This is a genomic window from Variovorax sp. RA8 (assembly GCF_901827175.1).
In the GTDB taxonomy this organism is placed as follows: domain Bacteria; phylum Pseudomonadota; class Gammaproteobacteria; order Burkholderiales; family Burkholderiaceae_C; genus Variovorax.
Window position 1 is genome coordinate 6,097,069 of record NZ_LR594662.1, and the last position, 110,944, is coordinate 6,208,012.

Below are 110,944 nucleotides of genomic sequence, written 5' to 3' on the forward strand. Positions count from 1 at the left end.
ACCTGCGCGGCGGCGGGGCCGGCACCTTCACGCTGCTCCTGGCCGCCATGGGAGCGGGCGCGATCCTGGCGGTGATGTTCTTGCCGCGGCTGCGCCAGGCGCTGACCCGCGACCAATTGGTGATTCGCGGCACGATGGTGCAGTCCGCCGCCACCGCGGTGATGGCGGTGGCGCCCACGGCCTGGGTGGCGGTGCCGGCGATGTTCCTCGCCGGCATGGCGTGGATCACGGTCGCCAATTCACTCTCGGTCTCGGCCCAGCTGGCGCTGCCCGACTGGGTGCGCGCGCGCGGCATGGCCACCTACCAGATGGCCATCATGGGGGCCAGCGCCTTCGGCGCGGCGCTCTGGGGCCAGGTGGCGGAGCTCTCCTCGCTCTACATCAGCCTGGGCATCGCGGCGGCGAGCGGCACCGCCTTCATGCTGCTGGCGATCCGCCATGTGACCGACGGCGTGGGCGAGGAGGACGACACCACGCCCGCCCACAAGGGCTGGACCAAGGGCCCACCGGCCGAGGCGCCGGGCGAGGAGGGCCGCGTGGTGGTCACCATCGAATACATAATCGATCCGGCGCGCGCCGCCGCCTTCCACGTGGTGATGCAGCAGACCCGCCGCGCCCGCCTGGGTCAGGGCGCGATCGGCTGGGAGCTGCTGCACGATATCGCCGAGCCGGGGCGCTATGTCGAGGAGGTCGTCGACGAATCGTGGACCGAGCACCTGCGCCGTTTCCACCGCGCCACCGCTGCCGACATGGCGCTGCGCGAGCGGCGCCTGGCCTTCCACCAGGGCGAGACGCTGCCGGTGGTGACGCGCTACGTGGTACGTCGCTAAGTGCTGCCGGCGGCTCGGTGAAGCGCTCGACAGCTTCCTGGAGCCCCGGCCCTGCCACATCACGCCTTTGAAAGACGACAGAGAAGCGTGAATGACCTGATCCCGCCCAGCCCCTGCCCCGATCCATGGCCACCGGGGAACTGGAGGCGGCGCCGGGCGCGGTAGCATCAGGTGCCTGCCGGGGCGGGGAACCTAATCCGTGACTCAGACTCCCAAGGCATGATCCGCTGCATACAAGGACCCTGCGTCCACCACGACAACAGCAGCCCGCACCGCACAACAAACAGGAAGCCCTTTCATGCGACTCACCACCAAAGGCCGTTTCGCAGTCACTGCCATGATCGACCTGGCGCTGCGTGAGCGCACGGGACCAGTGACGCTGGCAGCCATCAGCCAGCGCCAGCGCATCTCCCTGTCGTACCTGGAACAGCTGTTCGGCAAGCTGCGCCGCCACAAGCTGGTCGAATCCACTCGCGGCCCGGGCGGCGGCTATTCGCTGGGCCGCAAGGCGGCCGACATCACGGTGGCGGACATCATCTTCTCCATCGAGGAGGAGCCGTCGCACAAGAGCGAGCCCGAGGCCGGCGCCGACGGCCGCTGCAGCACCGAGGAACTCTGGGCCTCGCTGAACCGCCGCACGGTGGAATTCCTCGACTCCGTCACGCTGCAAAGCCTGGTCATGGAACAGCTGGCCAAGGGCGTGAAGGTCGAGGACGACCCGGCCGGCAGGCGCGTGCCCGCCGCCGCGCCGGCTCCCAAGCGCCCGCGGGTGAACGCGCCCAACTCGGTGTTTGCGCTGGGCCGCGCTCTCGCCCCCAAGCGCTGAGCCCACCCTCGCACCTCAGCTCACCGGCAGGAGCAGGCGCAACAGCCCGCGCGCCGTTACCAGCTGGCCTGGGTTGTAGCTCTCGTCGAGCACGCCGCTGAGCCTGCGCAGGATGCCCGGACTGCGCTGGGCGCGCCAGATCACCAAGTCGGCAATCCAGGGGTGGTTGTTGACGCGATTGGCGTGCTCGTAGGCTGCGAAGCGAGGCTTCAGGGCCTTCAGGGCCGCCTCGTAGTGCCGGCCCACGGCGGCATCGCCGGCAGTGCCGGCCCCGGCGATGGCCTCGGCCGCCAGCATGCCGGTCTCCAACGCCTTGCCGATGCCCTCGCCGGTGAACGAATAGGTGCTGCCCGCCGCCTCGCCCGCCACCAAAAGGCCGGGCCGCGACCAGCACACCCCTTCCAACGAACAGCGCAGCGGCGCCCCCTTCAGCTCGCCCTGCAGGCAGCCGCCCTGCATCAGTTCGCGCGCGGGCGCGTGCATGCTCGTGAAAGTCGCGAACAGCTCGCGCAGGTTGAGATCCGGCTCGATGCCGGCCGGGCCGTGCAGCAAGCCGACGCCGATGTTGAACACCCCTGCGCCGCAGGGAAAGATCCAGCCGTAGCCGCGCCGCAGCGCGCGGTGCCAGACCACTTCGAGCTGGCGGCTGCGTCCGGCCACGGCTTCGTTCCTCACGTAGCCGCGCAGGGCAACCCCGCTCGGCGCGCGCCGGCCACACATGTCCGCCGCCAGCAGCGGCGGCGCCGCAGCACCGGTGGCCAGAACGGTCCAGCGCGTGCGCAGCCCGATCACGGTGCCGTCGGCGAGTCGCAGGCGCGCCCCCGCCACGCGCCCGGCCGCATCAGCCAGAGGCGCCTCGAAGCGGGCCGGCGCGAACCAGCGCGCCCCGGCCTCGACGGCGGCGCGGCGCACGATCTCGTCGAGCTCGCGGCGCGGCAGCACTGCCAGGTTGGCGGGCACTTCCACCCGCCAGCCGCGCGGCGCAACGCAGGCCACATGACTCGCCGTGGTGGCGCGCGCCAGCACGGCATCCAGCACGCCCAGGCGAGCGAGCGCGCACTGGGCATCGGGGATCAGCCCGTCGCCGCAGACCTTCTCGCGCGGGAAGTCCTGCCGGTCGACCAGCAGCACATCCAGGCCGGCACGCGCGAGCATCTGTGCGCAGGCGCTGCCGGCCGGGCCGGCGCCGACCACCAGCACCTCGCAGTCGGCGGGCTCAGGCGCCACTGCCGTAGGGTCGGGTAATGATCTCGAGCCGGTGGCCGTCGGGGTCGTCCCAGTAGACGCCCCGGCCGCCATCGTGGTGGTTGATCCGCCCGGGTTGCTGCTGGCCGGGATCGGCCCAGTAGGCCAGTCCACGGCCACGGATGCGCCCGAAGATCTCGTCGAACTCTTCCTCGCTCACCAGGAAGGCGTAGTGCTCGATCGGGATCCGCTCCTCGCTGCGGATGTAGTCGAGCGTGACGCCGTTGTCGAGTTGCACGCAATGGAAAGGCCCGAAGGTGGTGGGCTCGTTGCGCCCGAGCAGCTCCGCCAGGAAGACGGCGGAGGCCTTCGGATCGCGCGCCGGGACGATCGTGTGATTCAACTGGATGGCCATGGTGCTCCTCCATGAATGCGGCAAGGCGATTGCGCGCTTGCCCAGCGAACTGTGCCCATGGTAAGGCGGGCGGCGTGAACAGTGCAGTTGCGCGGACCCCACGCGTTCTGCGTGCTTGCGCTTCGACGCATTAGGATCGACCCCAGCCAGGAGGGGCCAACATGCGCAACGGGAGCGAGGACAGCATCGGGTTCGGGAGCAGCCCATCGGATAGCGGCGGAGCGGTCTTCGGCACGCTGGACTGTGACGGACCGCTCGTGGTCCAGGCCCTGTCCTCGATGCTGGAGCTGATCCGCGAACAGCTCGGCATGGACGTGTTCTTCGTCTCCGAGTTCGTCGACGGGCGCCGCGTGTTCCGGCACGTCGCGACCGCCCCGGCGATGGGCATCATCCACGTGGGCGGATCCCACGCCATGGAAGACAGCATCTGCCAACAGGTGCTCGACGGCCGGGTGCCCAATCTGGCGCACGACCTGCGCGTGCTGCGCACCCGGCAGCCCCTGCCGGAGGTAACGAAGCCCATCGGCACCCACATCAGCGTGCCGGTGGTGATGCCGGACGGCAGCATCTACGGGACGCTGTGCGGCTTCGCGGTCGAACGCACCGTCGACCTGTCCGCGCGGGACGTGCGGCGCCTCGAGGTCGCGGCCCAGGCAACGGCGCGGGTGCTGGCGCAGGCGGCGGGGCATGCGGCGGTCGGCTGATCCATCAGCCGCCGGCAGCACTGCCTCAGCCCATCAACTTCGGATTGCGCCGCGCTTCGTCCAGCCTTTGTTGGCGGACCGTCTCGACACACTGGGCGCTGCGGCGCATGTCGGGGCGAGCACACTGGTTGTTCATGCAGACGGCACGGGCGACGAAGTTCAGGCCCCCGCAGCGGGCGACGGGACTCTCGACGCCGACACTTCGCACCGGGCCCGGCTTCGCGGCCGACGGGGAGGACGCGCGCACCACCCGAGCGGTTGGGAGTGACTCCGGCACCGGGTTCGTGGTGGCGCCCCCTGGTGTCGGCAGCTGCGGCGGCCCATCGGTCGGGGTTGCCGCCACCGGCATGAGGCTCTGCGCGATCCGCGTGGTCTCGGCGGCAGCCGGGGGATCGACCAACGCCACCACGCGCTCGATCCGCGCCGGCAGCGCCGCATGCTCCAGCGGCCGCGAAGGAACACCCGTATCGCGCGGGCCATGGGCCAGGAATAACGCAACCGCGGCCACCGTGCCCCACAGCCCGACCAACGCGAAGACGGCGTACCGGGAGCGGCGCGCCTCGGCAACGTCCCCTGTCATCAGCGGCGAGGGATGGGTTTCACCGTCCACCGTCGCGAAATAGGCCGGCAGCTTGCCGTCGCAGCCCTTGCAGAAGTGCGCGTGGCACGCATTGATGGTCCGGCAGGCTTCGCAGACCTCGGCTTGCGCGAGTTCGCTGCGCCAGCGCACCAGGTCCAGCACGCTTCCAAAGGCAACGGCTGGCATGGGCCTCTGCCGCTCGGGGAAGACGAAGGCGGCGGCGCTCATTTCATTGCTCCCAGCCAACGGCGACCCGGCCGTCGTGTTCCGACGAGATCGCCACCAGGCGGCGCTGGAGCCGCATCTCGGACCCCACGAGCCGTGCGAAAAGAATCAGCTGGTCGTCGGAGGGCTCCGGGCCTCCTCCCAGATGCGCGCCGAAAGAACCAACGATCTGCACCTGCGCTGCTTCTCGCAGCCGGGTCGCGTTGATGGCGGCACACGCGGCAGTCGCCTGCACGGGCATGGGAATACTCATGTCGGACTCCTTGCGTCAGCAAAGCTCCGGGGCGTCTGTGTCGTCGATCTGGGCAGCCCGAAAGCCTTCGAAAGCGGAAGTTCTCGTTGTTGACCGTGCGCCTGCATCGCCTTGTCGGACAAGACCGGATGCGGCCGTCGTCGTCAGTTCACCTGGGCGGGGCAGAAGCTCGCTCTGCACAGGCGGCACGCCCGCATGTCCTCGAAATCGTCAAATCGCGTCAGCGACCTGACGATTTGGTCATTCGCGGCTCAGTGGGGCTCGCGAGGCTGGACGAAGGGAGTCGCGTATTCGCGACCGATCATCCCGCGGGCGAAGAGGTAGTTGTTGCGCGCCTTCTCGCTCATGGCGTCGAGGTTGACCATGCCCGTGCTGTCGCACGGGAAGGCCAGCGCGCGGCCTTGGTTGAACAGCGACTGAAACCGGATCTCGAACGCGGCTGCAGTCTGCATCGAAGAAGAGCTGTGCGACATGATCGTCTCCTGCGGGCGGCAAAAACTTGATGCCTGGATCAAAAAAGCTGGCGCGGAACCCCGCTCGCCGATTGGCTTGCATCAATCGTGCCGGGCTCATCTGGATAACGATCCGCGGCGCTCGGGGTCTCAGGGGATTACGCAAAAAGGCGGGCACCGGTTGTGCGAAATGCCACGATCTGCGAGATTTGCGCGCTACTTTTCGACATGAGGAGCGGCGCGGGCGTGCGACGCGCACCCTCGGCGCGCCGCCGTGGCCCAGTGCGGCGGCTCAGTGCCGCGGCAGGTACATGGTCGCTTCCACCTCCACCAGCACCTCGTCCGACGGCAGGAAGCGCGACACCTCCACCACCGTGCTGACCGGCGGCTCGCCGGCGTAGAACAGGCCGCGCACGCGGTTGTAGAGCGCGTAGTCGGGCAGGCGGCGAAAGTACTGGACCAGCTTGACCACGTCGTCCATGGTCCCGCCATGGTCGGCCGCGATCTGGCGGATGCGCTCCAGCACGAACCAGCTCTGGGCCACGACGGGCGCCTCGAACACGTCGACCGACATCTGGCCTGTGGCATAGCCCAGGCCGTGCAGTGCCTCCCGTGCCTCGTCCGGGACGTCGTCGTAGCCCATCACGGCGCGCCGGGTCGACGGATCGACCGCGACCACGCCGCTCATGAAGACGAAGTCGCCCACGCGCTTGGCGGCGGCGTAGTTGGCCATCGGCTTGCCCATGCTCATTCGCTTTGCTCCAAAGGCAGGGTGCGCAGCCAGCCCAGCCCGTCGGAAGTGCCACCGGCCACGGCGCCGCGCGCAGGCCGGTATTCGCAGCCGACCCAACCCTCCCAGCCGCATTGCGCCGCCACCTCGTCGATCACCCGGAACAGATAGGGATGGTTCAGCTCGCCGAGGTCCGGCTCGTGGCGTTCGGGCACGCCCGCGATCTGGAAATGGCCGACGCGGCCGGTGGGCAGGTACTTGCGGATCTTCATCGCCACGTCGCCCTCGACGATCTGGCAGTGATACAGGTCCATCTGCACCTTGAGGTTGGGCGCGCCCACCGCTTCGGCGATCTCGTGCGCATGGTCCTGGCGGTTGAGGAAGAAGCGCGGGATGTCGCGCGTGTTGATCGGTTCGATCAGCAGATCGCGCCCGGCCTTGCCCGCCTCGGCCGCGGCCCAGCGCAGGTTGTCGATGTAGGTGGGCTGCACCACCTCGCGCTCCACGCCCGCCGGCACCAGTCCGGCCATCACGTGCACGCGGGGGCAGCTCAGGGCCTCGGCATAGTCCAGCGCCTTCAGCAGGCCTTCGCGGAACTCGGCCTCGCGCCCCGGGAGACAGGCCAGGCCGCGCTCGCCTCCCTCCCAGTCGCCGGGCGGGCCGTTGAAGAGCACCTGCTGCAGGCCATTGGCCGAGAGCCGGGCCGCCAGTTCGCGCCGCTCGTAGGGATAGGGAAAGAGGTATTCGACGGCCCGGAAGCCGTCTTTCGCGGCGGCCTCGAAGCGGTCGAGGAAATCGAGCTCGGGATAGAGCATCGAGAGGTTGGCGGCGAACCGTGGCATGGGGATGTGTCCTTCGTTCTCTTACCAGCGCGCGCCGAAGTGGCGGCGCAGTTCGTCGATCCGTGGCGGCGCCAGCGGCTGCGCCGCCTGCTTGTTCAGCAGCCAGAGGCGGGCGGTCTCTTCGAGTTCCTCCAGCACGGCCATGGCGGCGGCGGGCGTGTCGTGCCAGACATTGGGGCCCAGGCGCTCCAGCATCACCGCGCGGATCGGGGTGCCGCGCTCCCCGTAGCGCCAGATGGCCTGCGCTACCTGCTCGACCGCTTCGGGCGCGCCGGGACGGTGGTAGGGGACCACCGGCACGCGGCCGACCTTCATCACGAAATAGGGCGTGAGCGCCGGCAGCAGCTCCTCGCCGGGCGCGTCCAGCGTGAGCGCCACGCAGTGCGTGCTGTGGGTGTGGATCACGCAGCGCGTGCCGGGATCGAAGCGCGTGGCGGCCGCGTGGATGCGGGCGTGCAGGGCGATGGTCTTGCTGGCGCGGTCGCCGCCGGTCTGGTTCAGGCCGGCGTCCAGCCGGGCAAGCTTCGCCGGGTCGAGCAAACCCAGGCAGGCATCGGTCGGGGTGATGAGGTAGCCGTCGTCCAGCCGCACGCTGATGTTGCCGGCGGTGGCATGCACGTAGCCGCGCTCGAACAGGCTGCGGCCGATGCGGCAGATCTCTTCGCGTGCCTGGCTTTCACTCATCCGAGCAATGTAAATGCTTTCGTGAAGAAGTCGTCGGTGCCGAAGTTGCCGGACTTGAGCGCGATGTGCAGGCCGACGCCGCCCTCGGCCTGCGCATGGCACCAGGGGACGCCGGGATCGATCTGCGCACCGATCTGCAATTGCTCGACGCCCAGCGCCTGCACGCAGGCGCCGGAGGTCTCGCCGCCCGCCACCACCAGCTGCCGCACGCCCTGCGCGACGAGGCCGCGGGCGATGGCGGCGATGGTGCGCTCCACCATCGCGCCGGCCTCCTCGACCCCGAGCCGGCCCTGGACCGATTGCACGGCCCCGGGCTCCGCCGTCGAATAGACCAGCACCGGGCCGTCCTCGATCAGGGGCGCGGCCCAGGCCAGTGCCTCGGCCGCGACGTCCACGCCCTGCGCGATGCGCAGCGGATCGATCGCCAGCGCCGGCCGGCCTGATTCGATGAAGCGACGCACCTGCCGGTTCGTGGCCAGCGAGCAGCTGCCGGAAACCACCGCCCGCAAGCCGCCCGCTGCCGGAAGCGCGCCGGCGCCCGCGGAAGGCGCAATGCCGAAGTTGGCTGGCAGCCCGATGGCAACGCCCGAACCCGCCGTCACGAGCGGCATGTCCGCCAGGGCCGGGCCGAGCCGCAGCAGGTCCTCGTTCGAGACCGCGTCGACGATGGCGATGCCCACGCCCTCGGCGCGCAGCACCCCGATGCGCTCGCGGATCGCCTCCGGCCCGTGGGCGACCACGGTGTGGTCGATCAGCCCCACCTTGCGGCGCGTCTGCGCCTGCAGCACCCGCACGAGGTTGGGGTCGGTCATCGGCGTGAGCGGATGGTTCTGCATCCCGCTTTCATTGAGCAGCACGTCGCCAGCGAACAGGTAGCCCTTGAACACGGTGCGCTTGTTGTCTGGGAAGGCCGGGGTGGCGATGGTGAAGTCCGTGCCCAGCGCCTCCATCAGGGCTTCGGTCACCGGACCGATGTTGCCCTGCGGCGTGCTGTCGAATGTGGAGCAGTACTTGAAATAGATCTGCCGCGCGCCCTGCGCCTGCAGCCAGCGCAGCGCGGCGAGCGACTGCCCCACCGCCTCGGCCGGTGCGATGGTGCGCGACTTGAGCGCCACCACCACCGCATCCACATCGGCGGCGAGCGGCGCGCTCGGCACGCCGATGGCCTGAACCACGCGCATGCCGGCGCGCACCAGGTTGTTGGCGAGATCAGTGGCACCGGTGAAGTCGTCGGCGATGCAGCCCAGCAGCAAGGTCATGGCTTGTTCTTGTCGGCGTTGGATGGCGAGGGCAGCTCGATGCCCGGGAAGATCTTGATCACGGCGCTGTCATCCTCCCGGGAGAATCCCGCCGCAGAGGCCTGCATGAACATCTGGTGCGCGGTGGAGGCCAGCGGCAGCGGAAACTTGCTGGCCCGCGCCGTGTCGAGCACCAGGCCGAGGTCCTTGACGAAGATGTCCACCGCCGACAACGGCGTGTAGTCGCCGGCCAGGACATGGGCCATGCGGTTCTCGAACATCCAGCTGTTGCCCGCGCTGTGCGTGATGACTTCGTACAGCGCCTCGGCCGCCACCCCCTCCCGCAGGCCCAGCGCCATGGCCTCGGCAGCGGCGGCGATGTGCACGCCGGCCAGCAACTGGTTGATGATCTTCACCTTGCTGCCGGCGCCGGCACGGTCCCCCAGGCGGTACACCTTGCCGGCCATGGCGTCGAGCAGCGCATCGGCCCTGGCATAGGCCTGCGGCTTCGCCGAGCTCATCACCGTCATCTGGCCGCTCGCGGCCTTGGCGGCCCCGCCCGAGATCGGCGCGTCGACGTAGTGGATGCCGGCGGTGCCGAGGCGCTCCTCGAGCGCCATAGACCAGTTCGGGTCCACGGTGGAGCACATCACGAACACGCTGCCGGGCTTCATCGCGGCAGCCGCGCCCTGTTCGCCGAACAGCACGGCCTCGGTCTGCTCGGCATTGACCACGACCGACACGAGCAGCTCGCATTCGGCCGCCACCTGCGCCGGCGTGGCCCAGGCGACGCCGCCCTGCTCTGCAAAAGCGATGGCGGCGCCGGGACGCGCATCGCACACATGCATCTCGTAGCCCTTGCCGCGCAGCGTTGCCGCGATGCCCGCGCCCATGGCGCCCAGGCCGACGAGTCCTGCTTTTTTCATGGGATTCCAAAGAAAGTGGTCGAGGAAGGCTGGGACTTTGTCTCCAGAGCCGCATGCTAGCAACTGCTCTTGTTCTCGGCCGACCCGCATGATAAGAATCGGCAGCGCCTCAACCAAGGAAAACCATGGACAAAGTTGGAGACAAGGGCGACCTGGGCGACGGCTTTGCGCGTGCCGACGCGCGCGAGCACTGGACCATCTGCATGCGCTATGCACTGACGGGGGTGATCGCCCTCGTCGCCTTCGGCGCAGCGCTCGCTGCCATCCCCTATTGGGGCGGGGCGGACTTCCCCGTCACGAGCCTGGTGATCTATGTCGCGGGCATGGTGTTCATCGCCATGCCGCTATGCCTGTACTACGAATCGCTGTTGCAGTCGCAACGGCAAAGCCTGGCCGTTCCGGCCACGCGCTAGAGCCGCAGGCTTTCTCGGTCGAGCAGGCAACCTGCGGCCTGGGGTGAAACGACGCCCTCATCGACCAGGGCTCGCGCTCGCGACCCGCCGCAGACCTTCGAGCGCGGGCTCGACGATGCGCGCATCGGCGCCCACCGCATAGACCGCATAGGCCGGATACAGGAACTCCGGCGTGCGGGGCACGCGCTTGAGCTGGCCGGATTCGAGATGCCCGCGCACCACGTCGAGCCGGAAGTAGCCGGTGCCGCCGGCCGCCAGCAGGTACTCGCGGCCAAGCGGTCCCAGCCCGGCCATCACCGCGGCGCTGGACAGTTCGGGAAAGGCGAGGCCGTGCTGCGCCGCGAACTCCGGTCCCCAGTCGACATACACATAGTCGGCCGGCTCCGGCACGCGGGGCCGCTTGGCAGTGGTGACCATGACGAGCTTCTCCTCGATCAGCAGCTCCACGCGCAGCCCCGGCCGCTGCTGCGGCGCGTAGGCGACCGCGATGTCGAGCACGCCCGCGGCGACCTTGTCGAGCAGATCGGGCGGCTCGCCGACCTCGGTGCGAAGCGCCAGCGCCGGATCGGCGGCGCGCATCCACAGCAGCCATCGCAGCAGCAGCGGGTCCCACAGGCTGATCTCGCAGCCCATCGCGATGACGGCTCGGCTGCCTGTCGGCACCGCCACCTGGTGGCGCGCGCGCGCCCAGACCTGCACCAGCGTGGTCGCGTGCGGCAGGAACTGCTCGCCGGCAGGGGTGAGCACGGCGCCCGCCTTGTTGCGCACGAAGAGCTTGCGGCCGAGCTGTTGCTCCAGCGTGCGCACGCGCGCGCTGACCGAGGTCTGCGTGACGTGCAGGCGCTCTGCGGCGCGCTGGAAGCTGCGCGTCTCCACGATTTCCAGGAAAGTCCGGGCCAGGTTGATGTCCACGGGCAGCGCCTCGTTGTTGGAAGCATTATTTTTGCATTCAACTGGCAATAAATCTCGTTGTACTTATTGGAAAGGCGAGCCGAACATCGATGCATCTCCCCGTCTTCAAAGGAAACCCATGTCCATTCTTCAACGACGTTTCGGCGCGAGAGGCGCCGTGGATGGCCGGACCCGCGCGTTCGCGGCGCTGGTCGCCGAAGTCCGCGAGTTCATCAAGGCCCTGCTGAGCCCGAACAGACTCATCGAAGAAGTCGAGCAGATGCGCGCCCTGCACATCGCGGCGAATCGCGTCGAATCCGGCAACGCGGCACGGGCCGCCTGGTTGCGCTCACGCGCGTCGCGCATCGGCCTTCGCAGCGAAGCGCGCTAGTTCGGCGCGTCGAGCGGCACGATCTGCGCGATCAACGGCGCGCCGTCGCTCACCAGGAAGTCCTTGAAAGCCTGCGCCACAGGCGGCAGGCGCTTGGTGCGCAGGTGCACCACGTACCAGTTCAGCATCAGCGGAAAGCCCTGAACGTCGAGCACGCGCAGGCTTCCGGCCTTCAGCTCCTGGCTGATGGTGTGCGCCGACAGGAAGCTGACGCCCATGCCGGCGATTACCGCCTGCTTGATGGTCTCGGTGCTGCGGATCTCCATCGCGATGTTGAGGCCGCGCAGGTCGCCGCCGAATCCGTCCTCCATCGAGTGCCAGGTGTCGGAACCCTTCTCGCGCACGACGAAGGGCTCGCGCATCAGCCTGGCCAACGGGATGCTTTTCGCGCCGACCAGCGGATGGCCCGGCGCCGCGACGATCACGTACGGATGCGGCGCGAAGGGCTGGTGGACGGTGTCCATGCCGGTGGGCGGGCGCACCATGATCGCCAGGTCGGTGAGGTTCTCGGCGATGCGGGTCAGCAGGTCCTCGCGGTTGTGGACCGTGAAGTTCAGCGTCACGCCGCGATGGCGGCCGGCAAACTCCACCAGCAGGCGCGGGAAGAAGTAGTCGCCGGCGCTGATCACGCCCACGTTGAGCCGGCCGCCCGAGACGCCGCGGAACTGCGTCATCGCATGCTCGGCCGCCTCGAACTGCTGGATGATGGCGCGGCTGATCGCGAGCAGCTCGGTGCCGGCCGGCGTCAGGTAGATCTTCTTGCCGAATTGCTCGAACAGCACGTTGCCGGCATGCTCCTCGAGCTTGCGGATCTGGGTGGAGACGGCCGGCTGCGTGAGATGGAGCTCCTCCGCCGCGCGCGAGAAGCTCAGCAGCCGCGCGACCGCCTCGAAGACCTTCAACTGGCGCAGGGTCGCGTTCTTCATCCAAGGGAATGTAAGCGCGCCCTGCGAGGGCGCGCCGGGCTCAGGCCATCTCGTGGAGACGAACCCGCCCGCGCTGGTCTTCCATGGTCCGCGCGAGCAGCTTGACCAGCGAGTACACCGTGTCGATGTGCGGCGTGGAGGTATCGGTGAGCCGCGCCAGCTCGACCACCGCGCCCACCAACGCATCGATCTCCGGCGCGCGCCCGGCCTCCACGTCCTGCAGCATCGAGGTCTTGTGCTTGCCCACCTTCTCGGCGCCGGCGATGCGCTTTTCGAGCGATACGCGGAACTCGATGCCCAGCTTGTGAGCGACGGCCTGGGCCTCGCGCATCATCGCTGCGGCCAGCTCGCGCGAGGGCGGGTACTGGCAGATGTCGACCAGCGTGGAATGCGCGAGGCTGCTGATCGGGTTGAAGGTCAGGTTGCCCCACAGCTTGAGCCAGATCTCGGCGCGGATGTTGTCGAGCACGGGCGCCTTGAAGCCCGCTTCGCCGAAGCAGGCGGAGACCCGGTTCACGCGTTCGCTCGATGTGCCGTCCAGCTCGCCGACGGGAAAGCGGTCGCCCTCGATGTGCTTCACCACGCCCGGCGCGATGAGCTCCGAGGCGGGGTAGACCACGCAGCCGATGACCCGCTGCGCCGGGATGCTGGAGGCGACCATGCCGCGCGGGTCGACGCTCTTCACCGCCGTGCCTTCGAACGGCCCTCCGTGCTTCTGGAAGTACCAGTAGGGGATGCCGTTCTGCATGGTCACCACGACGGTCTGTGGGCCGAACAGCTTCGGCACCTCGCTCGCCACCGCTTCGACCTGGTGGGCCTTCATCGCCAGGATGACGATGTCCTGCGCGCCGGCCTGCTCGTAGCGGTCGGTCGCCTTCACGTTGCGCGCGACCTGCTCCTCGCCCTCGGCCGAGATGAGCCGGATGCCGTTCGTCGCGATGGCGTCGAGGTTGGCGCCCCGCACGATGAACGTGACGTCCTCGCCGGCCAGCGCGAGCTTCGCCCCGACCAGGCCGCCGATCGCGCCGGCGCCTATCACTGCTATCTTCATGTCGATCCTTGAAGTGTTGAATCTCTTGCGAGCTCAGCCGTCGCCGAAGCGGTTGCTCAACCTGCCGATGCCGTTGATCTCGACCTCGACCAGGTTGCCCGGCTTCATCGAGCCGACGCCGACCGAGGTGCCGCACAGGATCACGTCGCCGGGATGCAAGGTCATGTCGAGGGAGATCAGGCTGACCAGCTGCGCAACGGAAAAGCGCATGTCGCTGATGGGGTAGTGCTGCCGCGCCGCGCCGTCGAGCAGCGTGGTGACGGTGAGCGACGCGGGGTCCAGGCCAGTGGCCACCGCCGGGCCCATCGGGCAGAAGGTGTCGAAGCCCTTGGCGCGCGCCCATTGGGCAAAGGAGGCGTCACGGTGGAGGATGTCGGCCACCGTCACGTCGTTGGCGCAGGTGTAGCCGAACACGTGGTCCAGCGCCTGCGCTTCCGGCACCGCGGTGCAGGTCTTGCCGATGACGATGCCGAGCTCGCCCTCGAACACCACCTTGCCCTCGCACAGCGGCTTGCGGATGGGCTCGCCGGCGGCGAGGAAGGAGTTGGGGGCCTTCAACAGGTACAGCGGCTCGGCGGGGACCGGCAGCTGGAGCTTCTCGCCGAGCGCATGGAAGTTGTTCCACAACGCGATGACCTTGCTGGGCTGGGTGGGCGTGAGCAGCCTGAGCTCGTCGAGCGCGAACACGCTGCCGGTCGGCTCAGGCGCAGCGAACATGTCGCCGCGGTGCTCGCGCACATGCTTGCCGTCCAGCGCGCCGAAGCCCGTCTTGCCGGCGCGTGCGAAGCGGACCCATCGTTGTTGCAGTTGCTGCATGTCTCTCTCAATCGAAGGGAAGGTAGTCGGGGATGACCAGCGAGGCGAGCAGCTTCCCGATGTCCGCAGGATTGCGCGTGACGTGGATGCCGCAGTCTTTCATCACCGCCAGCTTGGCTTGCGCCGTGCCCTGTCCGCCGGAGACGATGGCGCCCGCATGGCCCATGCGCTTGCCCGGCGGCGCACTGGCGCCTGCAATGAAGCCGACCACGGGCTTGCGCATGTGCTTCTTGACCCAGCGTGCGCAGCGCTCCTCGGCGTCGCCGCCGATCTCGCCGACCATGACCACGGCGTCGGTGTGCGGGTCGTCGTTGAAGAGTTTCAGAACATCGATGTGCCCGAGCCCGCCGACCGGGTCACCGCCGATGCCGACGACCGTCGACTGGCCGATGCCGAAGGCCGCAAGCTGACTGGCGGCCTCGTAGGTCAGCGTGCCGGAGCGCGACACCACGCCGATGCGGCCGCGCTGGTGGATGTGGCCCGGCATGATGCCGATCTTGATCTCGTCGGGCGTGATCAGGCCCGGGCAGTTGGGGCCCAGCAGCAGGGTCTTGCGCCCAAGCATGCGATGCCGCGTGCGGATCATGTCGCGCACCGGGATGCCCTCGGTGATGCAGACGACCAGGTCGAGCCCGGCATCGACCGCCTCGTCGATCGCGGCGGCCGCGAAGGGCGGCGGCACGTAGATCACCGAGACCGTCGCGCCGGTCCGCTCCTTCGCCTCCCGGACGGTGCCGAACACGGGGATGCCGTCGAGCGATTCGCCGGCCTTGTGGGGATTCACGCCGGCGACGAAGCACTTCCTGCCGTTGCCGTACTCGCGGCACATCTCGGTGTGGAAGCGCGCGGTCTTGCCGGTGATGCCCTGCGTGATCACGCGGGTGCTCCTGTTGACGAGGATCGACATGTCACCGGCTCCTTGCGGCAGCGACCGCCAGCTCGGCCGCATCGGCCATGTCGTGGGCGCTGACGATCGGCAGGCCCGACCGCGCGAGCAGGGCCCGGCCCTCCTTCTCGCGGGTGCCCTTCATGCGCACGACCATCGGCACCTTGAGCCCGACCTCGCGCGCGGCGGCGATCACGCCTTGCGCGATCAGGTCGCACTTCATGATGCCGCCGAAGATGTTGACCAGGATGGCCGCGAGCCTTGGGTTGCGCAGCATCAGCTTGAAGGCCTCGGCCACTTTCTCGGCCGTTGCGCCGCCGCCCACGTCGAGGAAGTTGGCGGGCGCGCCGCCGTAGAGCCGGATCACGTCCATGGTCGCCATCGCCAGGCCGGCGCCGTTGACCAGGCAGCCGATGTTGCCGGCCAGCGGGATGTAGGAGAGCTCGAGCTTTGCGGCCTCGACCTCGGACGGGTCCTCCTCGTCGAGGTCGCGCAACGCGGCGATCTCCGGATGGCGGAAGAGCGCATTCGCATCGAAGTCGAACTTGGCAGCGAGCGCCAGGAGGCGGCCGTCGCCGGCCAGGGCCAGCGGGTTGATCTCGGCCAATGAGGCATCGCATTCGTCGAAGGCGCGGTAGAGGTTCTGCATCAGGGCACGCGCCTGCGGGATCGCCTTTTCCGGCAGGCCGATCCCGCGCGCGACGGTGTCGGCCTCGGCCGGCCTCAGGCCTGTGCCCGGATCGATGCAGAGCTTGTGGATCCGTTCCGGCGACCGGGCCGCCACGTCCTCGATGTCCATGCCGCCCTCGGCCGAGGCCATCAAGGCGACGCGCTGCGCCTCGCGGTCCACCACCAGGCCCAGGTAGAACTCGTGGGCAATGTCGACGCCCTCCTCGACCAGCAGGCACTTGACGATCCGGCCTTCGGGACCGGTCTGAGGTGTTCGCAAGCGCATGCCCAGGAGGTGGCTGGCGTGCTGCCGGACTTCCGCGATCGACCGGGCCACTTTCACGCCGCCACCCTGGCCGCGGCCGCCGGCGTGGATCTGGGCCTTGAGGACCCAGATCTCGCCGCCCAGCTGCATGGCCGCCTCCGCCGCCTCGTCGGCCGAGCGGCAGGGAAATCCGCGCGGCGTGGCCACGCCGAATTTCCGCAACAGCGCCTTGCCCTGGTATTCGTGGATATGCATGGCGGTGAGCGGCTGTTCGTGCGGCGGGAGAATTTCAGATGCCGAGCTCGCTGCCGCCCGCCTGCGCCCAGTCGAAATACCTGGACGGGGCCGCGCCGCAACGCCGGATGTGCTGTGCCTTTTTCTGCTGGATGACCTCGGCGAGGAAGGCCGCGTCGTAGGCCTTCAGCAGATGCGGCTGGCAGGTCTGCAGGTAGTGGCAGATGCGCCCGGCCGGGTCCTGGCTCGCACCCATCAATTCTTCGTAGGTGCGGCTGTCCCAATGCCACCGGAAGCCCAATTCGTAAAACGCCGCGTTGTAGGCATTGCGCTCCATTTCGTCGTTCCGGTATTGAATTGGCAAATCATTGATCATGGCTTTCTCCTTCAAATTGGTTGCCGCGGTCAGCTCAATTGAATTCGCTCGGCATGACCAAAATGTAGGAGGGTCGATCAATAAATAACAGTGAAACTATTTTATTGAATACATTTGCTATGAGTTATGGATCGGGCGCGTGGCACCGCCGCCCGGCTCGCCTTGCGGGCTCAGGCGCCGCGCCTCAGATCACGCCTTCCTGGCGCAGCATCGCCAGGTCGTCCGCGCCGTAGCCCAGCTGCCGCAGCACTTCCTCGGTGTGCTCGCCCAGCAGCGGCGAGCGCGTCACCTCGGTCGGGCTGTCCGACAGCTTGATGGGATTGCCCACCGTCAGGTACTTGCCCCGGGTCGGGTGTTCGACCTCGACGATGGTGCCGCTCTCGCGCAGCGATTCGTCGGCGGCGATCTCCTTCATCGAAAGGATCGGCCCGCAGGGAATGTCGTACCGGTTGAGGATCTCCATGGCCTCGAACTTGTCCTTGGTCATGGTCCATTGCTCGATGCGCGCGAAGATCGGCTTCAGGTGCAGCAGGCGCGCGGCCGGCGTGGCATAGGCCTCGTCGGTGATCCAGCCCTCCTCGCCGATCACCTTGCACACCGCCGGCCAGACCGCGGCCTGCGTGATGAAGTAGATGTAGGCGTTGGGATCGGTCTCCCAGCCCTTGCAGCGCAGGATCGAGCCCGGCTGGCCACCGCCCGAGGCGTTGCCGGCGCGCGGCACCGCGTCGCCGAACTTGCCGTCGGGGTACTGGGGGTATTCGTGCAGGGTGCCGGTGCGCTCCAGCCGCTGCTGGTCGCGCATCTTCACGCGGCAGAGGTTGAGCACGGCGTCCTGCATCGGCGCCAGCACCTTCTGGCCACGCCCCGTGGTGTTGCGCTGGTAGAGCGCCGCCATGATGCCGAGCGCCAGGTGCAGGCCGGTCCCGCTGTCGCCGATCTGCGCGCCGGTGACGACCGGCGGGCCGTCCTCGAAACCGGTGGTCGACGCCGCGCCGCCGGCGCATTGGGCCACGTTCTCGTACACCTTGCAGTCGGCGTACTTGCCGGGCCCGAAGCCCTTGACCGAAGCCACGATCATGCGCGGGTTGAGGTCCTGGATATGGCTCCAGGTGATGCCCATGCGGTCCAGCGCGCCGGGCGCGAAGTTCTCGACCAGCACGTCGCAGGTCTTGATCAGCGTGTCCAGCACCTGCTTGCCCTTGGGCTTCTTGGTGTCCAGCGTGATCGAGCGCTTGTTGTGGTTCAGCATCGTGAAGTAGAGGCTGTCCACGCCGGGAATGTCGCGCAACTGGCCACGCGTCGCGTCGCCCTCGCCGGCGCGCTCGACCTTGATCACGTCGGCGCCGAACCAGGCCAGCAGCTGGGTGCAGGTGGGGCCGGACTGCACATGGGTGAAATCCAGGATGCGGACGCCTTCGAGGGCCTTGCTCATCGTTTGTCTCCTAGGTCTTCGCTTCGACTTCTGCCAGACGTGCGCGCAGCTTGCGCTCCTCGGCGAAGCGGGCCGTTTCATCGCGCACGATCGCGACGATAGCCGTGACCTTGCGATCCTCGGAAAACAGCATCGACACGGTGAAGGCGATCGACAGCGTATGCCCGTCCTTGTGCAGCGCGGGCACGCGCAGCAGGTCGGCGCCATACTTGGTGATGCCGGTGGCCATGGTCTTCTGGTAACCCTCCCAGTGCCGCCCGCGCTGGCGCTGCGGGATGATCAGGTCGAGCGAGCGGCCCAGCGCCTCGGCCTCGGTGAAGCCGAAGATGCGCTCGGCGGCCCGGTTCCAGAGCACGATCGCGCCCTCGGCATCGCAGGCCATGATGGCATCGCCGGCGCCTTCGACGAGCTGCTTCAGATCGATGTTTGATTGCAAGCGTATCTCCGGGATGTGAAGCGGACCTATTCCAGGAACACCGCGGAACCGGCTTTGCCGGGCCGCTGGTGTTGCCCCCGGTGAGGGGGTGGCGACCACAGGAAGTGGGCCAACCTGGGGGAGAGCGTTATTAGATTGCCTTGGCTTCGCGCAGATTCGCGATCTGCTCCTTCGAGTATCCCAGCTCGGCCAGCACCTCCTCGCTGTGCTCGCCCAGCAGCGGCGACGGGGTGATCTCCGGCTTCAGGTCGGAGAACTTGATCGGGCTGCCGACGGTGAAATAGTTGCCGCGCTCCTTGTGGCCCTTCACCTCAACGATCGAGCCGCTCTTGCGCAGCGATTCGTCGTGCAGCAGCTCCTTCATGGTCAGCACCGGGGAGCAGGGGATGTCGAACTTGCGCAGGATGTCCACCGCCTCGAACTTCGTCTTGTCGGCCAGCCAGTCCTCGATGGTCGCGAAGATCGCGGTGATGTGCGGCTGGCGTGCCTTGGCCGTCATGTAGTCGGGGTCGGTCTTCCACTCGGGCTTGCCGATGGCATCGCAGATCGGAGCCCAGGCGTGGCCCTGCACCGTGAAGTAGATGTACGCGTTGGGGTCGGTTTCCCAGCCCTTGCACTTGAGCACCCAGCCCGGCTGGCCCCCGCCGCCGGCATTGCCGCCCCGCGGCACGACGTCGCTGAAGGTGCCGTGCGGGTACTGCGGGTACTCCTCGAGATAGCCGAGCCGGTCCAGGCGCAGCTGGTCGCGCATCTTCACGCGGCAGAGGTTCAGCACGGCGTCTTGCATCGCGCAGGCCACGCGCTGGCCCTTGCCGGTCTGCTGGCGGCCGATGATGGCGGTCAGGATGCCGATCGCCAGGTGCATGCCGGTGTTGCTGTCGCCCAGGGCGGCGGCGCTCACGGTCGGCGGGCCGTCCCAGAAGCCGGTGGTCGATGCCGCGCCGCCGGCGCACTGCGCGACGTTCTCGTACACCTTCAGGTCGTCATAGTGGTGGCCGTCGCTGAAGCCCTTGACCGAGGCGACGATCATCTTGGGATTGAGCTCCTGGATGCGCTCCCAGGTGAAGCCCATGCGGTCGAGCGCGCCGGGGCCGAAGTTCTCGACCAGCACGTCGGATTCGCGGATCAGCTTCTCCAGCACGACCTTGCCCTCCGGCTGCTTGGTGTCCAGCGTCAGCGAGCGCTTGTTGCTGTTGAGCATGGTGAAGTACAGCGCATCGACATCCGGAATGTCGCGCAGCTGCGTGCGCGTGACGTCGCCGGAGCCCGGGCGCTCGACCTTGATGACGTCGGCCCCGAACCAGGCCAGCATCTGAGTACACGCGGGCCCGGCCTGGACATGGGTGAAGTCGATGATCTTGATGCCGTTGAGGGGTTTGTTGTTGCTGCTCATGTGATAGCTCCTGTGTTGCCTGGGATTACTTCTTCTTCGCCGCGCTCGGGTTGAGACTGGTGATGCGGCCGCTTTCGGTGCCGGCGGTCTCGTCGATCACGGCGTTGATCAGGGTCGGGCGGCCGGAGGCGACGGCCTCGCTCAGGGCCTTCTGCAGCTCTTCCGCAGTGGTGGCGTGCACGCCGACGCCGCCGAAGGCCTCCATCAGCTTGTCGTAGCGCGCGTCCTTGACGAACACGGTCGGCGCCACGTCGGCGGTGCCGCTGGTGTTCACGTCGGTGCCGCGGTAGACGCCGTTGTTGTTGAAGACGACGACGCAGACCGGCAGGTTGTAGCGGCAGATGGTCTCGACCTCCATGCCGCTGAAGCCGAAGGCGCTGTCGCCCTCGATGGCGATCACCGGCTTGCCGGTGACCACGGCCGCGGCGACGGCAAAGCCCATGCCGATACCCATGATTCCCCACGTGCCGACGTCGAGGCGTTTGCGCGGCTCGTACATGTCGACGATGCTGCGTGCGAAGTCCAGCGTGTTGGCGCCCTCGTTGACGACGATCGCATCGGGCCGCGCCTTCACCTGGTCGCGGATCACGCTGAGCGCGCTCTGGAAGTTCATCGGCGAGGGCCGCGCGGCCAGCGTGGCCGCCATCTTCGAGAGGTTCTTGTCCTTGCGCTCGGCGATGCCGCCGGTCCAATCGGCCGGGGGCTTGGCCCAATTGCCGTCGATGCCCGCGAGCAGCGCCGACACGCAGGAGCCGATGTCGCCGATCACGGGCGCAGCGATCGCGACGTTGCTGTCGATCTCGGTCGGCGCGATGTCGATCTGGATGAACTGCTTGGCGCCCTTGTCCTGGCCCCAGGTCTTGCCCTTGCCGTGCGACAGCAGCCAGTTGAGGCGCGCGCCGACCAGCATCACCACGTCGGCTTCCTGCAGCACGTAGGAGCGCGCGGCGGCGGCCGATTGCGCATGGGTGTCGGGCAGCAGGCCCTTGGCCATCGACATCGGCAGGTAGGGGATGCCGGTCTTCTCGACCAGCGCGCGGATGTCGACGTCGGCCTGCGCATAGGCCGCCCCCTTGCCCAGCAGGATCAGCGGCCGCTTGGCGCCCTTGAGCAGATCGAGCGCGCGCTTCACCGCGTCGGGCGCGGGGATCTGGCGCGGCGCCGGGTCAACCACCTTGATCAGCGACTTTCGGCCGGCCTCGGCATCCAGGGTCTGCGCGAACAGCTTGGCCGGCAGGTCCAGGTACACGCCGCCCGGGCGGCCCGAGAGGGCCGAACGGATCGCCCGCGCGATGCCGACACCGATGTCCTCGGCGTGCAGCACGCGAAAGGCAGCCTTGCACAGCGGCTTGGCGATCGCGAGCTGGTCCATCTCCTCGTAGTCACCCTGCTGCAGGTCGACGATCTCGCGCTCGCTGGAGCCGCTGATCAGGATCATCGGGAAGCAGTTGGTGGTGGCGTTGGCCAACGCCGTGAGGCCGTTGAGGAAGCCGGGCGCCGACACCGTGAGGCAGATGCCGGGCTTCTGCGTCAGGAAGCCGGCGGCCGCGGCGGCGTTGCCGGCATGCTGCTCGTGGCGAAAGGAGATCACCCGCATGCCCTCGGCCTGCGCCATGCGCGTGAGGTCGGTGATCGGGATGCCGGGCAGGCCGAAGATCGTGTCGATGTCGTTCAGCTTCAGCGCATCGATTACCAGGTGGAAGCCGTCGGTCGTCTCGCGGGCCGGCGCGTCGTCCGTCATGTTCTTGAGGGCCCGCGCGACCAGCTCGTCGGCGGTCGAGTCGGCCTGCTTGGCGGTGCTGACTGAGGACATGTCTCTCCTTGTGCTTGGGTATGAATGGCCAGGGGCCGAGCCACGACTATGATTCGAGGCCAAGCTGCAGCCGTTGACCTTGGTCAACTTTCCGGAAAACGACACCGGCTCGATGAACCGGCGGTCGTCGCGATATCGAGCAAGACGGGACCCATGACCCTGTTGGAAAACCACCCGGAGAAAAACATCATTCGTGCCCAACTCCGGCAGAACATCCTTCTCAAGGAACTGAGCGAGGGTGACCGCGCCGAGCTGGAGTCCCACCTTGCCGTGGTGGACGGAAACAAGGGCGACTTCCTGCTGCACCAGGGCGTGCGCGAGATGGAGCAGTACTTCATCCTCGACGGCATCCTCAAGCGGGTGGTGAGCAATCCGGCGGGCAAGGAAATGATCCTGCGCTTCGCCGACGAGAACGACATGGAGACCAGCTACGCCGCCCTGCGGCTGGGCACGCCGACGCCGTACGGCATCGTCTGCGTGACCAAGGCGCGGGTTGCCAGCCTGCCGCTGAAGGAGTGGATTGCCTTTCTCAACCGCCACCCCGACACGAAGGAGCTGTTCGAGTTCAGCGTGATGCGCGGGATGAGCGAGATCATGGCGCACACCATCACGCTGCACCTGCTGGACGCGCCGGGCCGCGTGCACCGCTTCATGCGCAAGCATCCGGAACTGGTGGATCGGATTCCGAGCAAGGAACTGGCCTCCTATCTCAATCTGTCGGCGGAGACGCTCAGCCGGTTGAAGAAGCGCGGAAAGATCTGACTCAGGTCTGCTTGGCCGAGGCGAAGCGGCGCGTGCCGGTCATCAGTCGCAGTTCGTTGGTCACGCCCGAGACACCAGGCACCGCGATGGCCACGTGCTCGGCCTGCTCGCGCTCCTCGGCGTCGAGGACGATGCCGCGCAGCTTCACATCGCCCTGCTTGGCCTGGATGGTGATGCTGATGTCGCGCGTCTCCTCGTGCTCCTTGAGCGCCGCGCGCACGCGCGCCTCGAGTGCCATGTTGGCCAGCAGGGCGCGCGACTCGGATGTCTCGGCGAATTCCGGGCGTTGCGTCATCAGGCGGATCAGCTCCACGCAGCTGTCGACCGAGACGCGATCGGTGTTGAGCACCAGGTCGTAGAGCACCGGGTCGCCCCAGGTCACGCCGAACTGCTCGTGCATGCGCGAGGCGTGCGCGTGGTCGCTGCGCCGGATCTCGGCCTCGGCGAACTCGGCATCATCGGTGCCGAGGTGGGCCATCAGCCACTCGATGCGCTTCCTGAGCGAGCGCGTGACGCGCACGCACAGCACATGCGGCACCGGCCGCAGCAGGCAGGTGGCACCCCAGCCGCGCAGCACCACGTTACCGCCGTCTGCCAGCGAGAACACTTCTTCCGCCGTATAGAGCGCGACGCTGCGGCGGTCGGTGGTCAGGCGCTCCACCAGGCCGGCCTTGCCGTCGCGCAGCCGGCCGATCAGGCTGGTCGACACCTGCGCCCTGTCGGCCACGCGCTCGATGGCCTCGTGGCGCATGACGGCCAGTCCGAGCGCGCCGGCGAGCTGCAGCGACACGTCCTTGGCGAGGGAACCCATTTCCTGGGTCATTGCGATGACGGGCATGCGGCCTCCTCGATCAGTCCACCGGCCGTTCGGCGGCGAACTCGTCAGGCTTTTTTGGCTTGATCATCGCCAGCACTTTCGAGATCAGCGGCCAGAAGAGCATGGTCAGCGCCAGCGTGGTGATGCTGCCCACCAGCGGGTTCGACCACATGATGCCGACCTCTCCCTGCGAGACCAGCATGGCTTGGCGGAAGGAGTCCTCGGCCTTGTCGCCGAGCACCAGCGCGAGCACCAGCGGCGCGAGCGGGAAGTCGAGCTTCTTGAAGATGTAGCCCACCACGCCGAAGCCGAGCATGAACCAGATGTCGAGCATCGCGTTGTGCACGGTGTAGGCGCCGATCGCGCAGATCACGATGATCACCGGCGCGATGATCGAGAAGGGAATGCGCAGGATCGAGGCGAACAGCGGCACCGTGCTCAGCACTACGATCAGCCCGACGACGTTGCCCAGGTACATGCTGGCGATCAGGCCCCACACGAAGTCCTTCTGCTCGACGAAGAGCAGTGGGCCCGGCTGCAGGCCCCAGATCAGCAGGCCGCCCAGCAGCACCGCCGCGGTGGGCGAACCGGGGATGCCCAGCGCCAGCATCGGCAGCAGGGCGCTGGTGCCGGCGGCATGCGCCGCGGTCTCGGGCGCGACCACGCCCTCCATCTCGCCGGTGCCGAACTTGGGCCCCCGCTTCGACATCTTCTTGGCCAGGCCGTAGCTCATGAAGGAGGCCGGCGTAGCACCACCGGGCGTGATGCCCATCCAGATGCCGATCAGGGAGCTGCGCAGCGAGGTGACCCAGTACTGCGGCAGCTGCTTCCAGGTCTGCAGCACCACCTTGGGATCGATCTTGGCGCTCTTGCCGGAGAACTTCAGCCCCTCCTCCATCGACAGCAGGATCTCGCCGATGCCGAACAGGCCGATGACCGCGATCAGGAAGTCGAAGCCGCGCATCAGCTCCGGCTGGCCGAAGGTCAGGCGCAGTTGCCCGGTCACGGTGTCCATGCCGACGCTGGCGAGCGCGAAGCCGAGGGCCATCGATGCCAGGATCTTGAAGGGCGAGCCCTTGCCCATGCCGACGAAGCTGCAGAAGGTCAGCAGGTAGACGGCGAAGAACTCCGGCGAGCCGAACTTGAGCGCGAACTTGGCCACCAGCGGCGCCAGGAAGGTGATCATCACCACCGCCAGGAAGGCACCGACGAAGGACGAGGTGAAGGCGGTGGTGAGCGCCGCGCCCGCCTTCCCTTGCTGGGCCATCGGGTAGCCGTCGAAGGTGGTGGCCACCGACCAGGGCTCGCCGGGGATGTTGAAGAGCACGGAGGTGATCGCCCCGCCGAACAGCGCACCCCAGTAGATGCAGGACAGCATGATGATGGCCGAGGTCGGCGACATCGTGAAGGTGAGGGGCAGCAGGATCGCCACGCCGTTGGCGCCGCCCAGCCCGGGCAGCACGCCGATCAACACACCCAGGATGATCCCGACGAACATCAGGACGATGTTCATGGGGGTCAGGATCACGGCGAAGCCCTGCATCAGGGCGCTGATTTCATCCATTTCGGGTTCGCTCCGTGAGGTTCAATAACCGAGAAAGCGAAGCGGATCGAGCGAGCCCTTGAACAGCGGCACCTTGAACCAGACTTCGAACATGAGAAAGAAGAGCGCGTTGACGGCGAACGCGATAACCGAGCTCTTCACCCAGGAGTACTTGCCCAGCACCACCATGAAGAGCGCGATGTAGACGGCCGAGGCGACATACAGGCCCAGCAAGGTGACGGCCAGCACGTAGACGGTGGCCGGCACCAGCACCGACAGCACGCGCTTGAGTTGCTCCGAATCGACGAAGACCTCGGTGTTCCTGTTCTTGCCGAGGAGCGCCTGGTAGAGGATGCCGGCGCCGGAGACCACGATGATCACCCCTATGTAGAACGGGAAGTAGCCAGCCCCAGGACCGTCGGAGGTCCAGCCCGCGCCGAGGCGGCGGCTCTCGAAGACCACGCCCAGGCCGACGATCAGCAAGACCGCTGCCACTACCGCTTCGACGATGTGGGTGCGCACGCCGATGCGCACCGGGTTCTCGGAATTTTCGTTGTGCTCCATGGAGCCCCCGTCGTGTGTGTCGAGAAAGATCGGAGGCGGAATTCCCGCCCTCCACCCGGCCGCGCAGGCGCGCGGCGCTCTGCCGCTCTGTTTACCGGCTACTTGGCGCTGGCGGCGATGAAGCCGGCGTCAGTCATCAGCGTGCGATGCGTGGCCTCGGCGGAGGCGAGCCACTTCGCGAATGGCTCGCCGGTCATGAAGGTCGGGTTGAAGGCCCCCTTCTCCATGTACTCCTTCCATTCCGGCGTGGCTGCCACCTTGGTCAGCAAGTCGACATAGAAGGCCAACTGGTCGGGCGTCACGCCTGCCGGCATGAAGATGCCGCGCAGCATCGTGTAGTTGGTGGGCACGCCGGCTTCCTTGCAGGTCGGGATGTCGTTCCACGACTGCGTGTCGGTGACCTTGGTCTTGAAGGGCATGCGCTCGTCGTCGAACACGCACAGCGCGCGCAGCTTGCCGGCGCGCCACTGTGCGACCGCCTCGATCGGGTTGTTGACGGTGGAGTTCACATGGCCGCCCACCAGCTGCACCGCCACCTCGCCGCCGCCCTTGAAGGGCACGTAGATGAACTTGGTACCGGTGGCCTTTTCCAGCGCGACCGTGATGATCTGGTCTTCCTGCTTGGAGCCGGTGCCGGCCATCTTGAACTTGTTCGGGCCCGCCGCCTTGACCGCCGCGATGTACTCGCTGGCATTCTTGTAAGGCTGCTCGGCGTTGGTCCAGAGCACGAACTGGTCGAGCGCCAGCATCGCCACCGGCGTCATGTCCTTGTAGTTGAACGGCACGCCGGTGGCCATGGGCGTGGTGAACAGGTTCGACAGCGAGATGATGATCTTGTGCGGGTCGCCTTTCGCCTCCTTGACCGCGAGGAAACCTTCGGCACCGGCGCCGCCCGACTTGTTGACGACGATCAGCGGCTCCTTCATCAACTTGTACTTGATGACGATGCCCTGCAGCAGGCGCGCCATCTGGTCGGCGCCGCCGCCGGTGCCGGCCGGGATCACGAACTCCACCGGCTTCGTCGGTTCCCATGCCAGTGCGGGCGTGGCGCCGGCGAGTGCGAGAAGGGCTGCGGCAAGCGCCTTGGTGCCATGGGTCCGGGCGCGCGAAATGATGCTGTCGATCATGTTGTCTCCTGTTGAAGCTGCGCTCTTCTTGAATGGAATCGCAGTGGAAATCCCAGTGCGGCAATGCTGCGCGCCAGCCGCAAAAGGCAGCTTGACCATGGTCAACTTTTCTGAGATTCCGTATTCGGGTTACCCCGCGAGTGGGCGCGCGAAGAGGCGTGCACCGAAGTCGCAGGCGAATTGCGGGTAAACCCTTAAAATCGGCACATCCACCCGCAACCCAGGAGTTCCCGCATGTCAGCCCTTGACCGCTCGTCAGGCTCGCGCGCATCCGGCGGCTTGATCGGCGCGTTCAAGGCCTTGGCCGACGAAGCCGGCGCGCTGCTCGATGCCTTGTTCAGCCCCGGCAGGATCATCGAAGAAGTCGAAGAGATGCGCGCGCTGCACCAGCGCGCGAACGGCCTCGAGGCCACCGACCCGCAGCGCGCCGCAGTGTTGCGCTGGCACGCCTCGCGCGTCGGGCTGCGCTAAGTTCAGCGGCCGGTGGGCGGCTGCTCGAAGGCCTCGCCGTTCCAGCCGAGCAGTTCCGCCAGCCGCCGGACGATCCAGCGGGCTTCGGCCGCGGAGACGCCAGCCTCGGGCGTGCTCAGCCCATCATGGATGCGTATGAGAATCTCCGCTTCCGACGGCACCTCGACATGGTGCAGCACCTGCGCGTGCGAGACGAGGTGGTTGGCGAGATCCTCGCAGACTTCGTAGCGCGCCCGCACGGTGGCGATGGGTTCGGCCAACCGCTGCCGCCCGTCGGTGTAGAGCGCGAAGAAGGAAGGCGGGATGTAGATCTGGTAGTCGTCGGACATGTACTGGCGCCCCAAGAAAAACGCGCCCGGAGGCGCGTCGTTCGTGCGGGAGAAGGAAGCAGGTCGGGCTCAGCCGCCCTTCTTGGCCCGCTTGCCCGGGTTCTTCTTGCTGCGGGTCGCAGTGCCGCGCTCCAGGCTCACCTTCTGGCCTCCGCCCATCCTGGGCAGGGTGTAGCCGGACGCTGGAACGGGCTTGGGGGTGGCCTTGCGGTCGGCCTCGGTGCGGATCTTCTGGGTCATGGAAGGCTCGGTCAAAAAAGAAGGAAGGGCGACATTAGGCCACATCGAGCAGCCGCACCTTGACGGAGCGGCCCTTGACGCGACCCGTCGAAAGCTTGTGCGCGGCCTCGCGTGCGATGCGCCGATCGACCGCGACGTAGGTCGAGAATTCGTTGATGCTGATCTTGCCGACCTGATCGCGCGTGAAGCCGGCCTCGCCGGTCAGCGCACCCAGCACATCGCCGGCGCGGATCTTGTCCTTGCGGCCGCCGGTGATCTGCAGCGTGGCCATGGGCGGCTGTAGCGGGCCTTCGGCATCGCTCGTGGCGGCGGCCAGCTCGGCCAGCGGATGCCACTCGGAAGCGCGGCCCTGGAGCTGCTCGATCTTGCCGACGCGGCCCATCTCGTCGAGGCTGGCCAGGTTGAGCGCCAGGCCTTCGGCGCCGGCGCGGCCGGTGCGGCCGATGCGGTGGACATGGACCTCGGCGTCGGGGGTCACGTCGACGTTGATCACGGCCTCCAGCTGCGCGATGTCGAGCCCGCGCGCCGCCACGTCGGTGGCGACCAGCACGGAGCAGCTGCGGTTGGCGAACTGCACCAGCACCTGGTCGCGCTCGCGCTGCTCGAGCTCGCCGAACAGGGCGAGCGCGCTGAAGCCCTGGGCCTGGAGCACCTGCGCCAGGTCGCGGCACTGCTGCTTGGTGTTGCAAAAGGCCAGCGTGCTCTGCGGGCGGAAACTGTTCAGCAGCAGGCCTACGGCATGCAGCCGCTCGCTGTCGTCCACCTCGTACCAGCGCTGGCGGATCTTGCTTTCTTCATGCTGCGTCGTCGCCACCGCGATCTGCTGCGGGTTCTTCATGAACTGCGCGGCGAGCTTGGCGATGCCCTCGGGATAGGTGGCGGAGAACAGCAGGGTCTGGCGCTCCTTCGGGCATTGGCGCGCGACCGTCGCGATGTCGTCGAGGAAGCCCATGTCGAGCATGCGATCGGCCTCGTCGAGCACCAGGGTGCCGAGTGCCTCGAGCTGCAGGCTGCCGCGCTCCAGGTGATCGAGCACGCGGCCGGGCGTGCCGACCACGACGTGGGCGCCGTGCGCGAGGCTGGACAGCTGGCCGCGCAGCGCCACGCCTCCGCAGAGGGTGACCACCTTGATGTTCTCCTCGGCGCGGGCCAGGCGGCGAATCTCGGCCGTCACCTGGTCGGCCAGCTCGCGCGTCGGGCACAGCACCAGGGCCTGCACCGCGAAGCGGCGCGGGTCGAGCCGCGCCAGCAGCGGGAGCGCGAAGGCGGCGGTCTTGCCGCTGCCGGTCCTGGCCTGGGCGATCAGGTCCGCGCCGCCGAGCGCCGCCGGCAGGCTGGCCGCCTGGATCGGCGTCATCTGCAGGTAGCCGAGCTGCCGCAGGTTCGCCAGTACGGGCGGCGAAAGCGGCAGCGTCGAGAAGTCGACGGCGGGACCGGTCACGTCAGTGCTCAGCGGCGCGGGCCGTTGTTGCCGCCGGTCGGCGGTGGGCCACGGCGTTCCAGGTGCCGGAACGTGATGCGGCCCTTGGTCAGGTCGTAGGGCGAGAGCTCCAGCGACACCTTGTCGCCGGCCAGGATGCGGATGTGGTGCTTGCGCATCTTGCCGCCGCTGTAGGCGATCAGTTGATGACCGTTGTCCAGGGTCACGCGGTAGCGGGAGTCGGGCAGCACTTCGGTGACTGCACCGTTCATTTCGATCAGTTCTTCCTTGGGCATGAGGACCTCTGAATGTTGCGTGGATGATTTCGAATCGGGCGCCTGCGCAGGGCGACACCGCCTTGCGCCTGAAACAGTGAGAAGGGCGCGGGCCCGCCGGATCTGGCGCCCACCGGAGCGGACAGCGCGCTCTATTCGCTTCAATGGAGTACGAAGGCAGTGGCGGCATTCATGGGCGCCCGGCCTGGCGCACCAACACACTGCATGAGCCGGCCGAGAGAGAGCCTGAGGAACCCAGGTCGGCCGGGGAGTGACGAAATGCTTCGTCGACTATCGAAGCGAACTCCGCATTCTAACCGGTCTGGCATGACTGTTGCTCGACGCTCTCACGGCCAGTGCCAAAGCCCATGGGCCGCGGAACGACATCGTGGAGCAGGCTTGCGAGCGCGCGGCCTGCGGCGCACCATCGCACCAACCATCGTTCCGAGGAGCGCGGCCATGAAAGATCCAGCGTCGTCCCGGCGGCTTCAGATGCTCGTCGCCTGGGTCTTCTGGCTGCTCCTGCTGGCTGCAATGCCGATGGCCCTGGCCGCCTCGCCGCCCCGGCCCGACGCCTACTCCGCCCAGGTGCAGGCGCTGCAGCGCGCGGGCGACGCGGTGGTAGCGCTGCGCGTCACCGCGACCGAGGGGGCGAGCTCGGTCGACAGCCTGGGCGCGCGGCGCTCCGGCTCCGGCGTGGTGATCGGGCCCGACGGGCTGATCCTCACCATCGGCTACCTGCTGCTCGAGGCCGAGACCATCGAGGTCATCACGCAGGACGATCGCACCCTGCCCGCGCGCCAGGTCGCTTACGACCTCGCGACCGGCTTCGGCCTGCTGCGGCCGTTGGTACCCTTGCGGGGCATCGCGCCGGTGCCCTTGGTGGGCGTGGCCGGCCTGAGCCCAGGCGAGCCCCTGCTGGTCGCCACCGGCAGCAACAGCGGCACCGAAGTGGGCTTCACCCGGCTGCTGGCCGTGCGGCCCTTCTCGGGCTACTGGGAGTACCACATCGAGTCGGCCCTGTTCACCAGTCCTCCGGTGCCCAACCACAGCGGGGCTCCGCTTTTCAACCGCAACGGCGAGCTGCTGGGCATCGGCAGCCTGTTCGTGCTGGAGGCGGCGGAGGGCCAGGAGCAGCGGGTGATCCCGGGCAACATGTTCGTGCCGGTCGAGCTGCTGCGGCCCGTGCTGGACGAGATGCAGGCTACCGGCCGCAGCAGTGCCAGCATCCGGCCCTGGCTGGGCCTGTCGTCGTCGGAGCGCGACGGCCATGTGCAGATCGTGCGCGTCGACCGCCAGGGACCCGCGCTGGCAGCCGGGCTCCAGCCGGGGGACGTGGTGCTGGAGGTGGACGGCATCCAGGTGGCCACGCTCGAGGCCTTCTACAAGCAGCTCTGGAAGCGCCCGGTGCCTGACGCCGAAGTGGAGCTCACGGTGCAGCAGGGCACGGAGACGCGCAAGGTGCGCATCCATGCGGTGGACCGCATGAAGACGCTGCGCAAGCCCGCCGGGATATGACTCAGCTGCGGATGCCCAGCATCCGGCGGTTGGCGGCGCTGTCGACGGCGCCGGCCGCGAAATCGTCGAAGGCCCGGTCGGCCACGCGGATGATGTGGTCGGCGATGAACTTCGCGCCCTCGCGCGCCCCGTCCTCCGGGTGCTTGAGGCAGCATTCCCATTCCAGCACCGCCCAGCCGGGGAAGTCGTAGGCCGCCATCTTCGAGAAGATGGCGCCGAAGTCGACCTGGCCGTCGCCCAGGGAGCGGAAGCGTCCGGCCCGGTCAATCCACGGCTGGAAGCCGCCGTACACGCCCTGCTTGCCGGTCGGGTTGAACTCCGCATCCTTCACATGGAAGATCTTGATGCGCTCGTGGTAGTGGTCGATGTATGCGAGGTAATCGAGCTGCTGCAGCACGAAGTGGCTGGGGTCGTAGAGCAGGCAGGCGCGCGGATGCCGGCCCACGCGCTCCAGGAACATCTCGTAGCTCACGCCGTCGTGCAGGTCCTCGCCCGGATGGATTTCGTAGCAGACATCGACGCCGGCATCGTCGAAGGCGTTGAGGATCGGCAGCCAGCGCCGCGCCAGTTCGTCGAAGGCCTCCTCGATCAGCCCGGGCGGGCGTGGCGGCCAGGAATAGAAGTAGGGCCAGGCCAGCGCTCCCGAAAAGGTGGCGTGCGCCGTGAGTCCGAGGTTCGCCGAAGCCTTGGCCGCGAGGTGCAACTGCTCCACGGCCCAGGCCTGGCGCTTCACCGGGTCGTTGCGCACCTCGGGGGCCGCGAAGCCGTCGAAGCCCGCGTCGTAGGCCGGGTGCACCGCCACCAGCTGGCCTTGCAGGTGGGTCGAGAGCTCGGTGATCCGGATACCGTGCCGCGCGAGCGTGCCCTGCACCTCCTCGCAGTAGGTCCTGCTGTCCGCGGCCAGGCGCAGGTCGAAGAGCCGGGCGTCCCAGCTCGGGATCTGCACGCCCTCGTAGCCAAGGCCGGCGGCCCAGCCGGCGATGGCGTCGAGCGAATCGAAGGGGGCGCCGTCGCCCGCGAACTGGGCCAGGAAGATGGCGGGGCCCTGGATGGTCTTCATTCGGTCACTCCTGTCTGTCGAGTCGCACGCCAAAGAGGGCGATCCTATCGCCGCGGCGCTGTCCGACGCAGCGGCGGGGTGTGCTGTCCACTGCGAGGGGCTTTGGAACGTTTCACAATGCTTGTACCGTTATAGAAGGCGCGCGGCCCCAGCGCGGCGCCTGGATCGCGATGCCACAAACCGTTTCCGGCCGATTGAAGATCGGCCTGTCCGCCTGCTTTTCCCACGCCGACCCGGCGCGCTCGCTGTTCACCAACAAGACGCTGCAGTACGTCGAGCAGTCGATCACCCACTGGCTGATGTCGGCCGGCGCGATGGTGGTGATGGTGCCCTGCCCCACCGGCGAGACGGCGCGCGGCGACACCAAGCTCTCGCACTACGCGGAGTGGCTCGACGGCGTGGTGATGCACGGCGGCGCGGACGTCTGGCCCGGCAGCTACGGTGAGGTGCCGCTGAAGGACGCCTGGGTCGGGGACCGTGTCCGCGACCTCTACGACCTCGCGCTGGTGGAAGCCTTCGAGGAGGCCGGCAAGCCCATCTTCGGCGTGTGCCGCGGCCTGCAGCTCATCAACGTGGCCTTCGGCGGCACGCTCTATCAGGACATCGAGGCGCAGCATCCCAACGCGCTGCGGCACCGCGACCCGGTGACCTACGACCAGAACTTCCACGAGATCGGCTTCGCGCCCGGCTCGCGGCTGGCGAAGCTTTATCCGGGTATCGAACGCGCGCGCGTCAACAGCATCCACCATCAGGGCGTGAAGGACCTCGCGCCCGGCTTCGAGGTCGAGGCCTGGAGCATTCCCGACCGCGTACCCGAAGCCATTCGCCGCAAGGACGGGCGCGGCCGCAGCTACATCGCCGCCACCCAGTGGCATCCGGAATTCCACAAGTACGGCAGTACCGAGACGGTGGACGACACGCCCATCCTGGAAGACTTCCTCTGGGCCTGCGCGACCGCGAAGGTGAGCCCCAGGGGACCGCTGCGCACCGCCCCGGGCCGCATCCGCAACCGCGCCGCGCGGCTGCTGCGCCAGGCGCTGCTGATGCGCTAGCGCGACGCGCTAGTCGCGCGAGGAGCGGTTACGGGTGCCGGTGACGGCCGCGTCGATGGTGCCGAACACCGTCACTCCGCTGCTGCTGCCGATGGTCGGGCGCTCCCCGTCGGCGGCCGCGGGCGACGACGCACACCCTGCGACGGCGCCCAGCGCCACGATGAAGCACAAGGCGGAAAAGAGTTTCTTCACTGGATCTTCCTTTTCGTCAGTTCCTCAGCTCAGGTGCTTGCCCACGATCCCTGCGATCTCGAACATGGTCACCTGGTCCTTGCCGAACACCGGCCTGAGCTTGGCGTCGGCGTTGATGGCCCGCTTGTTGGCCGCGTCCTGCAGGCCGTGGGCCTTGATGTAGTCCCACAGCTTCTTGATGACCTCGGTGCGCGCCACAGGTTCCGCGCCGATCACCGCCGCCAGGGCGCCGCTCGGCTTGAGGCCTGCCGCCGGCTTGCGCGGCGCCTTGGGTGCGGCGGCCTTCTTCGCCGCGGGCGCCTTCGCCTTGGCCGGTGAAGCGGTCTTCTTCGCGGCCGCCGGCGGCGCCTTGCCAAAGCTCTTGCGCGCCGGGAACTTGCTGTCGCGCGGCTCGAACTCGAAGCTCACCTTGCCTTCCTCGGCATTCCAGGCCAGGAAGGCCTTGAAGGACCGCCGCGTGCGCATCGAGACGAACTTGTCCAGCAGGTCGGTCTTGCCGGTGGCCAGCAGCTTCTCGATCTGCGCGCGCTCGATCGGCTGCTGCAGGATGATCTTGCCGGTCTTGAAGTCGCAGCTCGGCGTCGGCTGGGCCTCGGTGGGCACCGACTTCTCGCAGACGTAGTTGCTGGCGTTCTCGAACACGCGCGCACCGCACTTCGGACACGGGCCCAGCGAGTGCTGGTCGCTGAAATCGACGATCTCGCCGGTCTCGGCGTTCTTGTCGTCGCCGAAGTCGAACTCCAGCTTCCAGTTCTTCGCCTCCTCGTCGTACTTGAGGATGATCTCGGAGGTGAAGGGCCAGCCGGCCTTGGAGCGGAAGCCTTCCAGCGGGCCGATGTGCTTGTCGCGCAGCAGTTGCTCGGCCTCCGCCACCTCGAAGGTGCGCCCGGCCGGGGACTTGCCGAAGGAGAAGCCGCAGCCTTCCTGCCCCGGCTTGCCGGTGCAGGCATAGCGGCGGTAGTTCTCCTTCACCACGCCGCCGCAGTTCGGGCACGGCGTGGACAGCGTCGCATAGTCCCCCGGCACGGTATCGCGGTCGTATTCCTTGGCCTTCTTGACGATGTGCTCCGTCATCTGGGCGATCTCTCGCATGAAGGCGGCGCGGCTGAGCTTGCCGTGCTCCATCTGCGCGAGCTTGTACTCCCACTCGCCGGTGAGCTCGGCCTTGGACAGCTCCTCCACGCCCAGGCCGCGCAGGAGCGTCATGAGCTGGAAGGCCTTGGCGGTCGGGATCAGCTCGCGGCCTTCGCGCAGGATGTACTTCTCGGCCAACAGCCCTTCGATGATCGCGGCGCGCGTGGCCGGCGTGCCCAGGCCTTTTTCCTGCATGGCTTCGCGCAGCTCGTCGTCGTCGATGGTCTTGCCGGCGCCTTCCATCGCGCCGAGCAGCGTGGCTTCGGAGTAGCGCGCCGGCGGGCGGGTCTTGAGGGCCTTGAGCTCCGCCGAGTCGACCCGCACGATCTCGCCGGGCTTGACCGGCACGAGGCGCTTGCCGTCCTTGTCGTCTTCCTTCTCGTCGTCCTGGGCTTCCTTGCCGTAGATCGCGAGCCAGCCCGGCTTCACCAGCACCTTGCCGTCGGTACGGAAGGGGTACTTCTTGCCGCCCTGCTCCACCGTGCTGATGCGCGTGGTGACCTGGTACTCGGCGCTCGGGAAGAACACCGAGAGGAAGCGCCGCACCACGAAGTCGTAGAGCTTCTGCTCGGCGTCCGACAGGCCACTGGGCGCCTGCAGCGTGGGAATGATCGCAAAGTGGTCGCTGACCTTGGCGTTGTCGAAGATGCGCTTCGAAGGCTTCACGTAGTTGTCGTCCAGCGCCTGCCTGGCGAAGGGCGCAAGGTGCTTCATGCCGCTGTTGGCGAGCATGCCCATGGTCTGCTTGACCACCGGCAAGTAGTCCTCGGGCAGCGCGCGCGAGTCGGTCCGCGGGTAGGTCAGCGCCTTGTGGCGCTCGTAGAGGCTTTGCGCCAGCGCAAGCGTGGTCTTGGCGCTGTAGCCGAAGCGGCTGTTGGCCTCGCGCTGCAGCGAGGTCAGGTCGAACAGCAGGGGCGAGGCGGTGGTGGTGGGCTTGCTTTCCTCGGTGACGCTGGCCGGCTTGCCGCGTGCGGCTTCGGCGATTTCCCTGGCTTCGCGTTCGTTCCAGACGCGATCGGCACGCTGCTCGGGATCGGCCAGGCCGTCGGGTCCGGGCGGCGGCTTCTTCCACGCCGGGTCGAACCACTTGCCGGGGTAGGTGCCCGCCTCGGCCACGAAGCTGCCGTGCACTTCCCAGTAGTCGCGGCTCACGAACTTGCGGATCTTCTCCTCGCGCTCCACCACCACCGACAGCGTGGGCGTCTGCACCCGCCCCACCGTGGTGAGGAAGAAGCCGCCGTCGCGCGAGTTGAACGCGGTCATGGCCCGGGTGCCGTTGATGCCGACCAGCCAGTCGGCCTCCGAGCGCGAGCGAGCGGCATCTGCCAGGCCCTGCATCTGCTGCTCGGTGCGCAACTGCTCGAAGCCTTCGCGGATCGCCTGCGGCGTCATCGATTGCAGCCACAGGCGCTTGACCGGCTTGCCCAGCGGCGCCTTGCCGCCCGCGTACTGCTCGATCAGGCGAAAGATCAGCTCGCCCTCGCGGCCCGCGTCGCAGGCGTTGATGAGCTGCGTCACGTCCTTGCGCTTGGCCTGCTTCACCACCGCGTTGAGCCGGGTCTTGGTCTTGTCCACCGGCTTCAGGTCGAAGCGCGGCGGGATCACCGGCAGGTTGGCGAAGCTCCACTTGCCCCGCTTGACGTCGAACTCCTCCGGCGCCTGGATCTCGACGAGGTGGCCGACGGCGCTGGTCACCACGTAGTGTTCGTTCTCGAAATGTTCCTCGTGCTTGTCGAACTTGCCGGCCACCGGCGTGAGCGCGCGCACGATGTCCTGCGCCACCGACGGCTTCTCTGCAATTACCAAAGTCTTCATCAACAGTTCCTCGTATCAGGCCGACGCGGGCGCCGATGACACGCAGTGCGGGAGCGTGGGCCCCACATCTACAATCTGCGGCTTCTCGCGTGCGCACGCGCACGCGCATGCGTACATATTCAAACTAACAGACTTCGGCGATGCCTTCCAAATCCCCCACAACCGGCGGTCGCCGCATCCAGACGCGACGCTCCGGCGTTCACGGCAATGGCGTGTTTGCCGTGCAGGACATCGCGGAAGGCGAGACGCTGATCGAGTACAAGGGCGAGCTGATCTCCTGGAAGGAGGCGCTCCGGCGCCATCCGCACGATCCGTCCCAGCCCAACCACACCTTCTACTTCCATATCGATGACGAGCGTGTGATCGATGGCGGGGTGAAAGGCAATGCCGCCCGCTGGATCAACCACTCCTGCGAGCCCAATTGCGAGGCCGACGAGCACAAGGGGCGGATCTTCATCAAGGCGCTGCGCAACATTGCGGCCGGCGAGGAGCTCAGCTACGACTACGGCCTGATCATCGACGAGCCCATGACGAGGAAACTCAAGGCAGAGTTCCCCTGCTGGTGTGGTTCCGACCTGTGCCGCGGCACCCTGCTCGCGACCCAGGAGGACGGAAATAAGGACAAGAAGAAGAAAAAAAAGAGCAAGAAGGCGAAGAAAGCCGGGAAGAAGGACGACAAGCACTGACCATGGCCGCCCCCTGGTTCGAAGAGGAGATCGCCGCCGCCGTATCCCCCCTGCTGCCGGGGCTGGCGGTCGAGGTCGTCGATGAGATCGACTCGACCAGCAGCGAGCTGATGCGGCGCGCCCGGGACGGCCGCGCGCAGCCGGTGCTGCTGGTCGCCCAGCGGCAGACCGCCGGCCGCGGCCGCATGGGCCGGCCCTGGCAGAGCGCGCAGGATGCGCGCCAGCCCGCCTCGCTCACCTTCTCGCTGGGCCTGCCGCTGATGCCGCGGGACTGGTCGGGGCTTTCGCTCGCGGTCGGCGTCAGCGTGGCGGAGAGCCTGGACCCATCGAACCAGGCGCGCGTCGCGCTCAAGTGGCCCAACGACCTCTGGGTCGAGGACCGCAAGCTCGGCGGCATCCTGATCGAGACCGCCCTGCCCCAGGACGGCACGGCCGAGCGCTACCTGGTGATCGGCATCGGCATCAACATCGGCGCGCGCGAGGCCACGGGCATGAGCGTTGCGCCGGCCTGGATCGCGCAATGGCGCCCCGAGGCCACCGCCCCCCAGCTGCTGCGCGAGATCGTGCCGACGCTGGTGGCGCACGTGCTGCTGTTCGGCGAGCGGGGCTTCGTGCCCTTCGCCGAGCGCTTCGCCGCGCGGGACGTCCTGCGCGGCCGCGAGGTGCAGCTCAGCGACGGCAGCGCCGGCCGTTGCGCCGGCGTCGGCTGGGGCGGCGAACTGCTGGTGCAGACGCCGGCGGGCTTGAAGACCATCACCAGTGCCGAGGTCAGCGTGCGGCCGGCGCCGCTGAACGGCTGACCATGCGACTGCGCGCGCTCGTCGTCCTTCTGCTGCTGGCGAACCTGCTCTACTTCGCCTGGGCGCGCGGCGGGCTCGCCCTGTTCGGCGCCGTCCCCGCGCGCCTGGGCCAGCGCGAGCCGGAGCGGCTGAGCCAGCAGATCCGTCCGCAGCTGCTGCAGATCCGCAAGGACGAAAGCCCTGCCCCCGCCAGCTCCCGCCCTTAGGCCTGCCCCCGCTCGTTGGCGTCGAAGCGCAGGCTGAAGCGCGCGCCGGGCGGCTGCTGGCCGGGGCGTGCGTCTTCCAGAACCACCGTCGCATAGTGCTGCCGCGCGATCTCGAGCACGATCGGCAGGCCCAGGCCCGAGCCGTCGGCCTCATTGCCGAGGACCCGGTAGAAGGGCTCGAACACCAGCTCGCGCTCGCTCTCTGCAATGCCTGGGCCGTTGTCCTCCACCTGCAGCACGATGATGCGGCCGAAGGGGTCGCCCAGCACGCGCGCGGTGATCACGCCCGGCCGGCCGGGCGCCGAGGGCGTGTAGTTGATCGCGTTGTCCACGAGGTTGCGCACCAGCTCCTTCAGCAGCGTGGGATTGCCTTCGAGCACCACGCCCGGCGCACCCGCCTCGGCCCCGTCGTAGCCCAGGTCGATGCGCTTCTCGATGGCGCGCGGCACGGCCTCGCGCACCACCTCGATGGTGAGCTTCGCCAGGTCGCAGGGCTGGCGCGCCACAGCCGCGCCGCTGCCCTCGGCGCGTGCCAGCGAGAGCAGCTGGTTCACCGTGTGCGTGGCGCGCACGCTCGCCCGGCCGATCTGCTTGAGCGATTGCTTGAGCTCGTCGGCATTGGCGCCCTCGCGCTGCGCCAGATCGGCCTGCATGCGCAACCCCGCGAGCGGCGTCTTGAGCTGGTGCGCCGCATCCGCCAGGAAGCGCTTCTGCGTGCCGATGGAGTCGTTGAGCTTGTTCAACAGCTCGTTGACCGACAGCACCAGCGGCACCACCTCGAGCGGCACCGAGGACTCGTCCAGCGGGCTCAGGTCGCCGGGGCGGCGCTCGCGGATGCGAGCCTCGATCACCGACAGCGGCTTGATGCCGCGCACCAGCGCCAGCCAGATCAGCAGCACCGCCAGCGGCAGGATCGCGAACTGCGGCAGCAGCACGCCCTTGATGATCTCGGTGGCGAGCACCGATTGCTTCTCGCGCGTCTCGGCCAGCTGCAGCAGGGCCGGTGGCGCTTCGGGCGTGCTGCCGGCGATCCACAACGAGGCCACGCGCACCGGCTGGCCGTGGATGTCCCCGTTGTGCAGGTAGACCACGCCCGGCGTGGGCAGGTCATCGGTATTGGGGTGCGGCAGGTCGGGCTCTCCGGCGAGCAGCCGGCCGTCCCCGTCCTGCAACTGGAAGTACACGTGGTCCGCGTCGTGCGCGCTCAGGATCTCGCGCGCCGAAGGGCTCAGCACGAAGCCCTCGCCGTGCAGCGTCGCATCCACCAGCTTGGCCAGCGCGCGGATGTTGTAGTCGAGCGTGCGGTCGAAGGGCGCATTGGCGATGCCCTGCGCCACCAGCCAGGTCACGCCGATGCTGACTGGCACCAGCAGCAGGAGCGGCGTGAGCATCCAATCGAGGATCTCGCCGAAGAGGGAGCGCTGCGCGCGCTGGAAGAGCTTCACCGAGCGCTTTGGGCAGGAGGACGGGTCAGGGGATTTTTTCGAGGCAGTAGCCGAGGCCGCGCACGGTGGCGATGTGGATCGGGCCCTTCTCGATCTTCTTGCGCAAACGGTGGATGTAGACCTCGATCGCGTTGAGGCTTACCTCTTCGCCCCATTCGCACAAGCGCTCGACCAGCTGGTCCTTGCTCACCAGCCGGCCAGCGCGCTGCAGGAGCACCTCTAGCAGGCCCAGCTCGCGCGCCGACAGCTCGATCATCTTGCCGTCGATGGTCGCCACCCGGCCGGCCTGGTCGTAGACCAGCGGGCCGTGCTTGATGGAATTGCTCGTGGCGCCCATGCCGCGCCGGGTGAGCGCCCGCACGCGCGCCTCGAGCTCCTGCAGCGAGAAGGGCTTGGCCATGTAATCGTCGGCGCCGTAGTCCAGGCCCTTGACTCTCTCCTCCACGCTGTCGGCGGCGGTCAGCACCAGCACCGGCAGCTGCGAGCCGCGGGCGCGCAGGCGCTTGAGGATGTCGAGGCCGTGCATGTTGGGCAGGCCCAGGTCGAGGATCAGCAGGTCGAATTCGCTGTTGGTCATCAGCGCGGCATCGGCTTGCGAGCCGGTGGCCACGTGGTCCACCGCCGAGCCCGAGGTGCGCAGGCTGCGCAGCAGCGCATCGGCCAGCACCTGGTCGTCTTCCGCAATCAGTATTCGCATGCCGCGTCTCCAGACATGGCGGGCTTGCGCGGGCCGCCGGGCCGTCTCCCGCCTTGGATTCTAGGCGGCCGCATAGGCTTCGAGTCCGATGGAAACCACGGTGGCGATCTCGTCGCCGACGCTGGCGCGGAACTCGCGCTCGGCCTGCGCCACCGCCTTGCGGAAGGCCTCCAGCCAGGCCAGGCCGTCGGCGGTGAACAGCACGCGCCGGGCGCGCGCATCGCGCTCATCGGGGCCGCGCGTCACCAGACCCCAGGCCTCGCACTGGTCGACCAGCGCGCCCATGGCTTGCTTGGTCATGCCCGCGCGCTCGGCGAGTTCGGTCAGGCGCGAGCCATCGCTCGATAGATGGCGCGTGATGTGGATGTGCGCCGCGCTCACCTGCGCGCGCGCCGCGAGGTTCGACAGCGCAAGGGGCACGTCGGCATCGTGCGCCATCAACGCAAGCACGCGCTCGTCAAAGCGGCGCATGGCGTGGCCCAGCAGACGGCCCAGGTGGGTCTGGCGCCACGCGTCGGGGTCGATCGGAAATGTGGGGTCTGTCACGTTCGATCGATAGTAAATCAAACTGACCAAAAAATAGATCTACTCGAAGCCACCAATCCCTACACTACTGTTCAAGCATCCAGCCTGTGATTAAAAGCAGATTGGATGAATCCAACACAACCCATTGATCTTCAAGGAGTTCCCCACATGGACGCACTCGTCAAAGGCAGCAGCATCTCGGTCGCGGGCAGCGAAAAAGCCAAGGCCCTGCAGGCCGCCCTGGCCCAGATCGAGAAGCAATTCGGCAAGGGCACCATCATGCGGTTGGGCGAGGGCGAGGCGCTGGAGGACATCCAGGTGGTTTCCACCGGCTCGCTGGGCCTGGACATCGCCCTGGGGGTCGGCGGCCTGCCGCGCGGCCGCGTGATCGAGATCTACGGCCCGGAATCCTCGGGCAAGACCACGCTCACGCTGCAGGTCATCGCCCAGATGCAGAAGCAGGCCGGCACCTGCGCCTTCGTCGATGCCGAGCATGCGCTGGACGTTCAGTACGCGCAGAAGCTGGGCGTAAACCTGTCCGACCTGCTGATCAGCCAGCCCGATACCGGCGAGCAGGCCCTGGAGATCGTCGACTCGCTGGTGCGCTCGGGCGCGGTCGACCTGATCGTCGTCGACTCGGTGGCCGCGCTCACGCCCAAGGCCGAAATCGAAGGCGAGATGGGCGACTCGCTGCCCGGCCTGCAGGCGCGGCTCATGAGCCAGGCGTTGCGCAAGCTCACCGCCACCATCAAGAAGACCAACTGCATGGTCATCTTCATCAACCAGATCCGCATGAAGATCGGCGTGATGTTCGGCTCGCCCGAGACCACCACCGGCGGCAATGCACTGAAGTTCTACGCCTCGGTGCGCCTGGACATCCGCCGCATCGGCACCATCAAGAAGGGCGACGAGGCGATCGGCAACGAGACCAAGGTCAAGGTGGTGAAGAACAAGGTCTCGCCGCCCTTCAAGACGGCCGAGTTCGACATCCTGTTCGGCGAGGGCATCAGCCGCGAGGGCGAGATCATCGATATGGGCGTGACCGCCAAGATCGTCGACAAGTCGGGCGCCTGGTACGCCTACAACGGCGAGAAGATCGGACAGGGCCGGGACAACGCGCGCGAGTTCCTGCGCGAGAACCCGACGCTCTCGCGAGAGATCGAGAACAAGGTGCGCGAGTCGCTGGGCATACCGCTCCTGCCCGAGGACGCGGGCGAGGGCGCATCCGGGGCTTGATCACCGGTGATGGCTTCCAGTGCTCCTTCCCTCAAGGGTCGCGCACTGCGACTGCTCGGGCAACGCGAGCACTCGCGCAGCGAACTCGAGCGCAAGCTGGCCAGGTACGAGGAAGAGCCCGGCTCGCTGGCACGTGCGCTCGACGAGCTGGCCGCCAAGGACTTCATCAGCGAGGCGAGGGTGGTGCAGTCGGTATTGCACCAGCGCGCGGCACGTCACGGCGCGGCGCGCGTGCGCCAGGAACTGCTGCACAAGGGCGTTGCGCCGGAGGCAGTGGCCGAGGCGGTGGCCAGTCTTGCGGCCAGCGAGCTCGACCGAGCGCGCGGAGTCTGGCGCCAGCGCTTCGGCGTGCCGCCGCAAAACGCGGGCGAGCGGGCCAGGCAGGTCCGATTCATGTTGGCGCGCGGCTTCGCCGCGGCCGTGGTGGCCAAGGTACTGCGCGAGGGGTCCGACGAATGAGGGGCCTGAGCCCAGAGCGGCTCAGAGCCCCAGCATCAGCTTCAGGTTCTGTACCGCGGCACCGCTGGCGCCCTTGCCCAGGTTGTCCAGGCGGGCAATGACGACGGCATGGCGGTGGTCCTCGTTCGGGAACACCCGGATCTCGAGGTCGTTGGTGTCGTTCAGCCCCAGCGCGTCGAGCTTGCCGTCCTCGGTGGGTGGCAGCACCTTCACGAACTGCTCCGGCGTGTTGCTCTGGGCGTAGTGCGCCGCCAGCGCCTCCTGCAGGTCTCGGGCCCTGGGCTTGCCGGGGAGGTCGTCCAGATGCAAGGGTAGCTGCACCAGCATGCCCTGCTTGAAGTTGCCCACTGAGGGGATGAACACCGGCCGGCGCGTCAGGCCGGTGTACTTCATGATTTCGGGGATGTGCTTGTGCTTGAGGCCCAGGGCGTAGGTCTCGAACAGCGGCGCTTCGCCCTTCTCGTAGGCCTCGATCATGGTGCGGCCGCCGCCCGAGTAGCCGCTGACGGAGGGCAGGGCGATCGCGTGGCCGGCCGGCAGCAGGCCGGCATCGACCAGCGGGCGGACGATGGCGATGGCGCCGGTCGCATAGCAGCCGGGATTGGCCACGCGCTCGGCCTTGGCCACCGCGTCTTTCTGGCCCGCCACCAGTTCGGGAAAGCCGAACACCCAGCCGGCAGCCGTGCGGTGCGCCGTCGAGGCGTCGATGATCTTGGGACGGCGGCCGTGGCCTTCGAGCTGGTCGATGAGCGCCACGGATTCGCGCGCCGCGTCGTCATGCAGGCAGAGCACCACCAGGTCGACGCCCGCCATCAGCTCGCGCTTGGCAGCCACGTCCTTGCGCAATTCGGGGGCGATGCTCACGAGTTCGACCTGCGGCATCTTCTGCAGCCGCTCGCGGATCTGGAGGCCGGTGGTGCCGGCCTCGCCGTCGATGAAGACCTTGGGCATGGTGGAGCCTCGGATTGCCTCGGGGGCGTAAGAAGAAATTACGTAGTGGCCGCAGCGACGGCACGCCGTTGGTGCGGCGCACCATGATACAGTCCCCTGCTGTCCTCCGCCCGGCCACCCCCGAGCGCCGCGGCCCGAGGGCAACACGAAATCTCCCGTTCCCAACCCTCGTTCCCGAGAGACACCCTCATGAAGATTCACGAGTACCAAGGCAAGGAAATTCTTGCCAAGTTCGGCGTGCCTGTGCCGCGAGGCATCCCAGCGTACACGGTGCAGGAGGCGGTCGAAGCCGCGCAGAAACTCGGCGGCCCCGTGTGGGTGGTCAAGGCCCAGATCCACGCGGGCGGCCGCGGCAAGGGCGGCGGCGTGAAGGTCGCCAAGAGCATCGACGACGTCAAGAAGCTCGCCGGCGAGATCCTCGGCATGCAGCTCAAGACGCACCAGACCGGCCCCGAAGGCCAGAAGGTCCGCCGCCTCTACATCGAGGACGGCGCCGACATCCAGAAGGAGTACTACGTCTCCGCCGTGACCGACCGCGCAACGCAGAAGGTGGCCTTCATCGCGTCCAGCGAGGGCGGCATGGACATCGAGGAAGTGGCGCACTCCTCGCCCGAGAAGATCATCACCGTCTATGCCGACCCGAAGGACGGCCTGACCGACGCGCAGGCCCGCCAGATCGCCGACGGCATCGGCATCCCGGCTGATTCGACCGCGCAGGCGGTAGACGTCTTCAAGAAGCTCTACACCTGCTACATGGAGACCGACGCGTCCCTGGTCGAGATCAACCCGTTGAACCGCGATGGCAAGGGGAACATCGTCGCGCTGGACGCCAAGTTCAATTTCGACAGCAACGCGCTGTACCGCCACCCCGAGATCGTGGCCCTGCGCGACCTCGACGAGGAAGACCCGGCCGAAATCGAGGCCAGCAAGTTCGACCTCGCCTATATCAGCCTCGACGGCAACATCGGCTGCCTGGTGAACGGCGCCGGCCTCGCGATGGCCACCATGGACACCATCAAGCTGTTCGGCGGCGAGCCGGCCAACTTCCTCGACGTGGGCGGCGGCGCCACCCCCGAGAAGGTGACCGAGGCGTTCAAGATCATGCTGAAGAACAAGAACGTGAAGGCCATCCTGGTCAACATCTTCGGCGGCATCATGAAGTGCGACACCATCGCGACCGGCGTGATCGCAGCCTGCAAGGCGGTCAACCTGCAAGTGCCGCTGGTGGTGCGCATGAAGGGCACCAACGAGGCCGAAGGCAAGAAGCTGCTGGCCGAATCGGGCCTGCCCATCATCAGTGCGGACACCATGGCGGAAGCGGCCCAGAAGGTCGTGGCAGCGGTCAAGGCGGCCTAAGGAAAAGACATGTCGATCTACATCAACAAAGACACCAAAGTCATCACCCAGGGCATCACCGGCAAGACCGGCCAGTTCCACACCGAGAAGTGCCAGGAATACGCGAACGGCAAGAACTGCTTCGTGGCTGGCGTGAACCCGAAGAAGGCCGGAGAGTCGATCTTCAACATCCCGATCTTCGGCTCCGTGAAAGAAGCCGCGAAGCAGACCGGCGCCACCGTCTCGGTGATCTACGTGCCGCCGGCCGGCGCCGCAGCTGCCATCTGGGAAGCGGCCGAGGCCGACCTCGACATGGCGATCTGCATCACCGAGGGAATCCCGGTCCGGGACATGCTCGAGTTGCGCAACAAGATGAAGGCGAAGGTCGCCGCGGGCGGCAAGGAAACCCTGCTGCTCGGCCCGAACTGCCCCGGCCTGATCACGCCCGACGAGATCAAGATCGGCATCATGCCCGGTCACATCCACCGCAAGGGCCGCATCGGCGTGGTCAGCCGCTCCGGCACGCTGACCTATGAAGCCGTGGCGCAGCTCACCGAGATCGGCCTTGGCCAGTCGAGCGCAGTGGGCATCGGCGGCGACCCGATCAACGGCCTCAAGCACATCGATGTGATGAAGGCCTTCAACGACGATCCCGACACCGATGCCGTCATCATGATCGGCGAAATCGGGGGCCCTGACGAAGCCGACGCAGCCCGCTGGTGCAAGGACCACATGAAGAAGCCGGTGGTCGGCTTTATCGCCGGCGTGACCGCCCCTCCGGGCAAGCGCATGGGCCACGCGGGTGCCCTCATCTCCGGCGGCGCGGACACGGCGGAAGCCAAGCTCGCGATCATGGAGGAATGCGGATTCAAGATCACGCGCAACTTCTCGGAACTGGGCAAGCTCCTCAAAGCACAGATCTGAGCTGCCGCCTTTCCGGACCACACAAGAAGAAAAGCGCTCGCAATTCACATTGCGGGCGCTTTTTCAATACATAACAGTGGAAAAGAGACATGGAATATCTGCAAACTGCCGGTTTCTGGATCGGCCTTGTCAAGATTGTCTGGATCAACATCATTCTTTCGGGGGACAACGCGGTCGTGATCGCGATGGCTGCCCGTTCGCTGCCGCCGGCGCAGCAGAAGAAGGCCGTGGTGTTCGGATCGGGTGCCGCCGTGGTGTTGCGGATCGCGCTCACCGTCGTGGCGGCCAGGCTGCTGAAGCTGCCCTTCCTCCAGATCCTGGGCGGCGCGCTGCTGCTGTGGATCGGCGTGCAGTTGCTCGGCGACGAAGGCGAGGACGGCGGTGAGGAAAAGCAGTACGGCAGCATGTTCGCGGCGGTGCGGACCATCCTGCTGGCCGACCTGGTGATGAGCCTGGACAATGTGATCGCGGTCGCCGCTGCGGCGCAGGGCAACATGCTGCTGCTGATCCTCGGCCTGGCCATCAGCATCCCGTTGGTGATTTTCGGCAGTACCCTGATGATCAAGCTCATGGAGCGCTTCCCCATCATCATCATGCTCGGCGCCGCCCTGATCGGCTGGGTCGGCGGCGAGACAATCGCGAGCGACGCCGCGCTGAGCGGCGTGCTGTCGGCGAACCCTTGGCTCCACTATGCCGGCGCGGCCGCGGGTGCCTTCTTCGTCGTGGCCTATGGCAAGTGGCAGCAGCGGCGCGCTGTCACGGCTGTGCAATGATCGCGGCCTACTGATCCCCAAGCTCATTTGATTCATGGCGAACCTAGGCGCATCCGTTTCCCCCGACACCGGCGCGCTCACCTGGGATTTCGCCGCGCTCACCGACCCCGGCCGCGTGCGCGCCAACAACGAGGACACGATCGCCTTCGACGCCGCGCTGGGCCTGGTGCTGCTGGCCGACGGCATGGGCGGCTACAACGGCGGCGAGGTGGCCAGCGGCATGGCCGTCGCGCTGCTGCAGGCCAGCTTCGGACGCTGGCTCGCCCACGCCGGACCGAACGCCAACCCCCGCGCCGTGCGGCGCGCGCTGCAGGCCGGCACGGACGAGGCCAATGCCGCCGTCCTGGAAGCCGGCGTGGCCAACCTGCAGCTGCAGGGCATGGGCACCACGCTCGTGCTGGCCGCCTTCGGCCCGCGGCGCGCGATCGTCGGCCACATCGGCGACTCGCGCTGCTACCGCCTGCGCGACGAAAAGCTGGAGCTGCTCACGCGCGACCACTCGCTGCTGCAGGAGCAGCTCGACGCGGGCGCCATCACGCCCGAGCAGGCGAGCCTGTCGCCGCACCGCAACCTGGTGACCCGCGCGCTGGGGATCGAGCGCCACGTCGAGCTCGAAATGCATGAGCACAACGTGAGGGCAGGCGACGTTTTCCTGCTATGTTCGGACGGCCTGAGCGAGATGGTGCCCGACGCGCAGCTTTTCACGATTCTGTTACAAGATACCGGGCTGTCTGAAAAAGCAACACTTTTGGTTGCAGCCGCGAATGAAAATGGTGGCAAGGACAACATCTCGGTCGTCCTGGCCAGGGCCGGTTCGAGCGACGCGCCGCAGGCATCCGGATAGGCAGGCTCGAACAAGTACCCGCTGCAGGTGACCGCCGTGACACAACAAATGAGATCCAGGAGTCGGCCATGCCGAAAATGATCGTTTCGATCGACGGCGTCGTCATCAAGGAAGTGACGCTCGCCAAGGACCGCACCACGCTGGGCCGGCGCCCGTACAACGACATCGTGATCGACAACCTGGCGATCAGCGGTGAGCACGCCGTGCTGCACATGATCGGCGGCGATGTCTACCTGGAAGATCTCAACAGCACCAACGGCACCTACGTCAACGGGCGGGCTGTCAAGAAGCAAGCGCTCGAACACAACGATGTCGTCGAGGTCGGCAAGTACAAGATCCGCTTCCTGGTGGGCGGCGGCGCGGCCGAAGGCGCCGGGCACGGCCCCACCATCGTGGCAACGTCCTCGGAGCCGATCCCGCTTTCATCCGCGCCCACGGTCCATACGCCGCTGGGCGGCTCCACGGGCGTGGCCGTCATCCGCGTCCTCTCGGGCAGCGGCGCCGGGCGCGAACTCTCGCTGCAGAAGGTTGTCACCACGATCGGCAAGCCCGGCGTCGCCGTAGCGGCGGTCACCCGGCGCCTGCACGGCTACGTGGTTGCGCCGATCGACGGCGGCACGGCCCTCAACGGCGAGCCCCTGGGCAACGAGGCGGTCGCCCTGCAAGATGGCGACGTGCTCGAGCTCGGCGGCACGCGGATGCAGTTCGTCGCCAACTGATCGCGTGAAGCGCGAGCGCCGCCGCGCACGCCGGTCCGCATGAGCGGACTGCGGCGGCACGGCGCCCGCATTGCCATCACCCTGCTGCCCGTGATGCTCATGCTGCTGCATGCGGCGGACATCTGGCGGCTCCCCCTGCTGGTTCGGCTGGACCAAATCATCTACGACGCACGGCTGCGCGCCACCATGCCGGGAACGCTCGACCCGCGCATCGTGATCGTCGACATCGACGAAACCAGCCTGCAACAGCTCGGCCAATGGCCCTGGAGCCGCGACAAGCTGGCACGCCTGACGGACGAGCTGATGGGACGCCAGCGAGCGGCGGTGCTTGGCTTCGACGTGCTTTTCGCCGAACCCGACACCAGCTCGGGCCTGCCCGTTCTGCGCCAGCTCGCCGCCGGCCCCTGGCACGACGATCCAAAGTTCGCCGCAGAGATCGAACGGCTCACGCCGCAGCTCGACCACGATGCCCTGTTCGCGACAGCGCTCGCCGGGCGGCGCGTGGCGCTTGGCTACTACTTCACCCAGACGGCCGGGGCGCGCGCCACCGGACGGCTGCCGGCGCCGGCGCTGCCGCCCCAGGCCTTTCCCCCGGGACTCGACTACGCCGCGCGCTGGAACGGCTTCGGCGCCAACATCCCGCTGCTGGCGACGGCTGCGCCGGAAGCCGGCTTCTTCAATGTCGTGCTCGACCCGCGCGAGGATGGCGTCGTGCGCTCGGTGCCACTGCTCGCACGTTACGACGGTACGGACGCGCGCCCCGGCCATTACGAGTCGCTCGCGCTGGTCGTGCACCGGCTGATCGAGGGATCGCCGCCCGCCCTGACCCCCGTGTTCGCGCCGGCCGCCAGCCCGGGCGGATGGCCTGCGCTCGAAGCCCTGCAGCTGGGCGCAGGCGCCTCCCGCCTGCGCGTGCCGGTCGACCAGAGTGCCAGCATGCTGGTGCCCTTCCGCGGCCCCGGCGGCGCGCGCGGCGGCTCCTTTCGCTACGTGGCCGCAGCCCAGGCGCTGGCCGGCGCGCTCGCCCCCGGCGAGCTCGAAGGGAAGGTGGTGCTCATCGGCACCACCGCCCCCGGCCTGCAGGATCTGCGATCGACGCCTGTCGGCGCCGTCTTCCCTGGCGTGGAAGTACACGCTAACATCATCTCGGGCCTGCTGGACCGGCGACTGCTCGTGACGCCCGACTACGCGGCCGGCTACGAGCTTGTCACGGTGCTGGGCGCGGGGCTGCTCCTGGCCATCGGCCTCTCGCTGTTGTCGGCGCCGCGGGCCGCCCTGCTTGCCGTGCTCACTGCGGCCGCCCTGGCCGGGCTGAACAGCTGGCTCTACCTCGGCGCCGGCCTGGTGCTGCCGCTGGCGGCCGCGCTGGTCGTGGTGCCGCTCGCTTTCGCCTTCAGCATGAGCTGGGGCTACTTCGTCGAGGCCCGCGCCAGCCGCAGCCTGGCCAAGCTCTTCGGCACCTACGTGCCGCCGCAACTGGTCGACGAGATGCGCGCCGATCCCGCCCGCTACAGCATGCGGGCTCAAGGCAAGCAGCTCACCGTGATGTTCTGCGACATGCGCGGCTTCACCCGGCTGTCGGAACGGATGGCGCCTGTCGAGCTGCAGGCCTTCCTGAACGCCGTCTTCAGCCGCCTGACCCGGATCATCAGCGAGCACCGGGGCACCATCGACAAGTACATGGGCGATTGCGTCATGGCCTTCTGGGGCGCACCGGTGGACACGCCCGGCCACGCGGCCCTGGCCGTCGAGGCCGCCCTGCAGATGGCCGCGGCCGTGCGGGAGATCAACGGCACGCATCGCGACAACGGACGGCCGGAGATCAGCGTGGGCATCGGCATCAACACCGGCCTGATGAGCGTCGGCGACATGGGCTCGGCGGTGCGGCGCAGCTACACCGTGGTGGGCGACGCGGTCAACCTCGCTTCCCGGCTCGAAGGGCTGAGCAGCCACTATGGCATCGAGATCGTCGCCAGCGCCGCCACCCAAAGCGCGGCCCCGGATTTCGCCTGGCAGGAACTCGACCTCGTGCGTGTCAAGGGCAAGGCCAGGGCCGTGCGGATCTTCACCCCGCTGGGCCGGATGGGCGATTCGGCAGAGGGGTCGCACGAGGCGCTCGCGCAGTGGGCTCGTACACTCGACGCTTACCGCGCGCAGGATTGGCATCAAGCGCAACACCTGCTGGCCCCGCTGCTCGCTGCCGATGCCAAAAAAGTCCTTTACCAGTTGTACGCCGAGCGTTTAGCCTCGCTGGCGTTGCGGCCCAAGGACCCCGACTGGGACGGCGCAACCCGGTTCGACAGCAAACAGCAATAAAGGCTCTCGCAAAATGCAGGTGCGCGTGTTGGGGTGCTCGGGCGCCATCGCCAAGGACTGCCGCACGACCTCGTTCCTGGTCGACAGCGATCTGCTGGTCGACGCCGGCACCGGCGTCGGCGACCTGAGCCTCGACGAGATGGGCGCCATCGACGACGTGGTGCTCACCCACTCGCATCTCGACCATGTGGCCGCATTGCCGCTGATGCTCGACGCGGTGGCCAGTCGCCGCGACAAGCCGCTGCGCGTGCATGCCCTGCGCGCCACCATCGAGGCACTGCGGGCCCATGTGTTCAACAACGTGATCTGGCCGGACTTCGCGAGCATTCCCAGCCTGGAGGCGCCGTTCGTGAGCTTCCACGACATCGTGGTCGGGCAGGAGCTGCAGCTGGGAACGCGGGCGCCCAAGAACATCGAGGTGCTGCCGGCCGTTCACACCGTGCCGGCCTGCGGCTATGCCGTGCGCTGCGCCAAGGGCGGACCGCACTGGGTCTTCAGCGGGGATACCGAGCGCAATCCTGCGTTCTGGCAGCGGGTGAATCAGCTCGACGTGGCAATGCTGGTGATCGAGACGGCGTTCAGCAACCGGGAGCAGGCGCTGGCGCGGCGCAGCCTTCATTTGTCGCCGGCGACGCTCGCGGACGAGTTGGCGCACATTGCAGTCGACAAGGGCTACCCGATCTACATCACCCACACCAAGCCGGCCGAGACCGAGGAGATCATGAGCCAGATCGCCGGGCTGGCGGACGGCTCGCAGATGCACGGTGGTGGGCGGGGGTGGGACATTCGGTGGCTGGAGGCGGCGGGGGTGCTGCAGGTCTGACTTGGAGCGTCGGGTGACTGACAAATTTGTCGGGCCCTGTCCTTCCCCGGCAACAGGATGTGTCACACCCTGTAACTGAAATGGGGGCTTGTAAGCAGTTCTACTGCGTTCAAGGAGTTGTAACGAGGTGGCACGGATGCTGCGGAAGGTTGAACGCACCGGGGGCCCTCCTCGGGCCATCAACCAACCAGGAGTTTCTTGAATGAACCGTCGTTCTATCGCACGCAATGTGCAAAAGGGTTTCACTCTTATCGAACTGATGATCGTTGTGGCGATCATTGGTATCTTGGCAGCTGTGGCGCTGCCGGCTTATCAGGACTACACGACGCGTGCCAAGATCTCTGAAGTGATCGTTATGGGCGCCCCGGCTAAGCTCGCAGTCGCTGAAACGACGTCGTCGCTCGGCCTTTTGAGCAGCGTCACCGCATCCAATAGCGGCTACACCTTTCCTGGCGCAACAAAATATGTGTCAAATGTCGCCATCACTGATTCCACGGGCGTCGTGACGGTCACCTCGACGGTTCCCAATGCGACGGGCGACATCGTCCTGACTCCCACGACCGTTGGTTCGAACACCGGCCAGCTGCGTTGGACGTGCACCTCCGCCATTGCTGCTAAATACCTCCCTTCCGAGTGCCGCCCCACCTGACGGTAGACCGGCGATAGAAGCGGCCCTTGCGGCCGCTTTTTTCGTTTCCCATCCTTCATGACGCACCGAAATCTTGCAAACGGCGCTCTGGCGTGGATGATCCCCGTCTTCGCCGTTGTTGCTTTTTCAGGCGTCACCACTTTTTTCGGGATCGCGGATCCGTACGATTTCTCTCGAAAAGCGCAGATCATCTACCTGTCGATCCTCATCATTTGCTCCGTGTTTCGCCTGCCCGCCGTCTTTCATGAAAGACCACGGTCCGGCATCTTCTGGATCTGGGCGGTTTCGCCAGCGCTTCTAGTGATCTGCCTTCACGGCACTCGGTGGTCCCCGTTTTCCATCGCCGACGCTACGTTGTACGGCATGCTGTTCATGGGGGTCTATTTTTGCGCGAGGCTTTCCGAAGACTGCCCGCAAGAGCAGGATCGAAGCGCGGTGATCCTGGCGCTGGCCCCGTTGCTCAACGTCTGGATGATGGTACTGAGCATCATCGATGTTTTCCTGAGCGGCACATGGAACGACTGGCAGTTGGTGTTCTCGACGATTCGCGAATTCGACGACGCCTTGCTCCCATGCCTGTTCCTGCTCTGGCATCGGCCCGGCGGATTGGCGCGAGTGCGTATGACGCCTCTGGTCTGGCTGCTTTCGACCCTATATCTGCTGGCACTTTGGCAAGACGGCGCCCGCTCTGTCCTGCTGTCTGTGACAAGCGCGCTGCTGCTGGTCGCGTTTCTCCGAAAGGATGCAGCCCTGCTTCGTCTGCCGATTTCCTCGTTCGCGGTCGCGGGGGCATTGTTCTACGGCATGCGATGGCTCTTTGACTCGGACCATACGACTCGAACCGTCTTTAGGCTGACCACTTCGTATCGAAGCGATTTGTGGAGCGGACTCGTGGAATCCTGGGCCCGATCGCCGTGGGTCGGAATAGGCGGCGATCAGTTCGGAAGGCACGACGGCCTCGTGATCGCGATGCACCCTCACAATATTGCGCTGCAATGGATCGGAGAGTACGGATTGTTGGGGGTGGGCGCCGTCGTTCTCGTCGGCTTGCTTCTCCACCGGTTGGTTCGGGGCCATCCCTGGATTCCTCCGTTCTGCCTTGGCGGCCTTTTGGCTTGCGTCATGAACAGTCTTTTTTCAGGAGCGTTTGTCTATCCCTTGAGTCAGCTGCTGACCATGTGGATGGCTGGATGGGCGCTGGCGTGCTACCGCGAGCGCTCAACCGATGCAGCCGCGGCGGCGGCCGCTCCAGTTGCGAATCTCAGGTGGCGTGCCCCCATCGTGCTGGTATCCGCGATGCTGCTGGCGGGCATGTGGACTGTCCATGGCCGCGATCTGGTGTCGCGCCAATCTTCCAATGATTCAGACAGAACGTCCCCGCCGCGCTTCTGGCAACGCGGGGCTGTCCTTAATCTCGACAAAACTGGTGCGAGGCAGTAGCTTGCTTTGACGACCGAACAGAGTCCCGTGTCGAACCTCCAGCAGGCCTTGGGGAGCACCGTGGCGGTGGAGCCGAAGGCGCGCTCAAAGCGCAACACATCGACGGGTGTGTGCTGGTCGCTGTTGGCTTTCGGCTTCGCCCTGCCGTGGCTAGTCCCCGTGCATTCCTATCCGTGGCCTACGCTCTACAACGAGGTTGCCGCCGGTCTTGCCCTCCTGCCGCTGGCCCTGTGGGTGGTGACGCGGCGTGCGGGAATGGTTTTCGACATGCTCTCGCTGGGCTTTGCTGCCGTCGCGTTGGTTCCCTTGCTCCAGGCCGCGGGCGGCATGCTTGCGTTTCCAGGCGAGGCGCCTGTGATCAGCGTGTACCTTCTGGGTTGCGCCGTCGCAGTTGCCATCGCCAGGTCCTGCGAGGCGCTGGCCCCGGGCCGCTTGCCGGACGCGCTGTTCGCAGGTTTTGTCATCGCCGCCGTGGTCTCAACGGCGCTTGCACTCGCGCAATGGCTCTTGCTCGATTGGGGACCTTTCATGGCCCCCATCTCGATAGGTAACCGCCCCATGGCCAATGTGGGCCAGTCCAACGAGCTGAGCACGCTGCTGCTGTGGGGGCTGATCGGTTTGTGGTGGGCTCACGCCCGACGAGGCATTGGCGCCTGGGTAGCAATTTTTGCTGCAGCCACCCTGTTGGTAGGTATCGCAAGTACGCAGTCTCGAACGGGCTGGCTTGGCATTGCACTGTTGCTCGCGTTCGCGTGGGTCTCGCCTGGTTCGCTCGGGACCGCGAAGCACCGACTGGTCTTTCTCGGGCTGGGACTCTGGTTCGCTGTGCTGGCCTTCGGCTGGACATACACGACGGAACTCATTGGTGCCGGTGGGGCAGATAGTCTGCGTTCGCGCCTAAGGTCGGGGCTCCGACCGGAAATTTGGTCCATGATGATCGATGGGATACATCATCGACCATGGCTGGGCTACGGTTGGAACCAAGGCCGATTGGTCCAGGTCGACGAACTGCCCCAATACGCCGACCTGAAAAGGGGCATCCAGCACGCCCACAACCTTGTGCTCGACTTGATGCTGTGGAATGGGCTGCCCCTGGGTCTGGCCATCGCTGCACTGTTGGGTCTTTGGTTATGGTGGCAGGTGCAGCGCGCCACTAGCGCAGAGCAGATTCTGATTCTGCTGACCATCGGTACATTCACGCTGCACGCTTTGCTCGAGCTGCCGCATTGCAAGGCCTTCTTCCTGGTTCCGGTCGCGCTAATGATGGGCATCCTGAACGCGCGCTCGACGCTCGTTCCGCCCGCCCGCCTGCCACTCGCCGTATCGGCGGCCCTTGTGATTGCGCTGGGCAGCGTCCTGCTTCTCATGTGGAAGGACTACCGCGCCATTGAACTGGACGTGCAATCCCAGCGCTTGCGAGCCGCCCGAATCGGTGCTCACGCGCCCCCTCCGGCGCCTGAGATTTATATCCTAAACGGATTGCAGGCCGCTCTTATCAACGAGCGCATCGAGCCGCGCAAACACATGCCGGCAGACGAGATCGAGCGCTTGCGCTTAACCGCACGGCGTTATCCCGAGGAGGCCGCGCTCTTGAGATATGCAAAGGCCGCCGCGCTCAATGGGCAGTCGCTGGCTGCGCAGGACGCGCTACGGCAAGCGTGCATGCTCTTCCAGCATAGTTATTGCGACAAGCTTCGAATCGCCTGGGGCGAATTCGCGCGCGAACACCCTGGCGCCGAGCCTGTGCCCTTTCCTCGTCTGGGGCTCAGTACCCAATGAACGCACAGCGATGCAAGAGACGATCCTGAGCTGGTCTCGTTCCCGAAAGCGCATGGTGGTCATGGCGCTCGACGCCGTGCTCGCGCTGATAGCGATGTGGCTCGCATTCACCTTGCGGCTCGACACGCTGCATTGGCCGGGGGGAGCCGAATGGGTCGCCTACGCAGTGGCGCCCGCGCTGGCCCTCTCGGTCTTCCTCCGGCTGGGCCTGTACAAGGCGATCTTCCGCTACACGGGCGTGGCATCGATCCTGGCAACGGGCCGCGCTGTCGCGCTGTACGGCTTGGCGCTGTGTCCGCTCGTCTGGCTGCTCTTCCAATGGGAGGGCATCCCTCGCAGCCTCATCATGCTGCAGCCGCTCCTCTTCCTACTCCTCGTCACATCGAGCCGGGCACTGGGCTGGCAATGGATCGCCAGCCGCACCCGTTTGCGCGGCACGCCTTTGTTAATCTATGGAGCCGGCATCGCAGGGGCGCAGACCGCGGCTGCGCTCTCCGGAACACACGACTATGCGCTGGTCGGATTCGTCGATGACGATCCCCAGAAGGTCGGACGCACTATCAATGGGGTCAAGGTCCATGCCTACGCCGAAACCGCGGATGTCGTTGCGCGGCACAGAGTCACGGACATTCTTCTTGCGATGCCGAGCGCGACGCGGCAGCGGCGCAATCAGATCATCGAGCGTCTGCAATCGCTGCCTGTACGGATTCGTTCGTTGCCTGGGTTGGCGGATCTCGCCAGCGGGCGGGTCACGCTGGACGACTTCCTTGACCTCGACCTCGACGACTTGCTCGGGCGCGAACCCGTGATTTCACGGCCTGATTTCCTTTCCGTCGGCGTGGCCGACCGGGTCGTCATGGTGACCGGAGCGGGAGGCAGCATCGGCAGCGAACTGTGCCGTCAAATTGCGCGCCAAGCGCCGAGCACGCTTCTTCTCGTCGACCACAGCGAATATTCGCTCTACAAAATCCACCATGAGCTCGAGCAATGGGCGCTCGGCGGCGGCTCGAGCATGACCCTTGTGCCCGTGCTCTGCAACGTCTGCAACCTCCAGCGCTTGGAGTCGCTCAACGAGGCTTACCGTCCACAGGTAATCTACCACGCGGCAGCCTATAAGCATGTCCCCATGGTCGAGTCCAATCCAGGAGAGGCCGTCATCAACAATGTGTTGGGTACGCTCAACTTGGCCCGCACGGCACTCAAGTGGGGTGTCGATAGCCTTGTTCTCGTGTCCACCGATAAAGCTGTCAGGCCGACCAATGTGATGGGTGCCACCAAGCGGATTGCCGAACAGATCCTGCAGTCGCTTGCTGATTGTGAGATCGACCCTTTCGACGATGGAAGCCCAACACGCTTCAAGACGGACACGATGACGCGATTCTCGATGGTGCGCTTCGGCAATGTCCTGGGGTCCAGCGGCAGCGTAGTCCCCCTGTTTCGCGCCCAGATCGCTAGTGGCGGCCCAGTGACGGTGACGGACCCGGAGGTTACGCGATACTTCATGACGATCCCGGAGGCTGTGCAACTGGTGCTGTATGCAGGAGCGATGGCACGCGGGGGAGATCTTTTCGTGCTCGACATGGGCGCGCCTGTGAAGATCGCGGATCTCGCCCGGCGCATGATCACGCTTTCCGGGCGAACGGTCCGCGACGAGTTTCGTCCGACCGGTGACATCAGCATCGCCTTCACTGGTCTTCGCGCAGGGGAAAAGCGTTTCGAGGAACTCCTGATCGGAGAAAATCCGATGCCCACAGCGCACCCCCGCATTATTCGCGCATTGGAGGAGTTTGTGGCTTGGCCTGACCTGAAGGTACATCTTCAAACGTTGCTGGATGCTGCGCGCCTGGATGACGTGGCCCGAATAAAGGAAATACTGTCCTTGCTAGTCGCCGGCTATGACCATCTCGACCGCAGTGACAGCATGCCCATTCGGCACTGAAGCGTATTGACGATGTCAACCCTCCGTTGGAGTACAGGGGTCTACGCATCCGCCGTCCTGGTCGATCGTCTGCTGGGCCTTTTTCTGCTGCCTCTGTTGACGCGCTCGATCAGCCCGGCGGATTATGGCGCGTGGACCCAAACCGCGATCACAGCGAGCATGCTTATGCCAATAGTCCTCTTTGGGTTCTCGACGACCATCGTTCGCTACTTCTCCACGGCAGCAGTGACGGCGATGCGGAGGCGCTACTTCTGGCGGCTGGGCATGCTCGCACTCGCGCTGTTCGTCGTCTGTGGAGTCTGTGTGACGGCTTTCCCGGGGCCTGTCTCCCATGCCATTTTTGGAGACAGCGCAAAGCAAATTTTGCTGCCATCCCTGCTAATGCTGCTCGCAGCAGACGCCACAGCAGACTATGCGTGTGCATGGTTGCGTGCGTCTGGCCGCATCGGGCTGGTTGCAGCGACGCTGATCGCGCGCAGCTTTACCCGCTATGGCGTCGTGCTGGCGCTGGTGGGGCAAGCCCCACCCTCGATGGCTGTCTGGTTCGCGCAATATGCTGGTACTCAGCTCATCGTGTCCTTCTTGGTCTTCTGCCTTGCTGCTGCCGTCGTCACTCGCCAAAAACAGGTCTCGGCGGAGACGAGCGACAGCCCCGACCTCAACGAGTTGCTCCGATTTTCCGCACCACTTGTCTTGCTTGCTCTCCTGACTTGGATGGGCGGCTCTTTCGATCGCTTCTTGCTGCTTCATTCCCTCGATCTGGAGTCGGTCGCCTTCTACGCGGCCGCGGTCTCGCTATGCGCCATTCCCGCCGTGATTCACAGCGTGCTCGGCTTCACGCTCTTTCCTGTCCTTTCCGAGCACTGGCAGGCGGGCCGGCTCGCCGAGATCTGCAAGCTGATGAGCTTGGCCGTGCGAGTGTTCCTGTTCCTCACCGTCCCGATGGCACTTCTGCTTGCGATCGCCGGCCCGCGCCTCCTTTCGTTATTCGCCACCGTGGAGTACCGGGCAGAAGCCCCAGTGTTTGCCTTGCTGGCCGTGTCGGTGGCAGCATTTGGTGTCTATCAGATTCTTCTCTACGCCCTACTGCTGGAGGGCCGCAGCAAGCAAGTGCTTGGGTTAGCCGGGCTGGCCGTGGCGGTCAATCTTGCACTCAATCTCGCCCTGATTCCTGGCTTGGGGCTTGTCGGCGCCGCAACAGCGGCAGCGACTTCCAACATCGTGATGGTCTGTTTGGCGGTGCGACTAGCGCGGGCGGCATTGCCTTGGTCATTTCCATGGCAAGAATCGCTTCGGATTCTGGCCAACGCCGTCGCGGCATCATTGCCTTTGCTCCTGCTCATGGCGTACGGCTCCGGGTCACTTGCCGCGTCTGCCTTGGGCTCGGCCTTGAGTCTGTCGATCTATTTGGGGCTGGATTGGTCGCGATCGGCATCTATCGCTCGACTGCTTGCAAGGCCATAGAGGTCTCATGAGCGACAACGCATTTGGCACGCAATTCGAATTGACGCAAAGGCAGTATTTGGCCGGGGTTGACTTCTACACGTGGGCGCGTCACTTCCATGTGCTCAAGGACCTGTGCAGGCTCGCGCAGGGGGACGTTCTGGAGGTGGGCACGGGCGATGGCGTTGTGAAGCGCTGCGTCCAGCCCTTCGTCAAGAGCTACACGGTGATGGATGTCAACTACAGGCTTCAGCCTGATGTATTGGGCGACCTCCGCATACCAGTTCCAAGCCTGGTCGATCGTTTCGATGTAGTGATCGCAACGGAGGTTTTGGAGCACATCCCGTTCGAGGACTTCTCAATCTGCCTCGGACACTTGCACACCTACTTGCGGCCAGGCGGGCGTCTGTTGCTCACAGTGCCGCACCGCAAAGGCCACATGCTGGTTGTCACGCCTCGCCAGCATCTCTGGAAATGGCGCTTTCCGGTCGGTCTTACAAGCCTCAGCGAGGCCTACCACCGATTCGTCCGCCGCAGGATCTGGATCGATCCGCATCATTGCTGGGAAATCGGCGATGGCCGCGTGAAGCGCGAACACATAACTGCAGCCTTGCGGGCGCAGGATTTCATCGTGGAGCACTTTACCGAATTGCCGTACTGCGACTATTGGCTGCTTCGAAAACAGCAGTCCTCGGCCCGATGAAGATACTGCAGATCTCCTACTACTTTCCACCGATGGGCGGGGCCGGGGTTCAACGCGCGCTCAAGTTCGCGAAGTATCTGCCTGCATTTGGTGTTACGCCTGTGGTCGTGAGCGGCTTTGATCCGCACTATGTCCAGGACGCTTCCCTGACCAGCGAACTGTCCAAGGAGCTGGTTGTTCAGCGCGTCCCGCATACGCCGTTGCTGACCAAGCTGGCTGCCAACAGGCGGGCGCGACGCGTCTCGATGCCAGCGTCCGAGGTAAAGGCCTCCTCGGCTGGCTTGCGCAATGCGCTTCTCGGCGCCTGGAACGCGCTGCACTACCCCGACGACAAGGCTGGTTGGGCGCGAACCGCATGGCGTGAGGCTCGTCGCCTTCTTCGCCAAGAGGCGCGTCGTGGCGTGCCCTTCGACCTCGTCTTCACCACGTCACCGCCCGCCTCAGCTCACGCGATCGGAGAGAGATTGAGCCGGGAGTTCGGACTCCCTTGGGTTGCCGACTTTCGTGATCTATGGACCGACAACCCGGCATACCTCGCCTCGCGGTGGAGGCACGTTCTCGATCGTCGGTTGGAGCAACGTTGGCTCGCTCGCGCAACTGGCATCGTGACGGTAACCGAATCATGGCAGCGACTGCTGGCAGCGCGTCGTTCGCATGGGGCTCCTGCCGCGTTCATACCTAACGGCTACGACGAGGACGACTTTGCCGGCCTCGAACATTCCTCAGCCTTTCCCGGCGTCTTTACGCTCGTGCATACGGGGACTTTCTATGGCCCTCGCGACCCCTCGGCCTTTCTCGAGGGAGTCTCGCTGTACCTTCAGGGGCCTCGCGAAGGACACGATGCGCTTCGCGTACGTTTGGTCGGCAACATGGGTGATCGTTTTCGGGCACAAATTAAGGCCTTCGGCGAGCGCCATCCAAATGTAGTCGAGTGCATCGAGTATCTACCGCACCGCCAGGCAATCGCCGAGCTGGTAGCGGCCGATGTGTTGTTGCTGGTCGTAGGAGGGGGGCGTGGCGCCGGCGTGCGCGGCTGGTTGCCGGGAAAGATTTTCGAGTACCTGCGCGCGCGCAAGCCGATCCTGCTGCTTGGCGACATTGATGGTGATGCTGCGCAGTTGCTCCGTCGCCATAGCCGTGGATGGTTAGTGCGGGAAGGTGACGGAGAGGGGGTCGCAGCAGCGTTGCGCTCCATGCTCGACCTGCGCAGCGCCCGCGCCAGCGCCAGCCACTCGCCAGACGCCTGTCCGGACCTAGACAAACCGGTGGCATGCTTCGAGCGGCGCGAACTTGCCCGCCGGATGGCAGAGTTCATGAGGGAGTGCGCCGAAAAGCATCATCGATCGAGAAAGGCTGACAATGTCTGAGGAGGACCGCGTTCGCAGTCGCTACGTGGAACGCGACGCTAGCCAGACGCTTAGCGGATTTTGGACGCTTTCGAACCCCGTCGTGCTGCATCTCGCCCAGGAGCGCGAACGCGTCGCAATTGCAGCGCTGGCGAGGCATACGGAAATCGATCTTCGCAAGGTGCGAATGCTCGACGTAGGATGCGGATGGGGTGTGGAGTTCGCCAATTACTTGCGCTGGGGTGCGTCGCTTGAGAATCTTGTCGGCGTCGATTTGATGCTGCCGCGTCTGCAGGAGTCGAGGCACCGCTACAGCGCATCGGTAGTCAACGCGTCAGGCGCCGCACTTCCCTTTTTGGATGGATGCTTCGACGTTGTTTGCCAGAACGTCGTGTTCAGTTCCATCATCGACAACGACGTGAAAAAGCAAGTTGCCCGCGAGATGTTGAGAGTTCTGCGCCCCGGCGGGCTTGTGCTCTGGTACGACGCATTTCGCACTCGTTCCCGCGACGTTCATTTCCGCGCGGTTCCAATGGGTGAAGTACAGTCCCTTTTTCCAGACACTCGCTTCACTTGGCATCGGCTCACCACAGACCTCGGATTGCTCAAACAATTGAACGCTGCGTTCGGCCCGCGTGCAATGTCGTTGTTCGACCTGTTCGGGGTACTCAAGACGCACTTGCTTGCGATCGGAGTGAAGTCGTGAGCATCGACCTGTGCCTGCTCGGCGACGCGAGCAGCGTGCACACCCAACGCTGGGCCAGGGAGATGCTTGCGCGCAATTTCAAGGTATCGTTGATCACCGCTCGACCACAGGCACTAGGTGGCGTCGAGCAACGTGTTCTGTCGCCGGTCAAGCGATCAGCCGATTGGTTGCTGCGGGTCGGCGAGGTCCGCAGACATCTTCGTGAACTGGCCCCGGACATAGTACACGCGCACTACATTACCTCCTATGGCTATCTAGCAGCGCGGTGCGGGCAACGTCCGCTGGTGATGACGGCATGGGGCAGCGATATTCTCGTGTCGCCGGTTGAGAGCGCCTTGATACGCAGATTGACCCGCTGGACACTCGGGCATGCCGATCTTCTAACAGGCGACTCGCGGGACCTTGTTGAAGCCATGTTGAACCATACGCCGGGCAGCGTGGTCGAACAGGTGCATTGGGGTGCCGATATGACACGGTTCCGGCCGTCGCCATCGGCAGCAAAGACCGGCTTTCATATTGCAAGTCTGCGTTCCTGGGAGTCAAATTATCGAATCGAGACAATCATTGAGAGCGCGGCACTCTTCCACCACCAGCACCCGGAAGCCAACATGCACCTCCACCTTCTGGGCGGAGGGCCGCAGGAGGCTGCCTTGCGTTCGCGTGTTCAAGCGCTCGGTATTGGTGCTCGCGTGAGTTTGCATGGCCGGCTGGATGATGCAGGCATGATGGCGGTTCTCGACCAGTGCAAAGTCTCGATATCGATACCCGTGAGCGATGCGACGTCGGTCTCACTCCTCGAGAGCATGGCATGCGGGCTGCCTGTCATCGCCTCGGACTTGCCCGCAAATCGCGAATGGCTCGACGGCCAAGAAGAGCTGATTCTCCCCAAAGTTGACAAGGAGCCGGTGGCGGCCCTACTCACGGATCTATGGCGGGACGAGGCGAAGGCGAAGGCCCTCGGCTTGAAGAACCTCGATCGCATGCGGCGCGATGGATCTCGGTCTGCGCAGATGGACCGGATGGCTGCGCTCTACGTTACGTTGCTCGGGCAGTGGCGTAACGCTGGGAACTTCCGATGAATACTTCGCCGCGTCGGGTCAGCATCATCGTTCCTTGCCGGAACGAACGACGACATGTCGGGCCGTTCTGTGCTGCAGTACTCGCACAGACGCTGCCGCCGGGATGGTCGATGCAACTTGTAGTCGCGGACGGAATGAGCGAAGACGGAACCCGTGAAGTGTTGGAGCGCGTTGCGCAGGCTGAGTCCTGCGTGCGGTGGATCGACAATCCAGATCTTATTGTCTCCGCGGGGCTCAACCGCGCGTTAGTTTGCGCTGACGGCGAGGTGATTGTTCGCATGGACGTGCATACCGAGTATGCATCCAACTACATCGCCGAATGCATCGCGGTCCTGGCCGAAACCCACGCGGACAATGTGGGCGGTGCTTGGCGCGCTGCTCCCGAATCCGGCGCCGGCGCGACACAACAGGCCATCGCCGCTGCGTTTCAATCCCCGTGGGTGGCTGGCGGCGCTCTATCTCGACGGCTCGACTACGAGGGATGGGCAGACACGGTGTACCTCGGCTGCTGGCCGCGGGCGACCTTTGAGCGCTTTGGCCTGTTTGACGAGTCATTGGTCCGCAATCAAGACGACGAGCACAACTTGCGACTCATACGTAACGGTGGAGGAGTGTGGCAGTCCCCACGGATTCGGAGTATCTATCGACCCAGGTCATCACTCGTGCAACTTTTTCGCCAGTATCTGCAGTATGGCTACTGGAAGCCGTTTGTCATCCGGAAGCACGGACGCGCGGGATCAGCGCGCCATCTGGTGCCAGCCCTATTCGTCGCCGGCTCGGGTCTCCTGCTCACGGTGAGCCTGTTGGGAGCTTCGATGTGGCCCTCGCTCACCTTGCTGTTGCTTTACGTCGTCGTGCTCGGGGTGCTAACGTTGGACGTCGCGTATCGCGAACGACTCGACTCGGCAGCGCTTGCTCTTGTCCCCCTTGTGATTGCTGCGTATCACCTGGGCTACGGTACCGGCTCAACCCTCGGGTGGTGCGATGTGCTGCGCGGTGCCGGGCCAAACGAGCGGTTCACGACACTGACTAGGTAGCCGCAATGCCTGATTCAAACGCCGATCCCGGCAAGGAGCTTCGAGCAGTTCGAGAACGCTACTCTCGGCGCGGTCCGCAGGATGCTCGCTACAGCGCTTTCAACCCTGCCGCGCTCTACTCTCAGCAAGAACGACAGCGGGCCATGCTGCATCTGCTCGCTAGGGACGGCAGGACGAGGCTCAGTAGCGTTGACCTTGTCGAAGTTGGAAGTGGCGATGGGGCCAACCTATTGGAATGGCTACGCTTCGGCTGCTCGCCTGAGAGGCTTCGTGGTATCGAACTTCTCCCGGAGCGCCACGCCGCAGCAAGCTTGCGTTTACCCGGCTCTGTGCGATTGACGCTGGGCGATGCCGTAACCGCAGAGATCGAAGACAACAGTTGCGACGTGGTCCTCGCATCCACGGTTTTCTCGTCCCTACTTGACGACGTTTTTCAATGTCGTCTGGCTCGGGCGATGTGGCGCTGGCTGAGGCCCGGAGGTGGCGTCCTGTGGTATGACTTTACCGTCGACAATCCGCGCAACCCCGACGTCCGTGGCGTCCCGCCGAGCCGTGTAAGCGCTCTCTTCCCAGAAGGATGCATGTACGCCAAACGCGTCACTTTGGCGCCACCGATTTCGCGCCGTGTTGCAGCGGTGCATCCGTCCCTCTACACCCTCTTCAATGCGATCCCGTGGCTGCGCACGCACATGGTCGCGTGGATCATCAAACCTTGAACCATGTCCCAAGAAGCATTTCTACCATTTGCGCTGCCTGAGCTCGGTGACGAGGAAATCGCCGAGATTGCCGACACTCTCAAATCGGGTTGGATCACAACCGGACCCAAGACGCGACGCTTTGAGGAGTCTTTTCGCACCTTTCTCGGGGACGAGGCGCTCCACTGTTTGGCGGTCAACTCTGCCACGGCTGGACTTCATTTGGCTTTGGAGGCCTTTGGCGTCGGCCCGGGAGATGAAGTGATCACGACCACCCATACTTTCACGGCAACGGCCGAGGTCATCCGATATCTAGGTGCCGATGTGACCTTGGTCGATATCGATCCCAACTCCCTGTGCATCAATCCCCTGCTGGTCGAGGAGGCGATTACGCCGCGCACAAAGGCGATCGTTCCAGTTCACTATGCCGGTCTCTCGGCGGACATTCCGGCCTTGCTGAAACTTGCGCGGCCCCGTGGTCTGAAGGTCATCGAGGACGCCGCGCATGCTCTGCCCGCCACATCTGAAGGGCGACTGGTTGGCACCCTGGATTCGGACGCCACCGTGTTCAGCTTCTACGCAAACAAGACCATGACGACAGGGGAAGGCGGGATGGTTGTCACGCGTGATGATGCTGTCGCAAAACGCATGAAGGTCATGCGCCTGCATGGAATTGACCGCGATGCCTTTGATCGCTTTCGATCCGAGCGGCCCGCTTGGTATTACGAGGTCGTTGCGCCCGGTTTCAAGTACAACCTCACGGACATTGCTGCGGCCATCGGCTTGATGCAACTGACCAAGTTGCCACGATTTCTGCAACGTCGGCAGTACCTTGCTGCACGATATCGGAAAGCACTCCAGGCTCTTCCGCTGGTCTGCCCTCCGGATGCACCCGAAGGTGAAGTTCATGCTTGGCATCTCTACGTCATTCGCTTGTCCCCGAACGCTCGGATCACCAGAGACGAGCTTATTCAGCAATTGTCCGAACGCGGTATCGGGACGAGCGTGCACTACATTCCGCTTCATCGCCAGCCCTACTGGCGCGATCTCTATGAGCTCAAGCCCGAGATGTTTCCCTGCTCCGAAGCGGCTTACCAATCCATGCTGAGCATTCCGCTATTCACTGCCATGACGGATCAGGACCAGGATCGGGTGGTAGAAGCTTTGCACGAGATACTGACCTGATGATCAAGCGGGCCTTCGACATCTGTTTTGCACTTTGCGCACTACTGGTCTCCGCACCTGCTCTCGCGATCATTTCGGTGTGGATAAAGTTTGATTCGCCCGGACCGATACTATTTCGGCAGCAGCGTATTGGGTTGCGAGGCCACCCGTTTGCCATCAACAAATTTCGAACCATGCGAATTGGCGCTGAGGAACAGGGCCCGCAGATTGCGGTATCCGCCGACCCCCGTGTGACGCGGGCTGGCGCGTTCTTGCGCCGCCACAAGCTGGACGAGTTGCCACAGCTCTTCAACGTGCTCATAGGGAACATGAGCATTGTGGGACCGAGACCAGAGGTCTCTCGCTACGTCGACCTCTATCCGTGCGAGAAACGCGAACTCATCCTCAGTGTGCGACCGGGCATCACCGACCTTGCTTCCGTCGCTTACCGCAACGAGAGTGCGCTGCTTTCTGGCGAGGGCGATCCCGAAGAACGCTATCTCAGCGAGATCATGCCAGCAAAGCTGGAGTATTGCTGCTGCTATGTCACGCAGCGCAGCATGACGCTCGACTTGCTCATCATCTGGCGAACCGTTGCCGCAGTTCTACGTGGGCCAGGGTCCTAGAGATGATTTCGATTTCTCGTCAATCAAAGCACAAGTGTCGGTGGACCGCGATTGAGGGCACTGCGCAGTCACCATCTCGCGCACACTCTTGAAGCTTGGAACGCGGACGGTAACCGACGGACGGCTCATCGATGCTGACGTAACCCGGTACGCTCTCAATCCACAGTGGGCACTTCCCGCCAATTCAATTGCCGCAGCCCCAGCCCGCCCGGCTCCTTGACGCCCTGCTTCTTCACTTCACCTTGCACGTTACCCGTCAGCCACCGTGTCTTGCCGTCAACCCCCACGACCGCCAGATCGGTAATAGCGGAACTAGATTCGACAAAGGCCTGTCCATCAGGCGTCAACGCCGACTTGCCCATGCCGAAATCGATCGCATAGAAGCGGCTGACACCCGACGGGCTGCAGGCATCGCCAACGGTCAGCAGTGGCGCAAACGAAACCACCCCGTTGAAAGCCAGTGGATTGAGCGTGAGCCGCCAAGCGACCGTGCTGCTGGTGTCCGCGCCCAGATCCAGATACCACCCTTTGGATGTGCTGGGCACGGTGACCCCGGTGGCCAGGTTTGTCAGCGCAGTCAGGTTTGCCCGGGTGATCGGCAAGGTCGCGTCGGCAGGCGTAAAGCCGGTCGCATTTCCATCGATGATCGCGTAGAAACTCTGAGCGGTCGTTGAGCTGATATCACTCGGATCGAGCAGTTGGCCGGTGCCGAACATCACGTACCGCTTGCGAGTGATCGGGTGGATCTCGATCAGCGGTTGGGTCGTGATGGCTTGCGCCTTGGCGACCGTGGCGCCGTCAGTCACCAGCGCCAGTTTCGTGGGGGCGGGGTAGGCGGTCGTGGTGCCACGCGGGGCGGTGACATCGAAGCGCCAAAGCTGCCCATCGAGGTCGCCCACATAGATCGCGTCTGCCGTGTAGTCCGTGAAATCCTGGACATACGCCGAAGCGTGCGTCAGGCCATTCGAAGCAACACCCGTACTCACCTTCTGAAGCAAGGCACCGGTCTCGGGATTCACGAAGTACAGATAGCCCATTCCATCGCTGTTGTTGTAGCCCGACGTCAGCACGACCACCCAGCCATAGCGCTTGGTCTTGATCACCGTAGGCGCGCCAAAGCTGAAGCCCATCGTCGGGTCCGTGAATTCCCACAGCACTTTGCTCGCAACAGTTGCCTCGCTCGTCATGCCCGCGGGGTTGGTCACGTCGATGGCATAGTAGCTCTTGCCGCCCTTGCCCAGTCCGCCCACCAAGATGGAGCGCCATCTGGAAGTGCCATCCGTCACGAAGGTGCCGCTGGCCCTGTTGAAATCGACATCGAAGACCTTCGGGGTGGCATCGACGTAGTAGTGGTGCAGGTAGTTGGGATTACCGAGTTGCGCCAGGCCGTCGACCTGCGGTGCCGCGGGGGACGTAGGCCCTTGGAACACGGCGCTCGGGACGTACGCGAACTGCTCCGTGCCCGCATCGGTGCCGGTCAGCGCGCCATTGAAGGCGTGAAGCATGCCGTCGTTCGCCGCCGCGTACACCATAGTGGGACGATTGGCCCAAGTCGTCTTGAAGGTCTTGTAGCCAGGATTGACTGCCTCCGAGAACTTCTCGCTGGGCGGTGCAACCGGCGTCACCTTGGCATTGACGATGTCGCCCAGCAAGGTCGCTCGCGTCCGATAAGGCCTTGACGGAGCGGCCAACGACCTCTCATTGCTGCGGTCGCCGCGCAGGTAGTTGAGATAGTTCGTGCTGTCATCGCCGGCCACGTAACTCGTGTCAAGGGCCGTCAATTGCGCCGTGGTAATGCTGGTGGTGCGAAACGCGACGCCCGTGGTACCGTTCCAGGTGGCAATGCGCCTGTTGGTATTCCAGCCGGTGCCGGCCAACTGCGCCGCGAGCTTGTCGGTACTCGTCCACTTCAGAGTCGTCGTAGGATTGCCGGCGCTGTCGAAGGTGATCTCGCTCGCCGTGACAATGCTGGTCCAGCCGTTGGCGTCGTACTGCGATGCGTAAGATGCTGCTCCCGCCGAAGACACCTGCACGGCCGAAAGCGAGAACGACGTCGTATAAGCCTTGATGGCACTAACGATGCTTTCGAGCGCCTGGGTCAGGCCTGATACCAGCGTGTCAGGGCGCCCCGCCGCGAAGTAGTTGTCGGGTCGGTTCTGCGTGGTGTTGGTACGAGTATCGGTCAGCGTCTCGCCGTTGGTCGACCACCAATCCAACGGAATGGTCGCCGCAAAGGTGTAGGGATCGAAATTGGCAGGAACCTTCAATCCGCCGAACTTGGCCGCCAGGTAGAACTGGTTGTTGGCCTGGAAGGGCTGCTCCAGCACGTCGACCCAGTAGGTCTGCACGGTCTGCTTGCCGACGGTCTTGGCTTGGCCAGTGACGTCCGGGCGAATGTCCTTGGTGTTGGCGTCGTAGGCCAGGCCCGCGATATACGCCGAGTTGTCGCGGCCGCTGTAGCTGTTGGTCGCGCCCAGTGTGCTTCCCAATCCCTGCAAGGCGCCCACCTTGTTGGTCGCCGTGATGGCATTGACGGTCGTGTCAGCGGCGATTTCCGCCGCCATGGTCGGTTCGCGGGTGCGATATGTGGGATTGCCTGCGACGTTTTTGTCCACATGGGTGTAGATGTCGCCAATGCCCAGAATGAAGTTTCGCTGGCACGAGTACTGGATCGGATCGCCCCAGTTGATTATGACCGGAAAACCATCGACCCATGTCCGCTTGGTGCTCGCGCCGGCTCCGGCCATCGAAGTCCAGGCCGGGACGTTTCCGAGATTCTTGTAGTAACGCAAGACGGCGTAGTACATCTCGCTGACCGGGTCGTAGTTCTTGTAGTTGCCGGGAATCAGCTGGCCGAACTGATTCAGGTAGTTGATCACGCCGCTGTTGTCGACCTGCACACTGAACTGCGTGGTGGTCGCCGTCGCGTCGGCGCTGTCGGGGTTGGGAACGAATATGCCGGTCGTCTCGCTCCATTCCTTCTGCGTGTTGTCGATGGCGGTTTGACCAGGCCGCGGAGCCGTCGGCCCGACGAACTTCTGGCCGGCGCGCAAGACGCCGCCATCGCGCTGGTCACTCGCGTCGTTGAGATAGCCGAAGGCGCTGAAGCGTATCCTTTGCGAATATTTCTGGATGAGTCCTTCGGGCTTGTAATTGCTGCCGTAGGGTTTGCAATTGGCTTCCAAGCCGCCTGCCGCGGTCGATGAATCGCAGACCTTCACGCGCATCGTGTAGTCCACAGTGGCGTCACCGGAACTGAATGCGGTGAACGTGCCGGGTGTGGATGGCTTCTGCCACAACAGACGCATGGTGGCGCCCCCAGCACCCTCGTAATACTCCACCCGGATGCTGAAGCTCTGGCCCGCAGTCAGGCTAATGGCCCCACTGTCGTCGTCGGTGGGGCCGTGGTCGTTCCAGTTGTTGATGACCCGATTGCCATTGCCGAAGCTGCCGCTTCCGGAAGTGTCGACCCACAGCCGGACGCCATCGTCGGAATTGGTCCGAAAGATGTAGTTGCCAGTTTCGGGCGCCGTGAAGGTGCCTGTGAATCGCGCGGAGAAGTTGTCGGCGTTGACGCCCGTACCGGGGCTCGCATTTCCCCAATCGTGGTCAGCGGTGTCGTTGCTGACGGTCAATACCGCCGGGTTGTTCACGTTCTTGTTGTTGTAGTAGCTGGCCGTGAAGGTCCGCAGCCCAGGGTCGTTGATGCTCAGGCGCATCTTGAACCCCATCCCGTTGACGCGGATGCCAAGCCGGGTCGCCGTGTTGTAGGGCGTCGCGCCCGCGATCTCGCTGACAGTGAGATCGCGATCGTCGAAGAGGCCTTGCCCCGAATGCCAGCCCTTTTCGAGGATGGTTTCGGTCGTCGTATCCACAACGCGGCGGCCGCCCGTCATGGCCCATCGGAATGGATCGATGGTGGCTGTTGCGGCCCAGTTGAGGAAGTTGCCGCTCCACTTGTTGTTGTTACTGGTCCCTGTGCAGGTGCGGTCGGTGGCCGAGCCCGCTGGATAGAAGTAGCTGGTATCGCCGGTGTTGGTGCTGTTGGCCGTGGTGTTGGTCTGGTACAGATAGCACTTGTTCGGGTCGAAATAGCCGAGGTAGGTGCTGGCACTGCTGTAGGCGCCGACGTGAGCTGTCCGGGAGGCGGTCGGCCACTCCACGGACAGAGCCAGTGCCAAGTTGCCGGGAACCTCGGAAGTCGAGAACACCGGCTGATCGGACAGCGTCGTGGCGGAGGCGATCAGAGCACCTCCCAAGGTCAGCCCCATCGCGATCGCAAGTCCCACCTTTCCCAGAGTGCGGACGAACAAGAGAGGTTTTGTTTTCATGATGATGCTCTGCTGGTTACTCGGGCCGGGAGAACGAGCTCTGCAAGAAGACCTGCGTGTCGCGCGGTCCGTCGACTCGGATGCTGAGGCGATAGATGGCGGGGGGCGGAATCTCCGGGCGCGCCATGCCGGCGGTGCCGCCAGTGACCTGCGTCGTGGACGGCGCCGAAACGCACGCGCTGTTGCTCAGCGAGGCGAAGCTGCCTGTGGCGTTGCACAGCCGATCTATCACGTAGTGCACAGTAACGCCGCCGGCCCCCGTGATCGCTCCTCCAGTTGGCGTGAAGTCAGCGTTGGTGATGTCCTTGCCGGTAAGGCCGGTCTTCTTAAGCAGCACGTCAGGGATGCCGAGTTTGTTAACCTTCAGTTGGATCGCGCTGTAGTTTTCGGCCGGTACGCTGCTTGAGGTGAGCGTGGACGTCGCAAGCCCCCCGGTCTTGAACGCTTGCATGGCCTTGGAAACAGCCAGTTCCCCCTGGTTGACCAGATCCCTCCTAAAGGCCAAGTTCCCGGCGCTGAACAGTGAGGAGTTCATCGAGCGCATCACCGCAACCCCGCCGGCGAGCAGGATCACGAGAATGACCAGGCAGAACAGCAGCACCACGCCCCGTTGGCGGGATGGCGAAACGGATGCGGTTGCGATCATCATGAGGCGGACTGCAGCAACATGTTGCGCAGTGGAATGGTTGTGTCGATGACGCGGTGCCGGTAGTGTTGGTCAAGGGTCACGGAGCGCTGCAGTGTCGTGGCCAGATCGCTGAAGAGCGTCAGCGAAGCGGGCGACACGTTGTCCTTGTTGAGCTCTGAACTGCGCGTGACCAGCGCGATGCGCACAGCCACGATCTGCCTGATGGTGGCGGGCGTCGTCATGAGGTTGGCGATCCCGTATGTCGTACCGCTGGGCGCGACCCAGTCATTGATGATTCCGTCACCATTGGTGTCCACGCCGTACAAAGCCCGAAGCTCGACGACACCATCGGAAATGGCCTGTAAGGCATCCGCGTCGGAGCCATTGCCCGCGCTTCTGAGCAGGTCGTAGGCAAACAAGGTCTGGTTCGCGCCGACGCCGATCAGCTGAAACTGGACGTTGTTGGAAAGCGTGTTGCCCAGCGGCGTGTAGTAGGCCGTTCCACTGGCGGCCAGGGTCGCGAGCGATGTCGTGCCACCGGTCGAAGTGAAATAGCGTCCGCCCATAGGCAGCACTTCATTGCCCGCGGCAGCAAACGCGGTCGCGTCCGTCACATTGACTTGCTCGAGCAGGCAGTCCGCCGTGCCATCCTGCGAGACGAGTCCGAGGTCGCCGCTGGCCAACCCTATGGTGTTATCGAGCCGCAAGTTGTCGGTCCCGGTCACCTCCGAACGAATCTTCCGCGGGATGTCGCCTGCGGCAGCGTTGCCGCCCATCACCATCAGCACGTCGGAACCGGTCGCAGATTGGCCTTGGCCGATCAGCAGCGGTGCCACCCGCAGGTTGCCGGCCAGGCTGGCGCCGGCGCCCCCCAGAAAGGACGCAAATGGGGCGGGAAAAGCGCTGATGCGCGGCAGGATGGTGGTCGGCGTGCCGCTGATGTCGCGCGCCACGCTCAACTTGCAGCCATAGACACCGAGACTTCCCGACTGCACGAAGCCCGAGCCCGCGCTGCGCAGCACGCGGTCGAGTGCGTAAGCCGCAAAGGCGCCGCTCTGACTCATGTCGTTGGTAGACGTGGTGGTTCGCTTGTGGGCTTCCCCCACGGTCACAACGCTGGTCACTGCGAGAGTGACGATGAGGCCGATGGTCATGGCCACCAGGAGCTCGATGAGTGTCAGGCCCCGCTGCAACGCGCGGGAGGTGGAGGTCGATGCGTTCATGGCGGCGGCGGAAGGGTGACGCGAGTTGTGAGCCGGCTTTTGTCGGCCGCGTTGCGCTGAGGGGGCGCCCACTCGATCGTGATGTCTGCTGTATTGACCAGCGTCGTGACAGGTGCGACGGTCGCGGTGGCGCCCGGCAATCCATCCTTGGACACATCTGCAATGCGCGTGGCCCATGCGGTCCCGGCGCTCGTGTCCACGGTGATCGAGTTGTTCAGCCACATCGTGCTGGCGATCTCGTTGGCCAGCAAGGCAGCGCGGTTGCGGTCAGCAGCATCGACCGAGAAGTTCATGGCGCGCGTCTGCAAGCCGATCAGGCCAAGGATGCCCAGGGAGAAGAGCAGGATGGACACCAGCACCTCGATCATGGCAACGCCACGCTGGGCGCGCACGGGAGAATGAGGAATGCGCTTCATCAGGGGCATCCGTCGGGTGAAGTTGAAACGTTCCTGGCGGGGTCGCACATGCGCACCTGGCCGCCCAGCGAGACCAACACACGCAGCGGCCGGTCGGCACCGGTCAACGTGATGTTGTAGCTCGCAGCAGCAGCCGCGCAGTTGGCGCCGGTCGGGCCAGGAGTGGCGTTGGCAACGAGTCGACCGAGCGAGTTGAAGCAGATGGACACCGGGCCGGTGATTTGCACATCGTTGCCGACACTACTCAAAACACCGGCTTCGACGAACTGAGGGGTTTCGTCAGTAAGCAGTTGAACAGTGTTGATTGACCAGTTCCGGCCGTTGGCCACTGCAGTGAGGCTGGTTGCGGGCGATGTGCTGTTGGTCAGCGAAAAGACAGTCTGGCGGCTGCGGCGAAGCGCTTCGGCCTGAGCGAGCCGCAGGCCATTCTGCAGCGAGTCGGCGACGGTTCGAATCTTGGAGTTGCGGATCCATGTCGTCATCGACGGAAAGCCGAGCGCCAGGAGGATGGCGAGCAGCACAATGGTCACCATCAACTCGATAAGGGTGAAGCCGGCAACATGCCCAGGCCTGCGCATCAGCACGTCTGTCCCTTCTTCGTCACCCAGTCGTTCGAGCAGCTGTTCCACCCGGGGACGCCAGTCACCGTGGTGGATCGCTGGTTCTGCTGGTCCACCTTGAAGGTGAAGCCGTTGGTCGTTCCGCTTCCGACGGCCTGCAGGACAAAGGCGGTCGCAGTGGGCGTGCCGTCGCAGGAAAGCGTGAAGGTTCCGACCTTGCGCAGATTCACATCCACGAGGCAAGGGGAAATGAACGTCGTACCCACCGAGTTGTAGGTCCGGTTGTCCTGATAGAAGCGTTCCATGTTGGCCCGCATGGCGGCGAGCCCGTTGTGCGCATCCACGAGGTGGCCGCGCAGCACGTAGTCGCGGTAGCTCGGAAGTGCGATCGCCGCCAGGATGGCCACGATCGCCACCGTGATCATGACCTCGATCAGCGTGAATCCCCTCGACGAGCAACGAGACTGGAGAGCGTCTGGCACTGTGGTGACCCCTTCGAGCACAGGTTTGAAACAGTGACAAATTGTGAACAACGTGCGAGATTTCGCGACAACCGTCCGTCCGCAGTGCGCTTCCTTTCGTCGCCTCCCAGTAAGTCATTTGTGCACTTTTCCGCATAGGCACAATGCCGCGAATGACGACCTCCGCAGTTTGTGCCGGTCCGCCTGCATCGTTGATCGTCGGCCCCGTCGCGGCCTCGGCGGCGTTGATCGCGCTGCCCTTTCTCTTCCCCTTCGCGTCCGGCCCCTCGGCGAATGTCTGGCAGCAGTTGGCCACATGGACCTGTGCGGCGCTGCTGCTGCTTGCCCAGCCTGCGGCGGTGCCGGAGCGCGGCGTCCTTGTGTGGCTGGCGGTGATCGCCGGGGCGGTCCTGCTGGGACGGGTGGCCGGCTCGATCCTTGATCTCTACGCGGCAGCGGCCCTGGCCGTCGTCGCATGGACGGCCTGCGTGGGCGCCGGCCTGGCTCGCGCTCCGGTCTCGCGACAGGCAGCGCTGGCTTGCGGCCTGCTCGCCGCCGGTCTCCTCAGTGCGGTGCTCGGCCTCCTCCAGTACTACGGCCTCGCCGCCCCGCTCGTCCCCTGGACCACCGCCCCCGACCTCGGCCAGGCCTACGGCAACCTCCGCCAGCGCAACCAGTTCGCCACGCTGATCAGCATGGCCCTCATCGCGGCGCTCTGGCTGCATGGCAACGGAGGGCGGCGAGCGCGCCTTGCACTGGTCCCCGTGTCGGCTTTGCTGCTTCTCGCGCTCGCCGCCTCGACCTCGCGGACCGGGTTGCTCCAGCTGCTGCTGATCAGCGGCATCTCCGCGTGGCTCGCCTGGCGTGAAAGACATCGCCTTCAAGGCCAGGGTGGCCCCACGGGGGCGCGCCTGCCGCCTCCCTGGGCGCTGCTCGCGCTGATCCCCGCCTACTTCGCGGCCGCATGGCTGCTGCCGCTGTTCGCAGGCTCAGGCGTCGAAGGCATGATGCATCGCCTGCGAGAAGGCGCGCCCGCCGCCCATAGCCGGCTCGTGCTCTGGGGCAACGTGCTCGAGCTGATCGCCCAGCACCCCTGGACGGGCTGGGGCTGGGGCGAACTGAGCTTCGCCCACTACACCACGCTCTATGAAGGACCGCGCTTCGTCGAGATCCTGGACAACGCGCACAACCTGCCCCTGCACCTGGCAGTCGAGCTGGGCATCCCGGCGGCGGTCCTGATCTGCGGCGGCTTCGGCTGGCTGGTGCTGGGCGCGCGGCCGTGGCGCGAGACCGATCCTGCGAGGCTGATGGCGTGGGGCCTGCTGGGCGTGATCGTGCTTCACAGCCTGCTCGAATATCCGCTGTGGTACGGCCCGTTCCAGCTCGTCTTCGGTCTGTGCCTGGGCTTTCTGTGGCCTGCATCGCCGAAGAAGACTGCCACCGCAGCGCAAGGGCGGCCGTTCTTCGCGCTCTCGCTGGCCGCAGCCCTTGCGCTGATGACGGTCGTCGCCTATGCCGCCTGGGACTACACCCGCGTCAGCCAGCTCTATCTCGCCCGTGAAGAGCGCCTGCCGGTCTGGCGGGAGGACACGCTGGCCCAGGTGCAGGACTCCTGGCTCTTCGCCAACCAGGTGAAGTTCGCCGAGCTCGCGCTGATGCCGGTCACCCGAGCCAACGCAGCCGAGGTGCATGCACTGGCGCAGCGCCTTGTCCATTTCTCACCGGAGCCGCGCGTGATCGTCAAGCTCGTCGACAGCGCCGTGCTGCTGGGCCGCGAGGCAGAGGCCTTCGAACAGGCGAAGCGCTTCAGGATCGCCTTTCCCGGCGAGTACGCGCGCTGGCTCGCCAAGGAGCCGATGGAAGATCCGTCGGAGTAGCGGGCCTGAGCGCCTCGGCGTCTCAGCCCTTCGCGGGCGGCGACGCCATGTAGCTGCCCGACTTGCCCCCGTGCTTTTCAAGCAGGCGCACGCCGTTGATGGTCATCCCGCGGTCCACCGCCTTGCACATGTCGTAGATGGTCAGCAGCGCGACCTGTACGGCCGTCAGGGCTTCCATCTCGACGCCGGTGGGCCCGACGGTCTCGACGGTCGCGGTGCACGCCACCTGCGGCGTGCCGCCCTCGGCCATGGCGAACGCCACCGCGACCCGCGTCAGCGGCAGTGGATGGCACAAGGGGATGAGATCGCTGGTCTTCTTGGCCGCCTGGATGCCCGCGATGCGCGCAATGCCCAGCACGTCGCCCTTCTTCGCAGTGCCCGATTCGATGAGCGCCAGCGTTGCCGCTTGCATCTCGATACGGCCGGTGGCAACGGCGATCCGGTGGGTGGCCGGCTTGGCAGCGACGTCCACCATGTGGGCCTGACCCTGGGCATCGAAATGGGTGAGAGAGCTCATGCTTGAACGTTCGGCGGAGTGAAGCATCATACGAGGCCCAGCCATCGACCCTCCCCATGCTGCGCCGGAACCCTTCCACCCCTGCGACTTGCAAGCCGAAGCGCCTGCTGCGGACGCTCTGCGCCTTCCTCCTGATCGCGTGCCAGCTCGCGATGCCGCCGCTGGCGCAGGCCCAGCTGCTGCCCGGCATGGGCGACGGCGAGATGACGGCCAGCGCCGAGCGCCGGCTGGGCGACCAGATCGCGCGCGAGCTGTACCGCGACCCCGACTACATCGACGACCCGGTGCTGGTCGAGTATGTGGAGGACATCTGGCAGCGGCTGCTGGCGGCGGCGCGCCTGCGCGGGGAGCTCACGCCCGAGCTGGACGAGCGCTTTGCCTGGACCGTGATGCTGGGCCGCGACCGCAGCATCAATGCCTTCGCGCTGCCGGGCGGCTATCTGGGCCTGCACCTCGGCCTGATCTCGGTGACCGGCAGCCGCGACGAGCTCGCCACCGTGCTCGGCCACGAGCTCTCGCACGTCACGCAGCGTCACATCTCGCGCATCATGGCCAAGCAGAGCCGGCAGATGCCGCTACTGCTCGCCGGCATGATCCTGGGGATGATCGCCGCCGGCAAGAGCCGCAATGCCGATGCGGGCCAGGCGGTGCTGATGGGCAGCCAGGCCGCCTTCGCGCAGAGCCAGCTGAGCTTCTCGCGCGACATGGAGCGGGAGGCCGACCGCATCGGCTTCGGCGTCATGACCCAGGCAGGCTATGCGCCGCAGGGCGCGGCCGCGATGTTCGAGAAGCTGCAGTACGCGGCGCGCCTCAATGACAACGGCTCCTATCCGTACCTGCGCAGCCACCCGCTCAACAGCGAGCGGATCGCAGACATGCAGGGCCGCTACCAGTTCCGGCCCGGCAGCGGCCTCGCCATGCCGCTGGCGATGGACCACGCGATGATCGCCGCGCGCGCCCGCGTGCTGGTGCGCCCCGGCGTGGACGTGCTGCGGCTGTGGATCGACGCAGCCGGCAGCGGCGAATTCGCGCGCAGCTCGCCGGCGCAGCAGGCCGGCACGCTCTACGCGGCGGCGCTTGCGTCCAACGAGCTGCGCGACTACAAGTCGGCCCGCGCCCTGGTAGAGCGGCTGCGCACCCGTGCGGGGGAAGACGCGCGCGCAACGCGGTTGGCGCGCCTGCTTTCGGCCGAGATCGAGCTGGCAGCCGACGGCGCGGCGAAGGCGGCCACGCTGCTCGACCCGCAGGCGAAGGACCGGCCCGAGATGCTGCTCGCCGCGCAGGCTGCCTCGGCCACCCGCCAGCCGGCGCCGATGGTGGCCCCGCTGCGCGACTGGGTGGCATCGCATCCGCGCGATGCGACGGCCTGGCGCATGCTGGGCCGCCTCTATGGCGCGCAGAACGACACGCTTCGGGCGATCCGCGCCGATGCGGAGGCCAACGTGGCAGTGCTCGACTACCCGGGCGCGCGCGACCGCTTCAAGGCGGCGCAGGAGCTCATCCACAACGGCGGCGGGCCCATCGACCACTACGAGGCCTCGATCGTCGACACCCGCGCGCGGGCGATCGAGGTGCTGGTCAGGGAGCAGGCAGCGGAGCCGCCGCTCAAATAGCGCTCAGCCCCTGGCGAACAGGCCGCCCAGCGCGGCCTCGATGACCAGGCCCAGCAGCGAATAGATCAGCGAGCCGATCAGCGCCGCCACGAAGCCGTTCACGTGGAAGCCCGGCAGCAGCCCCGAGGCGGCCCAGAACAGCAGGGCATTGATCACGAAGAGGAAGAGGCCCAGCGTGACGATGGTGACCGGCAGCGTCAGGACCACCAGCACCGGCCGCACCACCATGTTGAGCAGGCCGATCACGGCCGCGGCAATGAGTGCCGAGGTGAAGCTCGACACCTGCACGCCGCTGTAGACGTAGGTCACTGCCAGCAGCGCGAGAGCGCTCAGCAGCCACTTGATGACGAGGCGCATGCGTGCGGTGTGGCGAGCGTCTTATTCAGACAGCTCGTTGGCCAGCATCAGCAGCGCGCCCATGCCGAGCACCGCGCCGGGCAGCGCCCAGCCGGACTGGCTGGGTGATTTCACGTCAGGCGCGACCGGTTCGAGGTCCACGCCGATCTTCGGGCGGCGGGCATCGATCACGCGCGCCGCGCCGTGCTCCATCTTCAGGCGCCGTGTCAACTCGGCCAAGGGACCCTTGGCCAGCACGGAGGTAACTTGGCCGTCTTGCAGTTGCAGCAGCGGCAGCAACTGCTCCTGCGTCTTCGCCAGCCATTTATTGCGCCAGTTCTCGCGCGCGCTGTGGCTCACCCATTTGCTGATGCGATGCGTCATGCGCGGCGCGCAGGCCACCAGCACCCAATGGCGGGCACCCGTGCCGACCGCTTCCGGCGTGAGCCGCGAGAGCAGCTCGCGCGCGTAGGCCGCGTCGTCGACATACAGAATGATCTTTTCCATGGGTGCTCCTTCTTGTCGAGATCACGCGGTGGCGGTGTCCTGCGGCTTCGGCCGGCGCATCGCCACCCACTTGCCGATCAAGAGCACCAGCAGCGCGCCGCCGATACCGGCAATGTAGCGCACCATGTCGGTCTGCGGCACCTTCGGCACCCAGGCCCAGGCGGCGGGGTTGACGACCGCGGGGTCCGACACAGCCATCGTGCCGGCGATCCAGCCCAGCAGCATGCCACCCAGCGTGATGATGATGGGGAAGCGGTCCATCAACTTGATGACCAGCTGGCTGCCCCAGACGATGATCGGAATGCTCACCAGCAGGCCGAAGATCACCAGCGGCATCTGGTGGTCCGAGCCCGCGCCCTGGGCAGCGCCCGCAATCGCGATCACGTTGTCCACGCTCATCACCAGGTCGGCCACGATCACCGTCTTGACGGCGGCCCACAGCTTGTCGCTGGCGGCGATGTTGCCGTGCGCATCGTCATGCTCCGGAGCAAGCAGCTTGACGCCGATCCACACCAGCAGCAGCGCGCCAGCCAGCTTCAGGAACGGAATGGCCAGCAGGGTAAGCGCGAAGAAGATCAGGATCACGCGAAGCACGATCGCACCCGCCGTGCCCCAAAGGATGCCCTTGGTGCGTTGCGCGGGGGGCAGCTTGCGGCAGGCCAGCGCGATGACGACGGCGTTGTCGCCGCCGAGAAGGATGTCGATCATGATGATCTGACCGACGGCGACCCAGAATTCGGGGGTCAGGAACTGTTCCATAGCGTCCTCTGTTCGAATTGCTTCATCCCGTGCGGGTTGGATCAAGCGGCTGAATGAGGACCCACGGGTCCCGGACATGCAAACGCTTCGATCGAACCCGCGCGAGCTCTAATCGAAGGTCTTGCTCGGCAGCGTGGGCTGCCCGACAGGCCGGAAGTGTTGTCTTCGTATTGACGACCTGTCGATTTCGTCCTCGTGGAGAACGGGTGGGAGCTACTCCCCTTCGGTGGACGATTAGAGCATCGAGGACCCTGGCCTGGCAACCGGATTTTTCCAGGGGCTTAAAGAAAAAGCGTCCGGATGTTGCGCCACCAGGGCGGCGGCCGCTATCGATTTGAGAGCAGCGCATAACCTTCGCCCGCCGCCGGGCTTTGCCGGGACTATGATGCCCAGCCGCATTTTCCGACCCCCTTCATGGCCGCCATCCACATCACAGACATCGAGGCCGCCATCAATTACTGGCGCGAGAAAAAGCCCTCGCCCGATGGCATCACCCTCGCACCCGAACTGCGCGCGCTGGCGGAGGTCTACGCGCTGATGGTGTTCCATCACGAGGACGAGGCCGCCGAGGTCGGCTTCCCGCCCAAGGCCTGGGACGCCTGGCTCGCCTGGTACCAGACGACACCGGACACCCCCTGCATCGCCATCTGCTCCACCAGCCAGGGCGACGACGAATGCAAGGGCTGTGGCCGCAGCTTCGACGAGGTGCAGCATTGGCCCTCGATGACGCCCGGCGAGAAGCGAGCCACCTGGCGCCGCATCACGATGCAGGACAAGGCCTGGCGCTTCAACCGCTATGCCGAGCGGGCGCGCGAGGCCGAGCCTGCCTGGCCCGACGACGAGCCCGCGCCCGGCGAGCTCGTCGAGCTGCCGCGCTGAACAGGACGCAGGACGCAAGCGCCATGCGCCGCCTCGCGCAAGCCCCCAACCTGGCGATCGCCACCCTCTGGGCCGATGCCTTGCGGGAGGAGGGCGTCGCGGCCTCCGTGCAGCGCGAATACCTCGGCGCGGCCGCCGGCCAGCTGCCGCCCGACCAATGCCTGCCGGAGATCTGGATCGAGGACGAGGCCCAGTTCGAGCGCGCCAAGCAGCTGCTGCACGCGCTGCAGCACCGGCCCCAGCGGCGCTGGCAGTGTGGTTGCGGCGAGCTGGTGGAAGGCGGCTTCGAGCAGTGCTGGCGCTGCGGCGCGATGATGCCTGGCGAAGCCTGACTACTTCCAGCGCACCGGCTCGATGTCCACGTTGTGCGTGCCATCGCCCAGCATCAGCGTGCCTTCCTGGACCGTCGCCTGCAATTGCATCGATCGCTGCGCCAGCGCGGCCAGTGCCTGCGAAGCTGCCGTCGGCACGCGGTACACCGCCAGGTTCTGCGGCCGCGTGAGCTTGTTCTCGATGCCGCGCCACCAGACCTCGGCCGCATGGTGGAAGGCATAGACGATCGTCTCGTCCGCCTTCCCGCAGGCCTTGATGATCGGCTTGTCCTCCGGCTGGCCGACCTCGATCCACAGCCGCACCGCGCCGGTGAAGTCGCGCAGCCAGACATCAGGCTCGTCCGGGTTCGAAAGGCCCGCGCCGAAGGCCAGCGTGCCGTCGCCCTGGCAGACGTCCTGCAGCTTGTGCGCATTGAGAGCCAGCGCCACCAGCCGGATCATCATCCGCTCGTCGGTCTCGCTGGGATGGCGCGCCAGCGTGAGCGCGTGGTCGGCGTAGTAGCCGTGGTCGATGTCGGCCACCGCGAGGGTGGCCTTGAAGATGGTGGATTTGAGCGCCATGGGGTCGCGAGTGTAGGCGGCCCCTCGGCCCGCCCGGCCTACCCTGTCTTCAGGGCGTCTGCGCCCGCCGCGCGAGTTCGACCGCCTTGCCGGTGTAGCTGGCTGGCGTCATGGCCAGCAGCCGTTCCTTTTCCTCTTCGGGGATCTCGAGCGAGCGGATCAGCTCGTGCAGCGCTTCGGCCGTCACCGTCTTGCCGCGGGTGACCTCCTTGAGCTGCTCGTACGCGCCCTGCACGCCGAAACGCCGCATCACGGTCTGGATCGGCTCGGCCAGCACTTCCCAGGAGGCCTCGAGATCCTCGGCGAGCGCCTCCTCGTTGAGCTCCAGCTTGCCGAGGCCGGTGGCCAGGCTCGCATAGGCCAGCACTGCATAGCCGAAAGCCACGCCGATGTTGCGCAACACGGTGCTGTCGGTCAGGTCGCGCTGCCAGCGGCTGATCGGCAGCTTGTCGCTCAGGTGGCGAAGCAGGGCGTTGGCCAGCCCCAGGTTGCCTTCGGCGTTCTCGAAATCGATCGGGTTGACCTTGTGCGGCATGGTCGAGGAGCCGATCTCGCCCTCCTTGAGCCGCTGCTTGAAATAGCCCAGGCCCACGTAGCCCCAGACGTCGCGCGCGAAGTCGATCAGGATGGTGTTGACCCGCGCCACGGCATCGAAGAGCTCCGCCATGTAGTCGTGCGGCTCGATCTGGATGCTGTACGGCTGGAAGCTGAGGCCCAGGCCCAGCGGCGCCGGCGTCTCGACCACCTTGCGGCTGAAGGCCTCCCAGTCGAACTCGGGCCAAGCCGCCATGTGGGCGTTGTAGTTGCCCACCGCGCCGTTCATCTTGCCCAGCAGCGCGACGCCGGCGATGCGCTCGCGTGCCTTGGCCAGCCGCACGGCGACGTTCGCGATCTCCTTGCCGACGGTGGTCGGGCTGGCGGTCTGGCCGTGCGTGCGCGACAGCATCGGCACCTCGGCGAAGCGGCCCGCCATCTCGCGCAGGGTGGCGATCAGGCCGTCGATGGCAGGCAGCACCACTTTCTCGCGCGCCGCCTGGATCTGCAGCGCATGGCTGGTGTTGTTGATGTCCTCGCTGGTGCAGGCGAAGTGCACGAACTCCGAGGCCGCCTGCAGCTCCGGGCGCGCCTCGAACTTGGACTTGATCCAGTACTCGACCGCCTTGACGTCATGGTTGGTGGTCTTCTCGATCTGCTTGATCGCGATGGCGTCGGCCTCGGAGAAATTGTTGACCAGGCCCAGCAGGTACTTGCGCGCGCCGCCGGTGAGCGGCTTGAATTCGGGGAAGCCGCAGTCCGACAGCGCGATGAACCACGCCACTTCGACCTGAACCCGCCGATGCATGTAGCCCTGCTCGCTCATCAGCGGCCGCAGGGCCGAGAGCTTGGCCGCGTAGCGGCCGTCGAGGGGGGAAAGGGCGGAGACGGTGGAAAAGCTCATGCCCGAATTTTAGGTGCCGGCCCCAGGCCTTCAATTTCAGTTGGCCGCTGCCTCGCGGAAGAAGGCGATGCGCTCGGCCGTGGCCGGGTGCGAGGAGAAGGCCAGGCCGATGACGTCATCGTCCAGCCCGGCGCGCTTCTGCCCGGCGCGCCAGCGCTCGACGGCCTCGAAGAAGCCGATCATCACGCGCGGCGAGATGCCGGCGGCGCGCATCAGCCGCACCGCTTCGGCGTCGGCCTCGCGCTCGGCATCGCGCGAGTAGCCGAGCGTGGCCAGCAGCACCGGGGCGCTGCCGATCAGCGTGCCGTAGTCGCCGAAGGCGGCCGACACGGCAAAACCGATCGCCGAGGCCTGCACCAACTGCCGCATCGCATGCCGCAGCCGCACATGGCCGAACTCGTGGCCCAGCACGCCGAGCACTGCATCCGGGTCGCCGGGCATCAGCTGAACCAGCTCGTCGGTCAGGACGATGGTGCCGCCCGGCAGCGCCAGCGCGTTGGGGCCCAGCCGTGGGTCGCGGGCGCGCCGGAACTCCAGCTTCCAGGCCGGCGCGCCCTCCGGATGCGCTGCCTGCACCATCCGCGCGAAGGTGCGGCGAATGCGCTCCTGTTCCTCCGGCGCCAGCGCGCTGGGCGCCAGCAGCGACTGGTCGATGGATTCGAGCACCTCGGCGCCAATGGTCGTGTCCACGCCGGCCGGCACCGCCGCCGTCACGCCGCGCGCGACCCAGGGCAGGCCCCACTGGTACAGCGCCGCGGTGGCGGCCAGCAGCAACGCCAAGGCCAGCGCCACGCCGCGCCAGTTCTGCTGGGCGCGGACCACCCAGCTCTCGCTGCGGCCGAGCTGCGCGGCCCATGCATCCCAAGCCGCGACGTCGAGCGCCTGGACGCTGGCACCCTGCGGCAGCTGCAGGAGCCGGCCGCCGTGACGGGTGCGCTCGGGCCAGCGCAGCCGCGCCAGCGGCACGCTGAACGATGCAAAGGTTTCGCCGGGCGCCGGCGAGATGGTCAGCACATCGCCCTGCACGTGCAGGCGCGCCGCCTGCGGCCGGCTGCTGCGGCCGTCGAAGAAACGGACCTCGAGGGCGTTCATTCGACAACTGCCCCTGGGCTTGTCGCCTCGTGTTCTGCGCTCATCCAGCCGTCGGGGTGGCGCTCACAGGCCAATGTCCAGCCCGAACAGGTCGGCCGCCATGTCGCCCGCGGCGCCCGGGTCTTCCCGCCCCGCCACCTGGCTGAGCTGGTCGAGCCCGATTCGCGTCTGCAACTCGACCGCATCGATCTGGGCACGCCGGGTGTTCACCACCGCGAAAGGCCAGTAGAGGCCGAGCGTAAGGAAGATCAGCAGGTAATTCCTGCACTGCAGGCCCAGGTAGCTGCCGAACTTCAGGCGGCTGTCGAAGCGCAGCACCTCGTTGCCGGTGGTCGACCACAGCAGGTTCTGCAGCCGCACCTGCAAATAGGACTTGGGCAGGATGTTGACGAGCAGGATCGTGCCGAAGCCCATGAGCGCCGCCACGACCACGAACGTCGCGCCGGTGCCGGTCCTGCGACCGGTGAAGGCAAAAAGGCCCGCCACCAGCAGCATGATCGCGAAGGCCCCAAGGCTGATCGCGATCAGCTTGATGAAGATGCCGTAGAGCACGCCCACATCGGCCTTGAGCCGGGTCTGCAGCGTGCCGATCGCGTAGTTGTCGTGCTGGTAGCGCCGCACGCGCCAGAAAAAGTAGGGCAGGCCCGCCACGAAGGCCAGCATGCCCAGGCCAACCACGCCGGTGGCCACGGCCGGCAACGCGGGGGGTTTGCCATCCATCGACGCTCCGGCCATCGCGCCCGCGAGGGCCGCCGGCAGCAGCGCCAGGGCCAGCGGCGGCAGCATGCAGGCGTAGGCGCCGGCGGTGTCGCCCGCGAAACGGAAGCGCAGGCCGCGCCAGCTGGTGTTGGCCAGCCTGAAGCGCATCGCCGCCCGGAACAGCGCCGGCCATAGCGCCACGAAGGCCAGCGCCGCCAGCAGCGCCGCCCAACCGGAGAAGTTGCTGCCCACCGAATAGGCGATCAGGAAGCCGGCGGCGATCAACGTGCCGCGCAGCATCTTGGCCGGCTCGCCGTGGAAGTCCAGCGCGTCGCCGCCGACCCAGGTGTTGCTGTAGAAGTACTTGAGCTTGCGCACCTTGGCCCAGGGCAGGTAGATGCCGAGCGTGAGGACGATGAGCAGCAGGTTGACGATCCAGATGCGGAAGTACTCGCTGCCGCTGGCCGTGAACTCGATCGGATGGCGCTCGGGCACTGTATCGATGGGCGCTTCTGTGACCATGTTCCTTCACCTTCTCCCTCGTTGGCATGGAAGCAGGATTCTGCACCGCGCGCCTTCCCCTAGAATCAAAACGCTACAACGACGACCCCCAGGGGGAGAGAGCCCGCATGAAACTGATCGGATCCGCTGCCAGTCCTTATGTGCGCAAGGTGCGTGTGGTCATGGCCGAAAAGCGGCTCGACTACCAGTTCGTGATCGAGGACGTCTGGTCCGACGACACGACCATTGCCAGTTCCAACCCGCTGGGCAAGGTGCCCTGCCTGATCATGGACGGCAGCGAGGCCATGTTCGACTCGCGCGTGATCGTCGAGTACCTGGACACCCTGTCGCCGGTCGGCAAGCTGATCCCGCAGCCGGGCCGCGAGCGCGCCGAGGTCAAGACCTGGGAGGCCCTTGCCGACGGCGTGATGGATGCCGGCGTGCTCTGGCGTCTCGAGGCCACGTGGGCCCGCCGTGCCGACGGCGAGCGCAGCCGGGCCTGGATGGACCGCCAGCGTGCGAAGGTCGAGGCCGGCATCCGTGCCATGGCCAAGGGCCTGGGCGATAAGCCCTTCTGCAGCGGCATCCATTTGAGCCTGTCGGACATCTCCGTCGGCTGCGCACTGGGCTGGATCGCGTTCCGCTTCCCCGACATCGACTGGCGCGGCGAGCACCCGAACCTCGGCAAGCTCTACGACAAGCTGATGCTGCGCGCCAGCTTCGCCGACACCGCGCCCTGAGCGCCGGAGCCACCCCATCGGCCCCAAAGCAAAAGCCCCGCACCGCGGGGCTTTTTGTTGGTGGACACCGCGGAACCGGCTTTGCCGGGCCGCCGGTGTTGCCCCCGGTAGGGGGTGGGCGGCTACACGAAGTGAGCCAACCTGGGGGCGAGCAACATCCCCACCGCGGAACCGGCTTTGCCGGGCCGCTGGTGTTGCCCCCGGTAGGGGGTGAGCGGCTACACGAAGTGAGCCAACCTGGGGGCGAGATAAAGATGCTGCGAGGCGCCCCGAAACGAAGGAGGGAGGGAGGGAGGAGGAGAAGAATCGCCCCGGGATTTCATCCGGACGTCATGCGCCCAGAAGGCCTCGCAACATGAAAACTTTCGGGTTTTCTACACCCGAGCCGGTAAGAGCCGACCTGCGCAGAGCGGTTCCCCGGCCAGTGGTAAGCATTTGTGACGGCAGGTGCCCCGCAACCTCACTGCGGCCCGAGCTGCTTTTCCAGGTCGCGCACGAAGGCCCTGTCATCCGGCGAGGTCATGCTGGAATAGGACTCCACCACCTTGCCTTCGCGGCTGATCAGGTATTTGTAGAAATTCCACTTGGGCGTCGTGCCCGAGGCCTGCGCCAGTTCCTTGAACAGCGGATTGGCCTGCGGCCCGCGCACCGAGGACTTGGCGAACATCGGGAATTTCACGCCGAAAGTGCTTTCGCAGAACTCGGCGATCTCCTTGTTCGTGCCGGTCTCCTGCGAGAAGTCGTTGGAGGGGAAGCCCAGCACCACCAGCCCGCGCGAGCGGTACTTGCTGTCCAGCGCCTCCAGGCCTTTGTACTGTGGGGTGAAGCCGCAGAAGCTGGCGGTGTTGACCACCAGCACCACCTTGCCTGTGTACTGGCACAGCGCTTGGGGTTTCTCGTCTTGCAGCCGGGGGAAGGTGTGTTGCAGGATGGGTGGGCAGCCGGCCGGGGTGGTCGCTGCGGCGCCGGGCGCTGGAGCGCCCTGGGCGTTGGCGACAGCGGGCGCCAGGCAGGTTGCCGCTGCGAAAGCCGCGGAAGCCGCGAAGTGGGGAGAAACAAAGGGCCGTCGCAGGAGGCTTCGCATGGCGGTTTCCAGAGTGAATGTAGGGACTTGGCCGGAATGGCGGCGCGGTCGTCTATACCGCATCATCGCGCGCTTGTCACGAGTGCGCCAAACCCCGCGTCTAAAATCGCCGGGTTCAGAAAGTCATTGATGCTCTACCCGGAACTTTTCAGACAGCTCGAATCCGTCCGCTGGGACATGGACAAGGACATCCCCTGGCAGTCCTTCGACGCGAGCCGCCTCTCCGAGGAACAGGCCCAGACCATCAAGATGAATGCCATCACCGAGTGGGCTGCCCTGCCCGCCACCGAGATGTTCCTGCGCGACAACCGCCATGACAGCGACTTCTCCGCCTTCATGTCGATCTGGTTCTTCGAGGAGCAGAAGCATTCGCTGGTGCTCATGGAATATCTCAAGCGCTTCAGCCCCCAGCACGCCCCCACCGAGCAGGAACTGCACGAGGTGCGCTTCGACTTCGACCCGGCGCCGCCGCTCGAGACCCTGATGCTGCATTTCTGCGGCGAAATCCGCCTCAACCACTGGTACCGGCGTGCCGCCGAGTGGCACACCGAGCCCGTCATCAAGCACATCTACACCACCCTGAGCCAGGACGAAGCCCGCCACGGCGGTGCCTACCTGCGCTACATGAAGCGTGCACTCGAGAAGTTCGGCGACGAGGCGCGCGCCGCCTTCACCAAGGTCGGCGTGCTGATGGCCAGCGCCCGGCGCACCGCCCAGGCACTGCACCCGACCAACCTGCACGTCAACAAGGCGCTGTTCCCGAAGGACACCATCCAGAGCCGCGTGCCCGACCCGGACTGGCTGGAACATTGGCTGGACAAGCAGATCAAGTTCGACGCCGTCTGGGAACACAAGGTCGGCGACCGCATCCTGCACAACCTGAGCCTGCTGATGAACCGCAGCTTCAAGACCGTGCAGGAGCTCAACCGGTACCGCAAGGAAGTCACGGCCACCCTCGGTCCCAAGGCCGAGTACCAGGGCGCCTGAGCACCCGCCGCGCCCGCACCTGTCACAAGGCGGGCGCATCGTCCGTCTTGCCGATATGGACGACTCCACCCACACCTTCGACCGCCACCGCAAGCGCCTGCTGGGCATTGCCTACCGCATGCTCGGCTCGGCGGCCGATGCCGAAGACGTGGTGCAGGACGCCTGGCTGCGCTGGAACGACGCGACCGTCGACGCACTGAACAACCCCGAGGCCTGGCTGGTCACGGTGGTCACGCGCCTGTCCATCGACCGCCTGCGCGCCGCCAAGCTCCAGCGCGAGCACTACGAAGGCACCTGGCTGCCCGAGCCGCTGCTGACCGACGCGCCGGCATCGCCCGAGCAGATGCTGGAGCGCGCGGACAACATCTCCGTGGCCTTCCTGGCGGTGCTGGAGCGCCTCGCCCCCGAGGCGCGCGCGGCCTTCCTGCTGCGCGAGGTGTTCGACGCCGAGTACGAGGACGTGGCGCGTACCCTGGGCAAGAGCGAGGCGGCGTGCCGCCAGCTGGTGCACCGCGCCAAGACCCAGATCCAGGACGAGCGCCCGCGCTTCGCGGTGGAGCGCGATACCCACTGGCGCCTGATGCAGGGTTTTGCCGAAGCCTCCACCAGCGGCGACATGCGCCGGCTGAAGGAACTGCTGGCCGAGGATGCCGAGCTGATCGGCGACAGCGGCGGCAAGGTGCCCGCCTTCCGCAAGATGCTGCGGGGCGCCCAGCGCATCGCGCAGTACTTCTACGCCGTCCCGCGCCTGCTGGGTGGCGGGCTCCGGCTGGAGCTTGCCGAGATCAACGGCGAGCCGGGGCTGCTGCGCTTCTACAACGGGTCCCTGGAGTCGGTGCAGACCATCGAAACCGACGGCGAGCGGATCCTGCGCATCCGCACCCAACGCAATCCGGAAAAACTGGCGCGCATCGCCGCGCGCTTCTCGGCGCGGGCCATCACGCGTGCCGAGCTCGAGGCGCTGCGGACCGCCGCGCCGCCTGAAGCCCTGCCCTGAGCGTGCCTCAGCGCCTCAGCGCCTCAGCGCCTCTCGACGATCATCGGCGCCAGCTGCAGCCCGTTGCGCACCTGCTCGGCCATGTCGCGCGCCTGGTCGCGCGAAGCGTAAGGCCCGGCCTGCAACCGATAGGTGCCGCGCTCGGCGAACACGTTGAGCGCGCCCGCCAACACGGGCAGGCTGCGCGCCACCTGCTGCTGGAAGCGCTCCACGCCATCACGCTGGCTGAAGGCGCCGAGCTGGACCCAGAAGCCCGATGCCGGCGCGACCGGCGGCGATTCGGCGGCCGGGGCCGGCACCGGCTCGGACGAGGGTGCCGGCAGCGGCGGCAGGGTATCCAGCTCCCGCACTTCCGCGCGCGGCGCGGCCACGACCGGCGAGGTCAGCGCCGCGGGCACGGCGACGGCATCGGCGGCGCCCGGGGTGGCGGGGGCCGCGGCAAGCGCCACCGGCGCCTGGGCCGGCGCCGCCTGCGCCAGCGCTGTGTCCCCGCGCCGCCAGGTGCCGGCGCGGATGTCCGCATTGGTGATGCGCTCGATCTCCACCGGCGCAACCCCGCGCAGCAGGTCGAGCTTGTAGGCCGCGGTGTAGCTCAGGTCGATGATGCGGTCGTCGTGGAAGGGCCCGCGGTCGTTCACCCGCACGATCACCTCGCGCCCGTTGGCCGGGTTGCGCACCCGCACGTAGCTGGGCAGCGGCAAGGTCTTGTGGGCGGCCGTCATCGCGTACATGTCGTAGGGCTCGCCGCTGGCGGTGGATTGCGCGTGGAACTTGCGGCCGTACCAGGAGGCGAGGCCGGTCTCGCGCCAGGGCCGGTCGTCGGTGATCGGCACGTAGGAGCGGCCCAGCACCACATAGGGTTTGCTGGTGCCGCCGCTGCCGCGGATCGCTTCGACGCGCGGCTCGGCATCGGGCATCTGGCCCAGGCCGGGGGGCGGGTTGGCGTCGGGGCCGTCGCGGCCGATGCCGGAGCCGCGCGGCCCGCTGGCGCAGCCCGCCAGCAGCACCAGTGCCGCGCCGACAGCCAGCGCGAGGACGCGTGCGTCAGCCAAACACCGCCTTCCACAGGGCCAGCATGGCTTCGCGCTCGGCCGCCAACGCGCTCATCGGCACCTGCGTCGGCTCTTCGTTGAGCCGCGCCCGGTGCTGCACGCGGCGCAGCTCGCGGTAGGCCGCGGCGGCGTTGCGGCCGATGCCCTCGGGCAGCAAGCCGGCCTCCTCGGCCCGGACCAGCAGCGCGATGTTGCCCACGTTCGGGATCAGCTCGGGATGGGCCTTCGCTTCCGAGAGCACCAGGAACTGGACCGCGAACTCGGCATCCACCATGCCGCCGGGGCTGTGCTTGACGTCGAAGCGATCGGCCTTGACCGGCCGCGCGGCACGCACCTTCTCGCGCATCGCGACGATCTCGGCCTTGAGCGCGGCGCGGTCGCGCGGCGCCGTAATGACGGCCTCGCGGATGCGGTCGAAGCGGTCGCACAGCGAGCAGTCGCCGCTGTCTTCGGGCCCCGAAGCCATGTCCACGAAGCGCGCGCGCGTCATGGCCTGGTGCTCCCAGGTCCAGGCGGTGTTGCTGCCGCGGCCCAGCTGGTATTTCTCGTAGGCGTCGAAGCTGGTGGTGAGCAGGCCCGAGTTGCCGTTGGGCCGCAGCGCCGTGTCGATCTCGAACAGGTCGCCCTCCCGGGTCTTGACCGTCAGCCAGTTGATGAGCTTGCGCACGTAGGCCGCATAGACCTCTCCGGCGCGCTCGTCGTCGTCGTCGTAGACGAACACGATGTCCAGGTCGCTGCCGTAGCCGAGCTCCTTGCCGCCCAGTTTTCCGTACCCGATGATCGCGAAGCGCGGGGTCTCGCGGTGCGGGTTGCGCACGTGCGGCCAGCACCAGCGCGCGGTCACGCGCAGCACCGCGTCGGCCAGCGCGCTCAGGTCATCGGCCACCTGCTCGACCGTGATGCGGCCCTCGACGTCGCGCGCCAGCGTGCGGAACAGCTCGGCGTGGTGCGCGTGGCGCAGCAGGTTGAGCAGGCGCTCCTCGTCGGCCTCGCCGGTCTGGCGCAGCGACAGGTGGCGCGCTTCCAGCTCGCGCTCGAACTCGGCGGCCGAGAAGCGGCCGGCCAGCATTTCATGGCTTGCGAGCTCGTCGATCACGCCCGGGTGCTGCATCAGGTAGCGCGCCGGCCAGCGCGCCGAGCCCAGCAGGCGCAGCAGCCGCTCCTGCACCGCCGGGCGCTCGACCAGCAGCGCAATGTAGTTCTCGCGGCGCATCAGCGGCTCGATCCAATCGACCCAGCGCATTGCGCCGTCGATGTGGTGGGCGATCTCGCCAGGGCCTTCGCCGTCGGGCTCCCGCAGCCATTGGCCGGTGCGCTGCACCAGCTGGCGCAGACGTGCGCGGGTCTCGTCGCGCAGGGCCTGCACGCGCGGGCTGTCGCGCCACGCCTGGATGCGTTCTGCAAAGGGCGCCGGCAACGCCTCGATCAGGTCGCCCAGGTCGGCCGGGACGGTGCCGGCCGCCGCGCCGTTGCAGCGCTTGCAGGGCGCCTTCGTGCCGCCGAGCAGCTTGTCGAACTCCTGGGCCACGAACTCGCGATGCGCATCGAGCTGCGCCAGGAAGGGGCAGCAGCCCTCGTACCCGAGCGTGCGCGCGATCCAGCGCAGGTCCTCGTCCTGCACCGGCAGCACATGGGTCTGCTGGTCGTCCAGGTATTGGATGCGGTGCTCCACGCGACGCAGGAACTCGTAGGCCGCGGCCAGCGCGTCGGCCGTTTCCTGCGGCATCAGGTTGGCGCGCGCCAGGCGCTGCAGCGCATCGAGCGTGGGTCGGGTGCGCAGCTCGGGGAACTGCCCGCCGCGCACCACCTGCAGCAGTTGCACGATGAACTCGATCTCGCGGATGCCCCCGCGCGAGAGCTTGACGTCGTTGGCACGCTCAGGCCGCCCGGCGCTGCGGCGCGCGGCCTGCTCGCGGATCTGCCGGTGCAGGGTGCGCAGCGAGTCGAACACGCTGTAGTCCAGGTAGCGCCGGAACACGAAGGGCAGCACCACGCCGCGCAGGGCCTGGGCCGAACAGTCCGCGATCACGCTCTGCGGCGCCACCACCCGGCTCTTGAGCCAGGCAAAGCGCTCCCATTCGCGCCCCTGCACCTGGAAATACTCCTCCAGCGCATCGAGCGAGACCACGCTCGGTCCCGAGTTGCCGTTGGGCCGCAGCGCGAGGTCGACGCGGAACACGAAGCCGTGCTCGGTGGTGTCGCCCACCAGCGCATAGATGCGCTTGACGGCGCGCGAGAAGAACTCCTGGTTCGCCAGCCGCGCGCGCCCCTGCGCGTCGCCCACCGTCTCGCCGTCGTGGTCGTAGAGGTAGATCAGGTCGATGTCGCTCGACACGTTGAGCTCGCGCGCGCCGAGCTTGCCCATGCCCACCACCCAGAGCTGGGCGTGCTGGCCATCGGGGCCGAGCGGTGTGCCGTGCGTGGCCTCGAGCTCGGCGCAGGCCTCGCGGCAGGCGATGTCGAGGGCGAACTCGGCGAGCTCGGTGACCGCGGTCGTGACCACCGCCAGCGCTGCCTGTTGTTCGCAGTCGAGCGTGACCAGCCGCTCCATCACGAGTTGCCGCACGATGCGCAACGCATCGGCCACGCCGTCTCCGCGTTCGCGCAGCGCGTCGTAGGCCTGCGCCATGGTGGCGCGCCGCGGTTCGCCGGCCGCCAGCAGTGCCAGTTCGCCGGCGTAGCGCCGGCGCAGGCGCTGCACGAAACGCGAAGAGGCCGCGAACGGCATCTGCGGCGCATCCGCTGCGCCGCCTTCAGTATGGGTATCGGTGGAACCGGGTGGGAGGCTCGCAGTCATAATTCCTGTCACAGCGCGATCCTCAATGAACGACACGACGTCTTCCCCTTCACGTCTGCTCAAGATCACCGCTGTGGCGGCACGCTGGTTGTTGGCTTTGCTGATCGGTGCATGGCTGATGCTCGCGCTGTCAGTGCTGGTCCTACACGCTTGGATTGTGCCGCGAATCGGGGAGTACCGTGGCGCGCTGGAAGCGCAGGCCAGCAAGGCCATCGGGGTACCGGTGCGCATCGGCTCGATCACCGCCAAGGGCGGTACCCTGTTTCCCAGCTTCGAGCTGCGCGAGGTCGTGCTGCACGACCCGCAGCAGCGCGAGGCCCTGCGCCTGGCGCGCGTGGTGGCCAGCGTCTCGCCGCGCTCGCTGTGGCGCCTGAACTTCGAGCAGGTCTACATCGAGCGTCCCGAGCTGGAGGTGCGCCGCGACGCCGCCGGCAAGCTGCACGTGGCCGGCCTCAGCATGGACACCGACACCACCGGCGAGAGCCGCGGGGCCGACTGGTTCTTCGCCCAGCGCGAGTTCGTGATCCAGGGCGGCATCGTGCGCTGGATCGACGAGAGCCGCGGCGCCCCGTCGCTCCTGCTGTCCGATGTGCAGTTCATCGCCCGCAACGGCTCGCGCAGCCACACGATGCGGCTGGATGCCACGCCGCCGCCCGGCTGGGGCGAGCGCTTCAGCCTGCGCGGCGCATTCCGCCAGCCCCTGCTGTCGGTGCGCAGCGGCAACTGGCAGAGCTGGGACGGCGTGGCTTACGCCGAGCTGCCGCGCATCGACATCCGGCAGCTGGGCCAGTACGTGACGCTCGACGCCCGCATCCGCGAAGGCGACGGTGCGCTGCGGATCTGGGCCGATATCGACGACGGCCAGATCGCCGGCGGCACGGCCGACCTGGCGCTGCTGCGGGTGGATGCCTCGCTGGGCAAGTCGCTCGAGCCGCTGGTCCTGCGCGACGTCACCGGCCGGCTGGCCGGGCGCATGACGCAGGAGGCCCAGGAGTTCTCCACCACCGACCTGCAGTTCCAGACGCCCGACGGCATGCGATGGCCGGGCGGGAACCTCTGGTTCCAGCACTTGCCTGCGAAGGGCCGGGTCGCCGAGCGCGGCGCGTTGCGCGCCGACCGGCTGGACCTCGCGGCGCTGGCCATGATCGCCGACCGGCTGCCCTTGGACGCCAAGAGCCGCAAGCTGATCGACGGCCTGGTGCCGCGCGGCCTGGTCGAGCGCATCGATGCCAGTTGGCAGGGCCCGCTGGGCGCGCCGGACAGGTATCAGGCGCGGGGCCGCGTCAGCGGCTTCGGCGTCGCGTCGCGGTCCGCCGAGACCGTCGCCATGCCGGCGGCCCGGGTGGTCCCCGCGCCGCGTTCCTCCGCGCCGGCTGCAGCGGCGAATGCCGCAGCACCGCCGCCGGCCGGTGCGCCCGGCATCCGCGGCGCCACCATCGATTTCGACGCCACCCAGGCCGGCGGCAGCGCTGCACTGAGCATCGCCAACGGTGCGCTGGACTTCCCGGGCGTGTTCGAGGAACCGGTGATCGCGATCGACCAGCTGTCCGCCCAGCTCTCGTGGAAGATCGACGACGACAAGTCCCAGCTCCAGGTTTCGGGTCTCCGGTTCGCCAACGCCGATGCCGAGGGCGAGGCGCAGGCCAGCTGGCGCACCAGCGACCCTGCCAGCTCGAGCAGCCGTGCGCGCTTCCCCGGCGTGCTCGACCTGCAGGGCAAGCTCACGCGCGCCGACGGCACCCGCGTCTATCGCTACCTGCCGCAGCACATCCCGAAGGAAACGCGCGACTACGTGCGCGACGCCGTGCAGAAGGGCAGCGCCAGCGCGGTGGACTTCAAGGTCAAGGGCGACCTGCACGACATGCCCTTCACCGACCCGAAGCTGGGCGACTTCCGCATTGCCGCGCGGGTGGGGGACGTGCACTACGCCTACGCGCCGCCGGTGGCCGGCTCGGAGAAGAACTGGCCGGCCCTGACGGGCGTGAGCGGCGAGCTGGTCTTCGAGCGGGCGGGCATGCAGGTGCGCAACGCCCGCGGGCGCATCGCGGGCGCGCCCGGCATCGAGGTGACCAAGGCCGAGGCCCAGATCCCCGACCTGGACCACCATGCGCCGCTGCTCAAGGTCGACGCCCAGGCCAAGGGGCCCCTGGCCGAGCTGCTGCGCGCCGGATCGCCGTTGGCGGGCGAGGCCGGCCCTGCCCTGGCGGGCGCGCGCGCCACCGGCAATGCGGACTACCGGCTGCGCCTGGAGCTGCCGCTGTCCGCCATGGACAAGGCCAAGGTGCAGGCCAGCGTCGCCCTGGCCGACAACGACATCCAGATCCTGCCCGAGGCTCCCACCCTGGGCCAGGCGCGCGGCACGCTGAGCTTCACCGAGGGCGGCTTCTCGCTGGCCGGCGTGCAGGCGCGCGCACTCGGCGGCGCCTTGCGCATCGAGGGCGCGGGCCGCTGGGGCGCCGTGCAGGAGTTGAATCTGCGCGCCCAGGGCAATGCCAGCGCCGAGGGCATGCGCGCAGCGCGCGAGGTCGACTGGCTGGCGCGCCTGGCCCGGCACGCCAGCGGCAGCACCCCCTACACCGCCACCTTCTCGATGCGCGACGGCGCCTCCGAGTTCTCGCTGGCCAGCAGTCTGCAGGGCCTGGGGCTGCAACTGCCCGCGCCGCTGGCCAAGCCGCCGGAGGACCCGATGCCGCTTGCGATCGAGAAAAAGATCGTGCAACGCGAAACCCGCGCCGGCGCCACCCCGCTGCTACAGGACCGGCTCTCGGTCGAGCTGGCCCGCGTCGGCTCGGCCTCCTACGTGCGCGACATTTCCGGAAGCGAAGCCCGGGTGCTGCGCGGCGGCATCGGCATCGGCCTGTCCGCGGGCGAATCCGCGGCGCCGCCCGAGCGCGGCGTGCTCGCCAACATCCAGCTCGCGCGCGTCGACGTGCCCGCCTGGCAGGCCCTGTTCGGCGACACCACCGGCAAGCCGGCCGAGGCGACCGAGGGCGGCGACGACGCCTCGGCCTACCTGCCCACCATCCTCGCACTGCGCGCGCAGGAGCTCGCCATCGGCGGCCGCACGCTGCACAACGTGGTGCTCGGCGGCACCCGCGAGGGCACGCTCTGGCACGCCAACATCGATGCCACCGAGCTCAGCGGCTATGCCGAGTACCGCAGCGCGCAGGCGGGGCGCCTGTACGCGCGGCTGGCGCGCCTGAAGATCGCGCCCAGCACAGCCAACGCGGTCGAGTCGCTGCTGGACGAGCAGCCGAGCACGCTGCCCGCGCTGGACATCGTGGTCGACGACTTCGAGCTGCTGGGCCGGCGCCTGGGCCGTGCCGAGATCGATGCAGTCAACCGCGGCGGCGCTGGGCGCGAGTGGCGGCTCAACAAGCTGGCTTTCACCACACCCGAAGCCAGCTTCACCGCGCAGGGCGCCTGGGCTGCCGCGCCCGCCGGAACCGGCGCGCGCGGGCGCGGCGAGCCGCGCCGCACCACCATGGACTTCAAGCTCGACATCGCAGACGCCGGCGGCCTGCTCGGGCGCTTCGGCATGAAGGACGTGATACGCGCCGGCCGCGGGCGGCTCGAGGGCCAGGTGCACTGGAGCGGCTCGCCCTTCGCGCTCGACTATCCCAGCCTGGGCGGCCAGTTGAAGATCGATGTCGAGTCCGGCCAGTTCCTCAAGGCCGAGCCCGGCATCGCCAAGCTGCTCGGCGTGCTGAGCCTGCAAGCCCTGCCGCGGCGCCTGACGCTCGATTTCCGCGACGTGTTCAGCCAGGGCTTCAGCTTCGACTTCCTGCGCGGCGACGCCCGCATCAACCAGGGCGTGGCCAGCACCAACAACCTGCAGATGAAGGGCGTCAACGCCGCGGTGCTGATGGACGGCTCGGCCGACATCGCCCGAGAGACGCAGAGCCTGAGGGTGGTCGTGGTGCCCGAGATCAACGCCGGCACCGCCGCGCTGGTCGCGACCGCGATCAACCCAGCGATCGGGCTCGGCACCTTCCTGGCCCAGATGGTGCTGAGCCGGCCGCTCATCGCCGCTGCCACGCAGGAGTTCCAGATCGACGGCACCTGGGCCGATCCCAAGATCACCAAGATCCCGCGCCGGCTGTTGCCGGCAGCGCAGGGCGCGCCGGCCGCGCCCGCGGTACGCTGAGGCAGGACGAACTCCAGGCACACAAACTCCAAGCACAAAGAGAAAACGGAGCGCTCATGAAAGTTGCCGCCATCCAGATGGTCTCGGCCATCGCACGCGAGGCCAATCTCGCCCGCGCCCATGCGCTGCTCGGCGAGGCCGCCGCCGGCGGCGCCGAGCTGGCCGTGCTGCCCGAGTACTTCTGCATGATGGGCGCGCGCGACACCGACAAGCTGGGCCTGCGCGAGACCGCCGGCGCCGGCACGGTGCAGGGCTTCCTGGCCGACGCAGCGCGCGAGTTCGGGCTGTGGATCGTCGGCGGCACGCTGCCGCTGGAGACCGGCGACGAGCGCCACGTGTTCAACAGCTCCCTGGCCTATTCGCCGGACGGCGAGCACGTGGCGCGCTACGACAAGATCCACCTCTTCTTCTACGACAACGGCCGCGAACGCTACGACGAGCGCCGCGTGATCGCTCCCGGCGCCGAGCCGGTGTGCTTCGACCTGCCCTCGCGCGACGGCCATCGCTGGCGCATCGGCATGAGCGTGTGCTACGACCTGCGCTTTCCCGAGCTCTACCGCGAGCTCGCGCGCCAAGGCGCCGAGCTGCTGCTGGTGCCCAGCGCCTTCACCCACACCACCGGCTCGGCCCACTGGGAGGTGCTCCTGCGCGCACGCGCCATCGAGAACCTCTGCTGGGTCGTCGCCCCGGCCCAGGGCGGCACCCACGAGAACGGGCGCCGGACCTGGGGCCAGTCGATGGTGGTCGACCCCTGGGGCGAGGTGGTCGCGCAGCGCGCGGTCGAGGAGGGCGTGGTGAGCTTCGAGCTCGACGCCCGGCAGGTCGAGCACGCGCGCACCCAATTGCCGGCACTCTCGCATCGGGTGCTCTGAAGAAGGTGTCCTCCACCACGCTGCCCATCGCAAGAACGGTCCGGGGTGCCTTCTCCGGCCTTCGTTCGCTGCGCTCGCTCCATTCGCTGTGGCAGCGCTGGTTCCTGTGGGTGATCCTCGCTGTGCTGGTCATCGCGCTGCTGGCCACCGTGGTGTGGCTTGCCGGCCGGCACGAGGTCGAGCAGGTGCAGACAGCCCTCGACCGCGACACCGCCGATGCCGTCTCCGACCTGCGCAGCGGCCTGCAGCGCAATGCCCAGAGCCTGCGCGCCTCGCAGGTCAACGGCAGGGACCGCGAGCACTGGCCCATGGAGGCCGCGGCGCTGCTGCGCGAGCATCGCGAATGGCTGCGCCTCGAATGGCGCGACGCGGCGCTGCGCCCGCTGGCGGCCGTCGACACGCCCTATCGCCGGCGCGTGTTCGACGACGCGAACCGTGGCCGCGAGCAGGCCGACGTCGCGCTGGCCTGCGCGGCCGCTCGCAAGGCGGGAGCGCCGGCCTACTCGCCGAGCCACTACGTGCCCTTCGTGCCCAGCGGCGGCCTCGAGGTGATGGAGCTGTGCCTGCCGGTCGATGGCGGCGGCTACCTGGTGGCCACCTATTCGCTGCGCGACACACTGATCGAACTGGTCGCACCCACGCTCACGCGCGGCCAGGAGGTCGCCTTCACCGAGCCGGACGGAACGCGCCTCGTGGCCGTGGGCGCGGCGCGCCGCGTCGGCACGCGCGTCTTCACCGCGCAGCAACTCGTCGACTTGCCAGGCAACGCGCTGATGCTGCGCGTGGACGGCTGGCGCGCCGCGCCCGACCTCTTTCCCAACCTGCTGACCGGCCTGGTCACGGCGATCTCGATCGCGCTGGTCTCGGTGCTGGTGCTCCTGGCGCGCGACACGCGCCGGCGGCTGCGCGCCGAGCACGACCTGGCCGATGCGCTGGCCTTCCGCAAGGCCATGGAGGATTCGGTCATCACCGGCCTGCGTGCGCGCGACCTGCAGGGCCGCATCACCTACGTGAACCCCGCGTTCTGCGAAATGGTGGGCTTCAGCGCCGAGGAACTCATGCACCACGCCAGCGACATGCCCTACTGGCCGACCGAGCTGGCGCAGGAATACCGCCAGCGCCAGGCGCTTCGCATGGCCGGCGGCGTGCCGCCGCGCGAGGGCTTCGAGTCGGTCTTCATGCACAAGGACGGCAGGCGCTTCCCGGTGCTGATCTTCGAGGCGCCGCTGATCAACGCGCAGGGCGCCCAGACCGGCTGGATGAGCGCCTTCATCGACGTCAGCGAGCAGCGGCGCATCGAGGAACTCTCGCGCGCCAGCCAGGAGCGGCTGCAGGCCAGCGCGCGGCTCGCGACCGTGGGCGAGATGGCCTCGCTGCTGAGCCACGAGCTCACCCAGCCGCTCGCCGCCATCGCCAGCTATGCCAGCGGCTCGCTCAATCTTCTGCGCAGCGCCGGCGCGTCCCCCGGCGGCGATCACGGCGAGGTCGCGATGGCCGTGCGCCGCATCGCCGAACAGGCCGACCGTGCCGGCCAGGTGATCCGCAGCGTTCACGACTTCGTGCGCCGGCGCGACCGCCTGCGCGAGGCCGTCGCGCCGCAGGCCCTGATCGATGCCGTGATGCCGCTGGTGCGCCTGCAGGCGCGCAAGCTCGGCGTGCGGGTCGACGTGCACTACGAGGAGCGCCTGCCGCGCGTGCTGTGCGACCGCACGCTGGTCGAGCAGGTCCTGCTGAACCTGGCGCGCAACGCGATGCAGGCAATGGACCTGCCCGAGCTCAGCGAGCGCGTGCTGCACCTGCGCGTCGCGCGCGCCCGTGCCGTCGGCGAAAGCGGCGACACCCCCGACAAGGCCGACGTGCGCCGCTGGGTCGAGTTCTCGGTGGCCGACCGCGGCGTCGGCATCAGCGAGGAGGTCGCGGCGCGGCTCTTCACGCCCTTCTTCACCACGCGACCCGATGGCATGGGCCTGGGCCTGAGCCTGTGCCGCACGGTGGTCGAGCAGCACGGCGGCGCACTGGCCTTCGAGCCGCAGCGGCCCCGCGGCACCGTGTTCCGGTTCACGCTGCCGGCGGCCTGACACTCTCCCGTATTCCCCTTCTTCCTTGATGCAACCCTTGATCGATGCCCTGATCTTCATCGTTGACGACGACGCCAGCGTGCGCGAGGCGCTGGCCTGGCTGCTGCGCTCGCGGCGCCTGGTGAGCGAGCAGTATGCGAGCGCCGAGGACTTCGAGCTGCGCCTGGCCGAGGGTCCACTGGCCGATCAGCCGCACTGCCTGCTGCTGGACGTGCGCATGCCCGGCATGAGCGGGCTCGCGCTGTTCGACCGTCTGGCGGAGCGCGGCCTGCTGGAGGTGATGCCCGTGATCTTCCTGACCGGCCATGCCGACGTGCCCACCGCGGTCGACGCGGTGAAGCGCGGCGCCTTCGATTTCTGCGAGAAGCCCTTCTCCGACAACGCGCTGGTCGACCGCATCGAGCATGCGCTCGGCGCCTCGCTGCGCGCGGTGGAAGCGCAGCGCGCGCGCCGACTGCTGCTGCGCCGCGTCGAGGAGCTGACCGAGCGCGAGCGCGACGTGATGCGGCGCGTGGTCGAGGGCCTGCCCAACAAGCTGATTGCGGACCAGCTCTCGATCAGCGTGCGGACGGTGGAGGTGCACCGGGCGCGGGTGTTCGAGAAGATGGAAGTGAGGTCGGCGGTGGAGTTGGCGAATCTGCTGAGGGGCATCTGATGCCGCACGAGCAATGCGGTGTGCCGTCCTGTCTCGTCACTTCGGTACGCCGTCCATTTGTAAAGTCTTGTGCCGCTCAGCCCAAGCCGTCGGATGGAGCGACGACAGCGCCAAGGCGTCCCGGTCGGAAAATTCAGCTGTGTCGATGATGCGATTGACGATGTCGTCATAAAACCGGCCCCCAAGGAGCACGCTCAAGCCATGCCACATACCGTTGGCCACGGCCATCTTGAAAATGTTCCTGTTGCGGGCGAGGTGATCGCGCAATTCATCGCGCCAGGCACCGACGGCGAACTTGCTGACATCAAGCTGAAGCAAGGTCGTGTTTTGTCGCAACGCTTCTACCAGCGGCTTCAGGAAGAAATCGTCTCGGCGTCCATTGCTGACAAAGCTGACCGAGACAAGTGTCGCCTGCTTCGTCAGCAGAGATCCCAAGGCGTTGGCAGTATCGTCCCCCATCATGGTGGCCCCATGCTGAAGTGTTCCGACCTGAAGCTCGAGACCGTGATGGTCTCTGCCGGAGTGACCGACGACGTTGACCGAAGTTTGCAAGCTTAGCAAGCTGAACCTCATGGACTTCGGCAAGGTCACCATCGCCCAGCATGAGAAGCTCTGTCAAGCCATCATGGGCCAAGTCGAACTCAAGTCTCTGCAGCTGGCGTGCTACGTGCAGAAGAATTTCATGGCCTGCTATATGCCATTCTTCGGAAAACAGAATTGCGCTCTCCACTCCGACGGGTCCCAGGTGCAAGGTGCGTAGTGCAGGCATCTGGCCCAGCGCCTCGAAGAAGAATCTGCCCTTGGAATAGTCGAGATTGAAGCCCGAAATCGCCAGCGCCTCCACGAAAAGAGGAGCTTCCTTGGTGGCCTTGACCAAGGTCTCCCATCCGTCCGTACTAACGGGCCCTTCTATGCGCAGGATTTTGTAGTCGAAGCCCATGTAGAGCGGAAGGATTTCGCGCAGGGCGGCGATCTCTCTGTGCTCCGTGCATCCGTGAACCAGCCCGCGCAGGTCCGACTCGTCGAATTCATTGAGATCCTTTCGTAAAGAAGACGGGTAATCGCGTCGTTGAACGCGTCGGATCTCTCATGGCGAATGGTCGTGAGGCTGTGGCCGAATCGTTGTTTCGGATCGTCATGCTCTATACGAAGGACATTGTTAGCAATGGGTCGGTTTCCTGCTTGGAACCCTTTTGTAGTGCGGGTGTTGGAGAAGAATTCCATGGTGTTCGTTGCAGAAGGGATTGGGAGCGCATTCACAGGTCAATGCGAGAACCCCCATGAGTGGCATCGGCGCCTGGTTCGTTCCCACTCACTGTCGACTCGGACCGTGCATGGAACCGAACCGGCGTGACGGTCACACAGGCTGGTGCGCTGGGTGTCTCCTGCGTGGAAGCGAAGACTCGCGTGGCGCGCAGCGCGCAAACAGCCATTCATCGATACACAGTCAAGGAAGAACGACCAATGACCACCCCCAGGACCACCCCCAATCGCACGCCCCCGGGGTCGCCGCGGATCACGCTTCAAGTGCCGGCCAACACGCCATTGCGCCGCGTTTCGAAAGTGCTGGCCACGTCGATGGGCTACCCTGCCGGCCCCACGTTGGTTTTGCTCACGATAGGAGGACCCAGCCACATGTCGAACACCCTGATCCGGGATTGGCAGGACGGCGCCATTGTCGCGGAGTGCAATTTCTGCGCGATCGAGGTGGGCGAAGCTGCCGGGTCCGATATCGAACTGCCTGAACTGCTGCATGCACATGTGCCGCAAGACGCGCACCTGTACCTCGTGCAGCGCGATGCGAAGGTTTCCATCGAAGAGGTTGAACAGGTGCGGGAGGTCCTCGACAGGCTGGAGATCCCTCTCGCTTCAGATGAGCCCCTGAACGCCGATGACGTTCGCACCTGGGTTTTTCCTGTGCTGGACGAGGTCGCGCCTCCCGAGCACGTCAGGGCGCCCGACTACGAGGTCGCCGCAGTGAGGCAAAAGCTTGAGCAAAACCGGGTGAAGTCCTTCGAGCTGAACAGGGAGATCGAGCAGCTGCAGGCGTTCATCGTGGCCATGCGAGAGACCGGCGCCAGCCCGGGAGAAGAGAACGAGGCGCCGACGGTCATCATGAGCGCGTTCAACGAGCTCCAGTTCTCGAAGCATTGGCAGTCAGTAGCGGGCACCCCGGGCGCAAAGGCCGTGTATCAGTTGATGGGGCAAATCTACTACCTGAATGAAGAAACGCAGAGCCATGTCGAAGGCCTTCTGCACACCCTTTTTCTCGGCATGCGCGACGATCCGGACACACTCCGCTCGGTGCTCAGAGCTGCAGAGAAGGTGACCACCGGCATGACCAGCATGTTCGCGCTTTCCAAGATGTGCATCGCCTATATGGAACACCGCGTCGCCTCGGGTGCGCTTGACGACAAACCTCTGGTCGCGCTTGACTTTGCCCGTTGCGTGCAACGGTACAAACTGCTGGAGGACGCTTACGCAAACCAGCTGAAGGCGATGCGAGATTCACAGCAGCACAACTCCCTGCTCGAAGTTGATCTTTCCATGGCTTTCGAAGATGCCTTGATCGCTGTGTTGCGTGATGGCGGCAAGCGGGGGCTGCCTCCCCGGCAGCAGGGCATGACGCCGGGAGAAGCCATGGCTGCCGATACCGTTCAGGTCGCGTGGCAAGAGATGTTGAAACTCGGAAACGAAGGCTTCCAGAACTACCTGGACCAATGGATCCCCTGGCAGGGGTTGGTCGATCGCCGCCGGATGAAACTAGCCGGAGCGCGCGAGTCGCAGCAGGCGATGAACTAAGAGCAGGGTCCGCGCAAGCGGTCTGCTCGGCCCGAGGATGCCGAGCCGAGCGCCCTCGCGCCGATCCTTCGAGCTCAGCCCTGCGGCCGCTCGCCCACGTAGATCTCCACCCGCCGGTTCTGCGCCCGCCCCGCATCGCTGCCGTTGTCCGCGATCGGCTCGCGCGAGCCGCGGCCCTCGATGCGGAAGGCCTGTTGCGGCACGCCGCGCGCGATCAGATAGTCACGCGTGCTCGCCGCGCGCTCCACCGACAGCGGGTTGTTGATGGCGTCGGTGCCGGTACTGTCGGTGTGGCCGATGATGCGCACCTCGGCATTCGGGTTGTTGCGCAGGCCGTTGGCGAACTGGTTGAGGATGGGCACGAAGTTGGGCTTGATCGTGGAGCGGCCGGTGTCGAAGGAGACGTCGCTCGGGATCGCGAGCTTGAGCTCGTTGTTGGGCGTTTGCGTGACCGCGATGCCGGTGCCCTGCGTGGCGGCCTGCATCTCGCGCTTCTGCGCTTCCATGCGCTGCGACCAGAGATAGCCGCCGAGCGCGCCGGCGGCTGCGCCCACGGCGGCGCCGGTACCGATGGCGCGGCTGTCGCCGCCGGTCGCGGAGCCGATCACAGCGCCGCCCAGCGCGCCCACGCCGGCACCGATGCCGGTTCTGCGTTGCGTGTCGCTCATGCCGGCGCAACCCGACAGGACGATGGCTGCGGCGGTGGTGGCGAGGACGAATTTCTTCATGTGTAGCTCCTTGTAAATCTTCAGCGAACTGGGATTATCTGGAGCTCCCCGGCGGCGGCTCGTCGGACGGGGGCGCTTTTTCAGCCTCGTCGGCCTCATGCAGTTCACCGCCTTTGCGGCCCGAGAACATCGTCCACCACACGATCAAGACCAGCAGGATTCCGGCGCCGAGCGCTTCGAGCAAAATCAAACCCATGAAAAGAGGACTCCAGTGGCTGGTCGGGCTCGCAATCGTAGCAATGCTGGCCGGCTGTTCCGTCGGCAACCTGCAACCCGAGGCGCCCGTCGCGACAGCACCCTCGAGCGCGCCGCCCGCGCGCGAACTTGGCCCGCTGACCGGCTCGCTCAACCATCCGAAGAGCCGCTGGGTGCCGGTGCCCTGGTCCGAACTGCCCGGCTTCGAGGACGATGCGCTGCACGAAGGCTGGAGCGCGATGATCGCCAACTGCGCCCGCCCGAACGCCGCCTTCGCGCCGCTGTGCCGCGAGGTGCGCCAGCTGGCGCTGGCCGAGACCGAGGAGCAGCGCCAGTGGCTGCGCGAACGCCTGCAGCCCTACCGTGTGGAATCGCCGACGGGGCCGGTCGAGGGCAAGCTCACGAGCTACTACGAGCCGGTGTTCGAGGCTTCGCGCCGTCCCACGGCGCAACACACCGTGCCCCTCTACCAGGCCCCAACCGGCCTGGTGGCGCGCCGCCCGTGGTTCACGCGCCAGGAGATCGACACGCTGCCGCAGGCCCAGGCCGCGCTGCGCGGACGCGAGATCGCGTGGCTGGCCGACCCGATCGACGTGCTGATGCTGCACATCCAGGGCTCGGGCCGGCTGCGCATCACCGAGGCCGACGGCTCGCAGCGCACCGTGCGCGTGGCCTTCTCTGCGACCAACGAGCAGCCCTACCGCAGCGTGCAGCAATGGCTGCAGAGCCAGGGCGCGACCAAGGTCAGCCTGTGGCCCGACGACACCAAGCAATGGGTGGCGCAGAACCCGCAGCGCCTGTCGCAGCTGTTGTGGAGCAATCCGCGTTATGTCTTCTTCCGCGAGGAGCCGCTGGCCGACATCGACGCCGCCACCGGCCCGGTCGGTGCGCAGGGCGTGCCGCTCACCGCGGGCCGTTCGATCGCGGTCGACCGCGACAGCATTCCCTACGGCACGCCGGTGTGGCTGGCCTCGCCGGGCCCGGCCGTGCCGCTGGCCCGCCTGGTGGTGGCGCAGGACACGGGCAGCGCCATCGTGGGCGCAGTGCGCGCTGACTTCTTCGCCGGCACCGGCGCTGAAGCAGGGCGCCTGGCAGCACGCGTGAATCAGCCACTTCGCCTGTGGGTGTTGTGGCCGAAATGACATGACGAAGGGGCATGATCCGTGCTTGGGCAACAGGGAGCACAATGAACCTTCACACCTTCTCGATCATCTTCGCAGGCGTGCTGCTGAATTCGGCCGCGCAGCTGATGCTCAAGGCCGGCGCCCGCACGCTGGGCACCGTCGCGATGGGCAGCAGCGCCTCGCTGACGGCCGCTGCATGGAGCGCGGCCACGCAGCCGTGGATCGTGGTGGGGCTGGTCTGCTACTTCATCAGCGCCGGGCTGTGGATCCTCGCGTTGACACGGGTGGACGTGACCGTCGCCTATCCCATGCTGTCCATGGGCTACGTCATCGCTGCCCTGCTGGCATGGCAGCTCTTCGGCGAATCGCTGAACGCCACGCGCGTGCTCGGCATCGCCATCATCCTCGTCGGCGTGGTCGTGTTGAGCAGGGGATGAAGCCATGCGCCCGCTCTACGTGGACCTGGACGGCACGTTGATCGCCACCGATTCTCTGCACGAATCCCTGCTGCAACTGGTTCGCGTCTCGCCGGCATCGCTGCTGTCGCTTCCGCTGTGGCTGCTGCGCGGCAAGGCCGCGTTCAAGCAGGAGGTGGCGAGCCGCGCCCCCATCGACGTAGAGTCACTCCCGTACCGGCCGGAGGTGCTCGAACTGGTGCGCAGCGCCCGCGCCGCCGGGCGACGCACCGTGCTGGCTACCGCCAGCGACGGGCGGCTGGCGCGATCGGTGGCCTCGCACCTGGGGCTGTTCGACGCGGTAATCGCCTCCGACGGCGAGCACAACCTGCGCGGCGCGCGCAAGCGCGCCGCCATCGAGGCCGACGCCGGCGGCCGGGGCTTCAGCTACGCGGGCAACGGGCATGTGGACCTCGCGGTCTGGCGCGGGGCCGAGGCCGGGGTCGTGGTGAGCCGCTCCGAGCCTCTGGCGCGCAGGGTGGCCGGGCTGACCACGCTCGAGGCGCGAATCGTGCCGCCGCGCACCCCGCTCAAGCGTTACCTGTACGGCGTGCGGCTGCACCAGTGGCTCAAGAACGTGCTGATCTTCCTGCCGCTGATGCCGGTGCTGCACGAGCTCACGCGGCCGATCGTGCTGCATGCGGTGCTGGCCTTCGTGGCGTTCGGGCTGATGGCCTCGGGCATCTACGTGCTCAACGACCTGCTCGACCTGGAGTCGGACCGGCAGCATCACCGCAAGCGCCTGCGGCCCTTCGCCGCGGGCGAGATCACGGCCCTCGAAGGACTGGCCGTTGCGGTGCTCCTGTGCACCGCCTCGCTGGTGCTGGCGCTGGCGCTCCTTCCCGCGGCCTTCGTGGGCGTGCTGCTGCTCTACATGGCCCTGACCACCGCCTATTCGCTGTTCCTCAAGCGCCGCGCGGTGGTCGACGTGTTCGCGCTGGCCGGCCTCTACACGATTCGCGTGGCGGCCGGGACCGCGGCGACGGGGCTGCCGCTGTCCTTCTGGATCCTGTCCTTCTCGATGTTCATCTTCCTGAGCCTGGCGCTGGCCAAGCGCTACGTCGAGCTGACCGGCCCGGCGCGCGAGGTGCGGCGCATGAAGCGCGATCGCGGCTATCAGCCGGGGGACGCGACCTTCGTGCTGTGCACCGGCGTGGCGGCCGGCCAGATGTCGGTGCTGCTGCTCGGCCTCTACCTGCACGACCAGGAAACTGTGGTGCGCTATGGGAACCCCGAGTACCTGTGGATACTGATCCCGCTGCTCCTGTTCTGGATCATGCGCGTGTGGCTCAAGGCGATCCGCGGCGCACTGCACGACGACCCGGTGGTCTTCGCCGCGCGCGACTGGGTCAGCCGCCTGGCGGTGGGCATCGCCGCCCTTGTGCTGTGGGCGGCGGACTAGTGCCGAAACGCGCGCTGGCCTGGGATGCGCTTGTCGCCGCGGGGCTGGCGCTCGCGGCCCTGCTGCTGCTGACGACGCTCGCCCGCCAGCTGCCTCCCGCGCTCTTCGTGCGCGAGAGCGGCCTCGACGCCTGGTTCCAGTCCGACATCCCGCGCGTGCTGGCCAACATGGTGGATGCGCAGAGCAACCACTACCGCACCAAGGTCCACCCGATCGTCTCGATCATCATCCATCCTGTGGTGACGGGCCTGCGCGCGCTGTGGCCCGGCAGCGACCTGCAGGTGGCCATGCGCTTCGCCTACCTGGTGGCCGCCCTGTGGGTGCTGTCCTTCTACGCCTTGTGCCGCGTGCTCGGCAGCGGGCGCGTCGCGGCGGCCTGCTTCTCGCTGCTGGCCATCGGCAGCGCCGCCTTCCAGTTCTGGTTCTCGGTGCCGGAGACCTACGGGCTCGGATCGCTGACCCTGCTGTGGGTACTGCTGGTCGCGGCGGTCGCGGTGCACCGGCCCGTGGGCGACCGGCTGCTGCTGGCCGCCAGTATCGCCAGCCTCGCGATCACGGTCACCAACTGGGTGGCGGGGCTGGCGCTGGCCGTGGTCCAGCGGCCCTGGCGGCGCGCGCTCGCGATCAGCGCCGCGGCCTTCGCGATCGTCGCCGCCGTCTCGGTGGCGCAGCGTTTTCTCTACCGCTTCGCCAAGTTCTTCTTTCTCGGCAGCAGCGAGGAGGCGGACTATGTGAACCTGGAGCGCTCCGGCACCGTGCTGAACAAGTTGGCCGCGATGTTCTGGCATCCACTCAGCCTGCCTGAGGTGCTCAGCGTGCCCTCGGTCCCGCCAGCGCTCGACTGGATCACGGTGCAGCTGAGCGCCCCGGCCTCGGGCGGCTGGGCCGGTGTTTCCGCGCTCGTCCTCTGGAGCCTGCTGCTCGCGGCCGGCGTCGTCGGCCTGCTGCGCGCATCGCGCTGGCGCCGCTTCGCCGCGGTGCTCGGGATCACGCTGGGCGCGCAGGTGCTGCTGCACCTGATCTATGGCGACGAGACCTTCCTGTACGCCGCGCATTTCCTGCCGCTGCTGATGGCGGTCGCGGTGTTCGCCACGCACGCCCTGCCGCCCGCGCTGGCCGCGGCGATGGCGCTGGCGGCAGCGGGTCTCGCGGCCTTCCACAACGCGGCCACGTACGAGGCCGCGATTCGGCTGCTGCAGCAAGCGCGCTGAGCGGCGGGCGCGGCGTCGCGGTGGGAGCGGCGAGCATCTGCCCCGGATTTGACTTCTTGGCGTCACACGGAACTTTTAGCGTACAGGGGTTAAGCAACAACCGTTCCCCACGAAAGACTCGCGCATGACCGCCCATACCCGCCATGACGTCACCCCCATCGATCCCGACGACATCGGCCACAACACGAGCTCCAACCCCTCCTTCACCGACCTGCTCGCGTCCCGCCTGAGCCGCCGTCACCTGTTCGGCCTGGGCGTCGGCACTGCCGGCACCGCTCTGCTGCAGGCCTGCGGCGGCGGCGGCAGCGACGGTTTCCCGGTGCTGCCGTCCGCCCCGGCCCCGGCCCCGGCGCCTGCACCGGCTCCCGCACCCGCGCCGGCCCCGGCGCCCGCCGCGCCCAAGCTCGGCTTCACCGCCGTCTCCAAGAGCCTCGCAGACGTGGTTTCCGTGCCGCCGGGCTACACCGCCACCGTGCTGTACCGCCTCGGCGACCCGATCGCGGCCGGCGTGCCGGCCTACGCGAACGACGGCACCGATGCCGCCGCCACCTTCGACCGCCGTGCCGGCGACCACCACGACGGCATGACCTTCTTCGGCATGGATGCCTCGGACAAGTGGGCGCCGACCAGCGCCACGCGCGGCCTGCTGGCGATGAACCACGAAGCCATCACGCCGCTCTTCCTGCATCCGGCCGGGCAGACCACCACCGGCACCGGCAACGCGCAGGTGCGCACCGTGCCCGACGAAGTGCTTCGCGAGTTCTACCTGCACGGCGTGAGCGTGATCGAGGTCAACAAGGGCGCGAGTGCCTGGAGCTACAAGCAGGACTCCGCCTTCAACCGCCGCGTCCACACGCTGACCGAGATGACCTTCTCGGGCCCGGCTGCCAAGACCGGGTACCTGGCGACCAAGTTCTCCACCGACGGCAGCAAGACCCGCGGCACGCTCAACAACTGCGCCAACGGCACCACGCCCTGGGGCACCTACCTGACCTGCGAGGAGAACTGGGCCGGGTACTTCCGCCGCATCGCCGCCACCGACAACCCGAGCCGCACTGCCAGGGAAATCGCCAGCTTCAACCGCTATGGCGTTGCCGGGACCGGGCGCGAGCTGTGGGCCACCGCCACGCCCGACACCGCCGACAACATCTATGGCCGCTGGAATGCGCAAGTTGCCGGCGCCACCGCCGCGGACGACTATCGCAACGGCGCCAACACCTACGGCTGGGTGGTGGAGATCGATCCCTTCACGCCCGGCAGCACGCCGAAGAAGCGCACCGCACTCGGCCGCATGGGCCACGAAGGCGCCTGCCTCGGACCGGTGGTCGTGGGCAAGCCCCTCGTGTGGTACATGGGTGACGACTCGCGCAACGAGTACATCTACAAGTTCGTCTCGACCAAGAACTGGGACGCGGCCGACGTCAACGGCGGCCTGGCCGCCGGCGACAAGTACATGGACGACGGCCGGCTCTACGTCGCGAAGTTCAACGCCGACGGCACCGGCGCGTGGCTGGAGCTCAAGCTCGGCGTCAACGGCATCACCTCGAGCAACACGGCCTACGCCTTCGCCGACGCGGCCGACGTGCTGATCAACACGCGCCTGGCGGCCGATGCGGCCGGCGCCACCAAGATGGACCGTCCCGAGTGGGCGTCCGTCAATCCGAAGACCGGCGAGGTCTACGTCACGCTGACCAACACCAATGCCGCCGCGCGCCCGATCACGGCCACCGACGCCGCCAACCCGCGCTTCTACAACGACCCGAAGGGCGCCGCTGCCACCGCGCAGACCGGCAACCCCAACGGCCACATCGTGCGCTTCGCGGACGACAACGGCGACCCGGCGGCCCTGGGCTTCAAGTGGGACGTGTACCTGTTCGGCGCACGCGCCGGCGCATCGGCCGACGTCAACCTCTCGGGCCTGGTCGCCGACAACGACTTCTCCAGCCCCGACGGCCTGTGGTTCAGCGAAGCCACGGGCGGCCTGCTGTGGCTGGAGACCGATGACGGCGCCTACACCGACGTCACCAACTGCATGCTGCTCGCCGCCGTTCCGGGCAAGGTGGGCGACGGCGCGGCCAAGACCATCACCAACGTCGACGGCGCGACCACCCGGCAGCAGGCCACCTTCGTCGGCAAGGCGCCTGGCACGGACGGCCTGCGCCGCTTCCTGGTGGGCCCGAAGGACTGCGAGATCACCGGTATCGCCGAGTCGGGCGATGGCCGCGCGCTGTTCGTCAACATCCAGCATCCGGGCGAGACCACGCCGACGGCGAGCCTCGCCAACCCGGCGCAGTTCGGCAGCCACTGGCCCGATGGCGGCAACGCCCGCCCTCGCTCGGCCACGGTCGTGATCACCAAGGACGACGGCGGAATCGTCGGGCTGTAAGCGCATTCAGGACGGCGCCGCCGGCAACGGCAGCGCCGTCTTGTAGCGCACCTGCTTGAGCGCGAAGCTCGAGCGGATCTTCTCGATGCCCGCAATGGGCGTCAGCTGCTCGAGGATGAACTTCTCGAGCGCCGCGATGTCGGCCACGGCGACCCGGATCAGGTAGTCGCTGTCGCCGGTCATCAGGTAGCACTCCATCACCTCGTCATGCTCGGCGATGCGCTGCTCGAAGTCGGCCAGCGACTGCTTGCTCTGCGTGCGAAGGCTGATCGAGATGAACACGTTGAGCCCGAGCCCCAGCGCCGCCGCACTGGCCAGCGCCACGTAGCGCTGGATCACGCCCGCCGCCTCCAGCGCCTTCACCCGCGCCAGGCACGGCGAGGGCGACAGGTGCACGCGGCGCGCGAGCTCCACGTTGGACAGCGCGCCGTCGCGCTGGAGTTCGTCGAGGATGCGCAGGTCGATCGTGTCCAGCTGCATGAAATGCCTTGAAATTTCCAAGATGCAGCATCTTATGCCGCGACAAAGGCGTGGATGCTGCCTGAACGGCAGCTCATTCCGCCTATCACGGCCTAAAGTGCGGTTTATGAATGCCCCGATTTCCACCGACCAGCTGCGTGCGCTGCTCGACACGCCCCTGAACGATCCCGACTCGGCCGAAACCACGGAATGGCGCGAGGCCTTTACCGCGCTGGCCGAAACGCACGGGCCCGAGCGCGCGCGATGGATGCTGGACGAGCTGGCGCGCATCGCCCGCACCCGCCGCATCGGCTGGCAGCCCGAGCTGGCCACGCCTTACGTCAACACCATCGCGGTCGAGCAGCAGCCGGCGTTCCCGGGCGACCTCGCGATCGAGGAGCGGCTGGCCTCGCTGATGCGCTGGAACGCGCTCGCCATGGTGGTGCGCGCCAACCAGGCCTATGGCGAGCTGGGCGGCCATATCGCGAGCTATGCCA

At 66.8% G+C, this 110,944-nt stretch carries 110 protein-coding genes (2 of these 110 running past the window's edge); 53 read left to right on the forward strand and 57 right to left on the reverse strand.

Annotation, left to right across the window (positions count from 1 at the left end):
• Together E5P3_RS29005 and E5P3_RS29010 are read left to right on the forward strand one after the other, a co-directional pair.
• A protein-coding gene (locus E5P3_RS29005) for an MFS transporter (RefSeq protein WP_162589116.1) crosses the window boundary here: on the forward strand, positions 1-830 show its 3' portion. The gene continues 799 nt to the left of window position 1, outside the view; 830 of the gene's 1,629 nt are visible here — the last part of the coding sequence; the start codon falls outside the window, past its left edge; it ends in the stop codon at positions 828-830.
• Positions 831-1,128: 298 nt separating this feature from the next.
• Positions 1,129-1,656, forward strand: coding sequence for an Rrf2 family transcriptional regulator (locus E5P3_RS29010; protein ID WP_162589117.1), 528 nt, complete (start codon positions 1,129-1,131; stop codon positions 1,654-1,656).
• Between the two features lie 15 nt (positions 1,657-1,671).
• Here the strand turns inward: E5P3_RS29010 and E5P3_RS29015 are convergent, their stop codons facing one another.
• The gene (locus tag E5P3_RS29015; RefSeq protein ID WP_269473998.1) at positions 1,672-2,883 is read right to left on the reverse strand and encodes an NAD(P)/FAD-dependent oxidoreductase; all 1,212 of its coding nucleotides are present in this window, start codon (positions 2,881-2,883) and stop codon (positions 1,672-1,674) included.
• Positions 2,873-3,256, reverse strand: a complete 384-nt coding sequence (locus E5P3_RS29020; protein ID WP_162589119.1) for a VOC family protein — start codon at positions 3,254-3,256, stop codon at positions 2,873-2,875. The genes E5P3_RS29015 and E5P3_RS29020 overlap by 11 nt, the downstream gene beginning before the upstream one ends.
• A gap of 161 nt (positions 3,257-3,417) precedes the next feature.
• Between E5P3_RS29020 and E5P3_RS29025 the strand changes: the two genes are divergently transcribed.
• Positions 3,418-3,960, forward strand: a complete 543-nt coding sequence (locus tag E5P3_RS29025) for a GAF domain-containing protein (protein WP_162589120.1) — start codon at positions 3,418-3,420, stop codon at positions 3,958-3,960.
• Positions 3,961-3,985: 25 nt separating this feature from the next.
• Here E5P3_RS29025 and E5P3_RS29030 read toward each other — a convergent pair whose 3' ends face one another.
• The 8 genes from E5P3_RS29030 to ltnD all read right to left on the reverse strand — a co-directional run bounded on the left by E5P3_RS29030 (position 3,986) and on the right by ltnD (position 9,890).
• Entirely contained in the window at positions 3,986-4,768 is a 783-nt protein-coding gene (locus E5P3_RS29030) for a hypothetical protein (protein WP_162589121.1), read from the reverse strand.
• A gap of 1 nt (position 4,769) precedes the next feature.
• Positions 4,770-5,018, reverse strand: a complete 249-nt coding sequence (locus tag E5P3_RS29035) for a hypothetical protein (RefSeq protein ID WP_162589122.1) — start codon at positions 5,016-5,018, stop codon at positions 4,770-4,772.
• A 251-nt stretch (positions 5,019-5,269) separates the two neighbouring features.
• Positions 5,270-5,491: a hypothetical protein gene (locus tag E5P3_RS29040; RefSeq protein WP_162589123.1), complete on the reverse strand. Its 222-nt coding sequence runs from the start codon at positions 5,489-5,491 to the stop codon at positions 5,270-5,272.
• Positions 5,492-5,762: 271 nt separating this feature from the next.
• Positions 5,763-6,221, reverse strand: a complete 459-nt coding sequence (locus tag E5P3_RS29045) for a RidA family protein (RefSeq protein ID WP_162589124.1) — start codon at positions 6,219-6,221, stop codon at positions 5,763-5,765.
• On the reverse strand, positions 6,218-7,042 hold the full coding sequence (otnI, locus tag E5P3_RS29050) for a 2-oxo-tetronate isomerase (protein WP_162589125.1): 825 nt from the start codon (positions 7,040-7,042) through the stop codon (positions 6,218-6,220). The genes E5P3_RS29045 and otnI overlap by 4 nt, the downstream gene beginning before the upstream one ends.
• A gap of 21 nt (positions 7,043-7,063) precedes the next feature.
• On the reverse strand, positions 7,064-7,726 hold the full coding sequence (locus tag E5P3_RS29055; RefSeq protein ID WP_162589126.1) for a class II aldolase/adducin family protein: 663 nt from the start codon (positions 7,724-7,726) through the stop codon (positions 7,064-7,066).
• Positions 7,723-8,985 carry a 3-oxo-tetronate kinase gene (otnK, locus tag E5P3_RS29060; protein ID WP_162589127.1) on the reverse strand — a complete coding sequence of 421 codons (1,263 nt, stop codon included), beginning with the start codon at positions 8,983-8,985 and terminating at the stop codon, positions 7,723-7,725. The genes E5P3_RS29055 and otnK overlap by 4 nt, the downstream gene beginning before the upstream one ends.
• A complete protein-coding gene (ltnD, locus tag E5P3_RS29065; protein WP_162589128.1) occupies positions 8,982-9,890 on the reverse strand; it encodes an L-threonate dehydrogenase in 909 nt (302 codons plus the stop codon). Before ltnD ends, otnK begins: the two co-directional genes overlap by 4 nt.
• A gap of 125 nt (positions 9,891-10,015) precedes the next feature.
• Between ltnD and E5P3_RS29070 the strand changes: the two genes are divergently transcribed.
• Positions 10,016-10,303 carry a hypothetical protein gene (locus E5P3_RS29070; RefSeq protein ID WP_232073360.1) on the forward strand — a complete coding sequence of 96 codons (288 nt, stop codon included), beginning with the start codon at positions 10,016-10,018 and terminating at the stop codon, positions 10,301-10,303.
• Positions 10,304-10,360: 57 nt separating this feature from the next.
• Here E5P3_RS29070 and E5P3_RS29075 read toward each other — a convergent pair whose 3' ends face one another.
• The gene (locus E5P3_RS29075) at positions 10,361-11,215 is read right to left on the reverse strand and encodes a LysR family transcriptional regulator (protein WP_162589129.1); all 855 of its coding nucleotides are present in this window, start codon (positions 11,213-11,215) and stop codon (positions 10,361-10,363) included.
• On the opposite strand from E5P3_RS29075, the gene E5P3_RS29080 reads away from it, so the two are divergent.
• Positions 11,208-11,585: a hypothetical protein gene (locus E5P3_RS29080; RefSeq protein ID WP_232073361.1), complete on the forward strand. Its 378-nt coding sequence runs from the start codon at positions 11,208-11,210 to the stop codon at positions 11,583-11,585. The genes E5P3_RS29075 and E5P3_RS29080 overlap by 8 nt on opposite strands.
• Here the strand turns inward: E5P3_RS29080 and E5P3_RS29085 are convergent.
• The 10 genes from E5P3_RS29085 to oxc form a co-directional block, all read right to left on the reverse strand.
• Complete coding sequence (locus tag E5P3_RS29085; protein WP_162589130.1) at positions 11,582-12,511, reverse strand: LysR family transcriptional regulator; 930 nt, start codon at positions 12,509-12,511, stop codon at positions 11,582-11,584. The genes E5P3_RS29080 and E5P3_RS29085 overlap by 4 nt on opposite strands.
• 40 nt (positions 12,512-12,551) lie before the next feature.
• Positions 12,552-13,562 carry a 2-dehydropantoate 2-reductase gene (locus E5P3_RS29090; protein ID WP_162589131.1) on the reverse strand — a complete coding sequence of 337 codons (1,011 nt, stop codon included), beginning with the start codon at positions 13,560-13,562 and terminating at the stop codon, positions 12,552-12,554.
• A gap of 33 nt (positions 13,563-13,595) precedes the next feature.
• The gene (locus tag E5P3_RS29095) at positions 13,596-14,378 is read right to left on the reverse strand and encodes a fumarylacetoacetate hydrolase family protein (RefSeq protein ID WP_162589132.1); all 783 of its coding nucleotides are present in this window, start codon (positions 14,376-14,378) and stop codon (positions 13,596-13,598) included.
• A 7-nt stretch (positions 14,379-14,385) separates the two neighbouring features.
• Positions 14,386-15,285, reverse strand: a complete 900-nt coding sequence (gene sucD / locus E5P3_RS29100; RefSeq protein ID WP_162589133.1) for a succinate--CoA ligase subunit alpha — start codon at positions 15,283-15,285, stop codon at positions 14,386-14,388.
• A 1-nt stretch (position 15,286) separates the two neighbouring features.
• Entirely contained in the window at positions 15,287-16,453 is a 1,167-nt protein-coding gene (gene sucC, locus E5P3_RS29105; protein ID WP_162589134.1) for an ADP-forming succinate--CoA ligase subunit beta, read from the reverse strand.
• Between the two features lie 34 nt (positions 16,454-16,487).
• The gene (locus E5P3_RS29110) at positions 16,488-16,808 is read right to left on the reverse strand and encodes a hypothetical protein (protein ID WP_162589135.1); all 321 of its coding nucleotides are present in this window, start codon (positions 16,806-16,808) and stop codon (positions 16,488-16,490) included.
• A gap of 184 nt (positions 16,809-16,992) precedes the next feature.
• Positions 16,993-18,240 carry a formyl-CoA transferase gene (gene frc, locus E5P3_RS29115; RefSeq protein WP_162589136.1) on the reverse strand — a complete coding sequence of 416 codons (1,248 nt, stop codon included), beginning with the start codon at positions 18,238-18,240 and terminating at the stop codon, positions 16,993-16,995.
• Between the two features lie 10 nt (positions 18,241-18,250).
• Positions 18,251-18,676, reverse strand: a complete 426-nt coding sequence (locus tag E5P3_RS29120) for a PAS domain-containing protein (RefSeq protein ID WP_162589137.1) — start codon at positions 18,674-18,676, stop codon at positions 18,251-18,253.
• Positions 18,677-18,806: 130 nt separating this feature from the next.
• Positions 18,807-20,069: a formyl-CoA transferase gene (gene frc / locus E5P3_RS29125; RefSeq protein ID WP_162589138.1), complete on the reverse strand. Its 1,263-nt coding sequence runs from the start codon at positions 20,067-20,069 to the stop codon at positions 18,807-18,809.
• Positions 20,070-20,094: 25 nt separating this feature from the next.
• Positions 20,095-21,882 carry an oxalyl-CoA decarboxylase gene (gene oxc / locus E5P3_RS29130; RefSeq protein WP_162589139.1) on the reverse strand — a complete coding sequence of 596 codons (1,788 nt, stop codon included), beginning with the start codon at positions 21,880-21,882 and terminating at the stop codon, positions 20,095-20,097.
• Positions 21,883-22,035: 153 nt separating this feature from the next.
• Here oxc and E5P3_RS29135 point away from each other — a divergent pair, with 153 nt between their 5' ends.
• On the forward strand, positions 22,036-22,644 hold the full coding sequence (locus tag E5P3_RS29135; RefSeq protein WP_162589140.1) for a Crp/Fnr family transcriptional regulator: 609 nt from the start codon (positions 22,036-22,038) through the stop codon (positions 22,642-22,644).
• Position 22,645: 1 nt separating this feature from the next.
• Here the strand turns inward: E5P3_RS29135 and E5P3_RS29140 are convergent, their stop codons facing one another.
• The 4 genes from E5P3_RS29140 to E5P3_RS29155 all read right to left on the reverse strand — a co-directional run bounded on the left by E5P3_RS29140 (position 22,646) and on the right by E5P3_RS29155 (position 26,695).
• Complete coding sequence (locus E5P3_RS29140) at positions 22,646-23,482, reverse strand: cytidylate kinase family protein (protein ID WP_162589141.1); 837 nt, start codon at positions 23,480-23,482, stop codon at positions 22,646-22,648.
• A 13-nt stretch (positions 23,483-23,495) separates the two neighbouring features.
• Positions 23,496-25,025 (reverse strand): tripartite tricarboxylate transporter permease, encoded by a 1,530-nt coding sequence (locus E5P3_RS29145; protein WP_162589142.1) that lies wholly within the window; start codon positions 25,023-25,025, stop codon positions 23,496-23,498.
• 21 nt (positions 25,026-25,046) lie between these two features.
• Positions 25,047-25,568, reverse strand: a complete 522-nt coding sequence (locus E5P3_RS29150) for a tripartite tricarboxylate transporter TctB family protein (RefSeq protein ID WP_162589143.1) — start codon at positions 25,566-25,568, stop codon at positions 25,047-25,049.
• Between the two features lie 98 nt (positions 25,569-25,666).
• The gene (locus tag E5P3_RS29155; RefSeq protein ID WP_162589144.1) at positions 25,667-26,695 is read right to left on the reverse strand and encodes a Bug family tripartite tricarboxylate transporter substrate binding protein; all 1,029 of its coding nucleotides are present in this window, start codon (positions 26,693-26,695) and stop codon (positions 25,667-25,669) included.
• 234 nt (positions 26,696-26,929) lie between these two features.
• Here E5P3_RS29155 and E5P3_RS29160 point away from each other — a divergent pair, with 234 nt between their 5' ends.
• Complete coding sequence (locus tag E5P3_RS29160) at positions 26,930-27,166, forward strand: hypothetical protein (protein ID WP_162589145.1); 237 nt, start codon at positions 26,930-26,932, stop codon at positions 27,164-27,166.
• 2 nt (positions 27,167-27,168) lie between these two features.
• On the opposite strand, the gene E5P3_RS29165 is transcribed toward E5P3_RS29160, so the two are convergent.
• The 4 genes from E5P3_RS29165 to infA form a co-directional block, all read right to left on the reverse strand.
• Positions 27,169-27,495 carry a hypothetical protein gene (locus E5P3_RS29165; protein ID WP_162589146.1) on the reverse strand — a complete coding sequence of 109 codons (327 nt, stop codon included), beginning with the start codon at positions 27,493-27,495 and terminating at the stop codon, positions 27,169-27,171.
• 69 nt (positions 27,496-27,564) lie between these two features.
• The gene (locus tag E5P3_RS29170) at positions 27,565-27,735 is read right to left on the reverse strand and encodes a hypothetical protein (protein ID WP_174263114.1); all 171 of its coding nucleotides are present in this window, start codon (positions 27,733-27,735) and stop codon (positions 27,565-27,567) included.
• A 34-nt stretch (positions 27,736-27,769) separates the two neighbouring features.
• Complete coding sequence (gene dbpA, locus E5P3_RS29175; RefSeq protein ID WP_232073363.1) at positions 27,770-29,176, reverse strand: ATP-dependent RNA helicase DbpA; 1,407 nt, start codon at positions 29,174-29,176, stop codon at positions 27,770-27,772.
• Positions 29,177-29,184: 8 nt separating this feature from the next.
• A complete protein-coding gene (gene infA, locus E5P3_RS29180) occupies positions 29,185-29,451 on the reverse strand; it encodes a translation initiation factor IF-1 (RefSeq protein ID WP_068679401.1) in 267 nt (88 codons plus the stop codon).
• A 438-nt stretch (positions 29,452-29,889) separates the two neighbouring features.
• On the opposite strand from infA, the gene E5P3_RS29185 reads away from it, so the two are divergent.
• Complete coding sequence (locus tag E5P3_RS29185; RefSeq protein ID WP_232073365.1) at positions 29,890-30,948, forward strand: S1C family serine protease; 1,059 nt, start codon at positions 29,890-29,892, stop codon at positions 30,946-30,948.
• A gap of 1 nt (position 30,949) precedes the next feature.
• Here E5P3_RS29185 and E5P3_RS29190 read toward each other — a convergent pair whose 3' ends face one another.
• Positions 30,950-32,008 carry a sugar phosphate isomerase/epimerase family protein gene (locus tag E5P3_RS29190; RefSeq protein ID WP_162589147.1) on the reverse strand — a complete coding sequence of 353 codons (1,059 nt, stop codon included), beginning with the start codon at positions 32,006-32,008 and terminating at the stop codon, positions 30,950-30,952.
• 170 nt (positions 32,009-32,178) lie between these two features.
• On the opposite strand from E5P3_RS29190, the gene E5P3_RS29195 reads away from it, so the two are divergent.
• Positions 32,179-33,060 (forward strand): gamma-glutamyl-gamma-aminobutyrate hydrolase family protein, encoded by an 882-nt coding sequence (locus E5P3_RS29195; protein WP_068679407.1) that lies wholly within the window; start codon positions 32,179-32,181, stop codon positions 33,058-33,060.
• Between the two features lie 9 nt (positions 33,061-33,069).
• Here E5P3_RS29195 and E5P3_RS29200 read toward each other — a convergent pair whose 3' ends face one another.
• Positions 33,070-33,252 carry a hypothetical protein gene (locus E5P3_RS29200; protein ID WP_162584110.1) on the reverse strand — a complete coding sequence of 61 codons (183 nt, stop codon included), beginning with the start codon at positions 33,250-33,252 and terminating at the stop codon, positions 33,070-33,072.
• Between the two features lie 24 nt (positions 33,253-33,276).
• Positions 33,277-36,204 (reverse strand): DNA topoisomerase III, encoded by a 2,928-nt coding sequence (locus E5P3_RS29205; protein WP_162589148.1) that lies wholly within the window; start codon positions 36,202-36,204, stop codon positions 33,277-33,279.
• A gap of 137 nt (positions 36,205-36,341) precedes the next feature.
• On the opposite strand from E5P3_RS29205, the gene E5P3_RS29210 reads away from it, so the two are divergent.
• Genes E5P3_RS29210 through E5P3_RS29220 form a run of 3 tightly spaced genes read left to right on the forward strand, consistent with a single transcriptional unit; the run spans position 36,342 to position 37,893 of the window.
• Positions 36,342-36,887: an SET domain-containing protein gene (locus E5P3_RS29210; RefSeq protein WP_162589149.1), complete on the forward strand. Its 546-nt coding sequence runs from the start codon at positions 36,342-36,344 to the stop codon at positions 36,885-36,887.
• Positions 36,888-36,889: 2 nt separating this feature from the next.
• Positions 36,890-37,687: a biotin--[acetyl-CoA-carboxylase] ligase gene (locus E5P3_RS29215; RefSeq protein ID WP_162589150.1), complete on the forward strand. Its 798-nt coding sequence runs from the start codon at positions 36,890-36,892 to the stop codon at positions 37,685-37,687.
• A gap of 2 nt (positions 37,688-37,689) precedes the next feature.
• The gene (locus tag E5P3_RS29220; RefSeq protein WP_162589151.1) at positions 37,690-37,893 is read left to right on the forward strand and encodes a sporulation protein; all 204 of its coding nucleotides are present in this window, start codon (positions 37,690-37,692) and stop codon (positions 37,891-37,893) included.
• Here E5P3_RS29220 and E5P3_RS29225 read toward each other — a convergent pair.
• Genes E5P3_RS29225 through E5P3_RS29235 form a run of 3 tightly spaced genes read right to left on the reverse strand, consistent with a single transcriptional unit; the run spans position 37,890 to position 40,581 of the window.
• Positions 37,890-39,338: a sensor histidine kinase gene (locus tag E5P3_RS29225; protein ID WP_162589152.1), complete on the reverse strand. Its 1,449-nt coding sequence runs from the start codon at positions 39,336-39,338 to the stop codon at positions 37,890-37,892. The genes E5P3_RS29220 and E5P3_RS29225 overlap by 4 nt on opposite strands.
• 25 nt (positions 39,339-39,363) lie before the next feature.
• On the reverse strand, positions 39,364-40,035 hold the full coding sequence (locus E5P3_RS29230) for a response regulator (RefSeq protein ID WP_068679346.1): 672 nt from the start codon (positions 40,033-40,035) through the stop codon (positions 39,364-39,366).
• 60 nt (positions 40,036-40,095) lie between these two features.
• The gene (locus E5P3_RS29235) at positions 40,096-40,581 is read right to left on the reverse strand and encodes a MarR family winged helix-turn-helix transcriptional regulator (RefSeq protein WP_162589153.1); all 486 of its coding nucleotides are present in this window, start codon (positions 40,579-40,581) and stop codon (positions 40,096-40,098) included.
• 147 nt (positions 40,582-40,728) lie between these two features.
• Between E5P3_RS29235 and recA the strand changes: the two genes are divergently transcribed.
• Positions 40,729-41,796, forward strand: a complete 1,068-nt coding sequence (gene recA / locus E5P3_RS29240; protein ID WP_162577011.1) for a recombinase RecA — start codon at positions 40,729-40,731, stop codon at positions 41,794-41,796.
• A 9-nt stretch (positions 41,797-41,805) separates the two neighbouring features.
• Positions 41,806-42,255 carry a recombination regulator RecX gene (gene recX, locus E5P3_RS29245; protein WP_162589154.1) on the forward strand — a complete coding sequence of 150 codons (450 nt, stop codon included), beginning with the start codon at positions 41,806-41,808 and terminating at the stop codon, positions 42,253-42,255.
• A gap of 21 nt (positions 42,256-42,276) precedes the next feature.
• On the opposite strand, the gene argC is transcribed toward recX, so the two are convergent.
• Positions 42,277-43,206: an N-acetyl-gamma-glutamyl-phosphate reductase gene (argC, locus tag E5P3_RS29250; protein WP_162589155.1), complete on the reverse strand. Its 930-nt coding sequence runs from the start codon at positions 43,204-43,206 to the stop codon at positions 42,277-42,279.
• Between the two features lie 189 nt (positions 43,207-43,395).
• Here argC and sucC (E5P3_RS29255) point away from each other — a divergent pair, with 189 nt between their 5' ends.
• The 20 genes from sucC (E5P3_RS29255) (at position 43,396) to E5P3_RS29350 (ending at position 65,546) form a co-directional block, all read left to right on the forward strand.
• The gene (sucC, locus tag E5P3_RS29255) at positions 43,396-44,562 is read left to right on the forward strand and encodes an ADP-forming succinate--CoA ligase subunit beta (protein ID WP_162589156.1); all 1,167 of its coding nucleotides are present in this window, start codon (positions 43,396-43,398) and stop codon (positions 44,560-44,562) included.
• Between the two features lie 9 nt (positions 44,563-44,571).
• A complete protein-coding gene (gene sucD / locus E5P3_RS29260; protein ID WP_162589157.1) occupies positions 44,572-45,465 on the forward strand; it encodes a succinate--CoA ligase subunit alpha in 894 nt (297 codons plus the stop codon).
• An 89-nt stretch (positions 45,466-45,554) separates the two neighbouring features.
• Positions 45,555-46,238: a TerC family protein gene (locus tag E5P3_RS29265; RefSeq protein WP_162589158.1), complete on the forward strand. Its 684-nt coding sequence runs from the start codon at positions 45,555-45,557 to the stop codon at positions 46,236-46,238.
• A gap of 34 nt (positions 46,239-46,272) precedes the next feature.
• Positions 46,273-47,082: a Stp1/IreP family PP2C-type Ser/Thr phosphatase gene (locus tag E5P3_RS29270; protein WP_162589159.1), complete on the forward strand. Its 810-nt coding sequence runs from the start codon at positions 46,273-46,275 to the stop codon at positions 47,080-47,082.
• A gap of 68 nt (positions 47,083-47,150) precedes the next feature.
• Complete coding sequence (locus tag E5P3_RS29275) at positions 47,151-47,801, forward strand: FHA domain-containing protein (RefSeq protein ID WP_162589160.1); 651 nt, start codon at positions 47,151-47,153, stop codon at positions 47,799-47,801.
• Positions 47,802-47,840: 39 nt separating this feature from the next.
• Complete coding sequence (locus E5P3_RS29280) at positions 47,841-50,117, forward strand: CHASE2 domain-containing protein (protein ID WP_162589161.1); 2,277 nt, start codon at positions 47,841-47,843, stop codon at positions 50,115-50,117.
• A 13-nt stretch (positions 50,118-50,130) separates the two neighbouring features.
• A complete protein-coding gene (locus E5P3_RS29285; protein WP_162589162.1) occupies positions 50,131-50,940 on the forward strand; it encodes a 3',5'-cyclic-nucleotide phosphodiesterase in 810 nt (269 codons plus the stop codon).
• Between the two features lie 202 nt (positions 50,941-51,142).
• On the forward strand, positions 51,143-51,589 hold the full coding sequence (locus E5P3_RS29290; protein ID WP_162589163.1) for a pilin: 447 nt from the start codon (positions 51,143-51,145) through the stop codon (positions 51,587-51,589).
• A gap of 96 nt (positions 51,590-51,685) precedes the next feature.
• Entirely contained in the window at positions 51,686-53,029 is a 1,344-nt protein-coding gene (locus E5P3_RS29295) for an O-antigen ligase family protein (protein ID WP_162589164.1), read from the forward strand.
• Between the two features lie 27 nt (positions 53,030-53,056).
• Complete coding sequence (locus E5P3_RS29300; protein ID WP_162589165.1) at positions 53,057-54,808, forward strand: PglL family O-oligosaccharyltransferase; 1,752 nt, start codon at positions 53,057-53,059, stop codon at positions 54,806-54,808.
• 10 nt (positions 54,809-54,818) lie between these two features.
• Complete coding sequence (locus E5P3_RS29305; protein WP_162589166.1) at positions 54,819-56,747, forward strand: polysaccharide biosynthesis protein; 1,929 nt, start codon at positions 54,819-54,821, stop codon at positions 56,745-56,747.
• A gap of 12 nt (positions 56,748-56,759) precedes the next feature.
• Positions 56,760-58,211, forward strand: a complete 1,452-nt coding sequence (locus E5P3_RS29310; protein WP_162589167.1) for an oligosaccharide flippase family protein — start codon at positions 56,760-56,762, stop codon at positions 58,209-58,211.
• Between the two features lie 7 nt (positions 58,212-58,218).
• The gene (locus tag E5P3_RS29315) at positions 58,219-58,893 is read left to right on the forward strand and encodes a class I SAM-dependent methyltransferase (RefSeq protein ID WP_162589168.1); all 675 of its coding nucleotides are present in this window, start codon (positions 58,219-58,221) and stop codon (positions 58,891-58,893) included.
• Positions 58,890-60,260 carry a glycosyltransferase gene (locus E5P3_RS29320; RefSeq protein WP_162589169.1) on the forward strand — a complete coding sequence of 457 codons (1,371 nt, stop codon included), beginning with the start codon at positions 58,890-58,892 and terminating at the stop codon, positions 60,258-60,260. The genes E5P3_RS29315 and E5P3_RS29320 overlap by 4 nt, the downstream gene beginning before the upstream one ends.
• Complete coding sequence (locus tag E5P3_RS29325) at positions 60,253-60,945, forward strand: class I SAM-dependent methyltransferase (protein WP_232073366.1); 693 nt, start codon at positions 60,253-60,255, stop codon at positions 60,943-60,945. Before E5P3_RS29320 ends, E5P3_RS29325 begins: the two co-directional genes overlap by 8 nt.
• Positions 60,942-62,024: a glycosyltransferase gene (locus E5P3_RS29330; protein ID WP_162589171.1), complete on the forward strand. Its 1,083-nt coding sequence runs from the start codon at positions 60,942-60,944 to the stop codon at positions 62,022-62,024. The genes E5P3_RS29325 and E5P3_RS29330 overlap by 4 nt, the downstream gene beginning before the upstream one ends.
• A complete protein-coding gene (locus E5P3_RS29335) occupies positions 62,021-63,061 on the forward strand; it encodes a glycosyltransferase family 2 protein (protein ID WP_162589172.1) in 1,041 nt (346 codons plus the stop codon). Before E5P3_RS29330 ends, E5P3_RS29335 begins: the two co-directional genes overlap by 4 nt.
• 143 nt (positions 63,062-63,204) lie before the next feature.
• Positions 63,205-63,777, forward strand: a complete 573-nt coding sequence (locus E5P3_RS29340) for a methyltransferase domain-containing protein (RefSeq protein ID WP_232073367.1) — start codon at positions 63,205-63,207, stop codon at positions 63,775-63,777.
• Between the two features lie 3 nt (positions 63,778-63,780).
• A complete protein-coding gene (locus tag E5P3_RS29345; RefSeq protein ID WP_162589174.1) occupies positions 63,781-64,941 on the forward strand; it encodes a DegT/DnrJ/EryC1/StrS family aminotransferase in 1,161 nt (386 codons plus the stop codon).
• Entirely contained in the window at positions 64,941-65,546 is a 606-nt protein-coding gene (locus E5P3_RS29350; RefSeq protein ID WP_162589175.1) for a sugar transferase, read from the forward strand. The genes E5P3_RS29345 and E5P3_RS29350 overlap by 1 nt, the downstream gene beginning before the upstream one ends.
• A gap of 155 nt (positions 65,547-65,701) precedes the next feature.
• On the opposite strand, the gene E5P3_RS29355 is transcribed toward E5P3_RS29350, so the two are convergent.
• The 6 genes from E5P3_RS29355 to E5P3_RS29380 are packed head-to-tail and all read right to left on the reverse strand — an operon-like array spanning position 65,702 to position 73,207.
• Positions 65,702-69,877 carry a PilC/PilY family type IV pilus protein gene (locus E5P3_RS29355; protein WP_162589176.1) on the reverse strand — a complete coding sequence of 1,392 codons (4,176 nt, stop codon included), beginning with the start codon at positions 69,875-69,877 and terminating at the stop codon, positions 65,702-65,704.
• 16 nt (positions 69,878-69,893) lie between these two features.
• A complete protein-coding gene (locus E5P3_RS29360; RefSeq protein WP_162589177.1) occupies positions 69,894-70,526 on the reverse strand; it encodes a pilus assembly PilX family protein in 633 nt (210 codons plus the stop codon).
• Positions 70,523-71,728, reverse strand: a complete 1,206-nt coding sequence (locus E5P3_RS29365) for a PilW family protein (protein ID WP_162589927.1) — start codon at positions 71,726-71,728, stop codon at positions 70,523-70,525. Before E5P3_RS29365 ends, E5P3_RS29360 begins: the two co-directional genes overlap by 4 nt.
• On the reverse strand, positions 71,725-72,153 hold the full coding sequence (gene pilV / locus E5P3_RS29370) for a type IV pilus modification protein PilV (RefSeq protein WP_332107396.1): 429 nt from the start codon (positions 72,151-72,153) through the stop codon (positions 71,725-71,727). Before pilV ends, E5P3_RS29365 begins: the two co-directional genes overlap by 4 nt.
• Positions 72,144-72,773: a GspH/FimT family pseudopilin gene (locus tag E5P3_RS29375; protein WP_232073369.1), complete on the reverse strand. Its 630-nt coding sequence runs from the start codon at positions 72,771-72,773 to the stop codon at positions 72,144-72,146. Before E5P3_RS29375 ends, pilV begins: the two co-directional genes overlap by 10 nt.
• Entirely contained in the window at positions 72,722-73,207 is a 486-nt protein-coding gene (locus E5P3_RS29380) for a type IV pilin protein (protein WP_443083272.1), read from the reverse strand. The genes E5P3_RS29375 and E5P3_RS29380 overlap by 52 nt, the downstream gene beginning before the upstream one ends.
• A 131-nt stretch (positions 73,208-73,338) precedes the next feature.
• Between E5P3_RS29380 and E5P3_RS29385 the strand changes: the two genes are divergently transcribed.
• Positions 73,339-75,042 carry a PglL family O-oligosaccharyltransferase gene (locus tag E5P3_RS29385; RefSeq protein WP_162589180.1) on the forward strand — a complete coding sequence of 568 codons (1,704 nt, stop codon included), beginning with the start codon at positions 73,339-73,341 and terminating at the stop codon, positions 75,040-75,042.
• A gap of 22 nt (positions 75,043-75,064) precedes the next feature.
• Here E5P3_RS29385 and moaC read toward each other — a convergent pair whose 3' ends face one another.
• On the reverse strand, positions 75,065-75,559 hold the full coding sequence (gene moaC, locus E5P3_RS29390; protein WP_162589181.1) for a cyclic pyranopterin monophosphate synthase MoaC: 495 nt from the start codon (positions 75,557-75,559) through the stop codon (positions 75,065-75,067).
• A gap of 56 nt (positions 75,560-75,615) precedes the next feature.
• Here moaC and E5P3_RS29395 point away from each other — a divergent pair, with 56 nt between their 5' ends.
• Positions 75,616-77,172, forward strand: coding sequence for a M48 family metalloprotease (locus E5P3_RS29395; RefSeq protein WP_162589182.1), 1,557 nt, complete (start codon positions 75,616-75,618; stop codon positions 77,170-77,172).
• Positions 77,173-77,175: 3 nt separating this feature from the next.
• On the opposite strand, the gene E5P3_RS29400 is transcribed toward E5P3_RS29395, so the two are convergent.
• From E5P3_RS29400 to E5P3_RS29410, 3 genes are read right to left on the reverse strand one after another with little or no spacing between them, the layout of a single operon-like run.
• The gene (locus tag E5P3_RS29400; protein ID WP_162589183.1) at positions 77,176-77,529 is read right to left on the reverse strand and encodes a phage holin family protein; all 354 of its coding nucleotides are present in this window, start codon (positions 77,527-77,529) and stop codon (positions 77,176-77,178) included.
• 21 nt (positions 77,530-77,550) lie between these two features.
• Positions 77,551-78,015: a hypothetical protein gene (locus E5P3_RS29405; protein ID WP_162589184.1), complete on the reverse strand. Its 465-nt coding sequence runs from the start codon at positions 78,013-78,015 to the stop codon at positions 77,551-77,553.
• 21 nt (positions 78,016-78,036) lie between these two features.
• The gene (locus E5P3_RS29410) at positions 78,037-78,774 is read right to left on the reverse strand and encodes a TerC family protein (protein ID WP_162589185.1); all 738 of its coding nucleotides are present in this window, start codon (positions 78,772-78,774) and stop codon (positions 78,037-78,039) included.
• A 414-nt stretch (positions 78,775-79,188) separates the two neighbouring features.
• Here E5P3_RS29410 and E5P3_RS29415 point away from each other — a divergent pair, with 414 nt between their 5' ends.
• Positions 79,189-79,653 (forward strand): DUF3717 domain-containing protein, encoded by a 465-nt coding sequence (locus tag E5P3_RS29415; RefSeq protein WP_162589186.1) that lies wholly within the window; start codon positions 79,189-79,191, stop codon positions 79,651-79,653.
• 23 nt (positions 79,654-79,676) lie between these two features.
• Entirely contained in the window at positions 79,677-79,985 is a 309-nt protein-coding gene (locus E5P3_RS29420; RefSeq protein WP_162589187.1) for a putative signal transducing protein, read from the forward strand.
• Here the strand turns inward: E5P3_RS29420 and E5P3_RS29425 are convergent, their stop codons facing one another.
• The 4 genes from E5P3_RS29425 to E5P3_RS29440 all read right to left on the reverse strand — a co-directional run bounded on the left by E5P3_RS29425 (position 79,986) and on the right by E5P3_RS29440 (position 84,297).
• Positions 79,986-80,546: a YaeQ family protein gene (locus tag E5P3_RS29425; protein ID WP_162589188.1), complete on the reverse strand. Its 561-nt coding sequence runs from the start codon at positions 80,544-80,546 to the stop codon at positions 79,986-79,988.
• A gap of 49 nt (positions 80,547-80,595) precedes the next feature.
• Positions 80,596-81,984 carry an adenylosuccinate lyase gene (gene purB / locus E5P3_RS29430; RefSeq protein ID WP_162589189.1) on the reverse strand — a complete coding sequence of 463 codons (1,389 nt, stop codon included), beginning with the start codon at positions 81,982-81,984 and terminating at the stop codon, positions 80,596-80,598.
• Positions 81,985-82,020: 36 nt separating this feature from the next.
• Entirely contained in the window at positions 82,021-83,076 is a 1,056-nt protein-coding gene (locus E5P3_RS29435; protein WP_162589190.1) for a M48 family metallopeptidase, read from the reverse strand.
• 63 nt (positions 83,077-83,139) lie between these two features.
• Entirely contained in the window at positions 83,140-84,297 is a 1,158-nt protein-coding gene (locus tag E5P3_RS29440; RefSeq protein WP_162589191.1) for a YjgN family protein, read from the reverse strand.
• A 107-nt stretch (positions 84,298-84,404) separates the two neighbouring features.
• Here E5P3_RS29440 and E5P3_RS29445 point away from each other — a divergent pair, with 107 nt between their 5' ends.
• Positions 84,405-85,016, forward strand: a complete 612-nt coding sequence (locus tag E5P3_RS29445) for a glutathione S-transferase N-terminal domain-containing protein (RefSeq protein ID WP_162589192.1) — start codon at positions 84,405-84,407, stop codon at positions 85,014-85,016.
• A gap of 460 nt (positions 85,017-85,476) precedes the next feature.
• Here E5P3_RS29445 and E5P3_RS29450 read toward each other — a convergent pair whose 3' ends face one another.
• Positions 85,477-86,100 carry a glutathione peroxidase gene (locus E5P3_RS29450; RefSeq protein WP_162589193.1) on the reverse strand — a complete coding sequence of 208 codons (624 nt, stop codon included), beginning with the start codon at positions 86,098-86,100 and terminating at the stop codon, positions 85,477-85,479.
• Positions 86,101-86,229: 129 nt separating this feature from the next.
• Between E5P3_RS29450 and E5P3_RS29455 the strand changes: the two genes are divergently transcribed.
• Entirely contained in the window at positions 86,230-87,087 is an 858-nt protein-coding gene (locus E5P3_RS29455) for a ferritin-like domain-containing protein (protein ID WP_162589194.1), read from the forward strand.
• Positions 87,088-87,142: 55 nt separating this feature from the next.
• Positions 87,143-88,084 (forward strand): RNA polymerase sigma-70 factor, encoded by a 942-nt coding sequence (locus tag E5P3_RS29460; protein WP_162589195.1) that lies wholly within the window; start codon positions 87,143-87,145, stop codon positions 88,082-88,084.
• A 23-nt stretch (positions 88,085-88,107) separates the two neighbouring features.
• On the opposite strand, the gene E5P3_RS29465 is transcribed toward E5P3_RS29460, so the two are convergent.
• On the reverse strand, positions 88,108-89,136 hold the full coding sequence (locus tag E5P3_RS29465; protein ID WP_174263115.1) for a septal ring lytic transglycosylase RlpA family protein: 1,029 nt from the start codon (positions 89,134-89,136) through the stop codon (positions 88,108-88,110).
• Positions 89,129-91,933, reverse strand: coding sequence for a bifunctional [glutamate--ammonia ligase]-adenylyl-L-tyrosine phosphorylase/[glutamate--ammonia-ligase] adenylyltransferase (gene glnE, locus E5P3_RS29470; protein ID WP_162589196.1), 2,805 nt, complete (start codon positions 91,931-91,933; stop codon positions 89,129-89,131). Before glnE ends, E5P3_RS29465 begins: the two co-directional genes overlap by 8 nt.
• 25 nt (positions 91,934-91,958) lie before the next feature.
• Between glnE and E5P3_RS29475 the strand changes: the two genes are divergently transcribed.
• From E5P3_RS29475 to E5P3_RS29490, 4 genes are all read left to right on the forward strand, one after another.
• The gene (locus E5P3_RS29475) at positions 91,959-96,080 is read left to right on the forward strand and encodes a YhdP family protein (RefSeq protein ID WP_162589197.1); all 4,122 of its coding nucleotides are present in this window, start codon (positions 91,959-91,961) and stop codon (positions 96,078-96,080) included.
• A 56-nt stretch (positions 96,081-96,136) separates the two neighbouring features.
• Positions 96,137-96,952 (forward strand): carbon-nitrogen hydrolase family protein, encoded by an 816-nt coding sequence (locus tag E5P3_RS29480; RefSeq protein ID WP_162589198.1) that lies wholly within the window; start codon positions 96,137-96,139, stop codon positions 96,950-96,952.
• A gap of 68 nt (positions 96,953-97,020) precedes the next feature.
• On the forward strand, positions 97,021-99,030 hold the full coding sequence (locus E5P3_RS29485; RefSeq protein WP_232073505.1) for a two-component system sensor histidine kinase NtrB: 2,010 nt from the start codon (positions 97,021-97,023) through the stop codon (positions 99,028-99,030).
• A gap of 28 nt (positions 99,031-99,058) precedes the next feature.
• Positions 99,059-99,685 carry a response regulator transcription factor gene (locus tag E5P3_RS29490; RefSeq protein ID WP_162589199.1) on the forward strand — a complete coding sequence of 209 codons (627 nt, stop codon included), beginning with the start codon at positions 99,059-99,061 and terminating at the stop codon, positions 99,683-99,685.
• Positions 99,686-99,721: 36 nt separating this feature from the next.
• On the opposite strand, the gene E5P3_RS29495 is transcribed toward E5P3_RS29490, so the two are convergent.
• Entirely contained in the window at positions 99,722-100,237 is a 516-nt protein-coding gene (locus E5P3_RS29495) for a hypothetical protein (RefSeq protein ID WP_162589200.1), read from the reverse strand.
• A gap of 19 nt (positions 100,238-100,256) precedes the next feature.
• On the opposite strand from E5P3_RS29495, the gene E5P3_RS29500 reads away from it, so the two are divergent.
• Complete coding sequence (locus E5P3_RS29500) at positions 100,257-100,445, forward strand: hypothetical protein (RefSeq protein ID WP_162589201.1); 189 nt, start codon at positions 100,257-100,259, stop codon at positions 100,443-100,445.
• 875 nt (positions 100,446-101,320) lie between these two features.
• Positions 101,321-102,487 carry a hypothetical protein gene (locus E5P3_RS29505; RefSeq protein ID WP_162589202.1) on the forward strand — a complete coding sequence of 389 codons (1,167 nt, stop codon included), beginning with the start codon at positions 101,321-101,323 and terminating at the stop codon, positions 102,485-102,487.
• A 74-nt stretch (positions 102,488-102,561) separates the two neighbouring features.
• On the opposite strand, the gene E5P3_RS29510 is transcribed toward E5P3_RS29505, so the two are convergent.
• Complete coding sequence (locus E5P3_RS29510) at positions 102,562-103,215, reverse strand: OmpA family protein (protein ID WP_162589203.1); 654 nt, start codon at positions 103,213-103,215, stop codon at positions 102,562-102,564.
• Between the two features lie 34 nt (positions 103,216-103,249).
• Complete coding sequence (locus E5P3_RS29515; RefSeq protein WP_174263116.1) at positions 103,250-103,411, reverse strand: hypothetical protein; 162 nt, start codon at positions 103,409-103,411, stop codon at positions 103,250-103,252.
• On the opposite strand from E5P3_RS29515, the gene mltA reads away from it, so the two are divergent.
• From mltA to E5P3_RS29540, 5 genes are all read left to right on the forward strand, one after another.
• Positions 103,410-104,552, forward strand: coding sequence for a murein transglycosylase A (mltA, locus tag E5P3_RS29520; RefSeq protein ID WP_162589204.1), 1,143 nt, complete (start codon positions 103,410-103,412; stop codon positions 104,550-104,552). The genes E5P3_RS29515 and mltA overlap by 2 nt on opposite strands.
• Positions 104,553-104,596: 44 nt before the next feature.
• Entirely contained in the window at positions 104,597-104,971 is a 375-nt protein-coding gene (locus E5P3_RS29525; RefSeq protein ID WP_162589205.1) for a DMT family transporter, read from the forward strand.
• Positions 104,972-104,975: 4 nt separating this feature from the next.
• Positions 104,976-106,391, forward strand: coding sequence for a UbiA family prenyltransferase (locus tag E5P3_RS29530; RefSeq protein WP_162589206.1), 1,416 nt, complete (start codon positions 104,976-104,978; stop codon positions 106,389-106,391).
• The gene (locus tag E5P3_RS29535) at positions 106,391-107,602 is read left to right on the forward strand and encodes a hypothetical protein (protein ID WP_162589207.1); all 1,212 of its coding nucleotides are present in this window, start codon (positions 106,391-106,393) and stop codon (positions 107,600-107,602) included. Before E5P3_RS29530 ends, E5P3_RS29535 begins: the two co-directional genes overlap by 1 nt.
• 124 nt (positions 107,603-107,726) lie before the next feature.
• Complete coding sequence (locus E5P3_RS29540; RefSeq protein WP_162589208.1) at positions 107,727-109,988, forward strand: PhoX family protein; 2,262 nt, start codon at positions 107,727-107,729, stop codon at positions 109,986-109,988.
• 6 nt (positions 109,989-109,994) lie between these two features.
• Here the strand turns inward: E5P3_RS29540 and E5P3_RS29545 are convergent, their stop codons facing one another.
• Entirely contained in the window at positions 109,995-110,468 is a 474-nt protein-coding gene (locus tag E5P3_RS29545) for an Lrp/AsnC family transcriptional regulator (protein ID WP_162589209.1), read from the reverse strand.
• A 106-nt stretch (positions 110,469-110,574) separates the two neighbouring features.
• Here E5P3_RS29545 and aceE point away from each other — a divergent pair, with 106 nt between their 5' ends.
• Positions 110,575-110,944, forward strand: the 5' portion of a protein-coding gene (gene aceE, locus E5P3_RS29550) for a pyruvate dehydrogenase (acetyl-transferring), homodimeric type (RefSeq protein ID WP_162589210.1). Its footprint extends 2,354 nt past the window's final position; only the first 370 of its 2,724 coding nucleotides appear in the window; the start codon lies at positions 110,575-110,577; its stop codon lies beyond the right edge, outside the window.

What these genes read in the sequence shown, in the direction of transcription:
- E5P3_RS29305 (WP_162589166.1), top strand. Translation starts at nt 54,819, where the DNA reads ATGCAAGAGACGATCCTGAGCTGGTCTCGTTCCCGAAAGCGCATGGTG.
- E5P3_RS29185 (WP_232073365.1), top strand. Translation starts at nt 29,890, where the DNA reads ATGAAAGATCCAGCGTCGTCCCGGCGGCTTCAGATGCTCGTCGCCTGG.
- E5P3_RS29045 (WP_162589124.1), bottom strand. Translation starts at nt 6,221, where the DNA reads ATGAGCATGGGCAAGCCGATGGCCAACTACGCCGCCGCCAAGCGCGTG.
- E5P3_RS29170 (WP_174263114.1), bottom strand. Translation starts at nt 27,735, where the DNA reads ATGACCCAGAAGATCCGCACCGAGGCCGACCGCAAGGCCACCCCCAAG.
- E5P3_RS29450 (WP_162589193.1), bottom strand. Translation starts at nt 86,100, where the DNA reads ATGCGAAGCCTCCTGCGACGGCCCTTTGTTTCTCCCCACTTCGCGGCT.
- E5P3_RS29355 (WP_162589176.1), bottom strand. Translation starts at nt 69,877, where the DNA reads ATGAAAACAAAACCTCTCTTGTTCGTCCGCACTCTGGGAAAGGTGGGA.
- sucD (WP_162589133.1), bottom strand. Translation starts at nt 15,285, where the DNA reads ATGTCGATCCTCGTCAACAGGAGCACCCGCGTGATCACGCAGGGCATC.
- otnI (WP_162589125.1), bottom strand. Translation starts at nt 7,042, where the DNA reads ATGCCACGGTTCGCCGCCAACCTCTCGATGCTCTATCCCGAGCTCGAT.
- E5P3_RS29270 (WP_162589159.1), top strand. Translation starts at nt 46,273, where the DNA reads ATGGCGAACCTAGGCGCATCCGTTTCCCCCGACACCGGCGCGCTCACC.
- E5P3_RS29435 (WP_162589190.1), bottom strand. Translation starts at nt 83,076, where the DNA reads ATGAACGCCCTCGAGGTCCGTTTCTTCGACGGCCGCAGCAGCCGGCCG.
- E5P3_RS29010 (WP_162589117.1), top strand. Translation starts at nt 1,129, where the DNA reads ATGCGACTCACCACCAAAGGCCGTTTCGCAGTCACTGCCATGATCGAC.
- E5P3_RS29395 (WP_162589182.1), top strand. Translation starts at nt 75,616, where the DNA reads ATGCTGCGCCGGAACCCTTCCACCCCTGCGACTTGCAAGCCGAAGCGC.
- E5P3_RS29505 (WP_162589202.1), top strand. Translation starts at nt 101,321, where the DNA reads ATGTCGAACACCCTGATCCGGGATTGGCAGGACGGCGCCATTGTCGCG.
- E5P3_RS29340 (WP_232073367.1), top strand. Translation starts at nt 63,205, where the DNA reads ATGCTGCATCTGCTCGCTAGGGACGGCAGGACGAGGCTCAGTAGCGTT.
- E5P3_RS29035 (WP_162589122.1), bottom strand. Translation starts at nt 5,018, where the DNA reads ATGAGTATTCCCATGCCCGTGCAGGCGACTGCCGCGTGTGCCGCCATC.
- E5P3_RS29490 (WP_162589199.1), top strand. Translation starts at nt 99,059, where the DNA reads ATGCAACCCTTGATCGATGCCCTGATCTTCATCGTTGACGACGACGCC.
- E5P3_RS29425 (WP_162589188.1), bottom strand. Translation starts at nt 80,546, where the DNA reads ATGGCGCTCAAATCCACCATCTTCAAGGCCACCCTCGCGGTGGCCGAC.
- E5P3_RS29350 (WP_162589175.1), top strand. Translation starts at nt 64,941, where the DNA reads ATGATCAAGCGGGCCTTCGACATCTGTTTTGCACTTTGCGCACTACTG.
- E5P3_RS29145 (WP_162589142.1), bottom strand. Translation starts at nt 25,025, where the DNA reads ATGGATGAAATCAGCGCCCTGATGCAGGGCTTCGCCGTGATCCTGACC.
- recA (WP_162577011.1), top strand. Translation starts at nt 40,729, where the DNA reads ATGGACGCACTCGTCAAAGGCAGCAGCATCTCGGTCGCGGGCAGCGAA.
- sucC (WP_162589156.1), top strand. Translation starts at nt 43,396, where the DNA reads ATGAAGATTCACGAGTACCAAGGCAAGGAAATTCTTGCCAAGTTCGGC.
- sucC (WP_162589134.1), bottom strand. Translation starts at nt 16,453, where the DNA reads ATGCATATCCACGAATACCAGGGCAAGGCGCTGTTGCGGAAATTCGGC.
- E5P3_RS29265 (WP_162589158.1), top strand. Translation starts at nt 45,555, where the DNA reads ATGGAATATCTGCAAACTGCCGGTTTCTGGATCGGCCTTGTCAAGATT.
- E5P3_RS29455 (WP_162589194.1), top strand. Translation starts at nt 86,230, where the DNA reads ATGCTCTACCCGGAACTTTTCAGACAGCTCGAATCCGTCCGCTGGGAC.
- E5P3_RS29500 (WP_162589201.1), top strand. Translation starts at nt 100,257, where the DNA reads ATGGACTTCGGCAAGGTCACCATCGCCCAGCATGAGAAGCTCTGTCAA.
- E5P3_RS29230 (WP_068679346.1), bottom strand. Translation starts at nt 40,035, where the DNA reads ATGCGAATACTGATTGCGGAAGACGACCAGGTGCTGGCCGATGCGCTG.
- E5P3_RS29080 (WP_232073361.1), top strand. Translation starts at nt 11,208, where the DNA reads ATGTCCACGGGCAGCGCCTCGTTGTTGGAAGCATTATTTTTGCATTCA.
- recX (WP_162589154.1), top strand. Translation starts at nt 41,806, where the DNA reads ATGGCTTCCAGTGCTCCTTCCCTCAAGGGTCGCGCACTGCGACTGCTC.
- E5P3_RS29160 (WP_162589145.1), top strand. Translation starts at nt 26,930, where the DNA reads ATGTCAGCCCTTGACCGCTCGTCAGGCTCGCGCGCATCCGGCGGCTTG.
- E5P3_RS29025 (WP_162589120.1), top strand. Translation starts at nt 3,418, where the DNA reads ATGCGCAACGGGAGCGAGGACAGCATCGGGTTCGGGAGCAGCCCATCG.
- E5P3_RS29095 (WP_162589132.1), bottom strand. Translation starts at nt 14,378, where the DNA reads ATGCAGCAACTGCAACAACGATGGGTCCGCTTCGCACGCGCCGGCAAG.
- E5P3_RS29325 (WP_232073366.1), top strand. Translation starts at nt 60,253, where the DNA reads ATGTCTGAGGAGGACCGCGTTCGCAGTCGCTACGTGGAACGCGACGCT.
- E5P3_RS29020 (WP_162589119.1), bottom strand. Translation starts at nt 3,256, where the DNA reads ATGGCCATCCAGTTGAATCACACGATCGTCCCGGCGCGCGATCCGAAG.
- E5P3_RS29540 (WP_162589208.1), top strand. Translation starts at nt 107,727, where the DNA reads ATGACCGCCCATACCCGCCATGACGTCACCCCCATCGATCCCGACGAC.
- E5P3_RS29405 (WP_162589184.1), bottom strand. Translation starts at nt 78,015, where the DNA reads ATGGAAAAGATCATTCTGTATGTCGACGACGCGGCCTACGCGCGCGAG.
- E5P3_RS29365 (WP_162589927.1), bottom strand. Translation starts at nt 71,728, where the DNA reads ATGAACGCATCGACCTCCACCTCCCGCGCGTTGCAGCGGGGCCTGACA.
- E5P3_RS29290 (WP_162589163.1), top strand. Translation starts at nt 51,143, where the DNA reads ATGAACCGTCGTTCTATCGCACGCAATGTGCAAAAGGGTTTCACTCTT.
- E5P3_RS29385 (WP_162589180.1), top strand. Translation starts at nt 73,339, where the DNA reads ATGACGACCTCCGCAGTTTGTGCCGGTCCGCCTGCATCGTTGATCGTC.
- E5P3_RS29195 (WP_068679407.1), top strand. Translation starts at nt 32,179, where the DNA reads ATGCCACAAACCGTTTCCGGCCGATTGAAGATCGGCCTGTCCGCCTGC.
- E5P3_RS29315 (WP_162589168.1), top strand. Translation starts at nt 58,219, where the DNA reads ATGAGCGACAACGCATTTGGCACGCAATTCGAATTGACGCAAAGGCAG.
- E5P3_RS29530 (WP_162589206.1), top strand. Translation starts at nt 104,976, where the DNA reads ATGCGCCCGCTCTACGTGGACCTGGACGGCACGTTGATCGCCACCGAT.
- oxc (WP_162589139.1), bottom strand. Translation starts at nt 21,882, where the DNA reads ATGTCCTCAGTCAGCACCGCCAAGCAGGCCGACTCGACCGCCGACGAG.
- sucD (WP_162589157.1), top strand. Translation starts at nt 44,572, where the DNA reads ATGTCGATCTACATCAACAAAGACACCAAAGTCATCACCCAGGGCATC.
- E5P3_RS29360 (WP_162589177.1), bottom strand. Translation starts at nt 70,526, where the DNA reads ATGATGATCGCAACCGCATCCGTTTCGCCATCCCGCCAACGGGGCGTG.
- E5P3_RS29085 (WP_162589130.1), bottom strand. Translation starts at nt 12,511, where the DNA reads ATGAAGAACGCGACCCTGCGCCAGTTGAAGGTCTTCGAGGCGGTCGCG.
- E5P3_RS29400 (WP_162589183.1), bottom strand. Translation starts at nt 77,529, where the DNA reads ATGCGCCTCGTCATCAAGTGGCTGCTGAGCGCTCTCGCGCTGCTGGCA.
- E5P3_RS29345 (WP_162589174.1), top strand. Translation starts at nt 63,781, where the DNA reads ATGTCCCAAGAAGCATTTCTACCATTTGCGCTGCCTGAGCTCGGTGAC.
- argC (WP_162589155.1), bottom strand. Translation starts at nt 43,206, where the DNA reads ATGCCCAAGGTCTTCATCGACGGCGAGGCCGGCACCACCGGCCTCCAG.
- E5P3_RS29515 (WP_174263116.1), bottom strand. Translation starts at nt 103,411, where the DNA reads ATGGGTTTGATTTTGCTCGAAGCGCTCGGCGCCGGAATCCTGCTGGTC.
- E5P3_RS29165 (WP_162589146.1), bottom strand. Translation starts at nt 27,495, where the DNA reads ATGTCCGACGACTACCAGATCTACATCCCGCCTTCCTTCTTCGCGCTC.
- ltnD (WP_162589128.1), bottom strand. Translation starts at nt 9,890, where the DNA reads ATGAAAAAAGCAGGACTCGTCGGCCTGGGCGCCATGGGCGCGGGCATC.
- E5P3_RS29215 (WP_162589150.1), top strand. Translation starts at nt 36,890, where the DNA reads ATGGCCGCCCCCTGGTTCGAAGAGGAGATCGCCGCCGCCGTATCCCCC.
- frc (WP_162589136.1), bottom strand. Translation starts at nt 18,240, where the DNA reads ATGAGCAAGGCCCTCGAAGGCGTCCGCATCCTGGATTTCACCCATGTG.
- E5P3_RS29150 (WP_162589143.1), bottom strand. Translation starts at nt 25,568, where the DNA reads ATGGAGCACAACGAAAATTCCGAGAACCCGGTGCGCATCGGCGTGCGC.
- E5P3_RS29275 (WP_162589160.1), top strand. Translation starts at nt 47,151, where the DNA reads ATGCCGAAAATGATCGTTTCGATCGACGGCGTCGTCATCAAGGAAGTG.
- E5P3_RS29410 (WP_162589185.1), bottom strand. Translation starts at nt 78,774, where the DNA reads ATGGAACAGTTCCTGACCCCCGAATTCTGGGTCGCCGTCGGTCAGATC.
- E5P3_RS29030 (WP_162589121.1), bottom strand. Translation starts at nt 4,768, where the DNA reads ATGAGCGCCGCCGCCTTCGTCTTCCCCGAGCGGCAGAGGCCCATGCCA.
- E5P3_RS29320 (WP_162589169.1), top strand. Translation starts at nt 58,890, where the DNA reads ATGAAGATACTGCAGATCTCCTACTACTTTCCACCGATGGGCGGGGCC.
- E5P3_RS29460 (WP_162589195.1), top strand. Translation starts at nt 87,143, where the DNA reads ATGGACGACTCCACCCACACCTTCGACCGCCACCGCAAGCGCCTGCTG.
- E5P3_RS29190 (WP_162589147.1), bottom strand. Translation starts at nt 32,008, where the DNA reads ATGAAGACCATCCAGGGCCCCGCCATCTTCCTGGCCCAGTTCGCGGGC.
- E5P3_RS29040 (WP_162589123.1), bottom strand. Translation starts at nt 5,491, where the DNA reads ATGTCGCACAGCTCTTCTTCGATGCAGACTGCAGCCGCGTTCGAGATC.
- E5P3_RS29480 (WP_162589198.1), top strand. Translation starts at nt 96,137, where the DNA reads ATGAAAGTTGCCGCCATCCAGATGGTCTCGGCCATCGCACGCGAGGCC.
- E5P3_RS29545 (WP_162589209.1), bottom strand. Translation starts at nt 110,468, where the DNA reads ATGCAGCTGGACACGATCGACCTGCGCATCCTCGACGAACTCCAGCGC.
- E5P3_RS29280 (WP_162589161.1), top strand. Translation starts at nt 47,841, where the DNA reads ATGAGCGGACTGCGGCGGCACGGCGCCCGCATTGCCATCACCCTGCTG.
- infA (WP_068679401.1), bottom strand. Translation starts at nt 29,451, where the DNA reads ATGCCCAAGGAAGAACTGATCGAAATGAACGGTGCAGTCACCGAAGTG.
- E5P3_RS29140 (WP_162589141.1), bottom strand. Translation starts at nt 23,482, where the DNA reads ATGCCCGTCATCGCAATGACCCAGGAAATGGGTTCCCTCGCCAAGGAC.
- E5P3_RS29525 (WP_162589205.1), top strand. Translation starts at nt 104,597, where the DNA reads ATGAACCTTCACACCTTCTCGATCATCTTCGCAGGCGTGCTGCTGAAT.
- moaC (WP_162589181.1), bottom strand. Translation starts at nt 75,559, where the DNA reads ATGAGCTCTCTCACCCATTTCGATGCCCAGGGTCAGGCCCACATGGTG.
- E5P3_RS29090 (WP_162589131.1), bottom strand. Translation starts at nt 13,562, where the DNA reads ATGAAGATAGCAGTGATAGGCGCCGGCGCGATCGGCGGCCTGGTCGGG.
- E5P3_RS29510 (WP_162589203.1), bottom strand. Translation starts at nt 103,215, where the DNA reads ATGAAGAAATTCGTCCTCGCCACCACCGCCGCAGCCATCGTCCTGTCG.
- E5P3_RS29440 (WP_162589191.1), bottom strand. Translation starts at nt 84,297, where the DNA reads ATGGTCACAGAAGCGCCCATCGATACAGTGCCCGAGCGCCATCCGATC.
- E5P3_RS29210 (WP_162589149.1), top strand. Translation starts at nt 36,342, where the DNA reads ATGCCTTCCAAATCCCCCACAACCGGCGGTCGCCGCATCCAGACGCGA.
- E5P3_RS29110 (WP_162589135.1), bottom strand. Translation starts at nt 16,808, where the DNA reads ATGATCAATGATTTGCCAATTCAATACCGGAACGACGAAATGGAGCGC.
- E5P3_RS29295 (WP_162589164.1), top strand. Translation starts at nt 51,686, where the DNA reads ATGATCCCCGTCTTCGCCGTTGTTGCTTTTTCAGGCGTCACCACTTTT.
- E5P3_RS29070 (WP_232073360.1), top strand. Translation starts at nt 10,016, where the DNA reads ATGGACAAAGTTGGAGACAAGGGCGACCTGGGCGACGGCTTTGCGCGT.
- E5P3_RS29220 (WP_162589151.1), top strand. Translation starts at nt 37,690, where the DNA reads ATGCGACTGCGCGCGCTCGTCGTCCTTCTGCTGCTGGCGAACCTGCTC.
- E5P3_RS29285 (WP_162589162.1), top strand. Translation starts at nt 50,131, where the DNA reads ATGCAGGTGCGCGTGTTGGGGTGCTCGGGCGCCATCGCCAAGGACTGC.
- E5P3_RS29055 (WP_162589126.1), bottom strand. Translation starts at nt 7,726, where the DNA reads ATGAGTGAAAGCCAGGCACGCGAAGAGATCTGCCGCATCGGCCGCAGC.
- glnE (WP_162589196.1), bottom strand. Translation starts at nt 91,933, where the DNA reads ATGACTGCGAGCCTCCCACCCGGTTCCACCGATACCCATACTGAAGGC.
- E5P3_RS29420 (WP_162589187.1), top strand. Translation starts at nt 79,677, where the DNA reads ATGCGCCGCCTCGCGCAAGCCCCCAACCTGGCGATCGCCACCCTCTGG.
- E5P3_RS29415 (WP_162589186.1), top strand. Translation starts at nt 79,189, where the DNA reads ATGGCCGCCATCCACATCACAGACATCGAGGCCGCCATCAATTACTGG.
- pilV (WP_332107396.1), bottom strand. Translation starts at nt 72,153, where the DNA reads ATGCCCCTGATGAAGCGCATTCCTCATTCTCCCGTGCGCGCCCAGCGT.
- mltA (WP_162589204.1), top strand. Translation starts at nt 103,410, where the DNA reads ATGAAAAGAGGACTCCAGTGGCTGGTCGGGCTCGCAATCGTAGCAATG.
- frc (WP_162589138.1), bottom strand. Translation starts at nt 20,069, where the DNA reads ATGAGCAGCAACAACAAACCCCTCAACGGCATCAAGATCATCGACTTC.
- E5P3_RS29310 (WP_162589167.1), top strand. Translation starts at nt 56,760, where the DNA reads ATGTCAACCCTCCGTTGGAGTACAGGGGTCTACGCATCCGCCGTCCTG.
- purB (WP_162589189.1), bottom strand. Translation starts at nt 81,984, where the DNA reads ATGAGCTTTTCCACCGTCTCCGCCCTTTCCCCCCTCGACGGCCGCTAC.
- E5P3_RS29135 (WP_162589140.1), top strand. Translation starts at nt 22,036, where the DNA reads ATGACCCTGTTGGAAAACCACCCGGAGAAAAACATCATTCGTGCCCAA.
- E5P3_RS29335 (WP_162589172.1), top strand. Translation starts at nt 62,021, where the DNA reads ATGAATACTTCGCCGCGTCGGGTCAGCATCATCGTTCCTTGCCGGAAC.
- E5P3_RS29155 (WP_162589144.1), bottom strand. Translation starts at nt 26,695, where the DNA reads ATGATCGACAGCATCATTTCGCGCGCCCGGACCCATGGCACCAAGGCG.
- E5P3_RS29445 (WP_162589192.1), top strand. Translation starts at nt 84,405, where the DNA reads ATGAAACTGATCGGATCCGCTGCCAGTCCTTATGTGCGCAAGGTGCGT.
- otnK (WP_162589127.1), bottom strand. Translation starts at nt 8,985, where the DNA reads ATGACCTTGCTGCTGGGCTGCATCGCCGACGACTTCACCGGTGCCACT.
- E5P3_RS29475 (WP_162589197.1), top strand. Translation starts at nt 91,959, where the DNA reads ATGAACGACACGACGTCTTCCCCTTCACGTCTGCTCAAGATCACCGCT.